Raw genomic sequence first — 109,207 nt, forward strand, 5'->3', positions numbered from 1 at the left:
CTCAAACCCACTCGCGCGAAGGCAGGGTGAAGCGCCGCTGGGGCCGTCCGACCAGGTCCAGGAAATTGTTGAACACCGCATCCGCGCGCGTTTGCATGGCCTGGATATGCTCGGCGGTCTGCGCGCGGATCGCCGCTTCGCTGGTGTCGTGGCCGAGTTCGGCCAGTTCCTGGCGATAGACCGGATTGGCCAGCCAGCGTTCGATCAGCGGTACGTCCATCTCCAGATGGAACTGGAAGCCGTACGCGCTTTCGCCCCAGCGGAACGCCTGCTGCTCGCAACTGTCGGTGCGGGCCAGATGCTGCGCGCCTTGCGGTATTTCGAAGCTGTAGCGGTGCCATTGGAACACCGGCGCGGCCTGCGCCAATGGTGCGAGCACCGGATCGGCGGCGCAGGCTTGCGTGGGCTGCAGCCGATACCAGCCGATTTCCGGCCGATGGTGCTTGCGCACGGGCGCTCCGAGTACGTGCGCGAGCAACTGCGCGCCCAGGCAGATGCCGAGCACGGGTTTGCCTTGTTCGAGCATGCGTTCGATGGCCAGCAGCTCGGTGCGAAGGTGCGGGCGCGCGGCCTGGTCTTCGACGTTCATCGGTCCGCCGAGCACGATCAGGCCGCGATACCGGTCGACGTTGGGTTGCGCATCGGGATCGCGGTCGAAGTTGGTGAAACGGATGCGATGGCCGCGGCGACGGATCAGCGGATCCAGCGTACCCAGCGGTTCGGCGGCGACGTGTTGGAAGACCAGGATGCGGGACATGAGCGGCGGCGTTGCGGATTACGCCTGCGACTATGCCAAATCCTGGCGCCGCTGCGCGAGGTCGGGCTTATGGCCTTCGCTCTGAGCTGCGCTCGGTCTCCCGCTTGAGCATCCAGCCTGCTCGCGGCAATCGAGGTCTTTTGTGGGAGGGGCTTCAGCCCCGACGCTCTACCTGGGACCACAGCGATCCGCCCGGAAAGCGTCGGGGTGAAGCCCCTCCCACAAAAGACCTCGTGCCTGTCATCGTTAATGTGCACAGGCCGCCCGCACATTCGCGAGGGCGGCTGGCAACGCCAGGGCGACTTCGTCCTGGCGCTGTTACCGCGGCGTACGCGGCTTGAACGACTTCTTCGGCCCGCCGTGCGGCGGACGCGGGCCGCCGGGGCGCGGGGCGCCGCTGTGCGGGCGCGGACCGCCCGGACGCGGGCCGCCTGGGCCGCGCGGGCCACCCGGACGCGGCGAACGGCCGCCTTCGGTATCGCCCGGCGTGGCGCGCTGGATGCGCAACGGGTGACCGGACACGCGCACCTTTTTCAGATGCTCCATCAGCTCGCGCGGCATGCCCTCGGGCAGATCGACCAGGGTGTACTCGTCGCGGATGTCGATGCGGCCGATGTAGCGGCTTTCCAGGTCGGCCTCGTTGGCGATCGCGCCGACGATGTTGCCCGGCTGCACGCCGTGGCTGTGGCCGACTTCGATGCGGAAAGTCTCCATGCCGACTTCGGCCTCGCGCGGCGCACCGCGCTCGTGCGAACGCTCGCTGCGCTCGGGGCGCGGTGCGGGCGCTTCGTCGTCGAAGAAGGATTCGGCGTTGTTGACCGGCGGACGCGTCGCGCTCGGCGGCGTGTACTGGCGCTCGTCGTGGCGGGGCGCCGGTGAAGGGCGGTCGTAATCGCGCGGCGGACGCGCCTCAGGACGCGAATCGGAACGCGAGTCCGAGCGCGAGTCCGAGCGCGAATCCTGGCGATGCGCTCCGGAATTGGAAGCGTTGTCGCGCTCGTTGAACTTGCGCGTGGCCTGGCCGCGATGCTCGCGCGGACCGTCGCGTTCTTCGCGCGCGTACTTGGGCTGCGCCGGCGGCGGGGTCAGCAGCAGCGGGTTGTCGCCTTGCACCAGCTTGGCCAGCGCCGCGGCGATTTCCACCGCCGGCACGTTCTTCTCGCGCTCGTAGCGCTCGATCATGTCGCGGAACAGGCCCAGATCGGTGCTTTCCAGCGCGTCGGTGATGCGGCCGAGGAAGCGCGACACGCGCTGTTCGTTGACCGTCTCCACGCTCGGCAGTTCCATCGCTTCGATCGGCTGGCGCGTAGCGCGCTCGATCGCGCGCAGCATGCCGCGCTCGCGCGGGGTCACGAACAAGATCGCCTCGCCCTTGCGCCCGGCGCGGCCGGTGCGGCCGATGCGGTGGACGTAGCTTTCGGTGTCGTACGGGATGTCGTAGTTCAGCACGTGGCTGATGCGGTCCACGTCGAGACCGCGCGCGGCCACGTCGGTGGCGACCAGCACGTCGATCTTGCCTTCCTTGAGGTTCTGGATGGTCTTCTCGCGCTGCTGCTGCTGCACGTCGCCGTTGATCGCAGCGGCGGAGATGCCGCGCGCCTGCAGCTTTTCAGCCAATTCGTCGGTGCCCAGCTTGGTGCGCGCGAACACGATCATCGCGTCGAAGGATTCGGCTTCCAGGATACGGGTCAGCGCATCGAGCTTGTGCACGCCGCTGACCGACCAGTAACGCTGGCGGATGTTGGCCGCGGTGGTGGTGGTCGACTTGATCGCGATCTCGACCGGGCTCTTGAGATAGGTCTGGGCGATGCGCTTGATCTGCGACGGCATGGTCGCCGAGAACAACGCCACCTGGCGGGTTTCCGGGGTCTTCTTCAACACCGACTCGACATCGTCGATGAAGCCCATGCGCAGCATTTCGTCGGCTTCGTCGAGCACCAGGCAGCGCAGTTCGGACAGATCCAGCGAGCCGCGCTCAAGGTGATCGATCACCCGACCGGGCGTGCCGACCACGACGTGCACGCCGCGCTTGAGCGCCTGCAGCTGCGGGTAATAGCTCTGGCCGCCATAGATCGGCAGCACGTGGAAACCGGGCAGATGGGTGGCGTACTTCTGGAACGCTTCGGCGACCTGGATCGCCAGCTCGCGGGTCGGCGCCAGCACCAGCGCCTGCGGCTTGAACTGCTTGGGATCGATCTGGGCCAGGATCGGCAGCGCGAACGCGGCGGTCTTGCCGGTGCCGGTCTGGGCCTGGCCGAGCACGTCGCGGCCTTCCAGCAGCGGCGGAATGGTCGCGGCCTGGATCGGCGAGGGCGACTCATAGCCGACGTCGGCCAGCGCGCGCAGCAACGGCGCGGACAGGGCCAGATCGGTGAATTTGGGCGAGGCGGGGCCCTCGGACGGGGTTTCGGAAGGGGTATTGGGCATGTCGGCGCTCATGACGAGGCTCCAGCAGCGCCGGCGGGGCCGGTCGGAAGACCGACCAGTTTACTCGCATGCATGTGGAGCGATGGCTCTTGGTCTGGCGGACCGGCGAGGATAGCGGCGAAAACGCCTGTTTTCATGCGGCGCGGCGTTGCGGTTGCACTTGCGCGAGCGACCCGGCAATGCGCGTTTGCCGCATCGAAAACGGCGAAATGCGCGAAACACGCAGTCGCCCGGGCGCGACGCCGACGCGTCTATGAGGCCGTCGTTCCCGCGAATGCGGGAATCCAGCGGCTTTAGGCGCGTTGCATCCCGGCGCTCACCATCGGCAACCAATCACACGCCGCTGTGCCGAATCGGCCGGTTCGTCCCGAGGTCGCTTGCTCTATTTGCACGATTATGCACAATTGGACTCAATCATTAACGATTGAGCCCGCCATGTCGGCCGAAGAACTGCTGCCCCAGCAACGCCATCGCCTGATCCTCGACCGCTTGCTGGCCCAGGGCCGGGTGATCGCGGTGGATCTGGCGCGCGAACTGGACGTTTCCCACGACACCATCCGCCGCGATCTGCGCGAGATGGCCGCGGCTGGGCAGTGCCGGCGCGTCTACGGCGGCGCGCTGCCGCTGGCGCCGGACAACGGCCCCATCGCGGTGCGCCAGACCCAGGCGCCGGCGCGCAAGGCGGCGTTGGCGCGCGCGGCGGTCGGGCTGATCGAGCGTGGGCAGGTGGTGTTTCTGGATGCCGGTTCGACCAATACCGCCATCGCCCAGTCCCTGCCGCGCGGTTACGGCCTGACCGTGGTGACCAACGCGCCGGTCATCGCGGTCGTGATCGCGCAGCGCGAGGACTTGGAACTGATCGTGATCGGCGGCCGCGTTGACACGCGTATCGGTGCCAGCCTGGGCAGCGGCGCGATCCGCGATGCCGAGGCGATCCGCAGCGATCTGTATTTCCTCGGCGTGTGCGGCGTGGACGTCGATGCCGGCGTCAGTGCGCTGGGCTACGAGGATGCGCAGTTCAAGCAAGCGGTCGCGGCGATGAGCCGCGCGGTGGTCGCGGTGGCGACCGACGAAAAACTCGGCACCGCCGGGCCGTATGCGGTGGTGCCGGCCGAGGATCTGCATGCGCTGGTGATCGAGCATGGCGCGGACCCGGCGCAGGCCAAGGCGTTCGCGAAGCTGGGTGTGCGAGTGACGCGGGCGTTGGCGGAGTGAGCGCGGCGGCTGTGAGGAAAGCGTCGGGGCTGAAGCCCCTCCCACAAAAGACTTCGTGGCGCTGAATCACTCGCTGCGTCAGATCAAAAGCCGTTGAGGTTTAGTTCCGCCCTCGTACGTGGTGTCTGGTGGGGGATTCGAAATTTCAGGGGGAAGGAATGCCGTCGCGAGGTCTTTTGTGGGAGGGGCTTCAGCCCCGACGCTTTTCGATCCGCGCAACCGATTCTTCGATCCATCGCTTCATCGATTCAACCCAACAGGTTCAACCCAACAGGTTCAATCCCGCACCGGAGTCCGAAACCCCCATGAGCGAATCCGAGTCCAACGCGACGGCCGGCACGGTCGCGCCGACGCAACGCGCCGATCTTGCTTCCATCGGCGCAGCCGAACGACTGTCCACCCGTATCGCCTTCTTCATTGCCGGCTTGGCGATGGCCGCGTGGGCGCCCTTGGTGCCGTACGCGAAAGCGCGCACCGGCGTGGACGAGGGCATGCTGGGCTGGCTGTTGCTCGCTCTCGGGGCGGGCTCGCTGGTGACCATGCCGCTGACCGGCGCGATCGCCGGGCGTTACGGTTGTCGGCGGGTGATCCTGTTGGCGAGCGCGGTGGTGTGCGCGACCCTGCCATTGCTCGCGCATTTTTCCACGCTGCCGGCGATGGCGCTGACCTTGTTCGTGTTCGGCGCGGCGATCGGCACCATCGACGTCGCCATCAACATCCAGGCGGTGATCGTGGAGAAGGCCAGCGGCCGCGCGCTGATGTCGGGATTTCATGGGTTCTTCAGCGTCGGCGGCATCGCCGGCGCGGGCCTGGTCAGCGTTTTGCTGTGGGCGCAGGCCACGCCTTTGGTCGCGGCGATGAGCGTGGCGGTGGTGTTGGCGCTGCTGATGCTGTTCGGCAGTCGCGGCCTGCTGCGTTACGGCGACGACGGCCATGGCGGTTCGATGTTCGTGTTGCCGCACGGCATCGTGATCCTGCTCGGCGTGCTGTGTTTCATCGTGTTCCTGGCCGAGGGCGCGATGCTGGACTGGAGCGCGCTGTTGCTGGTGTCGGGCCGCGGCGTGCAGCCCAGCGTGGCCGGCATGGGCTACGCCTTGTTCGCGTTGGCGATGACGGTGGGCCGCTTCAACGGCGACCGCATCGTGCAGCGTTTCGGTCCGCGCCCGGTGCTGGCCTTGGGCGGCGCCTGCGCGGCCGCGGGTTTCCTGTTGGCCGCGTTGCTGCCGTGGACGTCGACGACCTTGCTGGGTTTCGCCCTGGTCGGCTTGGGTTGTTCGAACATCGTGCCGATCCTGTTCAGCGCCGCCGGCAATCAGAAGGCGATGTCGGCCGGCGCGGCGGTGTCGGCGATCAGCACCTTGGGTTATGCGGGAATTCTCGTCGGACCGGCCGGCATCGGCTGGATCGCCAAGGTCAGCAGTCTGCCGCTGGCGTTCGCCGCGCTGGGTGTGGCCTTGGTGGTGGTGGCGGCGAGCGCGCGGATTGCGGTACGGAAGGGGTGAGCACTGTTGACTAACTGCCATCGCGAGTCAGTTGCGCCGCCAAGCCTAGAGCCAAAGCAAAATCTCAGCGACAGCGACAGCGAAATGGATTCGGCTTTCGACGGAATGATGGGGGCGATAAGCCTATACCCGTAGCCGCGACCCAGCATCTGCGCTCACACCCTATCCCGTACCATGGCCTCACCGCATTCGGGCTGGCCGCACATGATCAAGGTCCACCATCTCAACAATTCCCGCTCCCAGCGCGTGCTGTGGCTGTTGGAGGAACTGCAGTTGCCCTATGAGGTGATCCGCTATCAGCGCGATCCCAAGACCATGCTGGCGCCGAAGGCGTTGCGCGCGATCCATCCGCTGGGCAAGTCGCCGGTGGTGGAGCTCGACGGGCAGGTGTTGGCCGAGTCGGCCGCGATCATCGAAACCCTGACCGAGCGCTACGACAGCGAGCATCTGGTTTCGCCGCCGCTGCATCCGCTCGATGGCGAGGAGCGCATGCGCTATCGCTACTGGCTGCACTACGCCGAAGGCTCGGCGATGCCGCCGCTGCTGCTGAGCCTGGTGTTCTCGCGGCTGAAGCAGGCGCCGATGCCGTTCTTCGTCAAACCGGTCGCGCGCGGCATCGCCGACAAGGCGATGTCCACGTTCGTGGGGCCGCAGTTGGCGCTGCATCTGGACTACATCGAAAGCGAGCTGACTCAGCGGTCCTGGTTCGCCGGCGATCGTTTCACCGCCGCCGACATCCAGATGAGTTTCCCGGTGGAAGCCGCCGCCGCCCGCGCGGGCGGTCAGCGGCCGCGCATGCAGGCCTTCGTCGAACGCATCCGCGCGCGGCCGGCCTATCAGCGCGCACTGGAGAAGGGCGGGCCGTATTCGCTGTTGAGTTGAGCGGACGCGGCGACGGCTTGGATTTCCGGCGCTCGGCACCCATTTCAGGCTCAGCGGCCGGCACGGCCGAACAGCGGACTTCCATGCACGCACTGCGATTCGACAATGCCTTCGTCCGCGAATTGCCGGGCGATCCGGACACCGGTCCCGGCGTGCGCCAAGTGTTCGAGGCGGCGTATTCGCGGGTCGATCCGACGCCGGTGAGCGCGCCCAGGGTGCTGGCGCATTCGGCCGAAATGGCCGCGGTCCTGGGCTTCAGCGACGCCGAGGTGGCCAGCGCCGAGTTCGCCGAGGTGTTCGGCGGCAATGCGCTGTTGCCGGGCATGCTGCCTTACGCGGCCAACTACGGCGGCCATCAGTTCGGCCAATGGGCCGGGCAGCTCGGCGACGGCCGCGCGATATCGCTGGGCGAGGCGATCGACGCCGACGGCCGGCGTTGGGAACTGCAACTCAAGGGCGCCGGGCCGACCCCGTATTCGCGCAGCGCCGACGGCCGCGCGGTGTTGCGCTCGTCGATCCGCGAGTTCCTGTGCAGCGAGGCGATGCACCACCTGGGCGTGCCGACCACGCGCGCGCTGAGCCTGGTCGGGACCGGCGATTCGGTGGTCCGCGACATGTTCTACGACGGCCATCCGCAGGCCGAACCCGGCGCGATCGTATGCCGGGTCGCGCCGTCGTTCATCCGCTTCGGCAATTTCGAACTGCCGGCCTCGCGCGGCGAGAACGCCTTGCTGCGACGGTTGGTGGATGTGTGCATCGCCCGCGATTTTCCGCATCTGCACGGCGAAGGCGAGGCCCTGTACGCGGCCTGGTTCGCGCAAGTGTGCGAGCGCACCGCGGTGCTGATGGCGCATTGGATGCGGGTCGGTTTCGTGCACGGGGTGATGAACACCGACAACCTGTCGATCCTCGGGCTGACCATCGACTACGGCCCTTACGGCTGGATCGACAACTACGATCCCGACTGGACCCCCAACACCACCGACGCCGGACGCCGTCGTTACCGTTACGGCCAGCAGCCGCAGGTCGCGTATTGGAATCTCAGCCGCCTGGCCGGCGCCTTGTCCCTGCTGGTGCCGGTGGAAGCGCTGCAGGACGGGCTGCGCGGTTACGTGGAGGCCTACAACGTGGCCGAACGCGAGAGCATCGCCGCCAAGCTGGGGCTGCGCGAGTGCGGCGACGGCGATGTCGAACTCATGCAGGAGTTGCGCGATTGGCTGCAACGGCATGAAGTGGATATGACGATCTTCTTCCGCGCCTTGTCGCGGGTGGCGATCGAGTCCGATACACCGGACGCCGAGGTGTTCGCCGATGCCTATTACGACCCGGCCCAGGCCCAGGCCGGTGCGCCGGTTCTGCGCGACTGGCTGGCGCGTTATGCCGAACGGGCACGCGCCGACGCCTGGCCAAATGGCGAACGCGTCGCCCGCATGAACGCCGCGAACCCGCGCTATGTGCTGCGCAATTATCTGGCCCAACAGGCGATCGACCGCGCCGAACAGGGCGATCCGGGCGGCGTGCACGAACTGCTCGAGGTCATGCGTCGGTCTTATGAGGATCAGCCCGGCCGCGAAGCCTTCGCCGCCAAGCGCCCCGACTGGGCGCGAGAAAAGGCCGGATGTTCGATGCTGTCGTGCAGCTCGTAACCACGTCCGCCGACCGTACCCCCACGACCTCCCCGTAGGAGCGGCGCAGGCCGCGACCGCGCCAGCGCGACTACTGCGAATCCCGCGCAAGGTCGCCGATTCACGGTCGCAGCTCGCGCAGTTCCTACAGCCAGCAGCCGTACTCCCATGGTCTCCCTGTAGGAGCGGCGCAAGCCGCGACCGCGACTACGGCCGCATCGCCAGCTGGTACGCCGCCAACGCTTTTGCCAGCCCGCTGCGCAGGCTGGACGATGCGGCTTGGGTGTTCGCCGGGATCGAAGACGGGGTGCTGCTGATCGAGGACGTCTTCGCGGACGCGGCGTTCGATCTGCCGGCGGCGATCGCGCGCCTGATCGACCGGCCGGTCCATGGTGTGCGTCTGGCCTTCACGCCCGAGCGCTGGTGGCCGCGGGCCAGGGCGGTCGAGTTGGAGGACGACGCCGGCCTGTTCGTGCGCAATCTGACGATTTCCGCCCAGCCCAGCCGTTTCCCGCTGCTGGCGCGGACCTGAGCGCACCGGGCCGGCGGTGGCGGCGATCGTCGCTGCCACCGCCTGGACCGGGATCGGGGCCGATGGGCCCCATCGCGGGTCAGACCGGGGCGAAGCCCTTGGTGGTCTTCTTGTCGTTCTTTTCGGCGCGCTTTTCCTTCATGGTCTTGGCCGGTTTCTTCTTGGTGTCCTTCTTGCGGTCCATGCCCTTGCTCATGATCTGTCCCTCGCTAGGTGGCGGCGCAGCGCGGCCGGAGCCGTGCGCCTGGGGCGATTATGCGCCCGCGCGGGCCGCTGCGTGAGCGGGCGGCTGTCGTCGCTTGCGCCCTGTGGGGGTAACCTGCCGGCTTGGCGGAGCCGTATCGAATTGGAGCCGCACCGAACCGCGGCTTGAGTAAGCGAGGGCAGGGCGATGCCGAAAAACAGGATTGTCGATTTCGACTCGCTGGCCAGCAAGATCGAGCAGGCCCGAGGCGTACAGGATATTGGTTGTTTCGATATCGATTTGAATGCAATGGCAAGGGGATCCGGGGTTCGCGATTGTTTTGTGTGCGGTTTCCCTTTACGCGATTGCGGGGCGCTCGCGCGCGATGCGATCGCCGTTTGTTGCCGTTGCCTCCACCTATATGTAACGGCCGGGGACTATATAGAGTCGCTTGCGCAGTTCAAGGCGAGCGCCGAAAACGCCAACCGCTGCGCGCAAGCGTTGTCGGCCAGGGTGAATAGTGGCCAAGCCATCGACGGAAAGACGCTCGGTGCCTTGGTGACAGGATTGCAGTTGAGCGAGGTGGAGTTTTACCTGGGGCCGCCGAAAGACCTCGGCAGTTTCGACCATGGCCTGGAGTTGGGCAAATGGGCGGTTGCCGGCATTGCGTTCGACTTGTGGTTCCAAAGCCAGGTTTGCGTCTCGGTGCGCTAGGTTTAAGTGTCCCCCTTAGGTATTCGCCGCCCGCCCGCTGCGGCTTCAGGCGTCCGCCCTTGAATCTTGCCGACGCTGGCGACAGCGCGCCTGATAGAATGGTCGGATGCCTCTGATTACCGTCCAGAACGTCGACTACAGCGTCGGCGGCCCGCTCCTGCTCGAAAACGTCGAATTGTCCATCGAACCGGGCGAACGCATCGCCTTGATCGGTCGCAACGGCGCGGGCAAGTCCACGCTCATGAAATTGTTGGCCGGCGACATCCACGCCGACGATGGAGAAATCCGCCGCGAAGGCAACACCCGCATCGCCAGGCTCGAACAAGAAGTTCCGCCCGGCGCCAGCGGCACGGTGTTCGACGTGGTCGCCGACGGCCTGGGCGATCTGGGTCATTGGCTGGCCGAGTACCACCACCTCACCCATGGCGATCATTACGACGCCGATAAGCTCGCCGAAGTCCAGAACAAGATCGAGGCCGCACAGGGCTGGGGGCTGGATCAACGCGTCATCGAGACCCTGACCAAGCTTGACCTGGACGGCGACGCCGAATTCGCCGGCCTGTCCGGCGGCATGAAGCGGCGCGTGCTGTTGGCGCGCGCGCTGGTATCGGCGCCGGACCTGTTGCTGCTGGACGAGCCGACCAACCACCTGGACATCGAAGCCATCGATTGGCTCGAACAATTCCTCAAGTCCTGGCAGGGCGCGCTGCTGTTCGTGACCCACGACCGCCGCTTCCTGCGCGCCCTGGCCACCCGCATCGTCGAGATCGACCGCGGCCAGGTCACCAGTTGGCCCGGCGATTGGGCCAACTACGAGCGTCGCCGCGAAGAACGCCTGAATGCCGAGGCGCAGGAGAACGCGCGCTTCGACAAGCTGTTGGCGCAAGAAGAAGTGTGGATCCGCCAGGGCATCAAGGCCCGCCGCACCCGCGACGAAGGCCGCGTGCGCCGGCTCAAGGCCATGCGTAACGAACGCCAGGCGCGCCGCGACACGGTCGGCAACGTGCGCATGGATCTGGCCCAGTCCGAAGCCTCCGGCCGCAAGGTGATCGAGGCCAAGGGCGTGTCCTTCGATTACGGCGGCAAGCCGCTGCTGCGCGAGCTGTCGACCACGGTGTTCCGCGGCGACCGCATCGGCCTGATCGGTCCCAACGGCAGCGGCAAGACCACCTTGCTGAAGATTCTGCTCGGCGAGCTGCAGCCCGCCGAGGGCGAAGTCCGCGAAGGCAGCAAGCTGCAGATCGCTTACTTCGACCAGTACCGCGCGACCTTGCGCGAGGACTGGAACGCGCTGGAGAACGTGTCCGAAGGCCGCGAGTTCGTCGAGGTCGGCGGCAAGAGCAAGCACGTGATCGGTTACCTGCAGGATTTCCTGTTCACCCCGGAACGCGCGCGCGCGCCGATCACCCGTTTGTCGGGCGGCGAACGCAATCGTCTGTTGCTCGCCAAGCTGTTCGCGCAGCCGTCCAATCTGTTGGTGATGGACGAACCGACCAACGACCTGGACGTGGAAACGCTGGAGCTGCTGGAAGAACTGCTCGGCGACTATCCCGGCACCTTGCTGCTGGTCAGCCACGACCGCGATTTCCTCGACAACGTGGTCACCTCCACCCTGGTCATGGAAGGCGACGGCCGGGTCGGCGAATACGTCGGCGGCTACAGCGACTGGCAGCGCCAACGCCCGGCCGGTTACGCCGCCGCGGCCAAGGCCACCGCCAAGGAATCGGCCAAGGCCGCGCCGGCCAAGGCCGAAGCGGAGGCCGCGCCGCCCGCGCCCAAGCGCAAGCTCAGTTACAAGGACGCGCGCGAACTCGAGCAATTGCCGGCGCGGATCGAGCAGTTGGAGACGCGCGTGGCCGAACTGACCGCGCAGATGAACGAGCCGGCGTTCTACCAGCGCGACAGCGCTGCGATCAATGCGCATAACGCGACTTTGGCCAAGACGCAGACGGAGTTGGATCATGCCTATGCGCGATGGGCGGAGCTGGACGCTTAAAACCGGTCGGGCCCGAATACGAGCGGGGCGTGAAACATCGCGTTCGGTTAGGTTCCGCGAGGAGGGACGGCCGAGCGCTCGCGGAACCTTCCAGCCGTCATTCCCGCGAAGGCGGGAATCCAAAGACTTCAGAGCCATGCCGCGATAAAGCCCTGGATCCCCGCCTTCGCGGGGATGACGAGCAAAGGCGGGGCGTCGAACTCTCGTGGGGATGCGCGTCTCCACCCAACTTCCGACCATTGCGCCCACTCATCCCGCCGGTTCCTAATTCCCTTAACGATGCCGGACGGCCGGCGGGGGGAGGGCGGCGATGCGCAGGATCGGATCGACAGGCACCGCAATCATGGTCGCGCTGGGACTGGCGCTCGCCGCCGGCGCAGCCGGCGCCGCGATCAAGGACGTGGCGCCCAACGGTTTCACCATCGAAAACGAACAAGTGATGCCGGTCGATCCGGCCACCGCCTGGAAGGCGCTGGTCGAAGACGTCGATCGTTGGTGGCCGAAGGACCACAGCTGGTGGGGCGCCGCTTCCGAATTGTCGATCGACCCGCGTGCGGGCGGCTGTTTTTGCGAGATCGGCGACGACGGCAAGCAGCAGGCGCTGCACATGACCGTGAGCTTCGTCGATCCTGGCAAGACCCTCCGCCTGCTCGGCGGCCTGGGTCCGTTGCAGGGCATGGGCGTCACCGGCGCGATGGAGTTCCGGCTGAGCCCGGCCAAGGACGGCGGCACCCGCATCGTCCTGCACTACCGCGCCGGCGGTTACACGCCCGACGATCTGAGCAAGTTCGTGCCGGCGATCGACAAGGTGCAAGGCCTGCAACTGGGCGGACTGGCCGATTACCTGCGCAAGCCGCGCGACGCGGCCGGCGCGCAGCCAGGAAAGCCGAAGCCGTGAATCCGCACGGTGCCTACCGCACCCGCCACGATCGCGGCGCGACCTTGGCGACCCATCGCCACCGCGAGGCTTACGCGGCGTTGGTGCTGGACGGCGATTACACCGAATCCAGCCTCGACGGCCCGTTGCCGTGCCGGCCGGGGACGCTGGTGCTGCATCCGGCCTATCACGCTCATGGCGACCGTTTCGGCCGCATCGGCGCCAGCGCGATCAATCTCGAACTGCCCGATGCCGTCGCCGCGCGGCTGGCCGGATTCGCCGCCAGCGCCTGGCAGGTGCACGATCTGCGCGAAGCGCTGGAAGTGTTCCAACGCGCGCCGCAGCGCCTGCCGGAGTTGCTGGCCCAGGCGCTGCCGCAAGCCGCCGAGGCGCTGCCCGATTGGCAAGGCGAACTGCTGCGCCGGATGGACCGCAGCGACGACGACATCGAACTGATCGCGCGCCAGCTGGGCGTGTCGGCCGAACACGCCAGCCGCGCGCTCGGCCGCAGCCACGGCATGTCGCCGCGGGCGCTGCGGCGCGAGGCGCGCTGGCGTCGCGCGTTGAGCCTGTTGGACGGCAACCTGTCGCTGGCCGATATCGCCGCCGCCGCCGGCTTCGCCGATCAAAGCCATTTGCACCGCATCGTGGTGGCGCATGCCGGCTGCACCCCGGCGCGGCTGCGTAAACAGATCAAGTGCGTACAAGACCGGGACGCGGCCGCGGCGGCCTAATGGCTGCGACGCGCTCTCGCGTATCCGGAGTTCCCCCCATGCCAGCCCCTTTCTCGCAGAAAATCCCGTTGTTGCCGTTGACCGCCGCGTTGCCGCTGCCGGTTGCGGTGGCGTTGCCGCTGCTGCTGGCATGGGCGATCGGCGCGCCCGCCGCCGAGCCGCCGTCCCCGCCGCCGGAAAGCGGTCCCTTGGCCGCGAAGGCCGTCGACGATGCGCGCGGCGCCACGCTGCGCGCCGACGTCGCCACGGCCTTGTCCGTGCTGAAGTCGGCGCCGGTGGAGCAATTCAGCGCCAAGGACGCGAAGTTCCGCAGTTGCATGCTTGAACGCCATGAGCGCAAGACACCGCCGCCGTTGGTCGGCGCGCCGTCGGACCCGCTGGCCAAGCGGGTGTTGGCGACCTACCAGCGCTATTGGTGGCAGGCGGTGCGCGATCCGGCCAAGCGTCCGGCGCAGGAGAAACAGCTCAAGGCCGAACTGGCGGCCTTGATCGGCGAGAAACCGCCGGCCGACGACGAAGACGCATTCGAGGCGATGAGCGACCGGCTCAGCGCCAAGCTTGGCGAACGCGGCCTGCACGCGCTGCAGGGGCGTACTCCGCCGCTGTACGACCTGTTCGTGTGGGCCAAGCAGGACGAGCGCGACTACACCGTCGATCTGCCCTCGGGCGAAAAGCAGCCGGTGCGGGTGTTCCTGATGGACGAGTGGATCAGCCGCGGCTGGAGCCGCTACACCGCCTGCGAGATCGGCGGCGCCGCCGGCTGGGTCAAGCCCGAGGGCCTGTACGCGGTGACGTCCGCCTACGGCGATCTGACCGGTGAGGATTTCCAGGCCAGTTTCCTCGGCCACGAAGCCCAGCATTTCGCCGACCTCAAGCGTTGGCCGGACATGCAGTCGTGGACGCTGGAGTACCGGGCCAAGCTGACCGAACTGTACAAGTCCGACAAGACCCACCAGGAGGTGTTGAACAAGTTCTACCGCAGCCGCGACGACGAACCCGATCATCCGCATCCCTACGCGAACCAGCGCTTGATCGCCGACATCGTCGCCAGACTCGGCCTGCCGGCCGACAGCGATCTGCGCAAGGCCGATCCGATCGCCGTGCGCAATGCCGCGCGCGAGCTGTTGATCGAGGACACCCGCAAGCGCGAAGCGCAAACGCCGGCGAAAACCGAAGCGGTCAAGGCTTCGCAGTGATCCGAGCGGATGGGCGTGGCGAGCGCGCCGCGTCCATCCGCGTTCGGGCCACCCGCATGGAATCGGCGGTATTTTCGTTCGCGCTGCCCTGACTAGGCTTGCATAGCGAGAGAAACCTGCGCCTCTCGTGCAGGCTTCGGAGCCCTTTGTGGGAGGGGCTTCAGCCCCGACGCTTTCCGGCCCGATCGCGCCGGAACCCATGCGTTGCCGTCCTGGCCCCGGAGGGAAACTGCCGCTTCACTCGCGTCTCATCTCACTACGCTTGCATAACCAGAGAAACTGCAGGTCGCACGCGAACTACGAAGCCTTTTGTGGGAGGGGCTTCAGCCCCGACGCTTTCGGGCCCGATCACGTCGGAACCCATAGGCTGTCGCCACTGGCCCAGGGGTTAAACTGCGGACATGCAACAGAACTCCTTGTTCGGCGACACGCCGCCACCGCCCACCGATATCCACCGTCTGTTCTTCGCGCTGCTGCCCGATGAATCCGTGCGCCAACGCATCGCCGCGGCCGCGACCGAACTGCGCGCGCGGCACGATGCGGGCGGACGCCTGATCGGGCTGCATCGTTATCACCTGACCCTGCAATTCCTCGGCGACGCGCATGAGTTTCAGGCTGACCGCGCCGCCGCCGCGCAATCGGCCGCGGCCGAAGTCGCGGCGACCGCGTTCGATCTGCCGCTCGACCGCGCCGGCAGCTTCCGCAATCGCTCGATTCCGTGGTGGCTGGGCTGCGAGCGCACGCCCGAAGGCTTGCAGGCCTTGTTCGACCGGCTCGGCGTGGCGCTGGCCAAGCGCGGCGTGCGCGTGGAGGGCGGACACTCGTTGACCCCGCACGTGACCATCGTCCGCGACGCCGTCGCCCCTCTGCATCCGCCGGTGGCGATCGAGCCGATCGTTTGGCGGGTCGGCGATTTTGCCCTGATCCACAGCCAACTGGGCGCGCGCAACGCCTACACCGTGCTCGGGCAGTGGCCTGTGGCGGAGTGAGCGGCGCACAATAGGCCATCCTCAGCACGGGTGTCGTCATGGCGCAGCGCAAATCGGGATCGGCGGGGGCCGCGAGTCCGGCAAAGACACAAGGTGCGAAGGCAGCTTCGGCCCGCGCCGCATCGGCGAAATCCGGCCCGGCAAAAACACCCGGCTCAGTAACCTCCGGCGCAAAGAAACCGGCCGCGAAGAAAACCAGCGCAAAGTCCGCTGCGACGAAACCCGCGGCTGCCCGGCCTTCGACCGCGGGCACGCGCAAAAGCGCCGCGACCCAACCGAAAGCGCCGGCGACCAGGACCGCATCGCTTGCCTCGGACCTAATCCGATCGCACGATCAGCGCATCGACGACTACATCGCCCGATCCGAGGCCTTCGCCCAGCCGATCCTCGAGCACGTGCGGCAGCTCGTGCACGCGGCCTGTCCGCAGGTGGAAGAGACGATCAAGTGGGGCATGCCGAGCTTCGTCTATCGCGGCAAGATCCTGTGCGGCATGGCTGCGTTCAAACAGCACGCCACCTTGGGTTTCTGGCAGGCGCCGAACATCGCCGGCGCGGATCAATCGCGTCGCAACGAAGCCATGGGCCAATTCGGTCGCCTGACTGCCATCGGCGACCTGCCCGGTCCGCGCGAACTGACCCGGCAGGCGAAGCAGGCGATGGCGCTGATCGAGGCCGGAGCGACGCGTTCGTCGAGCAAAACCTCATCGCCCAAACCGCCGGTGGTGACGCCGCAGGATCTGGCCGCCGCGCTCAAGCTCAATGCCAGGGCGAGGGCGGCGTACGCAGCGTTCTCGCCCAGCCAGAAGCGCGATTACGTGGATTGGATCGAAGGCGCCAAGCGCGAGCAGACGCGTAAAAGCCGGCTCGTCCAGGCGGTGGAATGGATGGAGCAGGGGAAGATCCGGTTTTGGAAGTATCAGGCCAAGTGACCCCGCGAATGCCCCTGTAGGAGCGGCGCGAGCCGCGACCGCGACAATTCGCGGACGTCGAAACTTTCGCAATGGCCGCAGCCTCGCGGTCGCAGCTTGCGCGGCTCCTACAGCTCGGCCCCGCTGATACCGGTGAGCTGGGTGGGGCCCCTGTAGGAGCGGCGCGAGCCGCGACCGCGCCAATTCGGCGACGTCGAAACTTTCGCAATGGCCGCAGCCTCGCGGTCGCAGCTTGCGCGGCTCCTACAGCTCGGCCCCGCTGATACCGGTGAGCTGGGTGGGGGCCCTGTAGGAGCGGCGCGAGCCGCGACCGCGCCAATTCGGCGACGTCGAAACTTTCGCAATGGCCGCAGCCTCGCGGTCGCAGCTTGCGCAGCTCCTACAGCTCGGCCCGCTGATACTGGTGAGCTGGGTGGGGGCCCTGTAGGAGCGGCGCGAGCCGCGACCGCGACAATTCGCGGACGTCGAAACTTTCGCAATGGCCGCAGCCTCGCGGTCGCAGCTTGCGCGGCTCCTACAGCTCGGCCCGCTGATACTGGTGAGCTGGGTGGGGCCCCTGTAGGAGCGGCGCGAGCCGCGACCGCGCCAATTCGGCGACGTCGAAACTTTCGCAATGGCCGCAGCCTCGCGGTCGCAGCTTGCGCGGCTCCTACAGGCAGATCGCGGGGTATCGATGCGATCTGACGGTGGATCAGCGGCGGAAATCCACCGCGAAGCCGATCAGCGTGCCCGGGATGCGGCTCTTGCCGGCGGGGCAGGCCGCGTCCAGCGCGACTTGCGCGCGCTCGCCGCTGGCGCGGTCGACGCAGACCTCGAATTGCTCGCCGGCGCCGGTCTGGGTGACGCTGTAGTCGTTGTCGCTGCCGATCAGCACCAGATGCTTGCCGCCGCGCAGGCGCGGACCGATCGCCAGGCCTTCGAGCTTTTCCGGGATGTCGCGCGCGCCGGCGTCGCGCAACGCGGCCAGGATGTCCAGTTCCGGGGCCTTGGCGACCGCGTGCACGTCGGCGGGCAGATCGTCGCTGCCGGCCAGCGAACGCTCGGCGACGTTGCTCGCTCCGCGCAAGGAAATGCGATACACGCGCTTGTGCAGCGGTGCGGCGGTGACTTCCACGCCCAGACCGCGGTTGTCGCGTTCCAGCACCAGGAACTCGCGGTCGCTCAGCGCGTGGATCGCGCTCAGGCCGATGCTGCGGCCCTGATGGGTCGCGGAGAAATCGTCCTCGGTGGAGGGGTCGATCGCGTTCAGATCGGCGATCGGTTCCAACCGGTACACGTACTGCGCGCGCGAACGGCCGCTGCGCAGGTCCCACTCGATGATGCGCACGTTGCGACTGCGGCGGCCGTCGTTGTTGGAGCCTTCCTGGGTCAGCGGATCCTGCATCACCGCGTACAACTTGTCGCCCGAAGCGTTGAGGGTCAGGCCCTCGAAGCCGCGATTGTCCTGGCGTCCGTTGACCACGACTTTGCGATCGCTTACGTAGTCCAGCTGGCCCTGCGCATTGCGCGGCAGCAGGTTGGCCGGCGTGGCGAAGGCGCGCAGCAAGCGGCCGTTCGGCGTGAACTCGTACACGCTGGGACCGTATTCGTCGGCGACGTAGAAATGGCCGTTGCGGCCGATCGCCAGCCCTTCGGGGTCGAAGCTCAGGCCGAGCTTGGCTGCGTCGCCGTTGAGCAAGAGCGGATTGAGGCCGTTGAAGCTCTCGCCGCGGAAGGTGCTGAACAGCACGGTCTTGTCGATCGCCGGCTGGCCGATACGGCCGCTGCGGCGGTCGTAGGGAATGCGCAGGCGCTGCAGGCGGGTCGCGTAATCGATCACGCCGCCGCCGGGACCGCGGTCGGACAGCGCGTACCAGTAGCCGTCGCGCGGGTTATAGGTCAGATCGGAATAGAAGCCGAAGCGATTGAGGTTGGCCTGGTCGGGCGTGCCCGGCGGCAGGCGCACCGCGTCGCGGGTGGTCGCGGGAGTTTCCACGATGTTGGTCAGCGACCAGCGCGCGGCCGGGGCGTGGCTGGTCGAGGCGGGCGCGGCCAGCGCCGGCGCGGCGCAGCTCAGCAGCAGCGCGGTCAGGGCGGAACGGATCATGCGGGGCTCCTGCGGGGCGAGGGAATCGGCCCACGCTAGGAGCGCTGTGTGTCAGTTCAATGACGCTCGCCGGCTCCGGCGGACGATTCCAGCGGATGGGTCGGGCGCAGACGCACGAACAGGCCGAAATGATCCGAGGCCCAAACGCCGTCGCGGGCCTGGTTCAGCACGATGCGCGCTTCGAGCAGATCGAAGCGCTTGGGATCGTAGAACACGTGGTCGATGCGCTGCGCGGGCAGGTAGGCCGGGTTGAGGGTGGTGGCGCGCGCGGCATCGGCGGCGAGATCGGGATGGGCCTGGGCGAACGCGTCGCGGTAACGCGCGGCCAGCGCCTTGAGTTCGGGCGAATCGGCGTCGCTGTTGAAATCGCCGGCGACGACGACGGCGCCGTTGCGCTGGCTGGTATCGATGAAGTCGAGCAGGCTGGCGATCTGGCGGCGGCGGATGTCGCCGCCCTCGCGTTCGTTGTGCAGATGCGTGGCATAGAAATCCACGCCGGTGTGCATCGCGTCGAAGACCTTATCGGCGTGTGCGGCGGTGCGGTAATCGTTCAAGGGTTCGAGTTTGCGCATCGCCTCGGCGGTCGCCGGGGCGTGATACAGAATCGCATTGCCGTAGCGGCGTTCGGCGTCGGGCGGATCGACCGAGACGAAACGGACCCGGTAGCCGGCCGCTTCGGCGAGGTCTTCGGCCTGGTTGCGCAGGCCCGGGCGTTGCAGCACTTCCTGCAAGGCGATGAAGTCCGGTTTCAATCGTTCGATTTCCGCGACGATCAACGCGCGGCGCTTGGGCCAGTCGCCCTTGTCGTGCCACAGGTTGAGGGTGAGCACGGACACGGGAACCGTGGGGATCGTGATTGGGCGTCGCGGCAGTTTCGCGGGCGGCGCGGCCATCGCCAAACCGGCGAGCGCGAACAGCGCCGCGGCTTGCGCGATGCGGCGCAGCCGGCGAGCCGGACCGTTGGCGCCGGCGAAGGAACGCAGGGGCGTCATGGCGCGGGAAACTCCGCGCAGCCCTGGTAGCGTTTATCGCCGACCCGCAACGACACGCTGGCCGGATACTCGCGATCGCTCATGCCGTCGCTGCATCGCTCGCGCCGATAGCCGAGTTCCACCGCGCTGCCGTCGTCGGCTTGGCCGGCGTAGCCGTCGGCGGTTTGGCTGGCGCGCGGCACCTGCAGCTTGCGCTCGCCGTAATCGAGCTGCAGCGCGATTTGCGCGTGCGCGCCGGCTTTGGTTTCGGATCGCCGCACTTCGGCCAGCCAGCCCGGTTCGGTGCCGACCGCGCGCAGCGCCAGCGCCGGTTCGGCGGTCGGTGCAGGCGGTGCGGCCGAGGGCGCCGCTGTCGAGGGCACAGATGCCGAGAGCACAGATGCCGAGAGCACAGATGCCGAGAGCGTGGACACCGCGGGCGGTTGCGCGCAAGCCGTCGACCACAGCGCGGTGAGGGCGGACAACACAGCGATTCGCCAATGCATGCGGAACATCTCGCCAGGCTCGGACGATACGAGGATACCCCGCGTCTGTTCGCCGGACGTGTACGAACGAAAAACGCGCGGAGCCCAAGCTCCGCGCGTTCGCGTCGGTCAGCCAGGATGGCCGCAGGCGATCAGCGCGGCACCGACTCGGTACGCAGCACCGGGTACTGGTTGTAACGCACGTCCCAGGCCGAATGGCGGCGATAGAAGAAATCCAGCCGCGCCTGCGGGCTCTTGGCGAAGGCCGGATCGCTTTGCAGCTTGGCCTCGAACTCGGCCTTGACCTTGGGATCTTGGAGCATCTCGCGCGCCACATCCTCGGCGACGTAATCCTCCATGTACTCCTTGCGCTCGAAGGCGTTGTTGAACTCGCCCCAGGCGGCCAGCGAATCGGGCGCCTGCGGCTCCAGGATCGCCATCGCCAAGCGCGCCTTAGGCTGGGCGATCGGCACGAACAGCGCGCCGGCGACCAGGTCCTGGGTGTCGGGCTTCCATTCGCCGCTCAGGGCGACACGCTGATGGCCTTCGACCGATTGCGCGGCGAACTCGGACTTGTCGGCACGGAAGGTTTCCACCGCGGCTTTGGCCAATGCCGCATCGAGGCGGCGATAACTCACGCCGTGCTGATCGAGTTTGGCCGCGACCCAGGCCGCCTGCGCGACCGGCACCAGATAACCGCCGCGCGGCGCGGCGACCTGACGGCCGGGCTGGATGTCGTACTTGAGCGGGATGTTCCAGATCTGCGGCTTGGTCTCGTCGTAACGCGTCATCAGCGCGCCGGAGACGTCCGACGGCGTGCGCGTGTAGGCGTATCCGCGGAATGCGACGGTGCGGGTCTTGTCGCTGGCCTTGTAGTCCAGCGCGACCTTCTGCCCGCCCAGCGCCAGCGCGCGCTGATCGGCGGCCAGGGCCTCGCGGCGCCAATCGGCGCCGTGCGCGCCGACCTGATCCAGCACGTCGACGATGATGTTGCGGGTGATCCGCACGCGGGTCGGATAGTCCTTCCACGAATGCGTTTCCACCAGCATGGCCAGGCGATTGCGCAGGAAGAAATAGCCGTTCGAGAAGCGCGGCGGCGGCACGCCGTCTTCGAAGCCCGAGGCGGGATTGTCGGACTCGACGAAGGAAGGGTAGTACGACAGCGGTAGCGAGCCCTGCTTGGACAGGCGCGCGATCACGCCGTCGCGCAGCGCGGTGCCAGCCGCGCGCAGCGGCGTGTCGCCGGCATGCACCGGTTCGACCTGGATCGATACGTCGTGTTCGAACTTGGCGCCGTCGGTGACGTGCAGGTCGATATAGGCCAGCGGATCCCAACGCTCGACCAGCTTGAGCATGGCCTGCATTTCCGGCGCATCGGCCTTCAGATAGTCGCGGTTGAGGTTGTAGTTCTGCGCGGTGGTGCGCCAGCCCATTTCCTCCGGGCCGCGCTGGTTGGGACGGTTCCAGCGGCCGAAGCGCTCGTGCCCGTCGATGTTGAACACCGGCACGAACAGCAGCACCTGCTTGTCGAGCGCGCCCTTGGCGGCCTCGCCTTCAAGCGTCTGGCGCAGGGCCAGGAATCCGGCGTCCTTGCCGTCGATTTCGCCCGAATGGATGCCGCCCTGGATCAGCACCACCGGCAGCTTCTTGGCTTGCGCCTGCTCAGGCGTGAACGCGCCGCTGCGGGTGACCACCAGCAGCTTCATCGGCCGGCCTTCCGGGGTGGTGCCGAAGTCCTCGCAGCGCACCGCATCGGGGTAACGCTGGGCGAACTGCGCGCACAGTTCGATCACTTCCTGATAACGACCGGTTTTGACGAAGCCGCTGCGCTCGGACACGGTGGTCAGCGGATCGGCGGCGGCGAAGGCCGGCGCGGCGAACGCGGCGGTCAGCGCCAGCGGCAGCAGACTGCGGAAAAGACGGGTGGGGCGGAGCGTGCGATGAGTCATTGCGGAATCCAGCGGGTGGAAAGGCGGCGGGTGGAAAGAGATTAGTCGAAGCCGCAGGTCAAGCCCGCGCAGGTCAGGGTGTTGAAGTCGTACAGGACCGAGTGGCCCAACTCCCCGGTGGGGCGTTGCACGCCGCGCGGAACGTAGAACTTGGCCCGGTGCGCGCCGTACAAGCCGGGCGGTATCCGATAGGGCTTGAGCACCACATAGGCGTTGTACAGGTTCGAATTCGAGTCGTCGCGGCCCACCTCGGCGCTGCGCTGGCTCGCACGCCATTGCTGCAGATCGCTTTCGCCCGCTTCGCGCAGATGCCCGTCGCGCACGCCTTGGCGAAGGCCTGCTTCGCCTTCCGGGCCGGTGTAGGCCGGTTCCACCGGCACTATCCGCGGCAGTTCGGGAAGTCGGGGCTTTCCGGGCAGAGCGGTCGCGGGCGATCGCGTCGACGAAGGCTCAGGCGCGACGGAGCGCGGTTCGATCGGCGTCGTTGAGGCTTGTGTCGTCGTAGCGGTTGCGGGCGTCGAGTCGGACGGCTCGCTGCGCGACGGCCGCGATGCGTATTCGGTGGCCCGGTTCAACGAGTCGCAGCCGCACCCGATCGCCGCCAGGCTCAGGACTGCAAACACCATCGTTGGCGAACGCTGTGGCATGCGGCGGTTCCTGGTCTGCGCCGCGGCGAAAGCGGGCGGCGATGAGTCCGGGTGGATCGATGAGGGCCTAATTTACGGGATCGTCCGCGGCCGCGCTTATGGATTCTTTAGCTAACTGATACGAGATGACAGGAGTCATGGTCGGCGCCCGCGCGAAGACCGGCGGGCTACGGCCGCGCCCGTGAGTGGTCTAGACTTCGCTTCCGTTTCCGTATGGATGCCTTCGCCGCCATGTACGCCTTGTACTACTTCCCGGGTGCCGCCAGCCTGCTGGTCCATTGGCTGCTGATCGAGATGGAGATCGAGCACGAACTGCGGCTGGTCGACATCGACGCGCGCGCGCAAAAAAGCGCCGAGTATCTGGCGCTCAATCCCAACGGCGTGGTGCCGACCCTGATCGTCGACGGCCAGCCACGCTACGAAGCTGCCGCGCTGGCGATGTATCTGGCCGATCGCCATCCGCACGCCGGGCTGGCCCCGGCGCTCGACGATCCACGCCGCGCCGAGTATTTGCAGTGGATGTTCAATCTGGCCAGCACCCTGCAAACGCCGCTGCGGCTGTGGTGGTATCCGTGGGATCTGCAAACCGACGACGAAGCGGTGCGCCGCGGCGCGCAGGCGCAGATCGAAGCCGCCTGCGAGCGCCTGGACGCGCAGTTGGCCCAGCACGGGCCGTACCTGCTCGGCGAGCGCCTCAGCGCGGCCGATTTCTACCTGACCATGCTGATGCGCTGGACCCGTAAGATGCCCAAGCCCGCGCACGACTGGCCGCACCTGGGCGAGTTCGCCCGGCGCATGAAGGAGCGGCCGACCTTCGCCACGCTGTATCAGCGCGAAGGTTTGAGCGAATGGGCGTGAGCGGCGCCGAACCGGCCCGCGCATAACGCGACACCTGATCAAGGATATCGATCGAATGGATGCGAACCGGCTTTCTTCCACGACCCGTTCGACCTGGCCCGGCCGCCTTGCGCGGACCGGCCTGGTCGCCGCGGGCCTGCTCGCCTTTGGATGGGCCGCGCCGGCCGCCGTCGCCGATCCCGCCGGTGCGACGGGTGCGACAAAACCGGCGCCGATCGATCGCGCGGTAGGCGGGGTCGCTCCGGCCGAGTGGACCGTGCGCTGGTGGCGTTGGGTGCGCAGCTTCCCCGAGGGCCTGGCGCCGTACCTGGACCGCGATGGCAGCCGTTGCGCCTTGGGCCAGGACGAGGACGGTCCGGTCTGGTTCCTGGCCGGCACCAACGGCCGCTTCGATGCCAAGCGCCGCTGCGAGATACCGCTGGACAAGCACTTGCTGATTCCGGTGATCAACATGTACCACCACGCCCCGCGAGTCGGCGAGTACGCCGTGCCCTGCGCCGAGCTCAAGGCGCGGGGGGCGGTCAATAACGATGCCCTGGTCAGCGCGGTGGTGTTGCTCGACGGCAAGCCGCTCGGCCGTCCGGCGCGGTGGATCTCGCGTTGTTTCGATCCCTTCGCGCTGCGGGCCGACAGCGGCGCGGTGCAGGACGCCAAGGCCGCTTATCACGCCGCCGCCGACGGCTATTGGCTGCTGTTGCCGCCGCTGCCGCCGGGCAAGCACCGGCTGGCGATCGGCGCCAACTACGCCAGCGACGGCGACGGGCGTTACGGTCGCATGGTGCAGAACTTCGAATACGAGCTGCAGATCGGCGAGCCGGCCATCTGAACGGCGGGCGCGGCGCCCGGCCGGGCCCGGCCAAGCCGGCCCGGGGGGCGATCGGTTAGTCTGTGGGGCTGGACCGCCCTGGCGCCGCTGCGCCGGGCTTCGCATGGAACGCGCGACCCTGCCCGCCGAGGAACGCCGTAGATGAGCCAAGCCGCCACCGCCACCGTACCCGCCGATTCGCAGGGCAAGATGCCCCGCCAGATCGGCTACATCATCGGCAACGAGGCGGCCGAACGCTTCAGCTTCTACGGCATGCGCAACATCCTGGTCTCGTTCCTGGTCGGCACGCTGTTGATGGCGTCCACCCAGGATCTGGCCGAACGCGAGCGCATGGCCAAGGACGTGTTCCACACGTTCATGATCGGCACCTATTTCTTTCCGCTGCTCGGCGGCTGGCTGGCCGATCGTTATTTCGGCAAATACAACACCGTCATCTGGTTCTCGCTGGTGTACTGCGCCGGCCACGCCTGCCTGGCCCTGTTCGAGCACAACCAGACCGGGTTCTACACAGGCCTGTTCCTGATCGCTTTCGGCGCCGGCGGCATCAAGCCGCTGGTGGTGTCGTTCTGCGGCGACCAGTTCGACCAGAGCAACAAGCACAAGGCCAAACTGGTCTTCGACGCGTTCTATTGGACGATCAACTTCGGGTCGCTGTTCGCCTCCTTGCTGATGCCGATCTTCCTGCGCGAGTACGGCCCGGCGGTGGCGTTCGGCATCCCCGGCGCGCTGATGTTCCTGGCGACCTTCATTTTCTGGCTGGGCCGCAAGCGCTATGTGATGGTGCCGCCGACCCGCTACACGCCGGACCCGGATTCGTTCTTCAACGTCGCCCGCACCGCGCTGAGCGGCAAGGTCGCGGGGCAGGGCAACCCTGGCGTGGCGGCGGCAGCGGTTGGTGTCGCCCTGGCCGCCGGCGCCCTGGCGGTGATGCCATGGATGGGTTTCGTCAAGAGCGCCTGTCTGGCTTTGGGCCTGCTGATCGGCTTCGGCGGCTACGGCGTGTCGTTGCAGCTCGATCGCGCGCGCGGCAAGCATCCGGACGCGGCGGTGGATGGCGTGCGCGCGGTGCTGCGGATCCTGATCGTGTTCGCTTTCGTTACCCCGTTCTGGTCGCTGTTCGATCAGAAGGCCTCGACCTGGGTGCTGCAGGGCCAGAAGATGATCGTGCCGACCGATCTGTGGTGGTGGCCGAGCTTCTTGATCTCCGGCGAAGGCGGAGCCAAGGCGGCGGCTTCGCAGATGCAGGCGATCAACCCGCTGCTGGTGATGCTGCTGATTCCGTTCAACAACCTGGTGCTGTACCCGGCGCTGCGTCGGATCGGACTCAATCCGACTCCGCTGCGGCGAATGGGGTTCGGCATCGCGATTTCGGGCTTGGCGTGGATCGGCGCAGCGGTGATCCAGTTGTATATGGATGCCGGCCACCCCATGTCGCTGGCATGGCAGATTCTTCCCTACATCCTGTTGACCTTCGGCGAGATTCTGGTCTCGGCGACCGCGCTGGAGTTCGCCTACAGTCAGGCGCCGCATACGATGAAGGGCGTGATCATGGCGTTCTGGTACCTGACCAGCACCTTCGGCAACTTGTGGGTGATGCTGACCAACGCGGCGGTGCGCAACGAGGCGGTGACTTCGCATATCGCCTCCACCGGCCTGAGCCAGAACGCCTTCCTGATGTTCTTCTTCGCCGGATTCGCCTTCCTCGCGGCGGTCGCGTTCGCCTTATACGCGCGCGGCTATCCGATGCAGGACCATTACCGCGCGGCCTGAGTCGCCGCACCAGCCTTGAAGATCGATTTTCCGTGAACCTTACGAGCCCGACCCGACCATGATCACCTTCGTCCTGATCGCCGTGACCGTGCTGGTGTCGTGGCAGGCGTTCGAGAAACGCCGCATGTTTGAGCGCCTGGTGCTGTGGCCGCCCGGCGTGGAACGCTTTCACCAGTATGATCGGCTGCTGACCCACGGCTTCGTGCACGCCGACTGGATGCACCTGCTGTTCAACATGATCACGCTGTACTTCTTCGGCCGCGCGGTCGAGAGCGTGTTCAGCCAGTTGGTCGGCCCGGCGATGTACCTGCTGTTCTATCTGTCGGCGATCGTGGTCGCGATCCTGCCCAGCTACCTGCGCCACCGCAAGGACACCGGCTACGTCAGCCTGGGCGCTTCGGGCGCGGTTTCGGCGGTGCTGTTCGCCTTCGTGCTGGTCGATCCGTGGAGCTGGATCATCGTGTTCGTGATTCCGGTGCCGGCGGTGGTCTACGCGATCGCCTACATCGGCTACTCGTACTGGATGGACAAGCGCGGCCGCGACAGCATCAACCACAACGCGCACCTGTCCGGCGCGATCTACGGACTGTTGTTCATGCTGTTGATGGAGCCGCGGGTGGGACTGTTGTTCCTGCGCAAACTGGCCAGCCCGAGCTTGCCGAGTTTCTTCGGCTGAGGCCGGCGTGGGCAGAGTGAGGCCTCTGCCCAGGCTTTTGTGAGAGGGAGCTTTAGCCCCGACGCTTTTATCCTGGATCGCTCTGAGCTGACAGTAGAGCGTCGGGGCTAAAGCTCTCTCCCACAAGAGCGGTAGCCTGCTGTGTCGCCGGAAAAACAATGGGCCCGAAGACCTCGCGCATCGGCGCGTCAGGTCTTCGGGCCCGATTCTTTGCGTGCCGCCGCGATGCGCCCGAGGCTCAGGCTGCCATCGGGTTTTCGGAGAAGTGCTCGCCTTCGCCGTAAGCCGCGGCCAGCCCGGCCTGGATCTCGGCATTGAGTTCGCGCAGTTCGCTGCCGTCGGCCTCGCCCTTGCGGGCCAGTTCATAGAGGCGGGCGATGACCGCGTTGGTATGGGCGTCATCGCTGTACTGATCGATATGCCGAGTCATCTGCAACGCCCTTCTCGCTTTTGATGTGGATTTACTCACAGTTACAAGCAGGTTCCGTGCCAGGGTTTTCCCTGGCTTGACGAGCGAAAAAGTGACGCGAGACGTCAACACAGGCCGGTCATGATCAGTCGCGTGACGCGACGCGGCGACTCTCACTTCCGCTCGCCCGCGACACGACGCGGCGATGCTCACTCTCGCTCACCCGCCATGAAGGTTGCGCGTGCTAACACGGATGACGCGTGAGCGCACAGGCTGATGTGGTTACAGGGGCAGCCGCTATCATTCGCACATTCGGAACACTCGACGAGGAGTTAAGTATGGCGATCAAGAAAGCCGGCAAGTCCGCTGGAAAACCCGCGAAAAAAGCGACCAAGCGCGTCGCCGCGAAAGCCGCGGGCAGCAATACCAGCAAGGCCGCGGCGAAGAAAGCCGCGGGCAAGACCGCCGCCAAGCCGGCCAAGAAGGCAGCGGTCAAGAAGGCGACGATCAAGAAAACCGCCGGAAAGAAGGCGGTCGTCAACAAGCTCGCAAGCAAGAAGAGCGTGAGCAAGAAAGCCGTGGCCAAAAAGCCGCTCGCCAAGAAGGCCGCGGGTAAGAAGGCAGTGGCCAAGAAGGCAGTGGCCAAGAAGGCAGTGGCCAAGAAGGCAGTGGCCAAGAAGGCAGTGGCAAAGAAGGGCGCGGGCAAGTCGGCCTCGGCCAAGAAGGCGGTCAAGAAGGTTTCCGCGAAGAAGACGGTGGGCAAACAGGTCGCGGGCAAGAAAGCCACGGCCAAGAAAGTGGTCAAGAAAGCTGCAGGCAACAAAGCCGTCGCTCGCAAACCCGTCGCGAAGAAGGCCGCACCCGCTCGCAGCCCGGCGAAGAAGGCCGCAGCGGGCAAGAGCGCCGTCAAGCGCGTCGTAGCCCAGTCCAGCGCGCGCAAGCCGGCGGCCAAGCCGGCGACGAACAAGCAGATCGCGGCACCGGTGGTCGTCAGGAAGCCGGTAACCGCGGCTTTGAAGCCGACGGTTTCCAAGCCGGCACCGGTCAAGCCGGCTCCGACCAAGCAGGCTCCGACCAAGCAGATCGTCGCTCCAACGGCGGTCGACAAGCCGGCGGCCAAGGCTGCGCAAGCGACTGCGGGCAAACCCGAGACCAAGCCGGCCGTCGTGAAGTCCAAGCCGGTCGCCAAGCGCGCGCCGGTCGCGCCCGCGGCCGCTGCGTCTGCAACGGATTTGTCCCAGACCGCGCCCACCGCGGCCGCACCGGACAAGCCCAAGGCTGCGCGCAAGCCCAAGGCCAAGCCGGCCGCGCAAGCGCCTTCCACGGTTCCGGCCGGTTCGCTCGCGACCGCGGCGGTCGCCTCGGAATCGGCGGCACCGGCGCTGCTGTCCGAATCGCATCAGCCACGCGGCCAGCAGTCGCAGGGCGCGGCCGACAGCGTCGCGGCCCAAGGCGCGGCGGAAACCGCGGCGGAAACCGCGGCCGAGGCCGAAGCTGCGTCGCCGCAGCGCGAGGACGAGGCGGCGAACGCCGCCGCCGATGAAGCCGTGGCGAGCGTTTCGGCCGACGCCGACGATGATGAAGGTTCCGACGACGAAGGCACCGACGACGGCGAAGGCGAGTCCGGCCACGGCGGCGGTTCGCGCATCACCCCGGAGCAGGCGCTGGAGAACACTCGCCGCCTGCTGGAAGCCAAGCAGGAACACGCCCGCGAAGCGCAGCCATGGCAGCAGCTCGACGCCCACCAGGGCCACGTGCCGCAGCCGGGTCCGCAATCGGAGAGCGCGGCGCAGAAGGCCGGCGAATTGCATGCGGCCGAAAGCCGGATGGACGCGATCCAGGGCTCCAACAGCACCCAGGACCGTCACAACCAGGGCAAGCGCGACAACCGCTGACGTCCGCACGGCCGGAACCGCCCCGCGCGGTTCCGGCCGTTTCGCGTCGCCGCCCTTTCATCGCAGGAACCCCATGTCCGTTTCCATACAACACCAACCCGAGCTGCAACGCTTCACCACTGTGGTCGACGGCGTGCAGGCGCTGCTGGAGTACCAGATGCGCGGCGACCAGTTGGTCATCACCCATACCGGCGTGCCCGAGGCGATAGGCGGGCGCGGCATCGCCAGCGATCTGGTCAAGGCCGCGTTCGAATACGCGCGTGGCGCGGGTTACAAGGTCCGTCCGGCCTGCTCGTACGCGGCGGCCTGGGCCGAGCGCCATCCGGAGTATTCGCAGTTGTTGGCGTGAGGCGCGGTGGCTGCTCGCCTTCTGCGGTAGCAACCACGATGAACGCAGCGCGCGAGTTTTGCCCCCTTTGAAAAAGGGGGCGAGCGCCCGGCGCAAGTCCGGGACGGGGCTGATGGATAGCGCGGGGGATTTGCTTTTGCGCTTGGAACGAGGGCAAAAGCAAGTCCCCCTAACCTCCCGTTTTCAAAGGGAGGAATGCTTCGGGTGGGTTGGAAGGGGCGGGTGCGGTGGTGGTGAGGCCGCAAAAAATCGCCCGATTCGCGCCTGACGGATGAATCGATCGCCCACCAGAGCGCCCCCGACACCGCTCCCTGCTCGCCAATCCGCGGCGTCTGTGCCAGCCTACGCGCCCCCCGATCTCCCGCCGGCCGGTTTTCCGGCATGCTGCCCGCCATGCGCCTGAACAAACACATCAGCGACACCGGTTTCTGCTCCCGCCGCGAGGCCGACCGCTTGATCGCCGAAGGCCGGGTCACCGTCAACGGTGTGCGCGGCCGGGTCGGCAGCGAGGTCGGCGAGGGCGACGAGGTCCGCATCGACGGCGAGATCCTGCGCGTGCGCGCGGCGGTCAAGGGCAAGCGCCAGCATGTGTATATCGTGCTCAACAAGCCGGTTGGCGTGGTCTGCACCACCGAGTCCACGGTCAAGGACAACATCGTCGACTTCGTCGGCCACGACCGGCGCATCTTCCCGATCGGCCGCCTGGACAAGGACTCGGAAGGGTTGATCCTGCTGACCAGCAACGGCGACATCGTCAACGAGATCCTGCGCGCCGAGAACAAGCTGGAAAAGGAATACCTGGTCGCGGTCAACCACGAGGTGACCAACGAATTCCTGCGCGGAATGAGCCGCGGCGTGCCGATCCACGGCCAGACCACCTTGCCGTGCAAGACCGGCAAGCTGGGCCGCTTCGGCTTCCGCATCGTGCTGGTGCAGGGCTTGAACCGGCAGATCCGGTTGATGGCCGCGCACTTCGGTTTCCGGGTCAAGCAACTGCTGCGCGTGCGCGTCGGCAACGTCAAGCTGGGGCACCTCAAGCCAGGCCAGTGGCGCAATCTCACCGACCCAGAACTGCAAGGCCTGCTGCCGCAACGCACCGAGTGGTGAACGCAACCCAAACCCGCGCCTGAGCGGGCATGGCCGCGATGCCCGGCGGCCTGCGATCTAGATGTGGACGTCACGCTTTGCGCGATAATGTCGCGCGAAACATCCCATGGACGTCCGACCACAAGGATTGCTGTATGAAGCGCGTTACCGCCGTCTGTCTGCTTGCCCTGGCCCTGGCGGCCTGCAAGAAAGAAGCCACGCCGCCGCCGGCCGCCAACGCCCCGGCCGCCACGCCGGCCGCTGGCTTGCCCGCGCCGGTCGCGACCGACGACGGCCCGGTCGAACTCAAGGAATTGGTGGAAACCACGCCCAACTACGTGGTCGGCATCACCTACGACACCCAGGCGGCCAAGTACCCGGGACTGGCGCGCGAGCTCAAGCGTTATGCCGACAGCGCCCGCGCCGAGCTCATCGAGGCTGCCAGCGGACGCACGGCCAAGGAAAATCCTTCGCCTTACGAGTTGTCGCTGACCTTCGACGACGTGCTGGACTCGCCGGACATGGTCGCGGTGTCCGCCGACGGCAGCAGCTACACCGGCGGCGCCCACGCCTCGCCGCTGATCGCGCGCTTCGTCTGGTTGCCCAAGCACGGCAAGCTGCTCAAGGCCGAAGAATTGATCCCGCAGAAGACCGGCTGGGACGCGGTCTCGCGCTACGTGCGCGAGCAACTGCACTCGGCGCTGTCGCAGCGCATCGATGCCGACGACCTGGCGCCGGCGGTGCGCGCCGAGCAGATCGAGACCGGCGGACGCATGATCGACGACGGCACCGCGGCCGATCCGGCCAACTTCGCCATGTTCGAGCCGATGCGCTCGGCCGACGGCAAGCTCAGCGGCCTGAAGTTCGTGTTCGCGCCCTATGAGGTCGGTCCGTATTCGGACGGCACGCAGACCGTCGAAGTGCCGGCGTCGGTGTTGTTGCCGTATCTGGCGCCGGAGTATCGGCCGCTGTTCGTCGGCGGGGCCTGAGTTCCGCCTTCGTTGTGAGGCATGAGTGTTTCCTTCTGCCGCCTGCGGTAGAAGGTGCCCGCAGAGCCCGCCCCCGCGAAGGCGGGGGACGGATGAGGGCAGCCGCGTTCGACTCGGCCGGCCCTCTGCCACGTAGCGGGAAGGATCAGAAACGCAACTCAGCGTTCGCCAAAAACAACTCGATTCGGCACATCGCTCCGCGCCGCATTTGTTATCGTGCGTCCATGCGCAGACACCGCGCAGCAGGACGCCACAACAGCGGACGCCCCGACAGGAACGTCGTCTCAGGACGAGCGCGCACTGCTTCATATCGGCGATGCGCAAGCAGTAACAGACCGCACTTCACCGACCCCGATCGAGGCCGTCATGCCCCTGGCGTCGCTGCGTAAACGAGTCGAAGGTCTGCTGGCACTGGCCGATGTGCGCATCGGCGGCGACCGGCCCTGGGACATCCAGGTCGAGGACGAGGAGTTCTATGCGCGGGTAGTCGCGCAGGGCTCGCTCGGGTTCGGCGAAACCTATATGGACGGAATCTGGCACGCCCAGTCGCTGGACCAACTGCTGGTGCGGTTGCTGCGCGCGCACGTGGACGAGCAGGTGCACGGCTGGGCGGCTGTCCTCGACGGCCTGCGCGCGCATTTGATCAATCTGCAGAGCCACCGCCGCAGCTTCACCGTCGGCGAGCGTCACTACGATCTGGGCAACGATCTGTACCGGGCCATGCTCGGCAAGCGCCTGGTTTACAGCTGCGGCTATTGGCGAGACCGCCAGGGGCGACCCTTGGGCGATCTGGATTCGGCCCAGGAAGCCAAGCTCGATCTGGTCTGCCGCAAACTCGGGCTGAAGCCGGGCATGCGCGTGCTCGATATCGGCAGCGGTTGGGGCGAAGCGTTGAAGTTCGCCGCCGAGCGCTACGGCATCGTCGGCGTCGGCGTGACCGTTTCGCACGAGCAGGCCGAATTCGCCCGCGCACTATGTAAGGGCCTGCCGATCGAATTCCGTCTGCAGGACTACCGCGATCTGGACCAGCGCTTCGACCGGATCTTCTCGCTGGGGATGTTCGAGCACGTCGGGGTCAAGAACTACGACGCCTACTTCGACGTCGCGCTGCGTTGCCTGGACCGCGACAGCGCCGACGGCGGTCTGTTCCTGCTGCACACCATCGGCGGCAACAAATCGGTGGCGACTACCGATCCGTGGATCGCCAAATACATCTTTCCCAATTCGATGCTGCCCTCGGCACGGCAGATCGCCGAGCACGTCGAAGGCCGGTTCGTGATCGAGGACTGGCATAACTTCAGCGCCGATTACGACCTGACCCTGCAGGCCTGGCGCGACAACGTCGAAAGCGCCTGGGAGCGGCTGGACGCGCGCTACGACGAGCGCTTCCGGCGGATGTGGCAGTTCTATCTGGCCGCCTCGATGGCGACTTTCCGCAGCCGGCATGCGCAGTTGTGGCAACTGGTGCTGTCGCCCGATGGGGTGCCGGGTGGATATGTCGCGCCGCGGTGAGCGGCGGCGGCAGGGTAGCCGGCTACGTCGTAGATGAGATGTCGCGGTCGCGGCTCGCGCCGCTCCTACAAGGGCTACCTGTAGGAGCGGCGCGAGCCGCGACCGCCATGCTTCAAACGCCGGCGCAACCCGCGCGCCGATCAGCCCTGCGGCTCCTGCGCCAGCTTCGAATGCCGGATGCCGTAGGCGAAATACACCAACAACCCCAGCGACACCCAGATCAGGAAGATCAGCCAGGTGATCGCCGCCAGCTCGGACAGCAGCCAGATCGAGAAGCCGATACCGACGATCGGGATCAGCGGCACCAGCGGGGTGCGGAACGAACGGTGCAGGTCCGGCTTGCGCACCCGCAGCACCCACACCGAGGCGCAGATGATGATGAAGGCCGACAGCACGCCGATGTTGACCAGCTTGGCGACCTCGCCGATCGGCAGGAAGCCGGCGACCAGTGCGGTGAACACGCCCAGCACCGCGGTCGGACGGTGCGGGGTGCCGTACTTGGGATGGATCTTGGCGAACCAGCCGGGCAGCAGGCCGTCGCGCGCGAGTGAGAACCATATCCGCGCCGCGCCCAGCATGAAGGCGAACAGCACGCTGGCGATGCCGACCACCGCCGAGAACGCGATGGTCTTGGCGATCCACGGCAGGCCCAACGCGGCGAAGGCGTCCGACACCGGCGCGTCGCCGTTGAGGGTGGAGTAGTGGGCGATGCCGGTCAGCACCAGCGACACCGCCAGGTACAGCACCATCGACACGCCCAGCGACAGCAGCACCGCGCGCGGCAGATCGCGCTGCGGGTTCTTGGATTCCTCCGCCGCGGTGGTCAGGGTGTCGTAGCCGAACACCGCGAAGAACACCACCGCCGCGGCGGTGCCGACGCCGGCGAAGCCGAAGTGGCCGACGCCGTCGGGACCGATCACGCGCTCGGGAATGAACGGCGTCCAGTTGGCCGTGTCGATGTAGAACACGCCCACGCCGATCACCAGCAGCACCGCGAGCACCTTGACCACCACGATCACGGTGTTGAAGCGCGCGCCCCATTCGGTACGGAAGATCAGCAACGCCGACACCGCCAGCGTCACCGCGGCGGCGATCACGTTGAACACGCGGCCCTCGCCGGTGCCGATCGCGCCTTGCGCCCAAACGGGCAGGTGAATCCCCACGCCCACCAGCAGCACTTGCACGTAGCCCGACCAACCGATCGCCACCACCGCCACGATCAATGCGTATTCCAGCAACAAGTCCCAGCCGATCAGCCACGCCGCCAGTTCGCCCAAGGTGGCGTAGCTGTAGGTGTAGGCGCTGCCGGTGACCGGGATCATCCCGGCGAACTCGGCGTAGCACAGCGCCGCCGCGGCGCTGGCGATGCCGGCGATGAGGAAGGCCAGGGCGACCGCAGGACCTGCGTTCTCCGCGGCCTGGTGGCCGGCCAGCACGAACACGCCGACGCCGATGATGCCGCCGATGCCGATCGCGGTGAGTTGCCATAACCCCAGCACGCGCCGGAAGTCCGAGCGTTTGCCCGCTTCGGCTTGCAACTGTTCCACCGACTTGTGCCGCAGGATCTTGGCGACCAGGCTCATCGAGCGCTCCTTCCGAATGACCGCCGCATCATAGCGGCTGCGCGGGCTCGCGGCGGACGGCGGCGCATGGAGGCGCCACATCGGCTGCGGCGGCGGGCCGGGCGGTTCACGCACCCCGACCGGCGGACGTTGTGGTGGATGCGAGGCCGGCCGTGGCGATCGCGCCGGGGCACGGCGCGACGCGGCGCGCCTCGCGCCGGGCGTCGTCGGCGCCCCGGCCATCGAATGCGGACACCGCAGGAGGCTCTATGCCGTACAAGTTCATCAACGACGTCAGCCCCAACAAGATCAACAAGCTCGACGATCCCGCGCAGGCGCAAGCGATAATCCAGGATATTTACGAATTGACCCTACAGACCGAGCCGGTGGCCGGCGATCAGGTCAATCAGTGGCTGGGACTGCTCAGCGGCGCCAGGATCGTCGCGCAGAAGGTCAAGGGCAGCGTCGATACGATCGAGGTGTACCCGGGCGGCAAGGTCAGTCCGGACCGCATCTTCATCGCCGCCGGCGGCGGAACGGTCACCGTGATCGCGGTCGGCGAAGCCAGCCACAAGTGATCGGCGCGGCGGCGACCCGGTTGCGGGCCGTCGCCGGATCCCGCCTGGCTGTCATGCGGTCACGGCAGACTGAAGCGGCGGCGCCCGGCCGCCGCTCCCTGGCCCTGTACGACGAGGTAGGATCCCGCAATGCCGCACTTTCATCTCCCGATCCGGCCGAACCTGCGCCGGTCGCTGGCCGCGCTGGCGCTGTGCGCCGCGAGCGCCGCCCACGCTGCTGCTCTCACGCCCGCGAAGACGCCGATGACCGACCAATCCGCCGCCGAGGGCCACCAGGGCCTGATCGTGATCGCCCACCGCGGCGCCAGCGGCTATCGGCCCGAGCACACTCTGGAGGCGTATCGGCTGGCGATCGCGCAGGGCGCGGACTTCATCGAGCCGGACCTGGTCGCCACCCGCGACGGCGAACTGGTGGTGCGCCACGAGAACGAAATCTCCGGCACGACCGATGTCGCCGCGCATCCTGAGTTCGCCGATCGCAAGACCAGCAAGACCATCGACGGCGAAACCCTCAGCGGCTGGTTCACCGAGGACTTCACCCTCGCCGAACTCAAGACCCTGCGCGCCAGGGAACGCATTCCGCAGATCCGGCCGGGCAATACCCGCTTCGACGGCCAGTTCCAGATCGCGACGTTCAAGGAAGTGATCGCGCTGGCCAAGCAGGAAAGCCGCGACGGCCGGGTCATCGGCATCTATCCGGAAACCAAGCATCCGACCTGGTTCGCCAGTCAGGGCAAGCATCTGGACGGATCGCCGATCCATGTCTCGCTCGGCGAGAAGCTGGTCGCCACGCTGCTTGCCGAAGGTTTCACCGATCCCAAGCGCGTCTACATCCAGAGTTTCGAAGTCTCCAACCTGATCGAGCTCAAGCAGCGGATCATGCCCAAGGCCGGCATCGATCTGCCGCTGGTGCAGCTGTACGGCGATTTCGAACGCGACCGTCCTTACGATTTCGTCTACAACGTCGTCGGTAAAGCCGATCTGCCGGCGATTTATGGCGGATTGATTGCGGCGATTCCCGGCGGTATCGATGCCAAGACCAAGTTCGGTGCGTTGACCGAAACCGCGGCGTTGCAGTGGATGAAGGCGAACTACGTGTCCGGACTCGGACCGTCCAAGACCAGCGTGATCCTGCGCGCGCCGTTGCCGGCCAAGCGCGACGCCGACGGCGATGGACACGCTTTGCTGAGCACGCGCAACACCGGCTTCGTCCATCCCGTGCTCGGCCGCGCGCTGGCGTTGGGACTGCAGGTGCATCCGTACACGCTGCGCGCCGAGGAACCGTTCCTGACCCAGACCGCGAACGGCGTGGATCAGAGCGCGCTCGGCGAAGCCTTGCAGCTGTATGCGTTGGGCGTGCAGGGGTTCTTCATCGACCAGCCCGATATCGGCGTGGCCGCGCGCAAGCTGTTTCTGGAGCAAAGCCGGATCGGGCGCGCGCCGGCGAAGTGATCTTCGCCGGTCAGGTTTCGCTGCGGTTTGAGCGGAGAGCGTCGTGCCTGAAGGCCCTCCCACAAAAGACCTCGCGGCCGTGCCGATGCTTGCCGTCTCGCAATCGACGCTGCGACGAGGTCTTTTGTGGGAGGGCCTTCAGGCCCGACGCGTTTGATGCAACTGCCGCGCGGCGGCATTCGCCGCGAACGCATCGCATGCTCAACTCAATGCCGCCTGCAAGGTCGCGCCGCAATCGGCTTGCAGCTTCAAGGTCGCGATCTGGTCGGCGCGGGTCACGCCGCGATTGAGCAGGGCCAAGGGCAAGCCGGCTTCGCGCGCGGCGCGGGCGAAGCGGAATCCCGAATAGACCATCAGCGAGGAGCCGATCACCAGCATCGCGTCGGCCTGCGCCAGCGATTGCTGCGCCGCGGCCACCCGCGCGCGCGGTACGTTCTCGCCGAAGAACACCACGTCGGGCTTGACCATGCCGCCGCACTGACCGCACACCGGCGTGCGGAAGCGTTCGAAATCCAGGCCTTCCAGATCGGCATCGCCGTCGGGTAGCGCCGCCGCGTCCAGTCCGACCCACTGCGGATTGCATCGCGCCAGTTCGACTTGCAGCGATTCGCGCGGTTGCCGCGCGCCGCAATCCAGGCAGATCACCTCGTCGAGGCAGCCGTGCAGGTCGACCACGCCGACGCTGCCGGCGCGCGCATGCAGGCCATCGACGTTCTGGGTCACCACTGCGTGATCGGGCTCGCGTTGCTGCCAGCGCGCCAGCGACTGGTGTCCGGCGTTGGGCCGTGCGCCGGCGAACGACGGCCAACCGACGAAACTGCGCGCCCAGTAGCGCGAGCGGGCGCGGGCGTCGCCGACGAAGGCGCGGAAATCGATAGGCGGCTTGCGCTGCCACGCGCCGTTTTCGTCGCGATAGTGCGGAATCCCCGAACCGGTGCTGATGCCGGCGCCGGTCAGCACGAATACGCGCCGGTGCGGGCGCAGCCAGTCGTACAGGCGCTGGGCGGCGTCGGTGTCGGCGGACGGAGCGAGGCTGTGATCGGTCATGCGGCGCGGTGGGGCCAAGACGTCGGCGAAGGGCTGAGCAGGAAATGGTGGCGTTCGCGGACGATCCAAGGGCAGGGCGGCCGCCGGGCAAAGCGCCGTCGCCGCTTCGGTGCGGGCCCGGTTCGATCTGCAATGGCCGAACCCGCTTGACCGGACCCAGCCGGCTGAGCTCTTGTTCGGTCAAACCATCGCTGAAGTCGGCGAAGACGGTGTCGCAGTCGTCGGCCAGGAAAGCCTGACCTTCGACCCAGACGATCGACCAGAACGGCGCCCGCGTCGGCCCGTGCCGGGTGCCATCGCATATCGTCGAACATCGCTGCGCGAGGGAAAGCTCGCCGGCGAGCTTGAGCCCCATCTCGTAGGCGTCGTACGCCGGCGGCAGCCAGATATCCAGCCTGAAGGGAAACTCGCTGGGATTGGGCTCGATCGTGATGGAGAGGTCGCAGCATTCGTTGTCGACCCGTTCGCCCCAATACAGCGTCGCGCCCGGCGCATGGCGAGCGAACGCGGCCTCGACCGCGCGGCGGTCGGGTTCGACGGATAAGCCGACCCACATCATCTGGCGTTGCGCATCGGGGTGTCGGCGGAAGGAGTCATCTTAGCGGGTCCGCGATAAGCGATAAAAAGGCCGCCCGGATCGCTCCGGGCGGCCTGGCTGACCGCGAGCGGAGGGCTCGCGGATCGCCGGGGGAGGTCCCTGTGCGGCGGCGCGCCTGCGGCGGCCGTCGCGATCACCAGACGATGCCCGCGCCGATGGTGACGCCCACATCGCCTCTGGAGTTGCTGTTGCCCGACAGCTTGTAGACGTAGCGGCCGTCCTCGGTGATGGTCGACACGCCGATCGCGAAGCCGCTTTCGCCGCGGAAGGTGCTCGCCGCGATCGCCGCCATGCTCTTGCCGGGCATGTAGGACTGCGGCAGGCCGGCCACCGCCATCGCCGAGGCGACGCCGGCGCTGGCCTTGTCGTCGAGCTGGCCGATCTCGCGACGCAGGCTGTTGCCCCAATTGTCGGTGTATTGGTTGGAGACGGTGATCGCCCGGTTCACGCCTTCGTTGAGCTGTTGCACGTTGACCGCGTCGGTATTGGCGGTGCCGGCGCGGACGTTGCGGATGTTGACCGAGCCGCCGCCGTTGTTGAGGGTGATCTGGGTGTTGTTGACGCTGCCGTCGACATTGGTGTCGTAACGCACGGTGCCGTTCTGCGAGGCCTTGAGCTGTGCGACGTTGACCGCGTCGTTGTCCTGCGAACCGGCGGCGACGTTGACGATCTGACGCCGCGCGCTCGCCGTGCCGACCGAGACCGTATTGGCGCGATCGGCCACCGCGCCCTGGCCCAACGCGACCGCGCCGCTTGCAGTGACGCTGGCGCCTTCGCCGACCGCGACGGCGTTGGTCGCGCCGGCGGCGATGTTGGTGTTGGCGCCGACGGCGGTGCTGCCGTCGGCGTTGACCCGGGCGTTGCCGCCGATGGCGGTGTCGTTGGCGCCGGCGGCGTAACTGTCGCCGCCGATCGCGGTGGCGCGGCTGCCGCCCGCACTGGCGCTGGCGCCGACTGCGACGCCGCGCGAGCCCGCGGCCACCGAGGCGTTGCCGGTGCCGTCGATGGCCACGCGCGGATCGGGTGTGGTCGCCGGCGGCAGATTGTCGATGCGGTTGTTGATGTTGGTCAGGCTGGCGTCGACTGCGGCGAAAGCGGCGCCGATGTTGCTGTAGTTGCCGCCCTGCACGGTGTAGCTGGGCGCGCCGAACACGCCGCCGTTGAACAGCGAGCCGCCGCCGAACACCGTGGCGATCGAGTTGCCCATGTCGAAGATCTGCCCGCCGTTGACGCCCTGCAGGCTGCCGGTGGCGATCTGGCCGCCGGCCAGGTTGTCGAGCACCGTGCCGGTGCCGGCCGGGCCGCGCAGGCTGATGTTGCCGTAATCGGGATTGCCGGTGCCGTCGTCGTCGTAGCGCACCGCGAAGGCGTTGGAGCCGCTGACGCTGCCGTCCAGCGCGGTCAGCGCCGAGCCGACGTTGGTGTAGGTATTGCCGCCGATAACGTAGCTGGGCGCGGTGAAGGTACCGCCGGCGTTGAAGGTGGCGCCGCCGCCGAAGATGTTGGCGATGTCGGTGCCGATGCCGAAGATCTGCCCGCCATTGACGCCTTGCAGGCTGCCGGCGGCGATCTGGCCATTGGCGAGATTGTCGAGCACCGTGCCGGTGCCGGCCGGGCCTCGCAGGGTGATGTTGCCGTAGTCCGGGTTGCCGGCGCCGTCGTCGTCGTAGCGCACCGCGAACGCGTTGGTGCCGGTGACGCCGCCGTCCAGTGCCGCCAGCGCCGCGCCCACGTTGTTGTAGGTATTGCCGTCGATGATGTAGTTCGGCGCGCCGAAGGTGCCGCCGGCGTTGAAGGTCGCGCCGCCGCCGAGCAGATTGGCGACCGACGTGCCGATGCCGAAGATCTGCCCGCCGTTGACCGCTTCCAGGCTGCCGGCGGCGATCTGGCCGGCGGCTAGGTTGCCGATCAGGGTGCCGGTGCCGGCCGGGCCGCGCAGGGTGATCGCGCCGTAGTTCGGATTGCCGGCGCCGTCGTCGTTGTACTGCACCGAGAAGGCATCGGCATTGGCCAGACCGGTGTCGATCGCGGCCAGGGCGGCGCCGACGTTGTTGTAGCCGTTGCCTTCGATGACGTAATTCGGCGCGGTGATCGTGCCGTCCGCGGCGACGCCAGCGCCGGCGCCCAGATGCTGCGCATTGGACTGGCTGATCGCGAAGACCTGAGCGCCGTTGATCGCCTGGGTGCTGCCGGCGGCGATCGCGCCCGCGCTCAGATTGGAGATCGTGGTGCCGGCCGGACCCTCCAGCGTGACGTTGGCGAAGTCCGGCGTGCCGCCGAGGTCGTCGTACTTGACCGCGAACGGATCGGCCGCGGCGTTGGCCAGCGCGCCTTGCAACTGGGCCAGATTGACCGCGTCGCTGCCGTTGCTGCCGGCGGCGAGGTTGGTCAGCTTGCGGGTCGCGCCGGCCGAGCCGATCGAGACTTCGCCGGAAGAGTTCTGCGGTGCGACGAGCCCGAACGCGGTATAGCCGGTTTGCGCGCCGATCGCGGTCGAAGAACCGGCGCCTAGCGCGACGCTGTTGGCGTGGGTGGAGGTCGCGCCGAAGCCGAGAATGGTCTGGCGATCGGCGTTGCCGAAGCTGTTGTCGCCGATCACCACCGAATTGCCCAGGCGCGCGGCGTAGTTGGTGTCCGGGCCGCCGGTGAAGCCGGCCGCGGCGGCGGTGATGGTGGGCAGTTGATGGCGCGCGTTGGTGCCCATCACGATGGTGTTGGAGCCGTTGGCGTAGCTGCCGTCGCCGATGATGGTCTGGTTGTTCTGCGCCGCGTTGGTCTGCCAGGTGCAGGCCAGGCCGATGATCACGCACGAGGCGTTGTTGTTGTTGCCGGTGTAGTTGCTGTCCTGGAACTGGATGTAGCTGTCCGATTGCACCGCGCCGATCAGGGTCATGTGATTGGCCGGCTGATTGCCGTCCAGATCCACCACGTTGGGCACCTGCACCAGGTTGAGGATCAGCGACAGATAGGAGTAATTGAAGTTGGCGCGGTCGATGGTCAGGCAGCCGGTACCGAGCAGGCCGCAGGCCCGGTAATCGTTGCCCAGCAGCCAGTCGTTGAGGTATTGGACGATGCCAGGCAGGGTGTTGTTGAGCGCCGGCGGCGGTTGGATGACGCTCATCGGCGAGACCATGCCGCCGTCGAAGGCGCTGGCCGAGTTCCAGGTCGAGCTGTTGGGCATGCCGTCGAACACCAGCGGCAGCAGCGGCGCTTCACTGTCGAACGCCTCGTCGCCGGTCGTCGACTCCTCGTTGCCGCTGTCGGTGCTCTTGGTTTCGACGTCCGGGCTGTCGCTGGCCTGCGTCGGCGATGCGGGCTCCGCGGCGCCGACGGGCAGGGCGGTCATGGCGATGGCGATGCAACAGCTCAGCATCGATGCGCGCAACAGCCGTGCGCGCACCGACGTGGAGCGCATGGACGCGTGTTTGGATGAATTGCGGGTGGGCATGGTCATGACAGCCTCCGTCTGCGATAGCGGTAGGCCGATCGGCGTCTGGGACGGAGGTAAGCGCATGCGAAAGCGTGCAGGCCGTTGCGGCTGCGATGATGTTTTGTTCCCCGTCCCCCGGCGTCGTGGCCGTCGTGTTCGCTGGCACGATCGGCTCGTCGGCAAGCGCAGGCTAAGCGCGAAAATGAGACAACACACTCACTTCTGCTCACGCGCGATCACAGAGGCGGGAGCAAAAAAACGGCGGCCGGTGAGGCCGCCGCCTTGCGTTTTCGATTCGTAGCGCGCGGCGATCGGTCTCGCCGACCGGCTCAGTTGCTCGACCGCACAATCGTGCACAGATAACCCATGCCGCGCACCGCGCGCAACGGCAGAGGCAGCGGGCTCATCACCGCGACTTTCTTGCGCAAGCGGTAGATCAGCATTTCCAGGCGATGCGGATCGAAGTCGTAGACGTCGCTGGTCAGCGAGCCGATCAGGCTGTCGTGCGAGACCGGATGGCCGCCCGCACCGGTGTTGACCAGACGCAACAACACGCTGCGTTCGGGCGCGCTGAGATCGATCGATGCGCCGTCGGGCGTGCGCAGTGTCCAACCGTCCAGCGCCAGCTCCCATTCGGGTTGACCGGCGGCGGCGCGGGTGGGCATGGCGCGCATGTGATGCTGCAAGCTGTGCATGGCGGTGATCACCGCGGCCAGGCTGTCCAGATCGACCGGCTTGCTGAAGCAGGCGTCGGCGATCTCGTGGTAGGAGTCGTGCTGGCCGCCCAGGCCGGCATCGGCGTCGAGCATGACGATGCCGATGTCCGAGTGCTGGCGCAGATGCAGCGCCACCGAGCGCGGATTGTCGTCGGGCAGGTCGCTGGCGATGACGGCGATGTCGCAAGGCGCGCTGAGCAGGTTGCGGTACAGCGCGGCGGCATTGGCGCATTCGACGATCGCGAACTGGCGCATCTGCAGCGAATGCAGAATCTGCTGGCGCAGGTGCGGGTCGCGTTCGACGACGGCGATGCGGCGGTTGTTGCGGTTGTCGGCGCCGGCGCTGGACGTGCCCGCACCGGTATGAGCAGCTGAGATGGCGGCCATCCTGATGTCCCCTGTTGGTCGAACTTCAAGCTGTTTTCTTATATAGAAACAGTGCCGTCGATATCCAATATCAGGTTAATAGGGCTCCCTTGAAACCTAATGTGACATAGATCGGGCTTCACCAAAAGCATGCTGATTATGTGTAAATAAATATTGATATTTAGATCGAGATAACGGAATCGGTGTGCCCCATGTGGCCTGTAAACGTAGAAAAGGCCGCCCACCGGACAGGTGGGCGGCCTTTCGTCAGGCCGATCGGGTCAAGCTGAATTATTTATTCTTCGAGCCCTGTCCGGCCGCCGGCGCGGTCAGCCCGCGGCGTTCCAGCAGGGGCTGGATCTGCGGTTCGTGGCCGGAGAAGTCGCGGAACAACTGCAGCGCGTCCTTGCTGCCGCCGCGCGAGAGCAGGGTGGCGCGGAAGCGGTCGCCGTTTTCGCGGGTCAGGCCGCCGTGCTGCTTGATCCATTCCACGGTATTGGCGTCGAGCACCTCGGACCAGATATAGGCGTAATAACCGGCCGCATACCCGCCCATGATGTGGCTGAAGTACGGGGTGCGGTAACGCGGCGGGACCGGCGGGTAGTAGATCCCGTCCTGCTTCAGCGATGCGGTTTCGAAGGCCATCACGTCCTTGGGCGCGGGAACCTTGGAGGCATCGCCGATCTGGTGATAGTTCTGGTCGAGCATCGCCGCGCCCAGATACTCGGTGGTGGTGAAGCCCTGGTTGAACTTGGAGGCGGCCAGGACCTTGTCCAGCAGTTCTTTCGGCATCGGCGCGCCGGTCTGGTAGTGCTTGGCGTAGTTGGCCAGCACCGACGGCCAGTCGGCCCACATCTCGTTGACTTGCGAGGGGAACTCGACGAAGTCGCGCGGCACGCTGGTGCCGGAGAAATAGGGGTACTTCACGTTCGAGAACATGCCGTGCAGGGCATGGCCGAACTCATGGAACATCGTGGTGACCTCGTCCCAGGTCATCAGCGTCGGCTTGCCGGCCGGCGGCTTGGGAATATTGAGGTGATTGGCCACCACCGGCAGGGTGCCGAACAGCTCGGACTGCTCCACGTAGGAGTTCATCCAGGCGCCGCCGCGCTTGGAGTCGCGGGCGTACATGTCGGCGATGAAGATCGCCAACTGCTTGCCGTTGGAATCGAACACGTCGTAGGCGGTGACGTCGTCGCGGTACAGCGGCAGGTCGGTGCGCTGCTTGAACTTCAGGCCGTAGAGCTGGCCGGCGGCGTAGAACACGCCGTTTTCCAGCACGTTCTTCATCTCGAAGTAGGGCTTGAGCTCGGCCTCGTCGAAGGCGAACTTTTCCTTGCGCACCTTCTCGGCGTAGAACGCCCAGTCCCAGGGTTCGAGCTGGAAGCTCTTCTCGCCCTTGGCGGCCTGTTCCTTGTCGATCATCGCCTGCAGGTCGGCGGCTTCGCGCTTGGCGTTGGCGACCGCGGCCGGGGCCAGCTGGCCGAGCATCTTGTTGACCGCTTCGGGATTCTTCGCGGTTTCGTCTTCGAGCACGTAAGCCGCGTAGTTCGGATAACCCATCATCTTGGCGCGCTCGGCGCGCAGGGTGAGGACCTTGGAGACGATGCCGGTGTTGTCGTACTGGTTGCCGCGGCTGCCGCGCACGACCGAAGCCTTGTGCAGCTTCTCGCGCAGGGCGCGGTGGGTCAGGTCGGTTTCCGGCGGCTGGCCGGTGGTGTTGAGCAGGGTCAGCAGGTACTTGCCTTCCAGCTTGCGGCCCTTGGCGGCTTCGGCGGCGGCGGCGATGCGCTCCTCCGACAGGCCGGCCAGCTCTTCCTTGGTGTCGACCACGATCGCCGATTCCTTGACCTCGGCGAGCACGTTCTTGCTGAACTTGGCGCCCAGTTCGGCCAGTTCGGCGTTGATCGCCTTCAGACGGGTCTTCTGCGCTTCGCTCAGGTTGGCGCCGCTGCGCACGAAGTCGGAGTGATAGCGCTCGATCAGGCGAACGCTCTCCGGGTCCAGGCCGAGCTTGTCGCGCTGCTCGTACAGGCTCTTGATCCGGGCGAACAGCTTGGGATTGAGCGAGATCGCATCGCGGTGCGCCGACAGCTTGGGCGCGTACTGCTGCTGCAGGTTCTCGCGGGTCGGGTTGGTGTCGGTGCCAGTCAGGTTGAAGAAGGTCGAGACCGCGCGGCCGAGGATCTGGCCGGAGCGCTCCATCGCCACGATGGTGTTGTCGAAGCTCGGCGCTTCGGGGTTGTCGGCGATCGCCTCGATTTCCTTGATCTGGTCGGCCATGCCGCGATCGAAGGCCGGCGCGAAGTCGGCGTCCTTGATCTTGTCGAACTGCGGGAAGTGCAGCGGCAGCGGGCTGAGCTGGAAGAACGGGTTCGCGCCGGATTGGGCGTTCGAAGCGGCGGTCGGGGCGGCGGTCTGGGTCACGGCTTTGTCGGTCTTCGTTTGGGCCTGGGCATTGTGGGCCAGACCCGGCACGGTGGCGATCAGGGCCACGGCCAGGGCCACGGCGAGGGGATGCTTCATCGTACGAACCTCGTCAAAAGGAACCCGGAAGCCTACCTGATGGGGGCCGGAGGAGCCCCTGACGAAAGGCATGGGGGCTGGGATTCGGAATTGGGGATTCGGGATTCGGGATTCGGGGTCGGAAAAGCGGAGTGGCGGGATCCGGGAATGCGACGGCTTTGCCGCCTCCCAACTCCCGGCCCACATGACTATCCGCCCGGTAACCGCGGAGGCCGCCGGTTTACACTCCGGCGATATTTAGCCAGGAGAAGACGGATGCACAGCGCCATGCCAGGGAATGCGCCATGAGCGCAGCGAACGCACGCGCTTTCGTGCCGATGGTCCACGTCGCCAGCCTGCCGCGGGCGATCGACTTCTATGCGGTGTTCGGCTTCCGCGTCGGCGATGTCCACCACGAGCCCAGCAGCGGCGAAGACCCGATCTGGGCCTGGCTGGAAAGCCCGGGCGGCGCCGAATTCATGCTGGTCAAGGCCGACACCTCGATCGACGACACCGTCCAGGGCGTGCTGTTCTACATCTATTGCGACGATGTCGCGGCGATGCGCGAACGCGTGCTCGCCGCCGGCGTGCAGGCCGGCGAGATGGCTTATCCGTTCTACCGCCCCAAGGGCGAGTTTCGCGTCAGCGACCCGGACGGTTACGTCCTGATGGTCACGCACCACGGCGACTGATGTTGCTTTTCCTGTTCCTTTTCTTTTTTCCTGCCCGGAGCCGCACCCGATGAATTCACCGCGTCTGAAATCCACCGCCGGCCGCGTATTCGCGCTGGCGCTGCTGCCGAGCGTATTGCTGGGTTTGTCGGCCAGCGCGCTCGCCGCCGAAACCACCCGTTACCTGGCCCTGGTCGACGGCGGCAAGCAGGCCGGCCAGCAGGTGGTGAGTCGCGCCGACGACGGCACGGTTTCGGTCGACTACGTGTTCAAGGACAACGGCCGCGGGCCCGAGCTCAAGGAAACCTACACCCTGGCCGAGGACGGCACTTACCGCACTTACCAGGTCAGCGGCACGTCGACCTTCGGCGCCAAGGTCGAGGAGAGCTTCAAGCGCGAAGGCGACAAGGCGAGCTGGAAGTCCAAGTCCGATTCGGGCGACGCCACGGTGTCCGGGATCGGCCTGTATTCGCCGGTCGGCGGCACGCCGGCCGGCATGTCGGTTCTGCTCAGCGCGCTGGCCAAGCGCTCCGACGGCAAGCTGCCGCTGCTGCCCAACGGCACGCTGAGCGCGGAAAAGCTCGGTCAGGCGCAGGTGACCCGCGACGGCAAGACCCAGACCGTGCAACTGATGGCGCTGACCGGCCAGGGCTTCACTCCGAACTTCGTCTGGGCCACGACCGGCGCACAGCCGCGTCTGTTCGCCTACATCTTTCCCGGCTACCTGCAGTTGATCGAAGAAGGCTGGCAGGCCAACGCCAACGCGCTGGAAACCCAGCAGAAGGCCGCCGAAGGCAAGCTGCTGGTCGATCTGAGCAAGAAACTCGGCCACTCCTTCGCCGGTACCACGCTGCTGCACAACGTGCGCGTGTTCGACAGCGAACAGGCCAAGCTCGGCGAGGTCACCGACGTGGTGATCGCCGACGGCAAGATCGTCTCGGTCGGCAAGGCCGACAAGAACCTCAAGCCGGCGCGTACGGTCGACGGCGGCGGCAAGGTGCTGATGCCGGGCCTGTTCGACATGCACGGGCACGTGTCGCGCTGGGACGGCGGGCTCAACATCGCCACGGGTGTGACCACCGTGCGCGACATGGGCAACGACAACGCGACCTTGCAGCAGATGATCGCCGAAATCGACAACGGCACGTTGATGTCGCCCGGCGTGGTGCCGGCCGGTTTCATCGAGGGCGAGAGCAACTACTCGGCGCGCAACGGTTTCGTCATCAAGAACCTGGACGAAGCCAAGAAAGCGGTCGATTGGTATGCCGAGCACGGCTACCCGCAGATCAAGATCTACAACTCCTTCCCCAAGGCGGTGCTGCGCGACACGGTCGCCTACGCGCACGGCAAGGGGCTGCGCGTGAGCGGCCACGTGCCGGCGTTCCTGCGCGCGCAGGACGTGGTCGATCAGGGTTTCGACGAGATCCAGCACATCAATCAGCTGATGCTGAATTTCTTCGTCGACGACAAGACCGATACCCGCACCTTGCAGCGGTTCTATCTGGTGGCCGACAAGACCGCCGATCTGGATCTGGATTCCAAGCCGGTGCAGGATTTCATCGCGACCTTGGCCAAGAAGCAGATCGCGATCGATCCGACCCTGGCCACCTTCGAGTTCCTGCATCAGCGCGACGGCGAGCTGTCGCCGATCGTCGTCGGCATCGACGACCACCTGCCGCCGGACGTGCAGCGCGGCCGCCGTTCGGCCGAGATGAACATTCCCGACGACGCCACCGCGGCGCGCTACACCAAGTCCTACGACAAGCTGGTCGAGTTCGTCGGCCGCGCCTACAAGGCCGGCGTGCCGTTGTTGGCCGGCACCGACGAGTTGCCGGGGTTCACCCTGCAGCACGAACTGGCCTTGTACGTGCGCGCCGGCCTGACGCCGTCGCAGGCCCTGCAGGTCGCCACCTGGAATGCGGCCAAGGTCGCGCGCGTGCTCGACGACCGCGGTTCGGTCACCCCAGGCAAGCGTTCGGACCTGATCCTGGTCGACGGCGATCCGACCAAGAACATCGGCGACATCCGCAAGCTGTCCCTGGTGTTGCGCGGCGACACCGCGTACTACCCGAGTGAGGTGTTCGAGGCGCTGGGCGTGAAGGCGTTCGCGACGCCGGCGAAGGTGACGGCGGCGAAGTAAGGCGCTGGCGCCGACGACTCAACGAGCTCCACCCCGGCCCGAACGCATAGCGTTCGGGCGTTCGGTGCCGTGCGAGCCAGTGGCTCGCAAGCACGGCCCCTCACCCCGCAAGCGGGAGAGGGAGCCTGGGATCGATAGCTGAAAGCCCATTTGAGCACCGACTCTTTAATGATTTGGTAACATTCGCCGGTCAATGAGCCGACCACGGTGCGGGCAGGTCCGCATCCCGACCGTCAAGGGACGGTCCGATCGCCCATCGCCGTCAGCCCATGCCCGAGGGGAGCATGACGCCGCGGCGGTTTCCCAAGCACTGGCGCCTGCCGCGCCGCGTCCACCGAGAAACCCGACCATGCTCAAGCACTTCTGTGCTCCCCGCAGTCACGCCCCCCGCAGTCATGTGCTTGCGGTCGCCATCGGCCTGACCCTCGTTTCCGCCACCGCCTTCGCCCAGGACACCGCGCCCGCCGAAGGCGAGGCCAAGACCCTCGACGCGCTGATGGTCACCGCCCAGCGCAAGGTCGAACGCGCCAAGGACGTGCCGGTCGCGCTCACCACGGTCGATCGCGAGAAGCTGCACGTGCTCGGCGCTGGCGGCGGCGACATCCGCTTCCTGTCCGGCCGTCTGCCCAGCCTCAACATCGAGTCTTCCTTCGGCCGCGCCTTCCCGCGTTTCTACATTCGCGGCCTGGGCAACACCGACTTCGACTTGAACGCCTCCCAGCCGGTCTCGCTGGTGTACGACGACATCGTCCTGGAGAACCCGCTGCTCAAGGGCTTCCCGGTATTCGATCTGGAGAACGTCGAACTGCTGCGCGGCCCGCAGGGCACGCTGTTCGGCCGCAACACTCCGGCCGGCGTGGTCAAGTTTGAATCGGCCAAGCCCACCCGCGACCTGGAAGGCTACGGCCAGATTTCTTACGGTACCTACGGCACCACCAATTTCGAAGGCGCGATCAGCGGCCCGCTCGGCGCCAACTGGTCCGGCCGCGCTTCGGCGATGTACCAGCGCCGCGACGACTGGGTCGACAACACCAACCCCAACGCGCGCAGCAATCCCAAGCTGGAAGGCTACGACGAATCGGCCGCGCGCCTGCAGTTGCAGTACGACGGCAGCGATACCTTCCACGCCTTGTTCAACCTGCACGCGCGCCGCCTCAACGGCACCGCGCGACTGTTCCGTGCGCAGTTGTTCAAGAAGGGCAGCAACGATCTGTTCGACGGCTTCGACGTCGACAAGGTCGGTATCGACGGCCGGAACTTCCAGAATCTCAAGACCTACGGCGCCAGCGCGCGCCTGAGCTGGGATCTGTCGAACGAGCTGACCCTGTACTCGATCACCGGTTACGAGACCGCCGACTCGCTCAGCCGTGGCGATATCGACGGCGGCGTCGGCGCGATGTTCCTGCCCGGCGGCAGCACCCCGGTCGGTATTCCGTTCACCGCCGAATCGGCCGACGGTCTGCCCGATCACCGCCAGTGGACCCAGGAATTCCGCCTGGAATCGAACTACAGCGGCGCGTTCAACTGGCAGGCCGGCCTGTTCTACTTCGACGAAGACATCACCGTCGACAGCCTCAATTACGACACCCTCAACGGCGGCGTACAGGCCGGTCATGCGCAGCAGAAGCAGCGCAACAAAGCCTGGGCGGCGTTCGGTTCGCTCGAATACGCGGTGACCGATCGCTTCAAGCTGCGCGGCGGCCTGCGTTACACCCAGGACAAGAAGGACTTCAGCGCCAGCGTGCTGCAGAGCGCGCCGTTCGGCGCGCCGGTGTCGGGCCCGTTCAAGGTCACCACCGATGTGGACGACGTCAGCTGGGATATCAGCGGCGTGTTCCAGGCGACCGACGACATCAACCTGTACGCCCGCGTCGCCAAGGGCTTCCGCGCGCCCAGCATCCAGGGCCGTTTGTTGTTCCAGACCCCGCCGCAGCCCTCGGTGGCCGATGCGGAGAAGGTGATCTCATACGAGGCCGGTCTGAAGGCCGACCTGTGGGACAAGCGTGCGCGCCTGGGTTTCGCCTTGTTCCGCTATACCGTCGACAACCAGCAGCTCAACGCGGTCGGCGGCGCGCTCAATCAGACGATCCTGGTCAACGCCGACAAGACCCTCGGCCAGGGCTTCGAAATCGATCTGGACGCGTACCTGACCGACAACCTGATGGTCACCTTCGGTGCGAGTTACAACGATACCGAGATCCAGGATGCCAATCTGCTGGTCGCACCCTGCGGCGGCGGCTGTACCGTGACCGATCCGACCGTGTCGGCACCGGGCGGCGGCGTGTTGGCGCGTATCGACGGCAATCCCTTGCCGCAGGCGCCGAAATGGGTCTACAACCTGACCGCGCGCTACACCTTGCCGCTGGCCAACGGCAATGAGTTCTACGTCTACACCGACTGGGCCTATCGCAGCGAAGTGAATTTCTTCCTGTACGAGTCCAAGGAGTTCCGCGGCAAGTCGTTGGTCGAAGGCGGCCTGCGCGTGGGCTATATGTGGGACAACGGCCGCTACGACCTGGCCTTGTACGGCCGCAACATCCTCGACGAGGTGCGCGCGGTCGGCGGCATCGACTTCAACAACCTGGTCGGCTTCGTCAACGATCCGCGGATCGTGGGCGTGGAGTTCAAGGCTTCGTTCTGATCGTTGCAATTCGTCAGGCAGTACTCGAACGGCCCGCCTCGCGCGGGCCGTTTTTTTATCTGGCTGATGCCGCGAGGTTTTTTGTGGGAGGGCCTTCAGGCCCGACGCTTTCCGGTCCGATCGCCGCGTCTGAACGAAGAGCGTCGGGCCTGAAGGCCCTCCCACAAAAGACTTCGTGGCATCCCGACATCGACTGAGCCGGGCGTCTCTATTGCTTTCGAATCCCCGTCACCCGGGCAAACCGTGATCGAGGCGGATATCTGTACGTGCGCTGCCGGGCAACTGCGGTGGCCGCCGGACACCGTCACGCCCGACGCGCTATCGTGCGCCCAACCCACACCGAGCGCCGTTCCCATGACCACCGCCTACGACTTTTCCGCTACCGACATCGACGGCCAGAGCCAGTCGCTGGACCGCTACAAAGGCAAGGTGCTGCTGATCGTCAACGTCGCCTCCAAGTGCGGTTTCACTCCGCAGTACACCGGTCTGGAAAAGCTCGAGCGCGACTACCAGACGCGCGGTTTCGAAGTGCTGGGCTTTCCCTGCGATCAGTTCGGCCATCAGGAGCCGGGCGACGAAAACGAGATCAAGGAATTCTGCTCGCTGACCTACGAGGTGACCTTTCCGATGTACGCCAAGGTCGACGTCAACGGCGACAAGGCCCATCCGCTGTGGAAGTGGCTCAAGGACGAAAAGGGCGGCTTCCTCGGCATCGACGCGATCAAGTGGAACTTCACCAAGTTCCTGGTCGGACGCGACGGCAAGGTGATCAAGCGCTACGCGCCGACCGACAAGCCCGAGTCGATCACCGCCGATATCGAGAAGGCGCTGGCCTGAGATCCGACGCGGCCCCGGTGCTCGACTGTAGGAGCGGCGCGAGCCGCGACCGCGACATCACGGTTACGTCGTCATTGCGATGTCGCGGTCGCGGCTCGCGCCGCTCCTACAGTCGGTATCGGAGCTACGGTCTCAGGCGAGATCCACAGCCGGCATCGCCGTCGGAACAACCGCCGGCCACTCAACCTTCGCGCGCCGCGCCTTCAACCCGAACAACGGCCGCAGCGGCGGCACGCGGCGAATGATTTCGTGCAGAACGAAACAGCCCGCCAGCGTGCCGAACAGCACGATCACCGGTTCGGCCAACGGGCCGAACTTCAGCGGCAAGATCCAATAGGCGATCGACACGATCAGGCTCTGGTGCAGCACATACCAGGGATACACCGCTTCGGTCGCCCACGGCAGCCAGCGCAACGGCCGGTTCAACAGGTGATGCGACCAGCCCAGGATCGCGCACAGCGCGGCCCAGATGTACAGGCTGCGCGTGGCCCAGAGGGTGTATTGGACCGGGTCGGACACGTCCTCGGGCAGCAGCTTGAGCATGGCCAGATAGACGCCGAACAGCCCCAGCGCCAGGACCAGGGTGCGCCGGCGCAGCCGCACCAGTTCCCGCCACAGGCCGGCGTCGTTACCGAGCCAGTAACCGTAGAGGAAGACGGTGAAATAGATCGCGTGGCGGTACCAGTCGTGGATCAGGTCGCCGGTTTCCTCGAAATGCGGTTGCAGCAGGATCGAGCCGATCGCCAGCGGCACCGCCGGCAAGGCGATCAGCGCCCAGCCGCGCAGGGACGCGATCGCGCCGTACAGGCGCCGGCCCCAGGCGTTGCGGAACCAGGGCAGCAGGGCGGCGAACACGAGCGTATAGACCCACAGATAAGCCAGATACCACAGGTGGTTCCAGGTGAAGCCGTATTCCCAGCCGTCGAAGGCGTCCTTGGGCCACGGCTGGAAGCGGTAGTAACGAATCAGAAAATCGATGAAGCCCGGTTCGACCAGGCCGTTGGCCACGCCCTGGGCGTAGGGCTGGATCGGCACGATCAGCAGGCAGCCGAACGTCAGCGGCAGCAACAGGCGCCAACTGCGCTGGGCCACGAACCGCCCCAGCGAGCCGTTGCGCAGCAGGAAGTGCACCGACAGGCCCGAGATCAGGAAGATCAGGTCCATGCGCCAGCGATTCATGAACAGCATCGGCAGTTGCAAAGTCTCCGACAGGTGCGAGCTCTTCAGGTGCCAGCCCCAATCGGCGACGTAGAGCATGGCGCAGTGGTAGAGGATCAACAGGGCGAAGGCGAGGGCGCGCAGGGCGTCGATGTCGTAGCGGCGATGCATGGCGGTTCCGCGGCGGGAGGACCGGCAAAGCCTGTGGCCACGGGCACTTGGCCGATACCGTCAGGTGACCGGACGCGGCCCGGCGGGGACGAAATGCGGACCCCGGGGACGAGCGGGGGACGGCCGGTTGCCGTCCCTGCCATCGCGCAGGCGAGAATGCGCGGCATGACCCACGATGTTTCCGCGGCGCGCGCCGCCGACCCGCAAGCCGCTGTCCCGGCCGCCGCTCCGCCGACCGCCTGGGACCGTTACCAACCCTGGCGCCGCACGGTCGAAGTGTTGGCCTGGGTGCTGCTGTTCGCGGTCAACGCGATCTTCGGCACCCTGACCACGGTGATCGACATCCACCGCTACGGCCTGGACATCCCCGATTGGGCGCCGGCGGTGTGGGAAGTCAGCAGTTGCGTGATCGCGTTGGCGTTGGTGCCGGCTCTGGCCTGGTACACGCGCAAGGTCCCGTTTCACCTCGATACCTGGCGCAAGGCGCTGGCCCTGCACCTGGCCGGCAGCGTGGTCTGGTCGGTCCTGCACGTGGTCGGCATGGTCACGCTGCGCAGTCTGGTCTACACCGGCCTGGGCGAGCGCTACGACTTCGGCCCCTGGGGCATGAACCTGGTCTACGAATACCTGAAGGACGTGCGTTCCTACACGTACATGGTGCTGTGGATGGAGGCGTACCGTCTGTTGATGCGGCGCTGGCAAGGCGAGGCCAGCGTACTGGCGACCCCGGACGACGTGCCCGAGCCGGCCATGGCCGAGCGTCCCGAACGCTTTCTGGTGCGCAAACTGGGCAAGGAGTTCCTGGTCGCCGCCAGCGAAGTCGAGTGGCTGCAGGCCTCGTCGAACTACGTGAACCTGCATGTGCGCGGCCGCGACTACCCGTTGCGCACCACCATGGCCGCGATCGAAACCCAGCTCGACCCGGCCCGATTCGTGCGCGTGCACCGCAGCTACATGGTCAACCTGGACTGCGTGGGCGAGATCGAACCGCTGGAAAGCGGCGACGCGCGCATCACCATGCACGACGGCAGCAAGATTCCCTGCAGCCGCCGTTATCGCGGTGCCTTGCGCCAGGAGCGTCGCGCGGCCTGAGTGGCGGTGTCCGACGGTAGGCGCTGTGCGAGTCGCGACTGCGCCAATGCAATTACGCTGAAACTCGCGCAATCGTCGCGGATTCGTGGTCGCAGCTCGCGCAGCTCCTACAAGGGGCTACGTGGTTTCGGGGCAGGCCGTTGGTTCGCATCCGACTGTAGGAGCGGCGCAAGCCGCGACTGTGCCAGAACAGCTACGTCGAAACCCGCGCAATCGCCGCGGATTCGCGGTCAACAGGCCGCTCAGTCGCGCTTGCGCGCCGGCTGCTTGAGCGCCTCCGGCGGCAGCAGGCTCGCCAGTTCCTTGGCGAACTGCTCGACCATCTGCGTCGAGTAGCCGCGATGCACCCGGACGATCGCGCCGTTGCGATCGATCACGAACAGGTTCGGCACGGTCTTGACCGCGTAATGCCGGGCCGCGGTGCCCGGGTCGTGGATATAGGTCAGATCCAGTTTGCCGTTGAGCCGCAGAAACTGTTCGAAGTCGGACTTGGGCTGGTTGAGATTGATCGCGACCACTTGCAGATGCTCGCGACCGACGGCGGTCTGCAGCGCCGACAGCATCGGCAGCTCGCGCAGGCAGGGCGCGCACCAACTGGCCCAGAAGGTCACCACCACCAGCTTGCCGCGGTAATCGCTGACCTTGATCGCAGCGCCGGTGGTGTCCACGCCGAGAAAATCCGGCGGGATATCGCCGGGCTGCGGCTGGGTGCGGGCGGCGTGCGGTGTCGTCGGTGCGTCGCCGGCTTGCGGCGAGGCCGATGGCCGGTCGTCGGTCGCGGCGGTCGCCGAACCGTCGGCGTTTGCGTTGGAAGCCGCCGCGTCGGCGAACCAGAGCGTCGACGCCAACGTCAAGCCAGCCAGCCCGCACCAGGCCGCCACGCGCAACCCAACCATCGCCGATGCCATCCGTTCCGCCGCCCCGCGCCTGCCCGCTGTCGAAGCCGGCAGGTTAGCAGGGACGATCATTTCTCGACGAAGGCGCGCTCGAACACGTACTGGCCCGGCGTGCCGATGCGCGGCGCGGCGACGAAGCCGCGGCGGTCGAGGATGTCGCGGAAATCGGCCAGCATCTGCGGGCTGCCGCAGATCATCGCGCGGTCGTGCTCGGCGTCCAGCGGCTCGATCCCGAGTTGTTCCATCATCTGCCCGCTGTCCATCATCTGGGTCAGGCGGCCGCGCTGGTCGCGGCCGTCGAAGACGAAGTCCTCGCGGGTCACCGCGGGGTAGTACTTGAGTTTGGCGGCGATCTGTTCGCCGAGGAACTCGTGCTGCGGCAGTTCGTTGACGATGTAATCGCGATAGGCCAGATCCTGCTCGCTGCGCACGCCGTGGCAAAGCACGACCTTGTCGAAGCGCTCATAGGTCTCCGGGTCCTTGATCACCGACAGCCACGGCGCGAAACCGGTGCCGGTGCCCAAGAGGTACAGATTGCGGCCCTGGTGCAAGTCGTGGATCAACAGGGTGCCCGTGGGCTTGCGCCCAATCAGCACGCTGTCGCCGGGCCGGATCGATTTCAACCGCGAGGTCAGCGGCCCATTGGGCACCTTGATGCTGAAGAACTCCAGTTGCTCTTCCCAGTTCGCGCTGGCGATCGAATAGGCGCGCAGCACCGGCTTGGACACGCCGGCCTCGTTGGGAACCTGCAGTCCGATCATCACGAACTGGCCGTTCTCGAAGCGGAATCCGTCGTCGCGGGTGGTGGTGAAGCTGAAGTAGTCGTCGGTCCAGTGACGGACGTCCAGCACCGTCTCGGTGCCAAAAGCGGAGGACATGCCTGGGAGGTCGGGTGGAGCGGGGCGGCTATTGTACCTGATGGATGAGAGCGATTCTTATCTGGGTGGGGCTGGGATAGGGAATGGGGGGATGGGGAACGGAAACCGCATGCGCCCTGGAAGTCCGGCCCGCGCATACCGCTTCAACCATTCCCATTCCCTCCATTCCCCATTCCCGCCCCTTGTCAACGGGTATCGCCTTCACGCCCGCATTGCGACAATCGCCCGGTCCCCGCTGTGGGGGCCAAACGATTGGAAACGATGCAAGACAAGAACGCGCAGTCCCCGCGGATCGCAAAGAAGATCGCCGAGCTCATCGCCACCGAGATCGGCGCCCAGACCGCCCAGGCCCAGGCCGCTATCGGCCTGCTCGATGAAGGCGCCACCGTGCCCTTCATCGCCCGTTACCGTAAGGAAGTCACCGGCGGCCTCGACGACATTCAGTTGCGCGATCTGGAATCGCGCCTGCGCTATCTGCGCGAGCTCGAGGACCGCCGCATCGCGGTGCTCGACAGCATCGCCGAGCAGGGCAAGCTGAGCGACGAGTTGCGCGCCGACATCGAGGCCGCCGACAGCAAGTCGCGCCTGGAAGACTTGTACCTGCCGTACAAACCCAAACGCCGCACCAAGGCGCAGATCGCGCGCGAAGCGGGCCTGGAGCCGCTCGCCGACGGCCTGTTGGCCGATCCCATGCTCAAACCGGAGGAATTCGCCGCCGGTTTCGTCAGCGAAGAAAAGCAGGTTGCCGACGTCAAGGCCGCGCTCGACGGCGCGCGCGCGATCTTGATGGAGCGTTGGGGCGAAGACGCCAAGCTGGTCGGCGAGCTGCGCACCTGGCTGATCGACGTCGGCGTGATCCGCGCCCGTGTGGCCGAAGGCAAGGAGAACGAAGGCGCGAAATATCGCGATTACTTCGACCATGCCGAGTCGCTGGCCAAGATTCCTTCGCACCGCCTGCTGGCGCTGTTCCGCGCGCGCCGCGAAGAAATCCTGTTTCTGGAACTGGATCCGGGGACCGATGCCGAATCGGGCCACGCCTACGGCGAAGGCCGGGTCGCGCTCAACGCCGGCATCGGCGATCGAGGCCGCCCGGCCGACCGCTGGTTGCTCGAGGCCTGCCGCCTGACCTGGCGCGCCAAGCTGCATCTGCACCTGCTGCTGGATCTGTTCGGCCAGGCGCGCGAGAAAGCTGAGGCCGAGGCCATCGACGTGTTCGGCGACAACCTCAAGGATCTGCTGCTGGCCGCGCCGGCCGGTCCGCGGGCGGTGCTGGGCCTGGATCCGGGGCTGCGTACCGGCGTCAAAGTCGCGGTGGTCGACGCCACCGGCAAGTTCGTCGCGCACGACACCATCTACCCGCACGAGCCGCGCAAGCAGTGGGATCAGTCGCTGCACACGCTGCGCGCGTTGTGCGCCAAGCACGGCGTCGAGTTGATTTCGATCGGCAACGGCACCGCTTCGCGCGAAACCGACAAGCTGGCCGGCGATCTGATCAAGCTCATGCCGGACACCAAGCTGACCAAGGTCGTGGTCAGCGAAGCCGGCGCGTCGGTGTATTCGGCGTCCGAGTTCGCCTCCAGGGAATTCCCCGATCTGGACGTGAGCATCCGCGGCGCGGTGTCGATCGCGCGGCGCCTGCAGGATCCGCTGGCCGAACTGGTCAAGATCGAGCCCAAGGCGATCGGCGTGGGCCAGTACCAGCACGACGTCGATCAGTACCGTCTGGCGCGCACGTTGGACGCGCGCGTGGAGGACTGCGTGAACGCGGTCGGCGTCTACGTCAACACCGCCTCGGCGGCGTTGTTGGCGCGGGTGTCGGGCCTGTCGAGCACGGTCGCGGAGAACATCGTCCGCCATCGCGACGAGAACGGCCCGTTCGTGTCGCGCAAGGCGTTGCTGAAAGTGCCGCGTCTGGGCGAGAAGACCTTCGAACAGTGCGCCGGCTTTTTGCGCATCGTCGACGGCGACGAACCGCTGGACGCCTCGGCCGTGCACCCGGAGGCATATCCGGTGGTCGAGCGCATCGTCAAGCAGTGCGGGCGCGAAGTGAAAAGCTTGTTGAACGATCCGCAGTTCGTGCGCAGCCTGAAACCCGAGGCTTACACCGACGGGAAGTTCGGCGTGCCGACGGTGCGCGACATCCTCAAGGAAATGGAAAAGCCCGGGCGCGATCCGCGTCCGGAGTTCAAGGCGGCCAAGTTCGCCGACGGCGTGGAGGATCTCAAGGATCTGCAGGTCGGCATGATCCTGGAAGGCGTCATCAGCAACGTCGCCGCGTTCGGCGCCTTCGTCGACATCGGCGTGCACCAGGACGGGTTGATCCATATCTCGGCCTTGTCGGACAAGTACGTCAAGGATCCGCGCGAGGTGGTCAAGGCCGGCGATGTGGTCAAGGTGCGGGTATTGGAAGTCGACATCCCGCGCAAGCGCATCGCGCTGACCCGGCGTCTGGACGACGCGGTACCGGCGCCGCGCGCGCCGGGCGCGGACCGTAACGAGCGCAACGATCGAGGCGGCGGCCGCGGCGATGGCGGCCGTCCGAACCCGGGCGGGCGTCGCGATCAGCCGCAGCGCGGCGGTTCGACCGCGCCGCAGGGCAAGGGTTCGGCGCCGTTGGGCGGGGCGTTGGCGGATGCGTTCGCGCGGGCCAAGCAGAAGTCCTGATCCGAACGCGGGCGATGGCCGCCGCAACGAAAAGCCGCTTCCGCAAGGAAGCGGCTTTTTTATTTTGTGCGCACAAGAACGCCAACAGCAGCAACCCTGGTTGCGGGCGGAACGGAGAGGAGCTTATTTCGCCGCAGGCGGATCCAACCGCAGCAATTTGCCTTCGTCCTCATCGGTCAACACATACACCTTGCCGTCCGCCGATACGCGTACGTCGCGGATGCGCCAGCCCAGCGGCTTGAGCAGACGCTCTTCCTTGACGATCTTGTCGCCCTCCAGAGTCAGCCGGATCAGGCTGCCGTCGGCGAGCGCGCCTAGAAACAGGCTGTTGTTCCATTCCGAGGCCGGTTGCTCGACCAGGAATGCCATGCCCGACAGCGCCGGCGATACTTCCCATACGTGGTAGGGCGCTTCCATACCCGGTTTTTCCTTGCCCTCGGCTTCGGAAATCTTCAACCCGCTGTAATCGATGCCGTGGGTGACGATCGGCCAGCCGTAGTTCTTGCCGGGTTGCGGCAGATTGATCTCGTCGCCGCCGCGTGGGCCGTGCTCGGCTTCCCATACGGTGCCGGTGCGCGGATCGATCGCCAGCGACTGCATGTTGCGATGGCCGTAACTCCAGATCTCCGGCCGTGCTTCCTTGCGGCCGACGAAAGGATTGTCGGCCGGCACGCTGCCGTCGAGGTTCAGGCGCACCAGCTTGCCCTGCAGTTTGTCCAGCTCCTGCGAAGCCATGCGCTGCTGGCGCTCGCCCTGGGTGATGAAAATATGGCCGCTCTTGTCGAACGCCAGACGCGAACCGAAATGATTAGGGCCGACCAGCTTGGGCTGTTGCTGGTAGATCACCTTGACCTCGGACAAGGCCGAATCGCCCAGCGTGGCGATCGCCACCGCGGTGCCGGCGCTGCCGTCGGGGCCGGGTTCGGCGTAGCTGAGGTAGATGCGTTTGCTGGCGGCGAAATCCGGCGCGAGCACCACGTCGAGCAGGCCGCCCTGGCCTTTGGCCCAGACCTGCGGGACGTTGCCGATCGGCGCGGAGATCGCGCCGTCGGCAGCGACGCGGCGCAGCCGGCCGGGGCGTTCGGTGACCAGGAAACCGCCGTCGGGCAGCAATGCGACCGCCCAGGGATGTTCCAGTCCGCTGGCGATTTCGGTCACCCGTATTTCGCCCAGTTCGCTCGGCGTCTGGTGGGTGACGGCCTGCTTGGGCGCGGGCTTGGCCGAGGTGGCGGCTTCGGCGCCGCCGCCGCGATCGCAGGCGGACAGGCTCAGCAGCAAAGCGGCGCACAGCAGGCCGCGTCGTAGGACAGAAGTCATGCGTGGCTCCTGGAAACGAGAAGAAGCGTGATCGGACGTAGCCTCACCATAGCCGGCGCGGCAGGCGAGGACAATTCGATGCTGTCTATCGGTCCGTCGCGGGCGAAGCTTGCCGATTGCCTCGCAGCCGGGGCTGCGCGGTTTGCGCCAGTTCGTGGTCGCGGCTCGCGCCGCTCCTACAGGTAGCCCATGTAGGAGCGGCGCGAGCCGCGACCGCGCAAACACAGCAACGTCGAAACCCGCGCGACCGTCGTCGACCCACGACCGCAGTCAGCGATACCCGGCCGCCTGCAATTCGAACAATTCCGCATAACGTCCGCCCTGTGCCAGCAATTGCTCGTGCGTGCCGCTGGCCTCCAGCCGGCCCTCGGCCAGCACCAGGATCCGGTCGGCCATGCGCACGCTGGAGAAACGATGCGAGATCAGCACCGCGGTCTTCTCGTCGGACAATTCCTTGAAGCGTTGGAACACTTCGAATTCGGCGCGCGCGTCGAGCGCGGCAGTGGGCTCGTCGAGGATCATCACCTGCGCATCGCGCATGTAGGCGCGCGCGATCGCGATCTTCTGCCATTGCCCGCCGGACAGGTCCACGCCGTTCTTGAACCGGCGCCCGATCGGCTGGTCGTAGCCCTTGGGCAGCCGTTCGATCACTTCATCGGCCATCGAGCGCCGCGCCGCTTCGCGGATGCGCGCGATGTCGGTCATCTCGTCGATCTGGCCCACGCCGATGTTCTCGCCGGCGGTGAGGTGATACCGGACGAAGTCCTGAAAGATCACCCCGATGCTCGAACGCACCTGATCCAGGTCGTACTCGCGCAGATCGCGGCCGTCGAGCAGGATCCGGCCCTCGTCGGGGTCGTACAGCCGCGCCAGCAGCTTCACCAACGTGGTCTTGCCGGCGCCGTTCTCGCCGACCAGGGCTAAGACTTCACCCGCACGCAGTTCAAAATCCAGCCCGCGCAGCGCCCAGCGTTCGGCATCGGGATAGCGAAAGCCCACGTTCTCGAACACGAATCCGCGTTGGATCGGCTTGGGCACCGTCGCCGGTTCGGCGGGCGAAACGATTTCCGGGACCACCTCGAAGAACGAGAACAGATCGTCCAGGTACAACGCCTGGCTGGCGACTTGCGAGAAACCGACCAAAAGCCCTTCCAGCAATTGGCGTAGCCGGCGAAAACTGCCGGCCAAAAAGGTCAGATCGCCGATGCTGAAATCCCCCCGCACCGTGCGCCAGGCGATGTAGCCGTAGGCGATGTAATAGCCCAGCGTGCCCAACCCGGCCAACAACGTGCCCCAGAACGCGCGGCGGCGGGCGAGGGCGCGGTTGGCCTTGAAGAATCCGTCGGCGAGCTCGCGGTACTTGGTGATCAGGAATCGGTGCAGATTGAAGATCTTCACTTCCTTCGCCGTTTCCACGCTCGCGCCCATCTGGCGCACGTATTCGAGCTGGCGCCGCTCCTGGGTCCAGGCGAAGTTGAGCGAATAGCCCAGCGCGTTGAAATGCGCCTCGCCGACGAAGGCCGGAATCAGCGCCACCGCCAGCAGCAGGATCAGCCAGGGTGCGTAGACCAGCAGGCCGATCGCGAAGCTGACCACGGTGATGGTGTCCTGCACCTGGCCGAACAACTGGCTCATCAGGCTCATGCGGCCCATTGTCTGACGACGCGCGCGGTCGAGCTTGTCCTGCAGATCGGGGTCTTCGAAATCCTCCAGATCCAGGGTCGCCGCGTGCTCCATCAGGCGCACGCTGGTGACGTTGGTGAACAACTCCGAGAGCAGCGAATCGCCGTAGTTGACGACACGGCCGAGCAGGTCGGAGCCGATCGCCAGGCCGAACTCCAAAGCCAGCAGCGTCAGCAACGTGTCCAGTCGACCACTCGCCCAAGCTTCGGGCAGCGAGCCGAAGCCGTGCCCCGTCGCGACCAGGCGCACCGCTTCATCGATGATGAGCTTGCCGACGTAGAGCGTGGCCACCGGCAGCAAGGCGCGGACCAGACGCAAGCCCAGGGTGATCAAGGTCAGCGAGGGGCTGGTGGCCCAGATCTGCTGGAGGAACGGCCGCAGGTTGCGCAGCGCGTCGAAGCGTTCGCGCAGGCTGGGTTTGCCGTCGGTGCCGGCGCTCCGGCCGGGAGCGGGAGATCCGGTTCGGGGTGTCGCCGCGTCGCTGGGAGTGCTCATGGCCCGATTGTGCCCAAGTCGCGCGAGCAGGTGTGTGGAGGTCCCGCCGCCGTCTGACAGCGTGCGCATCGCATGCGATGCTATCGCCGCCCATCATGCCAAGGAGCGGTCCATGGATCAGTGGGTACGGCGGCCGTCAGTTGCCATCGTCGCGTGTCTGCTTGCCGCGGTGAGCCTGCCGGCCTGGGCCTCCGATCCCGGCGTCAGCATGTTCGCGATGTTTTTCGCGGTCTACCTCGTGCTGTTCGCCCTGGCGTACTCGCTGATCTGGGCGGTCAGCTTCTTCCTGAGTCCGCCTTGGCGCTGGCTGGCGCGGGCCGTGGCGATCGCGGCGTTCTTCGCGCCCGGATTCACCGACGGCTGGGTCATGCCGGCGGTGGCGCTGCTCGGTTGGTCCGAACACGAGCACATGCAACCTCACGCGGTGATCAGCCTGTTGTTGACCACCGCGGTGGCATGGAAGAGCCTGTACTGGTTCTTTTCGCAGCCGCGGTGGGACACTGCGGTCTAGTTCGCCGCCGCGGGTTCGCCGAACAGCGGCCGGGAGAAGCTGCGCTCGCAGCTGACGATGAAGCGTTTGTGCGTCGCGCAGGACACCGCGGCCAGACATTCGGGATCTTAAAACTGAACATCGCCAGGGCGATGTCGTTGTGACCCTTCGAGGCTATGAAGTAGCCGTGGCGGGTGCCGCAGAACTTTCCGCGAAGCGTTGCCCCAGGAACAAAACCCTGTCGCGATCGATGCATTGCGACCCGCATCACTGCGAAACATCGGCGACTCGATTGTGATGCGCGAATCGTCGCAGAATCTGGCGCAGTCGAAAATCCGGACCGGATGCCGGAAAGCCACCCCGATGTCAGTCAGCAGCGACGACTCCGCTCATTTCAAAGGACAGGCAACTATGCAAAAGCAAACGATCTCGCTGCTGATCATGGCGTGCCTGTGGCCTGTGTTGGCCAGCACGCAAGTCCGGTCCCAGGCCGCTCCCGCCTGCCGTTCGGATACTGCCAGGCAGATCGCGATCAGCGGTCCGGCGCTCGGCGCCAGTTTCCAGAATCCGTGTTTCTCGCCGAACGGACGGGTGCTGGCCTTCACCAATTTCAGTCAACGTTACAACACGGGAAAATCGGTGGTGCGGACCGTATCCGCCGAGGGCGGCACGGTGTTGCGCGCCCTCAGCCCCACCTCCGCGCAAAGCGTGAACCTGCCGGGGCAATGCTGGTCCGCGGCCACCGACGAGGTGGTCTATTCGAGCGATGTCGTGGAACGCGACGAAATCTATCTGGCCCCCGCGGCAGGCGGCAGCCCGGCGACGCGCGTTACCCGCCGGGCCGGCTTCCTGGCGTGGGAGCCGTCGATCTCGCCGGTGCTGGCCGACGGCAAGCGCTGGATCGTGTTCGAGTCGCACAGCGAAGCCGATCCGGACGCCGGCGGCGAGCTGTGGAAGATTCGCAGCGACGGCGCCGAGTTGGCGCTTCTGACGCAGGGCCATAACGATCGACAACCGGAGTGGTCGCCCAAGGGCGACAAGATCGTGTTCCAGCGTCAGGTCGGCGAGGAAAAGTGGGACGTGTTCACGCTGGATGTCGCCACCGGCACTGTGTTCAACGTGACCAATGCCGGCGGGCTGTTCAACACCGACGCGTCCTGGTCGCCGAGCGGAAACTACATCGTGTATTCATCCGGCGATACCGATATTGAGATCGCCAACCTCTTCGTGATTCCGGCCGCGGGCGGCAATCGCATTCGCGTCACCCGCAGTTGCGGGCTCGACGGAGCACCGGGCTGGTCCCCGGACGGCAGCACGATCGCCTTCGAATCGGCGCCGTTCGATCCGGACGCGCAAGGCAGCACGACCTTGTGGCTGATCGACGCGCCGCCTGGCATTCGCTGATAGCGGGGCGCATCGACATCGATGCGCATGGCCGGAGTCTCAGGAGAAGGGCGGCCGAAACGCCGCCCTTCTGTCGCAACCGGCGTCGGCGCGAGGGCGGTCAGCCTTTCGCGGCCTTGCCGTCGCCGAACACCGGCCGGAAGAAACTGCGCTCGTAACTGACGATAAAGCGCTTTTCTGTCGCATAGGCGATCGCGGCCAGACAGTCAGGATCTTCGAACGAGCGCGCGCGATAGTCCTCGTAGGCGGCCATGCTCGGAAAACTGAACATCGCCAGGGCGATGTTGTTGTGGCCCTCGGAGGGCATGAAGTAGCCGTGGTGGGTGCCGCCGAATTTTTCCACCAACGCGATCCACAGGCGGCCGTAATGCTCGAACTCGGCCAACTGGTAGGGATCGACGACGTAGCGCAGGTAGCAGGTGATCATGCGGGTATCCTCGATACGGCCCGGTACCGTCGTGCGGCGCGGGCATGAATGGGCGTGACCGGCGCGGTCCGGGCCCGGCCGGTGCGAATGCTGGCGCGAACATACTGCACTGCAGCTGGAACTGCGACGGCGCTGCCGCTAAGTTGGGCGCGCTCCAAGAGGAGCGCTCGGCCGCGACGGCCGATCTGTCATCGAAAAGGAGAGTTCGAATGAAGCTTGGGATTTTGAAGGGATGGCGTTCCACCGCGGCGTTGGCCGTATTCGCCTTCGCGTTTGCCTTCGGCGCGACCGCGAACACCCGCAACCTGATCATCTGCGCCGGCGGCGTGTATTGCGATGCCGAGGTGCGCCAGCCTTGTCTGGCCGGCGGCGGCAGTTGGTCCGAGTGCGAGATGCCCTGGCGGATGTGCGTACTGGACGCCTGCCCGCAATAATCCATCACAGGGTTTCAGCGGTACCGCTTCCCCGTTCGCGGGGAAGCGGTTGCCCGCGGCGGGTCAGATGGTCGCGCCCAACATGAAGATCGGCAGGTACATGGCCCACACCGTGAATCCGACAGCGGCCATGCCGAGCACCACGCCGGCCACGCAAGCAAGCAGATCGCGCCAGCGTTTCGGTGCCAGCGCCCATACCGCCAGCACCGGCACGGGCAGGGCGGACAGCACCCAGGGATAGTCGACCATCAGCCGGGTCGCCGCCGGCAGATCGGCACCGAAGCTCACGAACACTTGCTCGAACTGCGGCACCACCCAGATCGGTGCGATGCCGCAGGCGAAGGCAATCAACAGGCCGATGCCCGGCAGCACCGGATTGAACGGCACCGCGGGCGCGGGCGATGAGGTTGGAGGCGTTTGCATCGGGGGATCTTAATCCGGCCCCGGCCGGCGCGTGGGCTGGCGTCGGGCGCCGCCGCACCGCCCGTTGCAAGGGGCGGCTCGTGGGGGGCTCGCAGGGACTGGCTCAAGCGGCCTCGAAGCCGCCGGCTCACGCAGGGCCCAAGCCGGGCCGGACGGGTAGAATAGTCGTCCCACACCGCCAGCCCACCGCCCGCCGTGACCGCAACCCCGTCTTCGGCCGCCTCCAGCGGCCCCGTCGTCATCCGTCAGGACGACCTGATCCAGTCCATCGCCGATGGCCTGCAGTACATCAGCTATTACCACCCGGTCGACTACATCAAGAACCTCGCGGCCGCGTACGAGCGCGAGGAAAGCGTCGCCGCCAAGGACGCGATCGCCCAGATCCTGATCAACTCGCGCATGTGCGCCGAGGGTCACCGGCCGATCTGCCAGGACACCGGCATCGTCACGGTGTTCCTGGAAATCGGCATGGACGTGCGCTGGGACGGCGCGACCATGGGCGTGGAGGACATGGTCAACGAAGGCGTGCGCCGCGCCTACAACCATCCCGACAACAAGCTGCGCGCCAGCGTGCTGGCCGATCCGGCCGGCAAGCGCAGCAACACCAAGGACAACACGCCGGCCGTCGTCAACGTCAAAGTCGTCCCGGGCAATACGGTCGACGTGATCGTCGCGGCCAAGGGCGGCGGTTCGGAAGCCAAGTCCAAGTTCGCGATGCTCAACCCGTCCGATTCGATCGTCGACTGGGTGCTCAAGACCGTGCCGACCATGGGCGCGGGCTGGTGCCCGCCGGGCATGCTCGGCATCGGCATCGGCGGCACCGCCGAGAAGGCGATGCTGCTGGCCAAGGAATCGCTGATGGAGCCGATCGACATCACCGATCTGCAGGCGCGCGGCGCCAGCAATCGCGCAGAAGAACTGCGCTTGGAGCTGTACGAGAAGGTCAACGCGCTCGGCATCGGCGCGCAGGGCCTGGGCGGTCTGACCACGGTGCTCGACATCAAGGTCAAGGATTACCCGACTCACGCCGCCAATCTGCCGGTGGCGATGATCCCGAACTGCGCCGCAACCCGCCATGCGCACTTCACCCTCGACGGCAGCGGCCCGGTTATGCTCGATCCGCCGTCGCTGGAAGACTGGCCGAAACTGACGTACGACTCGTCCAAGGGCCGGCGTGTCGACCTGGACACGGTCACGCCCGAAGACGTCGCCAGTTGGAAGCCCGGCGAAGTGCTGCTGCTCAACGGCAAGCTGCTGACCGGCCGCGACGCCGCGCATAAGCGCATGATCGACATGCTCAACAAGGGCGAGGCGCTGCCGGTCGATTTCAAGGGCCGTTTCATCTATTACGTCGGCCCGGTCGATCCGGTTCGCGACGAAGTCGTCGGCCCGGCCGGTCCGACCACGGCCACGCGCATGGACAAGTTCACCGAACAAGTGCTGGCGCAGACCGGTCTGCTCGGCATGGTCGGCAAGGCCGAGCGCGGCCCGGCCGGCATCGACGCGATCAAGAAGCACCGTTCGGTGTACCTGATGGCGGTCGGCGGCGCGGCCTACCTGGTGTCGAAGGCGATCAAGGCCTCGCGCGTGGTCGGTTTCGCCGACTTGGGGATGGAAGCGATCTACGAGTTCACCGTGCAGGACATGCCGGTGACGGTCGCGGTCGACAGCGCCGGCGAGTCGGTGCACAAGACCGGGCCGAAGGAATGGCAGGCACGGATTTCAGGCGGAATGATCGGTAAGATTCCGGTGGTGGTCGAGCCGGCCTGATCGTCGTTTCCGCCCCGAAAATTTTTCCGACGTCCTCCTGTAGGAGCGGCGCGAGCCGCGACTGCGAATCCGCAACTACGATGAAACTTTCGAAGTGATTGCGGATTCGCAGTCGCGGCTCGCGCCGCTCCTACAGGGCGTTGGTGTGGCTTTCAGAGCCTCTTGACCAACTGCGCCAGCATCTTCTTGGTCGCCGGCCGTGTCAGGTATTCCTTGGCCAGGGTTTCCAGCGCCAGCACGTTGGTCTCGCTGGTGTCGTCCAGATCGTCCAGGCCCACCAACAACTCGGCCTGCATGCGGTAGTAGCCGTCGCCGACCAACTGCCGGGCGATGTAATCCACCGAATCGGTATTGCCGTCGAACAGCACGTCGATGATCGGCACCGCCCATTCCAGCGCGCCCCAGGAGCGCGCCGATTCCAAATCGATGCTGCGCGTGCGCTCGCCGGTGCCCACCGACAACACCACCAGGTCGCGGCTGTTGTCGACGTTGGCGTCCTTGCGCAACGCCTCGGCGATCGCGCAGGCGGTCGGGTTGTTGGCGACCACGCCGCCGTCGATCAACGCGCAGGCCTTGCCTTCCACCAGCATCGGATGCGCCGGGAAATAGGTCGGCGCCGCGCTGGAGGCGCGACACACTTCCCATACCGACAGATCGCGATGTTTCTCGTCGAAACTCTTGAAGATCACCGGCGTGCGCGAAATCGTGTCGTAGGCGGTGATCAGCACCGGCACCTTCAACTGGCCCAGCGTGGTCTTGCCGAACACCTTGCGCAGCACCTTCTCGATGCCGGTGCCGTCGTAGCGCGGCGCCGACATGCCGTCGCTGATCAACCGGTTGGCGCGCGACCACAAACGGCCGGCGAGATTGGGGAAAATCACGTGACGCTGCGCTCGATACAACTGCGCCAGCGCATCCGGCGTGATCCCGCTGGCCAGACCGCAGGCGACCAGCGCGCCGGTCGAACTGCCGGCGATCAAGTCGAAATTCTTCAATATGCCGTTCTTGCCGGCCTGGGCCTTTCCCGCTTGAACCAGCGCCTGTTCCAGGCCGGCCAGCCAGTGGCAACTCACCAGGCCGCGTATGCCTCCGCCGTCCAGCGAGAGGATGCGCCGCATTTTCATCGGATTCTCCGTCTATCCGATCAAGCCTAACGCGTGCCGATTACGTGTCGGGTTGCAGACGTCGCAGTTTTTACGTTTGCATGAGAGCCGCCGCGTTCAGTACCACTCCAGCAGCGACACGCCCAGGCCGATGTAGGTCGCGCGGTGGTTGTAGTCGATCATGCTCTCGCCGTAGCCGTCGAAGATCTGCAGATGGCCGCGCAACTGGTTGTGGATCGGGAAACCCCAATCGAACTGCAGCGCGCCGTGCGAGCGGTCGCCGCCGCGCAGCGAATGCCGCGCCATCAGCGAAAACTCGTGGCCGCCGCGGGTGTGCACGATGGTGATGTCGCCGCGGCCGATGTAATCCTCGATATCCGGATTGTCGTCGTCGTTGCCGTCGGAGATCCGCCACCACGGCCGCGCGACGATCGCCCAGTTCTCGCGATCCAGACCGATCTGGCCGATCACCCGGTTCCAACTGCGCGAGAACGGATCGGCGCGGCCGTTGGACTGGTGGTTGACGCCGATCCCGGCCATGCGCCCGTTCCAGCCGCCGATGCGGTAGTTGTTGCGGAACACCAGCATCACTTCCGGCTCGTAGTTGGTTTCGCGGAACGGGCGCGAATCCTCGGCGTTGTAGACCTGCCAGCGCGAGGACTGGGTGTAACCCATCCATACATCGCCGTTGTCGCCGAACAGGTTCTCCACCGCCTTGGTCTTGAAGCTGATCTGGAACTTGGCCTCGATGTCCTTGAGCGATTGCGGCTCGGCGACGGTGTTGCGCGGGTTGGGCGAGTGCGGCAGCGTGTTGGGGTCGTCGTTCCAGAACACCGGCAACAGGTACACCGGCTTGTAGGCGCGGAAGTTGAACACGCCCAGCTTGGAATCCTTGGCCAGCTCCCAGCGGCTGTCGAGCAGTCCGCCCTTGCCGGCGTTGGCGATCGCATCATTCAGCGGCTCGTCGTGACTGAACACGCTGCCCTTGACCGCGCGGCGCGCGCGTTCGCTCACGCTCGGCTTGGGCTCGCCGGCGATCTCGTCGCCGACTTCCAGATTCTTCTGGATCGCCTTGGCCTCCTTGGCGGCGATGTCGGCGTCGCGCACGCCGCCGCTGTGTCGGCCCAGCGCCGCGTCGTAGCAGGCCAGGCGATCGGCATCGATGGAGATCGCCAGGCAGGCTTCGGGTGTGGCCGGCGTCGGCGCGGCCTGAGCGTGGACCAGCACGGGCGCGGCCGCGAATGCGATCAGCAAAGCGGAGCAGGCGTGGGGCAGGGTTGGTTTCATCATGTGTCGGACGGTTCCAGGGCGGGTTCCGGCGGGTGCGGCGTCGCGCAGCAGTCTTGCATTGGGTTGCGAACGAAACGTGAATCGATGCGTTCGTCGGTGGCGTCAGGTGGCGTCGTTTGCGCGGCTGGTTCGGTAACCATCAGTGCGTCGGGACGATGCGCTCAAGCAGGCGCGACGCCCGCTTGAGCGCGGCTCGGCGACTCACAGGAACCAGGCGAGCGCGAACAGGCCGAGCATCGCGAACGCCAGGCCGAGCTTGAGCACGGTGCCGACCACGATGCCCACCCAGGTGCCGACGCCGACCTTGGTGGCCTGGTCGAGCTGGCGGGTATGGATCAACTCGCCGATCAGCGCGCCCAGGAACGGGCCGATGAACACCCCGATCAGGCCGAAGGCAAGTCCGGCGAAGGTGCCGATGATCGAGCCGATGATCGCCAGCTTGCTGGCTCCGACCCGCTTGGCGCCCATCGCCGTGGCGGCGAAATCCACCCCCATCGACAGCACCGTCAGCAGGCCCAGCACCACCAGCATCAGCCAGCCGACTTTCTGGAAATCCGAGACCCACGAGGCCAGCACCATGCCGGCGAACACCAGGGGCAGGCCGGGCAGCGCGGGCAGTACCGTGCCGACGATTCCGACCACCACCAGTACGCCCGCCAATATGTAATAAAACGTATCTAAATCCATGCCGGACCCCTGTCCGGACGGGTTGTCCGGGCTGTTTGCATTTTGGACCATGTCGGGGTACGTTGCGGTCGCTGCGTTTGCCAAGGGTCACCGTGAATCGTGGCCCGATGCGGTAGATCCATCGATCCGCTACATCGTTGCACCTCGCTTCCTCCTTGCAACCAGCACGCGATGATTCGCGTTAACAAAACCACGTTCCAAGGAGAGAGTAGCGATGTCCGGTAAAGAGTTCGGAACCGTAAAGTGGTTCAACGATGCCAAGGGTTTTGGCTTCATCAGCCGTGAAAACGGCGAAGATGTGTTCGTGCATTTCCGCGCGATCCAATCCCAGGGCTTCAAGAGCCTGAAGGAAGGCCAGAAGGTCTCCTTCACCGTGGTGCAGGGCCAGAAGGGCCTGCAGGCCGACGCCGTCGAGCCGTTGTAAAGACGTAGGCTTCGATGCTGCAGCGCCGCAAGGCGCAGCGGTCGAGTCAGAGAAACCCGGCTTCGGCCGGGTTTTTCTTTTGTGTAATTTTGATGCCTGTCACAAATACGAATATTCACTCGCCGCGACCACAGCCGGCGCCTTGTCGGTCGCCTGCGACCCCATCCGATTCGTACTGCGAAACCGCGCCCGCATACCCGGCCTGGCACATTCTCTTCGGGTTTATATCGATTTAAATCGAGGATTATCGGCGCCCGGGCGCGATCGCGGGCCGCGTTGCCGGTGCCGGCCGAATGGAGTTACTCGGTCGCAGATACCCAATTCGATAAAAAACGGGGGTCCGGAAGGACCCCCGGCGGCCGTGCCGGCCGATTCGGCCGGGCTCACCTCCTTGTGCGGCAAACCCGCGAACCGGTGTTCCGATTCCTCGCCCCACACCGATTCGATCGCCCGCGCCACGACCGGGCGCGGAGAGCCTGCGTCGGCTGCGCGGCGGGCCTCGTCTCCCGCCGCGCCTGCGTGCCTCCTGCATCGCTGCGCGCTTCCTGCGCCGGGCTCGCAGATATCCAACGTGCGCGCCCGGGCGACGGGGTTGGCGGCACGCAAAAAAAAGGCCCGCCGTAGCGGGCCGTGGAGCGGACGAACCCGCCCGCGCCTGGGCGCGGACGGGCCGGCGGCCGCGATCAGTTCTGGAAGGGCGTGTTCTCGGCGAAGTACTCGTGGTTGTCGGCGTTGTCGAGCGCGTTGGTCGGATTGGTGTTGGCCAGGTTCCTCGCGCCGGATTGTCCGTAGACGTGGTCGTCGGTGCCGGCCACGACGGTGAAGTGGCTCATCTCGTGGATCAGCGTGCCGGCCTTGGAGTCGGTGCCGGTCAGCGGCGCATTCCAGAACGCGTTGCACACGTAGATCTGGTACGGCTGGTTCGGATAGACGTAGGCGTAGGCGCTGCTGGTGCAGCCGCAATTGATGGTGATCTGGCCGCCGCTCTGGTCGATCGCCGAATCGATCGAGGCGAAGTGCGAACGCGCGGTGCTGTAGCGGCTGGAGGTATAGGCGCCGAACCAGGTGGTGTAGCGCGGACCGACGGTGCCGTTGTTGAGATAGCCCTTGGCGTTCTCGGCATAAGTGCGCGCGGAGTTGACCGCCTGACCGGCCGAGCTGGTGCGCGCGGTGGTGCAGCCGACGTAGTTGACGCCGTTGACCACGGCGGTAGGACCGATCGGCTTTTTCGCCGCGGCGAGCTTGGCGCCGCCCAGTTGATCCAGCCCGTCCACCCACAGACTCAGCGGCGCGCTCTGCACCGTCATCGGCAAGCCGTTGGCCTGGTGCAGCATGGTCCGGTCGGAGGTGGATGCGTGCTGCAGCGGCGCGCGGAAGGTCACCACGTATTGGCCGGTCTTGGACAGGTCGTAACCGGCGGACAGATCGACCACGCGGCGCAGGGTTTCGCCCGGCTGCAGGATTGCGAAATCCTCGGCTTGCGGCAGGCCGCGCTTGACCATCGCGCCCTCATAGGCCACCGGCGCGCCGCCGTAGCTGACCGAGAAAAGCTTGGCGTCGAATTGATCCGACGGCAGCTGCCACTTCGGCAGACGCACGGCCTTGCGGCTGGTGTTGGTGATGCTGACCTCGACCGCGCCGAGGAAATCGTCGGCGCCGCCGGTCATCGCGACCATGCCGACGCGCAGTGGGTTGTTCTGCACGCTGGGTGGCGTGGCGACGGCGGCGGCGATGGCGCCGGTCAGAACGGCGCCCACGGAAACCACATGCACGAAGCGAAGTTTCATTCCGATCTCCTGATCTTGCGATGGCTAGGTCCGCGAGGCGGACGCGAATGACCCTAGCGCAAGGCTCGTTCGAAGAAGACCCCAATAGGTGCTCCAGTTCCGCGCCTAATCGTGATGCGGGTTATGAACCAATCGCTATGTGCGCGTACAACGAAAACGGCCCGCGATGCGGGCCGTTGTGTTTCGTTACATTGTTTCACCGCTGCACCCGAAGGCGTGAATCCTCAGCGGATGTAAGCGCGGCCGTTGGAGATGCGCACGTAGGTGTTCTCGCGGATGCCGCTGAGATCCTTCTGCGTGACCACGGTGGTGCGGCCGTCGTCCATGCGCACGTAGACGTTGTAGCTCGGCGCGCCGACCCGGTTCTGGATCGCATTGCCGGCGATGGCGCCTGCGACCGCGCCGCCGACGGTGGCGCTGTTCTTGCGGCCCTTGCTGTCGGTGTGGTCGTCGGCGATCTTGCGGCCTGCGACCGCGCCGACCAAGCCGCCCAACACCGCACCGGTCGCGCTGGGCGCCGTGCTCTGGGTGCTGATCTGTTCGATGCGGGTGACAATGCCGCAGTCGTAGCAGTTGTTGTTCTGATTGGGGTAGTTGGATTGCGGCGGATAGTTGTTGTAGCCGCCGTTGTTGTAACCGCCACCGCTGTAACCCGGCGACGTCGCGCAACCGGCCAGCGCCAGCGTGGCGACGGTCGCTACGCCCAGCAATCGGATGTTGTTGATATTCATTCCAGGCTCCTGCGCTTGTGCATGCGAAGTGGCGGACAGTCGCCACGCGCTGCCAAGCTATAAGCCGGCACGTGAACGCGTGTTCAATTTATGTGCCGCACATCGGGTGTGTTCAGCTGGCGGCAGGGCGGTGGCCGATGCGGAGCCGATCAGGGCCAATCGGGGCCCAACGAATACGGCCCAGCATGCGCGGGGCCGTTGGATTGGATCTGGCGATCACGATGGCGCGGCTGGGCGCGATCGTGTCGGGGCGATGCCGCCGATCAGCCGCGGAAATCCTGATGGCAGGCCTTGCAGGCTTCGCCGATCTGTTGCGACACCGTGGTCACGCCGGGGCAGCTCACCGGCGGATTGGCCATGGCTCCATCGAGCGCGGCGCGCATCTTGGCCGAATGCTGGGCGAAGCGCGCATCGTCCTTGAGATCCGGGAAGGCCGGGTCGAGGTCGTCGGCCATCGTGCGCAAGGCCTTGATGTGCGGCAGCGTGTCGGTGGGGCCGCAACGATTTTCCTTGGCCCGGCTTTCCAACTGACCCAGATGCCACGCCTGCACGTGCATGACGCTGTCGGGGAAATGGTCCTTGCGCTGTTCCAGCGCGCGTACCGCCATGACCGTGGCGACGACGCCGCCGATCAGGCCGATCAAAAACAGGAACAAGTATTTCGAACCATTGCCTTTGCGTTTTGCAGGGGCGTTGGTGGGCTGGGTATCGCTCATTGCCTGGCCTCCATCCAAGATCGCCGAACGATAACATGCGGCGATGTGAGGTCCAGATCACGCGCGGCCGGGCAGGGCGCGCGGACAATCGCGTCGCCGACAACACCATCGGCGGTCCGGAGCTTTCCGTGGGAATCGGCGGAATCGGGCCGGCGGGCCACTACAATAGCGGCATGAATTCCGCATCTTCCGACCGCCTCTGGCAAGAACGTTTCGCCGGCATCGACCGTTTGTACGGACAAGGTTCCGTCGCTCGATTCCGCCAATGCCGCATCGCCGTGGTCGGCATGGGCGGGGTCGGTTCGTGGGCGGTGGAAGCGCTGGCCCGCACCGGCATCGGCCATTTGACTCTGATCGACGCCGACGATCTGTGCGTGTCCAACACCAACCGCCAATTGCCGGCGTTGGAGGGCCAGTACGGCCGGGCCAAGGTCGAGGCGATGGCCGAGCGCTGCCGCGCGATCAACCCGGCGATCGAGGTCGACGCGGTGCAGAGTTTTCTGACCCCGTCGAATCTGGACGAGCTGTTGGACCGCGATTTCGATCTGGTGCTCGATGCCTGCGACAGTTTCCGCAGCAAGGTCGAGCTGATTGCGTGGTGCCGTCGGCGCAAGCTGCCGGTGATCGCGGTCGGTTCGGCGGGCGGGCGCACCGATCCGACCCTGGTGCGGGTGCGCGATCTGTCGCGCACCGAGCACGACGCGATGCTCGCATTGATCCGCAAGAAGCTGCGCGGCGAGTTCAATTTCCCGAAGAACCCGGACCGTTACTTCGGCGTCTCGGCGATCTATTCGTTGGAGAACGTGAAGTATCCGCAGCCCGACGGCACGGTGTGCGGCTTGCGGCCCAAGGTCGCCGGCGATGCGGCGCTCAAGCTCGATTGCGGCGCGGGGCTGGGTGCGGCGACGCATATCACCGGTGTGTTCGCGTTCGTCGCGGTGGCAAAGGCGTTGGAGATTGTGCTCAAGCCTAAGGCGAAGGCGGCGTAGTCCGATCTACATCGGTCCCGAAAAGCGTTGGGGCTGAAGCCCCTCCCACAAAAGACTTCGTGAGGTCTTGATCGGCTCCGGCATTCCGAGCCCGAGCCCGAACCCGAACCCGAGCCTGAGCCTGAGCCTGAGCCGAGCCGGAGCCGGAGCCGGAGCCGGAGCCGGAGCCGAGCCGAGCCGGAGCCGGTTCGGATTCGGATTCGGATTCGGATTCGAGAAGCGTCCACGCTGAAGTCTCCCGAACATCAACCAGGGCATCCACGAGGTCTTTTGTGGGAGGGGCTTCAGCCCCGACGCTTTCCGAGCAACGACCCGCAACCCGATCAAGCGATCCCGAACAGCCGCCGGGCATTGTCGGAAGTCGATGCGGCGATGTCCGCCGGCGGCACGCCGCGCAACTGGGCGATGACCTCGCACACATGGCTCAGACGCGCTGGTTCGTTGCGTTGCCCGCGGATCTGCGCATCCGGCTGATCCGGCGCATCGGTTTCCAACAGCAGACAGTCGATCGGCATGGCGGCCACGATGCGCCGTAGCCGTTGCGCGCGATCATAGGTCACCGGTCCGCCGAGTCCGATCAGGAATCCGAGTTTCCACAGCTGCCGGGCCTGTTCTTCGCTGCCCGAGTAACTGTGCACCACCCCGCGCAGGCCGCCGACCCGGCGGATCGCCGCGATGCAGGCGTCGACCGCATGCCGCGCATGCACGATCACCGGCAGATCGAATTCGCGCGCCAGCGCGAGCTGGCCTTCGAAATAGAACGACTGCCGCGGACGATCGAGCCCTTCGACGAAATAGTCCAGCCCGCATTCGCCGACCGCGCAGGGGCGTTCGCGCTCGAGCCAACCGCGCAACTCGTCCAGGTGCTCGGGCCGGTGCGAGTCCAGGTACATCGGGTGCAGGCCATAGGCCGGGTGCAGTCCGTCCCCGGCGCAGACCTCGCGCAGCTTGGGCCAGCCGGCCGCGTCGATCGCCGGAACCACCTGCGTGGCGACGCCGGCGGCGCGCGCGCGTTCGATCACCTGGGCGCGGTCGGAATCGAATTCGGGCGCGTCGAGGTGGCAGTGGCTGTCGATCAGCGCGGGCATGCGCTCAAGCGGCGGGCGGCCGGATGCTGGGCGGTTGCGGATTCTTGCGGCTCTTCCAGTTCGCCAGCAGCAAGGTGCCCAGGCCGAGCAGGATCTCGTCGGCCAGCGGCACGAAGTCGGGAATTACCAGGTCGACCACAAACAAGGCCGCGGTCACCACGAACAGACGCGGATAACTCAGGCGTCCGAGAAAACCCATCAGGGGAGCGAGCAGCGGATTGGCCATGTCGGTGAGGTTGTGACGCAGTTGGCGAACACGCTAGCACGGTGCCGCGTGACGGTTCAGACAGGGGACAGATTAGCGAAAATCAATAGGCACTGGTTCAGCATTCCAGTGGTGGAATGGCGCCGTCCACACACGGTTTGGACGCGCCTCGGGGAGAGGCTTCCGAAAGCCGGCTGCACAGCCGGGTTTCGACGAAGCGATCCGCGGGTCACGGCCAGGCTCAAAACCCCCGCAGGCTCAACATTGCCGCGGTTCCCCCGCTGCAGGAGGCTCCAAATGAACAAGAACATCATTGCCGTCGCGATCGCGTCGCTGCTGGTCGGTGGCGTGGCGGTAGCGGCCTTCCAGAGCTTCCGCGGCCCGTCTGCGGCCGGTCCCACCGCGACGCTGAGCCCGGCCCCGGTCGACGCGCAGGCCACCCTGAACGGCGCCAGCCCGGCCGGCGATCTGGCCGCCAGCGGCGCGATCAACACCGCGCCGCAGGTCGAATACGCCGACGTGGTCAACGTCAAGCCGATCAACCAGAAGGAAAAGCTCTACGCCACCGTGATCGGCACCGATCCGGTCCGCGAGACCAGCACCGTCTCGACCCCGCGCGAAGTCTGCAACGACGTGGTCGTGCAAGAGCGCCTGCCCGAGCGCGACGGCAACGTCGGCGGCACCGTGGCCGGCGCGGTCATCGGCGGCCTGCTGGGCAACCAGGTCGGCGGCGGCAACGGCAAGAAGGCCGCGACCGCGGCCGGCGCCGTGGCCGGCGGCTTCATCGGCAATCGGGTCGACCGCAATCATGTCGGCGGCCGGGTGGTGAACCGCACCGAGCGCCAGTGCCGCACCGTTTCCGACAGCTCGCAGTCCTCGCGCGTGGTCGCTTACAACGTGACCTTCCGTAACCCGGACGGCACCACCGGTACCATGCGCACCGAAAGCAAGCCCGGCAGCCGCATCGCCCTGGGCAACGAGAACAAGGTGGTCGGTTACGACGTGACTTACCGTTATCAGGGCCAGGAGCAGACCATCCGCATGGATGAGCGTCCGACCCAGCGCCTGCCGGTCATCAACGGCCAGGTGGTGACCCAGACCGCTTCGGCGGCGGCGCCGATCCAAGGCTGATCGCCCATCGCGCCAGCAGCACCCAGAACGGGGCCGGAGATCCGGCCCCGTTCTTTTTTGCGCGCGAGGCCGCCGCAAAGCGGAGAATTTGCGCGACCGTGGCGCGGCCTTGCGGATAATGCTTACAAAGCGCCTTAAAACGGACGCGGCCTTACTCCGGCCCGGCGCGGCCATTACAATGGCGGTCTTTCTGCCCAAACAGGACTCCCAAGCCCGCCATGGCCCTGCATCCCTACGATCTCTACGACGTGCGTTCCCTGCTCAGCGAAGAGGAGCGCGCCGTACAGGACACCGTGGCCCGCTTCACCGACGAGCGCGTGATTCCGATCATCGGCGATGCCTTCGACCAAGGCCGTTTCCCCAAGGAACTGGTGCCGGAGATCGCCGAACTGGGCCTGCTGGGCTCCTCGCTGCCGGAAAAATACGGCTGCGCCGGCCTCAACGCAGTCAGCTACGGCCTGATCTGTCAGGAGCTGGAGCGCGGCGACAGCGGCATTCGCAGCTTCGTCAGCGTGCAGTCCTCGCTGTGCATGTACCCCATCTACGCCTACGGCACCGAAGAACAGCGCGAGCGCTGGCTGCCGGGCATGGCCCGCGGCCAGATCATCGGCTGCTTCGGCCTGACCGAGCCGCACGGCGGCTCGGATCCGGCCAATATGAAGACCAACGCCAAGAAGAACGGCGCCGACTGGATCCTCAACGGCTCCAAGATGTGGATCACCAACGGCAACCTGGCCGACATCGCCATCGTCTGGGCGCAGACCGACGAGGGCATCCAGGGCTTCGTGGTCGAGAAGGGCACGCCCGGTTTCGCCGCGCAGGAAATCAAGCACAAGATGAGCTTGCGCGCGTCGGTGACCTCGTCGTTGTTCTTCGACAACGTGCGCGTGCCTGAAGCCAACCGCCTGCCCAACGTCAAAGGCCTCAAGGGCCCGCTGGGTTGCCTGACCCAGGCCCGTTACGGCATCACCTGGGGCCCGATCGGCGCGGCCATCGCCTGCCTCGACGAAGTGCTGGGCTACACCAAGGAGCGCATCCTGTTCGACCGTCCGGTCGCGGCGACCCAGTCGGCGCAGATCAAGATGGCCGAGATGGCGCGCCGCATCACGCTCGCGCAGTTGCTGGTGGTGCAGCTCGGCCGTCTGAAGGATGCCGGCAACATGCAGCCGACCCAGGTGAGCCTGGCGAAGTGGAACAACTGCCGCATGGCCATCGACATCGCGCGCGAATGCCGCGATCTGCTCGGCGGCGCCGGCATCACCACCGAGCATTCGGCGATCCGTCATGCGCTGAATCTGGAATCGGTGATCACCTATGAAGGCACCGAGACGATTCACCAGCTGGTGGTCGGCCGCGAGTTGACCGGGATCAGCGCCTTCTAATTTCGCTGCCGCAGGCAGCACGATATTCCTTCTCCCGCATGCGGGAGAAGAGCCTGCCCCCGAAACGCTTTTGATCGGGGGTGGCCCGCAGGGCCGGATGAGGGCGCGCGGCAACCAATCGCCCGCGGCAACACACGCGATCTCGCGCGTCCCTCACCCCAACCCCTCTCCTGCAAGCGGGAGAGGGCTTCAATCGGTGGACAGGGGCTTGACGATGCGCAGCAGGAGTACGCGACCGTGATGACGATTCCCGACATCCAACTGGAAACGCCGCGCCTGATCCTGCGGCCGCCGTGCCGGGAAGACTTCGACGCCTGGGCCGAATTCATGGCCGATGGCGACCACGTGCGTTACGTCGGCGGTGCCCAGCCGCGTCCGCTGGCGTGGCGCACGATGATGTCGGTGATCGGCTCCTGGGCCGTGCAGGGCTTCGCCTTCTTCTCGGTGATCGAAAAGAGCAGCGGCCGCTGGATCGGCCGGCTCGGCCCGTGGAACCCCGAAGGTTGGCCGGGCACCGAAGTGGGCTGGGGCATCGTCGCCGACGTCAACGGCAAGGGCTACGCGAGCGAAGGTTCGGCCGCGACGATGGATTGGGCGGTCGATCAGCTAGGCTGGACCGAGATCATCCACACCATCGATCCGGAAAACGTCGCCTCCAAGGGCGTCGCGGCCAAGCTGGGTTCGCGTTTCCTGCGCTACGGCCGTCTGCCCGAGCCCTTCCACGAGAAAGAAATCGAAGTCTGGGGCCAATCCGCAGACGAATGGCGCGTGCGCCGCAAGGCCGGAGCCTCGCAGTGATCACCGTCCACGGCTTTTCACCTTCGGGCAACTGCCACAAGCTGCGGTTGCTGCTGGAACAACTCGGCGAGCGCTACCGCTGGGTCGAAGTCGACAGCAGCCAGGGCCAGACCCGCACCCCGGAATTTCTCGCCCTCAATCCCAACGGCAAGGTGCCGGTGGTCGATTTCGGCGACGGCCGCATGCTCAGCGAATCCAACGCGATCTTGTACTACCTCGCCGACGGCAGCGAATTCCTGCCCGGCGATCTGTGGCAACGCGCGCAGGCGTTGAGCTGGATGAACTTCGAGCAGTACAGCCACGAACCCTGCATCGCCGTGGCCCGTTTCATCGCCGGCTGGACGCCGCCGGATTCGCCGCGTCGTGCCGACCTGCCGATGCTGCGCGAACGCGGCCATCAGGCCTTGACGGTGATGGAGCGGCATCTGCAAGCCAAACCCTGGTTCACCGGCGAGCGCTACGGCATCGCCGACATCGCCTTGTACGCCTACACCGACGTCGCCCCGCACGGCGGCATCGCGCTCGATGCCTATCCGGCGCTGCAAGACTGGCTGGCGCGCGTGCGCGCTACGCCGGGCTTCGTCTCCTTGCCGCAACCCGATGCGCAGGCCGCGCAACGGATCGCGCAAACCTCCTGATTCCTTCTCACCGTTGAGCCGACCCGCATGCGGGCGGCGGAGTGTCCGATGTCAGCGCAACCGCAGTCTCCGATCTTCAGCAGCGTGCCGAACTTCAATCCGGTGGCCCAGCCGATCCCGGCGCGGATGAAGGGCCTCAACCGGGCCGAAATCTGCGACGTCAATTTCGTCGAGTTCGTGAAGGCCTGGAACGGCCGCGCCGACGCGCGCCCGGCCGCCGATGAAGCCATCCTCGACGGCAGCGCGCTGGATGCGCGCGGGTTCCGCGAGCTGTTCGAATCGCAGCTGATCAGCCGCCACCTCGACCTGATGGCGCGCGTGCTGCGGGTACAGAACAAGGTCTTCTACACCATCGGCTCCAGCGGCCACGAAGGCAATGCGATGGTCGCGCGCCTGACTCGCCACACCGACCCGGCGTTCCTGCACTACCGCAGCGGCGGCTTCATGGCCGAGCGTTTCCGCAAGCTGCCGGGCATGGACCCGGTGATGGATTCGGCGCTGTCGTTCGCCGCGAGCAAGGACGATCCGGCGTCCGGCGGCCGCCACAAGGTGTGGGGCAGCAAGCCGTTGTGGGTGTTGCCGCAGACCTCGACCATCGCCTCGCATCTGCCCAAGGCGCTGGGCACCGCGGTCGCGATCGAGGCCGGCCGGCGTTTGGGGCATGGGCTGCCGATCCCCGACGACAGCATCGCGATCTGTTCCTTCGGCGACGCTTCGGCCAATCACGCCACCGCGCAGACCGCGTTCAACGCCGCGGCCTGGACCGCGTATCAGAAACTGCCGGCGCCGGTGTTGTTCGTGTGCGAGGACAACGGCATCGGCATTTCGGTGAAGACGCCGGGCGGCTGGATCGGCAACCGTTTCCGCAACATGGACGGCTTGGATTATTTCGCCGCCGACGGCCTCGATCTGGCCAACGGTTACGGCGATGTGCAGCGTGCGGTCGAGCATTGCCGCCGCACGCGTCGTCCGACTTTCCTGCATCTGCGCACCACCCGGATCATGGGTCACGCCGGCACCGACTTCGAGATCGAATGGCGTTCGGTCGACGAACTGTGCGCGGTCGAGGCCAGCGATCCGCTGTTGCGGTCGGCGGCGATCGCGATCGAATCGGGGCTGATGTCGAAGGACGAAGTGCTCGATCTGTACGAGGCCACGCGCAAGAAGTGCTTCGCCGCAGCCGAGGAAGCCGACCGTCGGCCCAAGCTGGACCGGCTCGACGAGGTGATCGCGCCGCTGGCGCCGTACAGCCCCGAGGCGGTCGCCAAGGAAGCCGCGCGCGCCGATTTCGCGCAGCGCCGTCTGGAAGTGTTCGGCAGCGAAGCCAAACTGCCCGAGAACCAGCCGCCGCGCCACTTGGCGATCCAGATCAACAACGCCCTGCACGATATCTTCGCCAAGTACCCCGAGACGCTGCTGTTCGGCGAGGACGTGGCGCAGAAGGGCGGCGTCTACACCGTCACCAAGGGCTTGCAGAAGGCGTTCGGCCCGCGCCGCGTGTTCAACACCTTGCTCGATGAGACCATGATCCTGGGCATGGCCCAGGGGTTCGCCAACGTCGGTCTGCTGCCGATTCCGGAAATCCAGTACTTGGCCTATTTCCACAACGCCTGCGATCAGATTCGCGGCGAAGCGGCCTCGCTGCAGTTCTTCAGCAACAACCAGTACCGCAACCCGATGGTGGTGCGTATCGCCGGCCTGGGGTATCAGCGCGGCTTCGGCGGCCATTTCCATAACGACAATTCGATCACCGCGCTGCGCGACATTCCGGGCCTGGTGGTCGGCTGTCCTTCGCGCGGCGACGACGCGGCGACCATGCTGCGCACCCTGACCGCGCTGGCCAAGGTCGACGGCCGGGTGGCCGTATTCCTGGAGCCGATTGCGTTGTACATGACCAAGGACCTGTACGAAGCAGGCGACGGTCAATGGCTGACTTCGTATCCGCAGCCAACCGAAGCGATGACGCTGGGCGAAGGCCGGGTGTATGGCGAAGGCGATGACTTGGTGATTTTCAGCTACGGCAACGGCGTTCCCATGAGCCTGCGCGCCGCTCGGCAGATCGAACAGTCCCTTGGCTGGAAAACCCGCGTGGTCGACCTGCGTTGGCTGGTTCCGCTCAACGACGCCTACATCGCCGCGCAGGCCAAGAGCGCCAAGCGCGTCATCGTCGTCGACGAAGGCCGGCGCAGCGCCGGCGTGGGCGAGGGTGTGATCACCGCGCTGGCCGAGGCCGGTCTGGGTGCGGTGCCGATGCAGCGCGTGGTCGGCGTGGATACCTACACCCCGCTGGCCGGCGCGGCGTTTCTGGTCATTCCCGGCGAGGACGACATCGTCCGCGCCGCCGACGCGCTGGCCAAGGGCTGATCGCCGATGTGCGGGCTGGCCGGCCTGCTGCGCTCGCGCAACGATCTCGACCACGAGCATCTGCAGGCGCTCGCCGCATCGATGGGCGACGCGTTGCGCCATCGCGGTCCGGACGACGACGGCGTCTGGGCCGATCCGCAGACCGGCATCGCGCTGGCGCACCGGCGCCTGAGCATTCTCGACCTGTCGCCACTGGGCCATCAGCCGATGGCCTCCGCCGACGGCCGTTACGTCATCGCCTACAACGGCGAGATCTACAACTTCGCCGAACTGCGCGAGCAACTGGTCGAGCTCGGCCGCGGTTTCCGCGGTCATTCCGATACCGAGGTGCTGCTGGCCGCGGTGGTGGAGTGGGGCGTGGAGGCGGCGATCGCGCGCTGCAACGGCATGTTCGCGATCGCGCTGTGGGACCGGCAACGCAGCGAGCTGTGGCTGGCCCGCGACCGGGTCGGCAAGAAACCGTTGTACTACGGCTGGGCCGGCGAGACCTTGGTGTTCGGCTCCGAGCTCAAGGCGTTGTGGCGGCATCCGGAGTTCGACAACGGTGTCGATCGCGACGCGCTGGCGCTGTTGCTGCGTTACGACTACGTGCCGTCGCCGTACTGCATCCACGTCGATACGTTCAAGCTGATGCCGGGCGCGTTGCTGCGCCTGGACGCGCGCACCGTCGCGCGCGGCGCGGCCGAGCACGATCCGCAACGCGATCAACAGCGCTACTGGCAGGCCGGCGAACGCATGGCCGCGGCGATCGCTCAGCCTTTCGATGGCGATCTGGATGCGGCCGAGGATCGGCTCGACGACTTGCTGCGCGACGCGGTCGGCCTGCGCATGGTCGCCGACGTGCCGGTCGGCGTGTTCCTGTCCGGCGGCACCGATTCGTCCGTGGTGACCTCGCTGATGCAGGCGCTGAGCCGCAAACCGGTGCAGAGCTTCACCATCGGCTTCGAAGGATCGCATCACGACGAAGCGCCGCTGGCGCTGCAAGTGGCGCGGCATCTGGGCACTGCGCACACCGAACTCTACGTCAGCGGCGCCGACGCGTTGGCGGTGGTGCCGCGTTTGCCGGCGATGTTCGACGAGCCCTTCGCCGACGCCTCGCAGGTGCCGACCGCGCTGGTGTGCAAGCTGGCGCGCAGTCTGGTCACGGTGGCCCTGTCGGGCGACGGCGGCGACGAATTATTCTTCGGCTACAAGCGCTACGAGCGTGCGTTGCGCAATCTGCGCATGCTCCAGCGCGTGCCTGCGCCGCTGCGGCGTTGGCTGGCCAGATCGGCGCAAGGCCATGGCGAAGCCTCGCGCGCCGGCGGTTTCGCCGCGTTCGCCGCCGAGATGGGCGCGCGCGGGATCGGCGACGTCTACCGCAACCGCATCGTGCGTTGGCGCTTCCCCGAAGCGGCGGTGCCGGGCGCGAAACTGCGTCCGGCTCTGTACGACCTGGCCGAACCGCTGGACGGGCAGGGCACGCCGGCGGACGCGATGATGCTGGCCGACTACAGCGTGTATCTGCCTGACGATCTGTTGTGCAAGGTCGACCGGGCGAGCATGGCGGTCGGACTGGAGGCGCGCGCGCCGCTGCTGGACACCGCGATCGCCGAGTTCGCCTGGTCGTTGCCGCTGGCCTACAAGCGCGGCGAAGACGGCAGCAAGCATCTGCTCAAGCGCGTGCTCAAGCGGTATCTGCCCGATGCGATGGTCGATCGCGGCAAGCGCGGCTTCGGCGCGCCGGTGTCGCAGTGGTTGCGCGGCGATCTGCACGATTGGGCGCAGGCGTTGCTCGACCCGCAGCGGTTGCGCGCGGAAGGATATTTCGACGCCGAGTTGATCGGCGGCCTGTGGCGCGCGTTCGTCGACGGCGAGAAACGTTGGCACACCCATCTGTGGAACGTGCTGATGTTCCAGGCCTGGCACGAGCATTGGCGCGAACAGCGCAACCTGGCCGGCGACGCGATGGCGCGCAATTCGCATGGCGAGGGCGGGTTGTAGCTCGATTCCTGGCTGACCGCGATGCGACTGTTGTCCGTGTAGGAACTGCGAAAGTTGCGACCGCGCAGTTGCAGATCGCGACGATGGTGGTCGCAGGTTCGCGGTCGCGGCTCGCGCCGCTCCTACAGGGAGCCGTGCGTGGCTTTCGCGTCGCGTGGAGATCGGTTGTGGTCGGCCAGCGCCGGTGTAGGAGCTGCGCAAGCTGCGACCGCGCAGCTGCAGGTCGCGACGATGGCGGTCGCAGGTTCGCAGTCGCGGCTCGCGCCGCTCCTACAGGGAGCTGCGTGGGGCTTCCGCGTTGTGGGCGGGGTTAGGCGAGGCGAGAGGGCTAATCCCGCGCGGTGCTGAAGCGTCAGAACTCCAGCCAGGCGTCAGCGCTCCAGCCCCGCGAGCAGCGGCTGTTCGCTCACCGCATGGCCGTCGATGCTCGTCGGCCCTTCAGTGCGATCCAGCGACAACACCGCCAGCGCCAGATGGGTCGATCCCAGGCTCGCGCTCGAAGCCACCGTGCCCAGTACCGCTGCTTCGCCGCGCACCTCCGCGCCGGCGGCGACCTCGACCGGGCTTTCGAACAGCACCAGTCCGCGCTTGGCTTTGCCGAGGAAGTGCGTGCGCGCCACGATCTCCTGGCCCGGGTAGCAGCCCTTCTTGACGCTGAAGGCGTTCAACCGTTCCAGTGACAGTTGCTGCGGCGTCCATTGCCCGGTCTGCGAGGCCGGCAGCCGCGGCAGGCCGTGGCGCAGATCGTCCAGCGTCCATCGCGCCAGAGCCTGCGCGTCGGTCTCGGCTGCCGGACCCGCGGGCGCGATGCGCAGCGTCCTCGCGCCGCCTTCGCCGCCGACATCCAATTCCAGGCCCGAAGCCTCGTCGCCACCGATTTTCGCGCGTTTGCCCTGTTCCGGGACGCCATAACGGCCTTCGATCACCAGATCTTCACGCAAATCGATCCAGATCTTGCTGCGGAATACGAATCGTTTCAGCGACTGGACCATCGCCGCCGCGTCGCTGTCGGGCAACAGCAGGCGGATCGACTGATCCGACACACGCAGCAAAGCGAACAGCGCGATCACCCGGCCTTTGGGCGTCAGCCAGCCGCTCCATTGCCAATGACCGTCGGCCAAGGCCTTGACGTCGTTCATGAATTGCGCCTGGGCGAAAGCCGCCGCATCGCGACCCTCCAGGGCGATCACACGGTGGTCGGGCAGGGCGAAGGCCTGTCCGGGCAAGGCTTGCGGGTTGTCAGGCATGGGGGGCGGGACTTAATATTTAACGCTGTGATGATAGGCGAAACCACCCCGGAAGCACGTTCGGACGAAACGTCCGAGACCCCGGCGACTCCCGTTTCCGATACGGGAGGCCAATCGCCTTCCGCCAAGGACGCTCCTTTGGAGCATGCTCCCAAAGAGCACGGTGGTCGCGAGGGCCTCGAACCGACCCGCTACGGCGACTGGGAAAAGAACGGCCGTTGCATCGATTTCTAGCTCGCCGGTTACGACTGGCTAGATCCGGGCAACGACTCCGCTTTTCAAGCATGCACCCCACCCAGCGCTCCCACGCTTCCCCGCCACGCGGCGCCGCCGCCCAGCCGAGATTGCCACGCTAATGGCGAACCGCGAACGACCTTTATCACCTCATCTGCAGGTTTACCGCTGGCAGATTCAGATGGTGACCTCCATCGTGCACCGGACCACCGGTGTGATCCTCGCTGTCGGCGGATTGTTGATCGCCTGGGCGCTGGTCGCGCTGGCCGCCGGGCCCGAGTCCTGGGCCACGTTCACGGCTTGCGCCCGCTCGCCGCTGGGTTTCCTGATCCTGTTCGGCTGGACCTGGGCGTTTTCGTTCCATCTGATCAACGGCATCCGCCATCTGGTCCAGGACGCGGGCTATGCCTACAAGGTCGCCACTTTTATCCGCAACGGCTGGATCAGCGTCTTCGGCAGCCTGGTGCTGACCGCGCTGATCTGGATCGTCGCCATGATGGCGCGAGGTGGCGCATGAGCACCAAGATCGGAAGCGAAAGCGGCAAGAGCCTGCGCAACCCGCTCAAGACCGCGCGCGGGCTGGGCTCGGCGAAGGACGGCACTCACCACTTCATCGTTCAGCGCGTCACCGCGATCGCGCTGGTCGGCCTGACCTTGTACGTGCTCGGCCTGATCGTGTCGTGGATCGGCGGCGACTACACCACGGTGCGCGCCTCGGTCCATCACCCTTGCAACGCCGTGTTGCTGAGCGCGTTCGTGATCGCGATGTTCTGGCACGCCAAGCTGGGCCTGCAGGTGATTGTCGAAGACTACGTCCACGGCCCGATCCTGGCGGCCGCTTCGCAGATCGCCATCGTTTTCGTTTGCGTACTCGCGGCTCTTGCCAGCGTGCTCGCCATCATCCGCATCGCGTTGGGAGCCTGAGTCGTGGCCTCTGCCTACAAGATTCAAGAACACAAGTTCGACATGATCGTGGTCGGCGCCGGCGGCGCCGGTCTGCGCGCCACCTTCGGTCTGGCCCAGAAGGGCCTGAAGACCGCCTGCATCACCAAGGTGTTCCCGACCCGTTCGCACACCGTAGCCGCGCAGGGCGGTATCTCCGCCGCGCTCGGCAACATGGGCGAGGACGACTGGCGCTACCACTTCTTCGACACCGTCAAGGGTTCGGACTGGTTGGGCGACCAGGACGCGATCGAGTACATGTGCAAGGAGGCCATCCCGGCCATCATCGAACTCGAACACCAGGGCGTGCCGTTCTCGCGCACCGACGAGGGCAAGATCTACCAGCGCCCGTTCGGCGGCATGACCACCAAGTACGGCGAAGGCCCGCCGGCGCAGCGCACCTGCGCTGCGGCCGACCGCACCGGCCACGCGATCCTGCATACGCTCTATCAGCAGTCGCTGGCGCACGACGCGCAGTTCTTCATCGAGTACTTCGCCCTCGACCTGATCATGGACGAGACCGGCGCCTGCCGCGGCGTGCTCGCGCTCGACATGGCCGAAGGCACCCTGCATCTGTTCCGCGCGCAAGGCACGGTGCTGGCGACCGGCGGTTACGGCCGCGCGTACTTCTCCGCGACCTCGGCGCACACCTGCACCGGCGACGGCGGCGGCATGGCGCTGCGCGCCGGGCTGGGCCTGCAGGACATGGAGTTCGTGCAGTTCCATCCGACCGGAATCTACGGCGCCGGCTGCCTGATCACCGAAGGCGTGCGAGGCGAGGGCGGCATCCTGCGCAACAGCAACGGCGAGCGCTTCATGGAGCGCTACGCGCCGAGCGTGAAAGACCTGGCGCCGCGCGACATGGTCAGCCGTTCGATGACCATCGAAATCCGCGAAGGCCGCGGCGTCGGCGAGCACAAGGATCACATCCTGCTCGACCTGACCCACCTGGGCCCGGAAGTCATTCACGAAAAACTTCCCGGCATCGCCGAATCGGCGCGCATCTTCGCCAACGTCGACGTCGAGAAGGAGCCGATCCCGGTCATTCCGACTGTGCACTACAACATGGGCGGCATTCCGACCAACTACCACGGCGAAGTCGTGCAGTTGAAGGACGGCAACCCGGACGCGGTGGTCGAAGGCCTGTACGCGATCGGCGAAGCGGCCTGCGTGTCGGTGCACGGCGCCAACCGCCTGGGCTCGAACTCGCTGCTCGACTTGGTGGTGTTCGGTCGCGCGGTCGCCAATCGCTGCGCCGAGACGATCAAGCCCGGCGGCCCGCACGCCAAGCTGCCGGCCGATGCCTGCGACGCCGCGCTCGCGCGCCTGGACAAGCTGCGCAACGCCAGCGGCAGCACGCCGACCTCGGTGATCCGCGACAAGATGCAGCGCACCATGCAGGCCGACGCGGCGGTGTTCCGCACCGGCGAAACCCTGAGCGACGGCGTGCGCAAGATGCGCGAGATCCACGCGCTGTTCGCCGACGTCAAGGTCAGCGATCGTTCGCTGATCTGGAACTCGGACCTGATCGAGACCTACGAACTGTCCAACCTGCTCAGCCAGGCATTGGCCACCATCGTTTCGGCCGAGAACCGCACCGAGTCGCGCGGCGCGCATGCGCGCGAGGACTTCCCGACGCGCAACGACACCGAATGGCAGAAGCACAGCCTGTGCTATGTCGACGAGAAGGGTACGACCAGCATCGAATACCGACCGGTGCACAACTACACCCTGACCGACGACGTGGCCTACGTGCCGCCCAAGGAACGCAAGTACTGACCGGCGACCCTGGCGCGCGCCCGTTCGCGCGCCGGTAATTCCCACCCTTCAGTACCGCCGCCAGCCCAGAGATCGCCAGCATGGCTCAGTTCGCCCTACCCAAAAACTCACAGATCCAGAAGGGCCGCCATTGGCCGACGCCCGGCGCCAAGCAGCCGCGCACCTTCAAGGTCTATCGCTGGAACCCCGACGACGGCATGAATCCGCGCGTGGACACCTATGAGGTAGACCTCGCGGCGTGCGGCCCGATGGTTCTGGACGCGTTGATCAAGATCAAGAACGAGATCGACCCGACCCTCACGTTCCGCCGCTCCTGCCGCGAAGGTATCTGCGGCTCGTGCGCGATGAACATCGACGGCACCAACACCCTGGCGTGCACGCGCGCGATCGCCGATTGCGGCGACGCCAAGAACGACGTGCCGGTGTATCCGTTGCCGAGCATGGGCGTGGTCAAGGATCTGGTTCCGGATCTGACCCACTTCTATGCGCAATACGCCTCGATCCGCCCGTGGCTGCGCACCCAGAGCGCGACGCCGTCCGACCGCGAGCGTCTGCAGTCGCCGGAAGACCGCAAGAAGCTCGACGGCCTGTACGAATGCATCCTGTGCGCGTGCTGCTCGACCAGCTGCCCCAGCTACTGGTGGAACGGCGACCGTTACCTGGGTCCGGCGATCCTGCTGCAAGCCTACCGCTGGATCATCGACTCGCGCGATGAAGACACCGGCACGCGCCTGGACGATCTGGAAGACCCGTTCAAGCTGTATCGCTGCCACACCATCATGAACTGCGCCCGCACCTGCCCGAAGGGTCTGAACCCGGCGCAGGCGATCGGCGAGATCAAGAAGCTGATGCTGGCGCGGCGGATCTGAATGATTTCCGGAGGCTTCGATCCGGATTCGATCCAAGCGCGTTCGACGCCGTCGTCCCTAACCGGGCGGCGGCGTTTTCGCGAGAGGGCCTCGGCCATTGGTGCGATGGCAGGATGGGGCGGTTGGCGCGATGCTTGGGCGGCTGGCGGCTGGCGGCTGGCGGCTGGCGGCTGGACAAGGGCGATGACGCTGCGAATGTGCCGCGATCAGACAGGCGGGCGGCGCCCGCTCAAGCCCGTCATCCCCGCGAAGGCGGGGATCCAGAGACTTCAGAGCCATGTCGCGATAAAGCCCTGGATCCCCGCCTTCGCGGGGATGACGAGCAAAAAACGAGCGTCGTAAGCCGAGTAGTCGAGTGGTTGCAACGACAAACGCGACGAAGTCGCCCTTGATGGCGAGACAACAATCGTCGCATCGATATCGAACCGCCGCGTATCCCGCGGCCTAAGGAACGAGGCGACCGATGGATTCGAAAGCGATCTTCCTGCCCGCGCTGGCGATGGCAGCGCTGACCTGCATCGTCTGGCTGCGCATGTTCCACGTGCGCATCCGCCAGATGCGCCGCGACCGCATCCACCCGCAAGCGGTGGCGACGTCGGCGCAGGCGATGGTGCGGTTTACCGAGTCCTCCACCGCCGATAATTTTCGCAATCTGTTCGAACTGCCGGTGTTGTTTTATCTGGCGCTGGTCGTGGCTGCGCTCAACGGGTTCACCGATGCGGTGACTTTGAGCTTGGCGTGGTTGTTCGTCGCGCTGCGCGTCGCCCATAGCTTCATCCAGTGTGGCTACAACAAGGTCTTGCATCGCTTCTACGCGTACGCCGCGGGTGGTTTCGTGCTGTGGACGCTGTGGATTCGTATCGCGATCGGATGGTTGATGTCGTGAGAATTTTTCGCCCCGCGTTCGACCGTCGCCTGCTGTCCGACATACGGCGCTGGTGCTTGGTCGTCGCAACGGCTGCAGTCTTGTGCGCAGGATCGGCGAATGCGGCGGAGCGAGCGCCGCAAGGCGATAGCGCATCCGGCAGCGGCACGGCGGTGGCCCGAGCACGCGCGCTGCTCGATACGTTGGGTTACGAAGACGTCATGCGGGGCATGATCGTGTCGATCAACGGGCAAACGCTGCCCGGCGAGCCCCACGCGCCCGGCGATAAGGCCCTGTTGCAGCGCTGGCTTGCGGCCGCGCAACTGCGGCCGATCGCCGCGGCCACGGCCGAGCGCTTGGCCGTCGCGGCCGATTCGGAGGAGATCGACGTCGCGTTGCGCTATTTCCGCAGCGACGCGGGCCGTACCGAAATCGCCTGCCTGCGCGAAAGTGCAGGCGCACCCGTGCTCGAATCCTGCATTCGCGATAAAGGCGGCGCGGTACAGCTTCAGGCGTACCAAGATTTCAGGGCGACGGGTATCGACAACACGCTCGGCGATGTATTGGGCGAATCCCTCGGCCCCGATCTGTTCGCGGCAATCGCCGTTGCGACGGCTCGCGACCCTGCGCTGGAACGCGAAATCGCCGCGTACTGCCGGCGCCGTCCGAGCGGTTTGTGCGCGATGAGCGGCCATGAAGCTTCAACCGATAAGGGCGCACCATGAGCGAAACCACCCAGGACGAGCGCGACGATATCGAACTACGCCGTCTGCGCTGGCGCTGCCGTCGCGGCATGCGCGAGTTGGACCAATTGCTCGGGCGTTACCTCGACCGCGAATGGAGGCAGGCTTCCGAAGCCCAGCGCGGGGTTTTCCTACGGTTGCTGGAAACCGAGGACGATAAGCTCTGGCACTGGTTCATGGGCCACGAGGAAGCCCACGATGCGCAGTTGCGAGAACTCGTCGGATTCATCCGTCAGCTGCCGCCCTGAGCGGCAGACAGACGCGGGCGGCTGCACGCAGCCCTCGCCATCGACAGGCGTCTGCCGCCTGCAATGGCGGCCCTCTGGAGGGTTGTGCGCGTACTTGATTGCGTTGGGCGCGCTCGCGGCGTTCTCGGTACTGGCCTGCGAACTGCCTCGGCCCGCGGCGCTGCCGCTTGCGGCCGTGGCTCTGGCCTGGGGCGTCTGGTCGGCCCGACGTGAAGCCCGCCGGCCTTCGCAACTGCTGGTGATCGCCGGCGGCAGAGCCACGCTCGCCGGCGGCCCCATCTCGGATCTGCGCCTGCAGTGGCGCGGTTGGCTGGCCCGGCTCGATTTCACCGGCCCGGACGGCCGCCGCCAGCGTCTGGCGTGGTGGCCGGACACCCTGGATGCTGCGGGGCGCCGTGAACTGAGGCTGGCCGTGGCGGTCATAGAACCTGCGCGCGATCCGCGTTCGATGGCACCATGAGCGAGATTGGGATGCGCAAAGCGACGGCCCCACCACCGAGCACCACCGGCGGATCCAAAAACCAGCCGGCACGAGGACGGACAACCCGCGATGACTGATCCGCAATTCCCCATTCCCCGATCCCCATTTCCGGCGCCATAGATGTTCAAACCCCTTTCCGTGGCCATCGGCCTGCGCTACCTGCGCGCCAAGCGCCGCAACGGCTTCATTTCCTTCATCTCGCTGGCCTCGATAGCGGGCATCGCCCTGGGCGTTACCGCGTTGATCACCACCTTGGCGGTGATGAGCGGCTTCCAACGCGAAATCCGCGACCGCATGCTGCAGATGGCCGCGCACGCTACCGTCAGCGCTTACGGCGAGCCGTTGAGCGAGTGGCGTCTGGCGGTCGACAAGGCCATGGCGGACACGCGGGTGGTCGGCGCGGCGCCGTACGTGGAGAAGGAAGCCCTGCTGTCGGCGACGCGACAACAGCCGGCGATCATCCGCGGCGTGGTCCCGGCCGAGGAAGGCAAGGTCTCGGTGCTCGGCGACAAGATGGTCGAAGGCAAGCTCGATTCGCTCACGCCCGGCAGTTTCAACATCGTGTTGGGCAAGGAACTCGCGCTGTGGACGGGCGCGCAGGTCGGCGACAGCGTGGTGGTGATGACCGCCGACGGCCGCAGCACGCCGATGGGCGCGATGCCGCAACTCAAGCGCTTCACCGTCAGCGGCATTTTCGAGGCGGGTTACAACGAGTACGACAAAGGCCTGGCGGTCGTCAACATGAACGACATGCAGCGGGTGCTGCGCATGGGCGACGGCGTCACTGGCGTGCGCCTGAAACTGCACGACATGGATCAGGCCTATGGCGTGGCGCGCGATCTGGCGGCGAGTCTCGGTGGGCCGTATCGCGTCTCCGACTGGAGCAGCGACAACGCCAACATGTTCCGCGCGCTGAAGATGGAGAAGACGGTGATGGCGATTCTGCTGTCGCTGATCATCGCGATGGGTGCGTTCAACCTGGTCTCCTCGCAGGTGATGCTGGTTACCGACAAACAGGCCGACATCGCGATCCAGCGCACCCTCGGGTTGACCCCGATGAGCGTGATGCGGATCTTCGTGGTGCAAGGCACCTTGATCGGCATCATCGGCACCGTGCTCGGCGTGATCGGCGGCATCGTGCTGACCTTGAACCTGGAACACATCCTCAAGGCGATCGAGACCGTGCTCGGCGTGCAACTGCTGCCGGAAGACGTCTACTACATCACCGGCCTGCCGACCGACCTGCAAAGCAGCGACGTGATCATCATCGCCTGCGTCGCCTTGGCGATGGCGTTCGTGGCCACCATCTATCCCGCCTGGCGCGCCGCGCGCACGGCGCCGGCGGAGGCGCTGCGCTATGAGTGATATCCGCGATCAAACGGCCGCCGGGCCGATCAAGCCTCCAGGCGGACCCGTTCCCGGCCGATCGTCCCCCGAAATCGTGTTGTCTTGCCAAGGTCTGGCGATGACCTATTCGGAGGGCAATCTGCATACGCCGGTATTCGACGGCCTGGATTTGTCGGTGCGGCGCGGCGAGACCGTGGCGATCCTCGGCGCGTCCGGCGCCGGCAAGAGCACCTTGCTGCATCTGCTCGGCGGTCTGGATACGCCGACCGCGGGCGAGGTGTTCGTCGGCGGCTATCGGATGAACGACCTGCCGGATCGGTCGCGCGGCATTCTGCGCAATCAATCGCTGGGCTTCATTTATCAGTTTCACCACTTGCTGCCGGAGTTCACCGCGCTGGAAAACGTGATGCTGCCGATCCTGCTCAGCGGACGTTCGGTGCGCACCCAGCGCCCGCGTTCCTGGGGCGGCATGGTGTTCGACATTCCGCGGTACGTTTTCTTCGATCTACCCTGCGCGATGCTGCGCTCGGTATCCGAAAGCGTGGATGCGCCCTCGGTGGCGCAGGCGCGCGAGCGCGCGAAGGCGTTGCTGGAGTCGGTCGGGCTGGGGCATCGGCTCGGGCACAAGCCCGGCGAGCTTTCCGGCGGCGAGCGTCAACGCGCCGCCGTCGCGCGTGCGCTGATCAATCGTCCGGCCTGCGTTCTCGGCGACGAGCCCACCGGCAATCTGGATGAGAAAACCGCGGCGACGGTGTTCGAGCTGATGCTCGCGCTCAATCGCGAACAAGGCACCAGTCTGGTGCTGGTGACTCACGACCGCCGCCTGGCGCGGCGCCTGGATCGCGTGCTGGAATTGCACGAAGGCAAATTGCGGCAACTGGACGCCGCCGAGGTGTAAACATGCTCGATGCGGCAAGGACGCCGCCATTCGGAAAACTTGCCGCGATCGCATTGTTGGCCGGCGTCTGCGCCGCGCTGGCCCTGCCGTGGCTGTGTCCGTGGCCGATCTCATCGGCGGCGTTGATCGCCGCCGCGTTTGCGTGGTGGCGCCGATTGCGCTGGCGGGTGGCGGCGATCGCCGCGTTCGGCTTCGCGCTCGCCGGCCTGCATGCGGCCTATGCGCTGCATATGCAATTGCCGGCCTCGTGGGAAAAGCGCGACGTGACGGTCAGCGGCCGCATCGTCGATCTGCCCGTGCACGAGGCGCGCCGTACCCGATTCGAGTTCCGCGTCGACCCGGATGCCTCGCAACCGGCGCCCTTGCGTGGCGCCAGGTTGCGGCTGGCCTGGTACGACGACGATCCGCGAGCGCGCAGCGCGCTCAAGACCGGCCAACGCTGGCGCTTGCAAGCGCGGGTGCGCGCACCGCGGGGGCTGCGCAACCCCGGTGGCGCGGATGCGGAAAAGTACGCGTTGATGCAGCGGCTGACCGCGAACGGCTACGTACGCAATCCCGAGCTCGCCCGTGCGTTGTCGCCGGCGCAAGGCCTGGGCGCCTGGCGCGAATCGATCAGCGATCGCATCGCCGTCGCGGTACCGTCGCAGGGCGCGCGTTTCGTGCGCGCGCTCGCGCTCGGCGACACGCGCGGGCTGAGCGATCGCGATTGGGACGTGCTGCGGGCCGACGGCCTGACTCATCTGATCGCGATTTCCGGCTTCCATGTCGGCCTGGTCGCCGGTTTCTTCGCGTTGCTGGCGCGCGTGTGCTGGTGGTTGGCGCCGGCGCTGGGCCGGCGGGTTCCGGCGGTGATCGCCGCGTCGGTGGCGGCGATGCTCGGCGGATTGCTGTACGCCGCCGCGGTGGGGTTCGCGCTACCGACCGTGCGGACGTGGCTGATGATCGCGGTGATCGCCGGCGTGAGGATTTCGCGGCGGCCGATGCACGCGGGCGATGCGCTGGCTCTGGCGGCGATCGCGATGCTGCTGGCCGACCCGTTGGCGGTGCTGGGTGCGGGCTTCTGGTTGAGTTTTGTCGGCGTGGCCTGGTTGCTGTGGTGTCTGCCCGGGCCGGATTCGCGGGGTTGGCGCGAACGTCTGCGCGGCTTCGTCTCGGCTCAAGGCGTGGCCAGTGTGGGATTGCTGCCGGTGTGCGCGACGTTGTTCGGCCAGGCTTCGCTCGCCGGACCGCTGGCGAATCTGATCGCGGTGCCGTGGTGGAGCCTGCTGGTGGTTCCGTTGGCGCTGCTCGGAACCGGTCTGGAAGCCGTGCATGCCGGCGCTGGCGAGTTCGCCTGGCGCTGGGCCGCGGCCTGTTTCGAGCCGGGCTGGCCGGCGTTCGTCGCCTTGGCCGAAAGCCCGCTGGCATTGTGGTGGTTGCCCGAAGCGGCCTGGTTCGCCTTGCCGCTGGCCTTGCTCGGCGCGTTCTGGCTGTTGCTGCCGCGCGGCGTGCCGGGCAAGGCGCTGGCGGTGTTGCTGTGGTTGCCGCTGCTGTGGCCGGAACGGCGCCTGCCCGCGCCGGGCGAGGCCGAACTTGTGGTGATCGACGTGGGGCAGGGGTTGTCGGTGCTGGTGCGCACTGCCCATCACACTCTGTTGTTCGATGCGGGGCCGGCGGTGCGCGACGGTTTCGATGCGGGCGAGCGCGCGGTGGTGCCGGCCTTGCACGCCTTGGGCGTGCGGCGCCTGGATCGGGTGGTGGTGAGTCACGGCGACAACGACCACGCCGGCGGCGTGGCCGCGGTGCTGCGCAGTTTCCCGTCGCCGCTGCCGTTCGCGCCCGCGGATATCCAGGGTGAAGCGGTGCAGGGCTTGCGCACTCGGCCCTGCGTCGCCGGTACCGGCTGGGACTGGGACGGCGTGCATCTGCGGTTCCTGCACCCGCCCGCGCATTTCCCCTATCTGAAGAACGAATCCAGCTGCGTGCTGCGGATCGAAAGCCGCCACGGCACGGCCTTGCTGACTGGCGACATCGGCGAGGTCGTGGAGCGCGATCTGGTCCGCCGCGCGGCCGAATCGGAGGCCGAGCGCTTGCGCGCCGACGTGGTTCTGGTCGCCCATCACGGCAGCGGCGGTTCCTCCGATCCGGACTTCGTGCGCGCCACCGGCGCCCGCCACGCGCTGATCTCCAGCGGTCACGGCAACCGCTTTGGCCACCCGCGCGCGGCCGTGCTGGAACGCTGGCGCCGGGCCGGCGCGCGGCCGTCCAACACGGCCGACGACGGGGCCGTGCGGGTCGGGCTGCGCGCGGCCGGCATCGGCGTGGAAACGCGACGCCAGACACACCCGCGTCCGTGGGATGCGACCCGGCGCACGGACCCTGGGCTATCCTATCGGCCTGATTGAAGTCGGCCACGGGCCGGAGGTTCGCGAGTGCTGGAACTGGTGAAGGCCGGCGGTTGGCCGATGATTCCGTTGTTGATCCTGTCGGCGGTGGCCCTGGCGATCATCATCGAACGGCTGTGGACCCTGCGCCGGCGCGCGGTGCTGCCGCCGCGGCTGGGCCAGGAAGTGCGCGCCTGGGCCGCCAGCGGCAAGCTCGATCCGGCCCATATCGAGTCGCTGCGCGCGACCGCGCCGCTGGGCGCGCTGCTGGCCGCCGCGCTGGACGTGCGCCTGCGCCCGCGCGAGGAGATCCGCGAGCGTATCGAGGACGTGGGCCGGCATCTGGTCCATCGCATGGAGCGCTACCTGAATACGCTGGGCACCATTTCCGCCGCCGGACCGCTGCTGGGCCTGTTCGGCACCGTGGTCGGCATGATCCAGATGTTCATGGTCATCAACGATCACGGCATCGGCGACGTCAACCAGTTGGCCGGCGGCATCGGCAAGGCCCTGGTGTGCACCGCCACCGGCATGATCGTGGCGATCCCGGCGCTGATGGCCCACCGCTGGTTCCGCGGCCGCATCGCCGAGTACATCGTGGCGATGGAGCACGAAGCCATCGCCCTGGTCGACGTGCTGACCCCGGGCACCGCCGAATCGCGCCAGACCGAAGCGGCGCGCGCGCCGGTGCGTCTGGCCGGCGGCCAGGCCGGCTGAGGTCGCCGCAATGCGTATTCGCGACCATCGCGCCGACGACGAACCCGAGATCAACCTGGTCCCGCTGATCGACGTGATCCTGGTGCTGATCATCTTCTTCGTGGTCACCGCGACCTTCGACGCGCGCTCGGTGCTCAAGCTGGAATTGCCGCGCGCCACCGGCGAACCCTCGGGCGACGCCAGCAAGGCGCTGATCGTGCTGGTCAATGCCGAAGGCCGTTATTTCGTCGGCGACCGCGAGGTGCTGCGCGACGATCTGGAATCGCTCAAAAGCACCATCGCCGAAGTCGCAGGCACCGACCGCGACCGCGCGGTGATGCTGCGCGCCGATGCGCGCACGCCGTATCAGGCGGTGGTCACGGTGTACGACGCGCTCGGCCAGCTGGGCTTCCGCAGGATCATGAGCGCGACCGCGCCGCCGCAGAACGCGGGCGCGGCCGCTAAGCCCGCTGCGGAGTCCGCGCGGTGACGGCGACCGCCAACGTTTCGCCCTGGCGGACCTACCGCCGGTTGCTCCGATTCGCGCTGCCTTACCGCAATCTGTTGTGGCTGGCGGTGCTCGGCATGCTGATCGAAGCCGTCGCCGGCGCGGGGTTCACCAAGCTCATGGAGCCGGTGATCAACCAGACTTTCATCGTCAAGAACCCCGGCGTGGCGGTGTGGCTGCCGTTGGCGATCGTCGGTCTGTTCGTGCTGCGCGGCATCGCCGGTTACCTGACCGACTACTACATGGCCAAGTCCGGCCGCGGCGTCGCCCGCGATCTGCGCGTGCAGGTGCTCGGCAAGTACCTGCGTCTGCCCGGCGCGCGCTTCGACACCGAGCCGGTGCCGTCGATGCTGGTGCGGCTGGGTTCGGACAGCGATCAGGTCGCGCAGGCCTCGGTCGATGCGCTCAAGGTCATGGTGCAGCAATCCACTCAGGCCATCGCGCTGCTGGCGGTGATGATCTGGACCAGCTGGCAGGTGACCTTCGCGGTGTTGATCATGGCGCCGCCGCTGGCCTGGGTGATGGACAAAGTCGGCCGCCGTTACCGGCGCATCAGCCATCGCATTCAGGAAAGCGGAGCGCAACTGCTGCTGGCCGCCGATCAGTCGCTGTCCAACCAGCAGGAAGTGAAGGTCTACGGCGCGCAGAAATCCGAGCTCGACCGTTACGGCGCGATCGCCGACAACTACCTCAAGCTCAGCCTCAAGGTCGAGTCCACCCGTTCCATCGCTTCGGGCATGGTCCAGCTGATGGGATCGGTGGGCCTGGCGCTGCTGTTGTTCGTGGCCGGGCGCGAGGCCTTCGCCGGGCGCCTGGACGCGGGCGGATTCGTGGTGCTGATGGTGTCGATGATGGCGATCATCCCCAACCTGCGTCAGCTCACCAACGTGCAGAACATGCTTCAGCGCGGCGTGGCCTCGGCCGAGCGTCTGTTCGATGTGCTCGACGCGGCCGAGGAGCCCGACGGCGGCACACGCGAACTCGCGCGCAGCCAGGGGCTGATCGAATTCCGCGCGGTCACCGCGCGCTATCCCGGGCAAACCGCGCCGGCGTTGTCGGACATCAGTTTCACCGCCCGTCCGGGCACGGTGACCGCGATCGTGGGCCGTTCCGGCAGCGGCAAGTCGACGCTGATCAAACTGATCCCGCGTTTCTACGATCCCGAATCCGGTCAGGTGCTGCTCGACGGCCATCCGCTGCAGGACTACAAACTGGCCGATCTGCGTCGCCAGATCGCCTTGGTGGGCCAGCAGGTGATGCTGTTCGACGGCACCATCGCGGCCAATATCGCCTACGGCGAAATGCAGGACGCCGATGAGGCCGCGCTGGATCGGGCGATGCAGGGCGCCAACGCCGCCGAGTTCATCGACCGCTTGCCCGAAGGCGCGCAGAGCTCGGTGGGCGCCAAGGGCGGCAAGCTCTCCGGCGGCCAGCGCCAGCGCCTGGCGATCGCCCGGGCGATGCTCAAGGACGCGCCGATCCTGATCCTCGACGAAGCCACCGCAGCGCTCGACACCGAGTCCGAACGGCTGGTGCAGGATGCGCTGGAGCGGTTGATGCCCGATCGCACGACCTTGGTGATCGCCCACCGCTTGTCGACCATCGAGCACGCCGATCAGGTGCTGGTGCTCGATCAGGGCCGCATCGTCGAACGCGGCTCGCACGCGCAACTGCTCGCCCAGGGCGGGTTGTACGCGCATCTGCACCGCATGCAGTTCCGCGAAGCCGAATGAACGAAACCACCGACGCGTCGATGCCCGAACGCATGAATACCGCGTTGCCGTCCCAGCCCGCGAGCGCCCGGCGATGAGCGCGGAAAGCCGCAACGGCGTGCCCGCCTATTGGTACGACGACACCGCGGTGCCGGCGTATGCGCGGCTGCTGTCCGGGCTGTACGGCGCGGTCACCGGGTTTCGCCGCTCGCTTTATCACAAGGGCTACAAACGCCGCATCCATCCCGGCGTGCCGGTGGTCGTGGTCGGCAACATCACCGCCGGCGGCGCCGGCAAGACGCCGTTGACGATCGCGCTGGTGCAGCGGCTCAAGCTCGAAGGTTTCAATCCCGGCGTCGCCAGCCGCGGTTACGGCCGCGACGACATCGCCACGCCTTTGTGGATCGAACGCGATACCGATCCGCGCGTGGGCGGCGACGAACCGGTGCTGATCGCGCGCCGCACCGGCGTCAAGCTGCGCGCCGATCGCGATCGCGCGGCGGCGGCCAAGGCATTGGCCGAGGCCGGATGCGACATCGTGATCTGCGACGACGGCCTGCAGCACTATCGGCTGGCGCGCGATATCGAGATCGAAGTCGTCGACGGCCGTCGCCGCTACGGCAACGGCCAGTTATTGCCGGCCGGCCCCTTGCGTGAACCGCCCGAGCGCGCGGCGCTGTGCGATTTCCGGGTGGTCAATCTGGCCCAGTCGGCGACCGCCGATCCGGCCGCGAGCGCCGGTTTTGGCGAATGGCCGATGCGCCTGATCGCCGACCAGGCCCAGCCCTTGCTCGGCGCGCGTCCGCTCAAGCTGGAAGCCTTCGCCGGCCAGCGCGTGCACGCGGTCGCCGGTATCGGCGACCCGGAGCGATACTTCGCCATGCTGCGCGGCTTCGGCATCGCCGTGGTTCCGCACGCGTTTCCCGATCATCACCGCTACGTCGAATCCGACTTCGCCTTCGGCAGCAAACTGCCGGTGCTGATGACCGAGAAGGACGCGGTCAAGATTCCGCTGACGGGCGAGGGCGGCTTCGCCTCCGACGCCTTCTACAGCGTCCCGGTGCGCGCTGAATTGCCAGAGGCGTTCTGGGTGTCGTTGTTGGATAAGCTGCAGCCGATTGCGCGGCGTTGAGGCGTTTGCGCCTTGGTGGCGTCGGATTGCTTGCGACGTGGTTGTATCGGCGTGGTCGCGGCTTGCGCCGCTCCTACAGGTAACCGGTGTAGGAGCGGCGCAAGCCGCGACCACGAATCCGCAACAACGGCGTTTGTTACCTGCGCCAGCACAACCCGCTTCCGCCGCATGCCGTACACCGCTTTGGAGCCCACCATGAGCCAGGACTTCGTCGTCGCCATCCCCGCCCGCTATGCCGCCTCGCGCTTGCCCGGCAAGCCCTTGCGCGAGCTCGCCGGCGAGCCGCTGGTGCTGCACGTGGCCCGGCGCGCGTTGGCGGCCGGCGCGCGCGAGGTCTGGGTCGCGGCCGACGACGAGCGTATCGCCCAGGCGCTCAAGGACAGCGGAGTGCAGGTCGCGATGACCTCGCCCGATCATGCCTCCGGCACCGATCGCCTGGCCGAATGCGCCGACCTGGCTGGTTGGCGCGACGATACGGTGGTGGTGAATCTGCAGGGCGACGAGCCCTTCGCGCCGGCCGCGGGCATCCTCGCCACCGCGCAGACGTTGCGCGACAGCGGCGCGGAGATGTCGACGCTGGCCGCGCCGGTGACGCAGGTCGAGGTGTTGTTCGATCCCAATGCGGTCAAGCTGGTGCGCGCCGGTAACGGCGATGCGCTGTATTTCAGTCGCGCGCCGATCCCGTGGCCGCGCGATGCTTTCGCCAAGGACCGCGAGCGCATGCCCGGCGGTGGTGAGTGGCTGCGGCATATCGGCATCTACGGTTACCGCGCCGGATTCCTGCGCAAATTCGCCAAGATGCGGCCGGGACGGTTGGAGCAGATCGAATCGCTGGAGCAACTGCGTGTGCTGGAGGCCGGCTATCGCATCGCGGTCGGCATCACCCCGGAGCCATTCCCGCCCGGCGTGGACACGCCGGAGGATCTGGCCCGGGCCGAAGCGCATCTGCTGCAGGCCGATCAGGGCGCCGCGGATGCCGCAAGCGGCGAGGGCGCCTGAGCCATGCGCCTGTTGGTCGTGTGTCTGGGCAATATCTGCCGCTCGCCGGTGGCCGAGGGCGTGTTGCGCGCGCGCATCGCCGCCTCGACGGTGGCCGGCCGGGTCGAACTCGATTCGGCCGGAACCGGCGACTGGCATATCGGCGAACCGCCGGATAAGCGCGCCATCGCCAATGCCGCCACGCACGGCGTGGACATTTCCGGCTTGCGCGCGCGTCAGCTCGCGCCGAGCGATTATCGCCAGTTCGATTGGCTGCTGTGCGCCGACCGCGCCAATCTTCGCGACGTGCGCGCACGCGCGCCGAAGGGCACGACGGCGCAAAGCGCGCTGTTGCTCGATTGGTGCGGCACCGTCGCCGACGGCGAAGTGCCCGATCCCTACACCGGCGGGCCGGCCCAGTTCGAGCATGTGTTCCAGTTGCTGGATCGGGCCGCCGACGGCGCGATCGCGCGTTTGCGTGAAGATCTGCGGAAATCCTGAGGCCGACGACGGTGTGCGGACAGTTCGCTGCGTCGGAACGAAAAGCGTCGGGGCTGAAGCCCCTCCCACAAAACACCTCGTTGACTGTCGCGATCTTACCGAACCCGGGAATTTGAGCCATTCCGACAAGAGCGTTCGAATGCAGCGAAGTCTTTTGTGGGAGGGGCTTCAGCCCCGACGCTTTTCGGCCCGGTCGCAACGAGCCCGGATCAGGCCCCGAACGCATTCAGCCGGCGATCTCATTGCCCCAGCCTTGCGCTCGCGCATAATCGACCCAATTCAGTTCCCACCCCGATCCGCCGGCGCCCAGGCCGGCCGCAAGCCGCCGCCGATGCTGCCCAACGCGACGCCCGCCACCATGCCCGCCCGCTCATGCCTTCGCGCCGCATCGCGCGCGGACGCACACGGGAGCGCTCGCGCATGAGCGCCGCGCAACCCGCGCCGTTCGACGGCAAGGCCTTCGTCAAGAACCTGAGCACCGCACCGGGCGTGTACCGGATGGTCGGCGCCGACGACAACGTGCTGTACGTCGGCAAGGCCAGCGCGCTCAAGAACCGCGTCTCCAGTTACTTCAACGCCACGCCCAAGTCGGCGCGGATCATGTCGATGCTCGCGCAGACCGCGCGCATGGAAGTCACGGTCACCCGCACCGAGGCCGAGGCGTTGATCCTGGAAAACCAGCTGATCAAGTCGCTCAAGCCGCGCTACAACGTGCTGCTGCGCGACGACAAAAGCTATCCCTACGTGCTGATGACCAACGAGGCCTGGCCGCGCATCGCCATGCACCGCGGGCCGCGCGCGATCGCCGGTCGCTACTTCGGCCCCTACGCCAGCGTCGGCGCGGTGCGCGACACGCTCAATCTGATGCATAAGCTGTTCCGCCTGCGCAGTTGCGAGGACAGCGTGTTCCGCAACCGCTCGCGGCCGTGCCTGCAGCACCAGATCGGCCGCTGCAGCGCGCCCTGCGTCGGGCTGGTGCCGGCGCGCGACTACGCCGAAAGCGTGCGCCGCTCCGGATTGTTCCTGGAAGGCCGCAGCGACGAACTCACCGACGAGTTGGGCCGCGACATGGAAGCGGCCAGTTCGCGCCTGGATTTCGAGGACGCCGCGCGCCTGCGCGACCTGATCGCCGGCATTCGCAGCCTGCAGGCGCGCCAGTACGTCGACGGTCGCGCCGCCGATCTGGATGTGCTCGCGGTCGCGATGCAGGGCGTGTCGGCCTGCGTGCTGTTGCTGGCGTTCCGCGACGGCCGCAACCTCGGCACCCGCGCGTTCTTCCCGAAGACCAACGGCAGCGACAATCCCGAGGAAGTGCTGACCGCCTTCATTTCGCAGTACTACGGCGAACAGACGCCGCCGGGCGAGATCGTGCTCGACCGCGACGTTCCCGACCGCGAACTGTTCGAACAGGCGTTCTCGGCCTCGGGCGAGCGCCGCGTGCAGATCAAGACCAATGTGCGCGGCGAACGCGCCGGTTATGTCGATATGGCCAAGCGCAACGCCGAACTGGCGCTGGGCACCGAACTGACCAGCCACGCCGCGCAACTCGTCCGCGTCGAAGCGCTGCGCGATCTGCTGCGCATGCCGGCGTTGCCGCAACGCATCGAATGCTTCGACATCAGCCACACCATGGGCGAGGCCACGGTGGCTTCGTGCGTGGTGTTCGACGCGCAGGGACCGGTGCGAGGGCAGTACCGTCGCTACAACATCGCCGGCATCACCGAGGGCGACGACTACGCGGCGATGAATCAGGCTATTTCGCGGCGCTTCCGGCGCGCGGTGGAAGAATACGGTGTGTTGCCCGACATCCTGCTGATCGACGGCGGCGCCGGCCAGGTGGCCCAGGCGCGCGCGGCCTTGGATGAACTCGGGGTGGAAGGATTCGCGTTGGTCGGCGTAGCCAAGGGCCCGGCGCGGCGCCCCGGCGATGAGGAATTGCTGCTGCCCGACGGCCGCATCGTGCGCCCCGGCGCCGAGTCTCCGGCGCTGCAGCTGATCCAGCAGGTTCGCGACGAGGCGCACCGTTTCGCCATTACCGGCCATCGGGGGCGTCGTCAGAAGACGCGCAACAGCAGTAGGCTGGAGGACATTCCCGGCATCGGCCCGCGCCGACGCGCTAATCTGTTACGGCATTTCGGCGGTCTGGGCGGTCTGAAGGCCGCCGGGATCGAGGAAATCTCCCGGGTCGAGGGCGTCAACGAAGCCTTGGCCGAGCGCATCTACGCCGCCCTGCACGGGCTGGACGCGCCGGCCGAAGCCTCCACGCCCACCGCTCCGGGACTTACCCCCAAGGCCGCGGCCGCGGGCAGCAGGACCCAAAGCAGTAAACCCGCCGATGCCGCGCAGGCGCCGTCGGACCGCAAGCGGAGCGAAGGATGAAGTTGACCATACCCACCATGCTGACCCTGGCGCGGATCGTGCTGATCCCGGTGCTGGTGGTGGTGTTTTTCCTGGACTATCCGTGGACCAACTTCGCGGCCGCGTTCATCTTCGCCTTCGCCTCGATCACCGACTGGCTCGATGGCTGGATCGCCCGCCGCTACAACCAGTACTCGGCGTTCGGCGCCTTCCTCGATCCGGTCGCCGACAAGCTGATGGTCGCCGTGGCGCTGCTGCTGATCGTGCAGAAGCACCCGACCGTGTGGATGACGCTGTGGGCCGCGGTCATCGTCGGCCGCGAAATCGCCGTGTCGGCGCTGCGCGAATGGATGGCCGAACTCGGCCAGCGCGCGGCGGTGAAAGTGGCCGCGATCGGCAAGATCAAGACCATCGTGCAGATGGTCGCGCTGGTGTGTCTGCTGTATCAGGAAGACATCCTGGGCCTGCCGGTATTCAAGATCGGCGAGTGGATGTTGGCCGCCGCCGCGTTGCTGACCTTGTGGTCGGGGCTGGCCTATTTGCGCGCTGCTTGGCCTATAATGCGCGCCGATACGAACAAGCCTTCGGCCTGACCGGCAACGGAACGGCTGGCGCGAACTGCTCCCCAACGGGGCCGGAACGCAACCTGGCAAGCCACCGCAGCCCTTACAGGGCGGGCTTCTCAGGCAGTTCGGACGCGGGCCGCAAGGCGCCGGGGCGTGAAGAAAGCAGTTGACAGTTTTCTTTCGATGCCTAAAATATCGCTTCCTCCGCGGGAATAGCTCAGTTGGTAGAGCACTACCTTGCCAAGGTAGATGTCGCGAGTTCGAGTCTCGTTTCCCGCTCCAGATTCAAGAAAGTTCCGGCGACGGAATCTTCTTAGAAACTAAACCCCCTCGCGGGGTTTTGTTTTTTAGAAAACGAATGCAGCGATCCAAAGATTGCAAGCCTTCGTCGCTCTAGGCAGTATGTGTTGGGCAATACGTTGTTGCGGTATGTGTCGACGTCACCGGCCGGGTGGCAGAGTGGTTATGCAGCGGACTGCAAATCCGCGTACGCCGGTTCAATTCCGACCTCGGCCTCCAATTCGGACAGCGGTAGCGCAAAGCGCCGATGTTCAAGGTTTCATGCGGGAATAGCTCAGTTGGTAGAGCACTACCTTGCCAAGGTAGATGTCGCGAGTTCGAGTCTCGTTTCCCGCTCCAATACGGTTCTCGCGGTCCAGGCTCAGGTCGGATCGCGGCAATCGCCGAAAGGGCCTCCGGGCCCTTTTTTCTTGCCCGCGATATTGTCGGGCGCCCGCATCGGCGTCGCGGCGCGTGCTTCGTGCGACCGACCGACTCGGCCGGTTACGCCTGGCCGCATCGTTCCGAGCGCGCTGCGCGGTTGTCGTGCGAGCGCCGCTGTCGCTGCGTTGGCGCTGCCGCGCAGGCAGTTCGGCACGGCGTGTGCGAGCAGAGCATACGGAACACGCATCAGATCGCCGGTATCGAGGTTGCTGACAGAGCGGCGCCGATGCCTTGCGCGACGCGGGCGACCGCGATCGCTTCGTGTATGCGTTCAACTGGTTCAGCGTCCGCCGCGACGAAGCCGGAGCCAGGCACCAGACCTCGCTGATCTATCGCTGGTCGATAGCGGGCCGGAACTGGCCGCGGAATCCAGGCCACCGAGCGCAGCTTGGCCCTGCTTACCCGCGTTTCGGCGTAGTGGGGAGGCCGTCCGTGCGGTTGGCCGCGCATGCGGCGATATTATCCAGGCGTCCAGGAAGGGTCATGCCGGCCCGGCCGCACCAGGAGGTTCAGGTGGCGATCGTCAACGAACAGCTGAAAACCTACGTGTTCCTGCGCGACATGCAGAACGACGCTTACTTCCCGCCGCATCTGGTGACCAAGGGGCAACAGATCCTGATCGGTCTGTGCGAGGCGATCGAGGCCCAGCGCCCGGCCGATCTGGATGCCTTGTACCGGCTGACTCACGCGGCGACGGATCGTTTCAACGATCTGGCCGAGGAGTTCTACGCTCACGACAGCGAAATCGAAACCGCCGCGCGCGAAAGCATCGGCGGCGATTTCGCCTTGATCGCGCAGGCGTATGGGTTTGAGGCCGATATCGAGGAATTGATCGCGACTCGCGATTGGTGAATTCCGATGCCGACCGCGCAATGAGCCGCTCGATAGCGTTTCCGCCGCCGCCTCATGGACTACCCTGGGAAACGTAGACGCTTCCGGCCGATAAGGCGTCGCGAACCTTGCTTATGGTGCCCGGAGCCGGCACCGCAAAGTCGATCTACGTAATTGAATTAATTAACAACAAAATGCCTATAATTCAGTCCGTATCCCCATTCGTATCCCCGGAAAGGTCGGGCTGCCCTGGGATGTCCCAGGACGAATCCACGACAGACTTTTGACCGTCCGTGCGTTGGGAGTCCGGATCAGAACGGAGCCGGCCGCTTCGCGACGCCGTCGAGAACGCGAATGACCCGCCGCAACGGCATGTCTTCCTCCACCAGTTCCTGACGCAGCGTCGCCGACATCGTCCTGTCCAACGCGGGGAATTGCCATCTGGCCTATGCCACCCTCAAAAAGCGACGGCGGACTCATTTCCCAGAATAAAGCGTGATCGCGTCCGCGGCTCCGGGGGCAGGCCCAAAGCTATTCTTACTACGTGAGATAGGGGCAGACATGGACAGTTTTGCGCGTCGGTTCGTACAAATCGCGGCCTTGCTATTGGCATCGTTCTTCACGGCATCGGCCGCGCCACAATCAGCGCTCACGCTTTCGGCGTTGCCCGCCGATGTGCGCAATACCTCGCCTGATTCTGTCCGCTCGCCGGAAAATCGGCACCTGTTCCGCGCCGTGCCCGGTCAGTCCATCGAGTCGAGCGACAAGAAACCGCACTGGTGGCGGCTCACCGCGACGCGCGATTTTAGCGCAGCGGATACGCCACAACTCGTCATGTCGCAACCCCACTTCAAACAGTTGGAAGTGTGGCGCCCTGGCGAAACAGCGGCGGTTCTCCGCACGCTCTATGGTCCCGACAGCGACCTGAGTCATTCCGCGCTCGCACATGTCATTCCCTTGCCGAACGGTTTGCGCGCAGGCGAATCGCTGTACATCCGAATTTCGTCAAACGCCAACTTGCCGTCGCAATTCTCGATCCTCCCGCTCCGAGACGTGTATGCGCAAGACAACGCATACAACCGCATCCGCACCTTCGTACTGACCGCACTTGGGCTGGTAGCGCTCTTGGCGATTGGTTTCTCCGTGTCGCTGCGGCAACGCGGCTATGCATATTTGGCGATCACCCTATTGGCGCAGATCGTTAGCTTGGCGATCGAGGGCGGGGACTTCCGGGGTAACGAATGGTTGTCGGTGTTCGCGATGGATCGCAGAACCAATATTCTGTTGAACACTGGCGCCGTGCTCGCGAGCGTCCGGTTTTTCATGTTCTTTCTGAGCCTGGAGATCACGCAGCCACGCGCAGCCCGTATTCTGGACATGTGCAGCATCGTATTGTGCGCCGTGCTCGCAGTCTCCACGGTGCAAGTGTGGGCGGCAACTGCTTACGTGGGCAATGCGGCATTGCTCACCGTCATCGCGACGGTGATTCCGGCGTGCGTGTATGCGATACGTCGCCGGCAACGGGAAGCATTCATTCTGCTGGCGGCGTGGACACCACTCATGTTCGTGCTGGTGGTTAAGATCGGTGGCTTGCAACAGTGGTGGCCGACCTACGATTGGTTGCAGTACGGATATCCGGGCGCGATAATGTTTGGTGGCCTGGGGCTGCTGCTGGGCTTTACGCACAAGCTGCGCCAGCTTAGCCATGACCGTGATTCAGCCCGCCAGCGCGCCACGTATGACGGGCTGACCGGCGTGCTGTCGCGCCCCGCGCTAGAAGATGCGCTGGCGGCATCCGTAGCCGAGGCGGTCGGCGGCGGCAATCCGCTATCGGTTGCGTTTATCGATGTGGATCGGTTCAAATCGATCAATGACAATCACGGTCACGCCATCGGTGACGAAGTGTTGCGCATCGTCGCGATGCGGCTGCGCAATCGGCTACGCCCTGGCGACCTGCTGGGACGATACGGCGGCGATGAGCTGATCGTGATTCTGCCAGCCACTTCGCTGACGGATGGGGTGCAACTGTCCGAAACTTTGCGGTGTGCGATAGCAGACAGCCCGATTTCTATCGATGGCACGCTAATTCACGCGAACGTCAGTATCGGGGTCGCGCAGTTACGTGCGCACGAATCCGCGTCGTCACTGATGAAGCACGCGGACGATGCGCTATACGCTAGCAAAGCTGCCGGTCGCGGCCGAGTCAGTGGGCATGGAGAGCGCGCCGAAGCCATGCCCTGAGCATGTGTAGTGCGCGACCCATCGCATTCACATCGGCGATTCTCAAGCACAGTCGTCACCAACACACCGGAGAATCGCACCATGAGCCACGCCCGTCGCTTCCTATCCATCCTTGCTGTCCTGGCCGTCCTGACACTTAGTGCCTGCACTGTCCCCACTGATCCGACGTTTGTCGGCCAGCGTGCCGGCGACATTGAGGTCCGTTCCGGTGTCCCGGCGTCGCCTCCGGAACGCGCGTCTATCTGATAGTCGGCCAGCGTGGGGCCGGCGACGGACCCCGCGCTTTGCCGTAATGACCGGTGACCGTACTAACACACCGCTGTGTTTTGACGGCCATTCGTAAGCTCATCTCTGGAACGAATACCCGCCATGAAGAAATCGCTCCCGCTCACCTTCGTTGCCGTTCTGATGGCCATCGTCTGTACCGCATGCGCGCCGCCGGTCGATCCGTCTTTCAGGTCTTGCGAACTACGTTGACAAAAAAATGAGAATTGCGCAATCGCCGAGCGCAATGTCGTCAACGGGAGCCAATGCCAATTCCGGCGAGGGAACGTTACCGATCCGGCCTCTTCCGTGTTCTTCCGGACAAGTCCGGGTCCTTCCTGGGACTGAACCGCATCGGGGGGGGCAAGCCGCGAACCTTCGCTAGTTCCAGCGCCTGCAATACGGTTCGCACCTGCAACGTCGGCGGGTTCCTCATCCCAGCCCGCGCGCGGT

General features: G+C 66.3%; 94 protein-coding genes, 3 tRNA genes and 1 pseudogene. 67 read left to right on the top strand and 31 right to left on the bottom strand.

All coding sequences use genetic code 11. The annotated features are described in order from the left end of the window. Nucleotide 1: 1 nt before the first annotated feature. Entirely contained in the window at nt 2-757 is a 756-nt protein-coding gene (locus ACTOWJ_RS18105) for a type 1 glutamine amidotransferase (RefSeq protein WP_441336005.1), read from the bottom strand. A gap of 318 nt (nt 758-1,075) precedes the next feature. After that, nucleotides 1,076-3,184 carry a DEAD/DEAH box helicase gene (locus tag ACTOWJ_RS18110; protein ID WP_441336106.1) on the bottom strand — a complete coding sequence of 703 codons (2,109 nt, stop codon included), beginning with the start codon at nt 3,182-3,184 and terminating at the stop codon, nt 1,076-1,078. Between the two features lie 435 nt (nt 3,185-3,619). Here ACTOWJ_RS18110 and ACTOWJ_RS18115 point away from each other — a divergent pair, with 435 nt between their 5' ends. From ACTOWJ_RS18115 to ACTOWJ_RS18170, 12 genes are all read left to right on the top strand, one after another. Next, nucleotides 3,620-4,399, top strand: a complete 780-nt coding sequence (locus ACTOWJ_RS18115; protein WP_441336006.1) for a DeoR/GlpR family DNA-binding transcription regulator — start codon at nt 3,620-3,622, stop codon at nt 4,397-4,399. 305 nt (nt 4,400-4,704) lie between these two features. After that, nucleotides 4,705-5,901: an MFS transporter gene (locus ACTOWJ_RS18120; protein ID WP_441336007.1), complete on the top strand. Its 1,197-nt coding sequence runs from the start codon at nt 4,705-4,707 to the stop codon at nt 5,899-5,901. 204 nt (nt 5,902-6,105) lie between these two features. Further along, the gene (locus ACTOWJ_RS18125; protein ID WP_441336008.1) at nt 6,106-6,783 is read left to right on the top strand and encodes a glutathione S-transferase family protein; all 678 of its coding nucleotides are present in this window, start codon (nt 6,106-6,108) and stop codon (nt 6,781-6,783) included. 83 nt (nt 6,784-6,866) lie between these two features. Continuing rightward, on the top strand, nt 6,867-8,429 hold the full coding sequence (locus ACTOWJ_RS18130; protein WP_441336009.1) for a protein adenylyltransferase SelO: 1,563 nt from the start codon (nt 6,867-6,869) through the stop codon (nt 8,427-8,429). A gap of 262 nt (nt 8,430-8,691) precedes the next feature. Continuing rightward, nucleotides 8,692-8,940 carry a hypothetical protein gene (locus ACTOWJ_RS18135; protein WP_441336010.1) on the top strand — a complete coding sequence of 83 codons (249 nt, stop codon included), beginning with the start codon at nt 8,692-8,694 and terminating at the stop codon, nt 8,938-8,940. A 391-nt stretch (nt 8,941-9,331) separates the two neighbouring features. Further along, nucleotides 9,332-9,838, top strand: coding sequence for a hypothetical protein (locus ACTOWJ_RS18140; protein WP_441336011.1), 507 nt, complete (start codon nt 9,332-9,334; stop codon nt 9,836-9,838). A gap of 106 nt (nt 9,839-9,944) precedes the next feature. Next, complete coding sequence (locus ACTOWJ_RS18145) at nt 9,945-11,834, top strand: ATP-binding cassette domain-containing protein (RefSeq protein WP_441336012.1); 1,890 nt, start codon at nt 9,945-9,947, stop codon at nt 11,832-11,834. Between the two features lie 343 nt (nt 11,835-12,177). Continuing rightward, entirely contained in the window at nt 12,178-12,732 is a 555-nt protein-coding gene (locus ACTOWJ_RS18150; RefSeq protein ID WP_441336013.1) for an SRPBCC family protein, read from the top strand. Continuing rightward, complete coding sequence (locus ACTOWJ_RS18155; RefSeq protein WP_441336014.1) at nt 12,729-13,445, top strand: helix-turn-helix domain-containing protein; 717 nt, start codon at nt 12,729-12,731, stop codon at nt 13,443-13,445. The genes ACTOWJ_RS18150 and ACTOWJ_RS18155 overlap by 4 nt, the downstream gene beginning before the upstream one ends. 38 nt (nt 13,446-13,483) lie before the next feature. After that, nucleotides 13,484-14,641, top strand: coding sequence for a hypothetical protein (locus tag ACTOWJ_RS18160; RefSeq protein WP_441336015.1), 1,158 nt, complete (start codon nt 13,484-13,486; stop codon nt 14,639-14,641). 401 nt (nt 14,642-15,042) lie between these two features. After that, nucleotides 15,043-15,630 carry an RNA 2',3'-cyclic phosphodiesterase gene (gene thpR, locus ACTOWJ_RS18165; protein WP_441336016.1) on the top strand — a complete coding sequence of 196 codons (588 nt, stop codon included), beginning with the start codon at nt 15,043-15,045 and terminating at the stop codon, nt 15,628-15,630. A gap of 38 nt (nt 15,631-15,668) precedes the next feature. After that, on the top strand, nt 15,669-16,559 hold the full coding sequence (locus ACTOWJ_RS18170; protein ID WP_441336017.1) for a YdeI/OmpD-associated family protein: 891 nt from the start codon (nt 15,669-15,671) through the stop codon (nt 16,557-16,559). Between the two features lie 691 nt (nt 16,560-17,250). On the opposite strand, the gene ACTOWJ_RS18175 is transcribed toward ACTOWJ_RS18170, so the two are convergent. The 5 genes from ACTOWJ_RS18175 to ACTOWJ_RS18195 all read right to left on the bottom strand — a co-directional run bounded on the left by ACTOWJ_RS18175 (nt 17,251) and on the right by ACTOWJ_RS18195 (nt 22,424). Further along, on the bottom strand, nt 17,251-18,645 hold the full coding sequence (locus ACTOWJ_RS18175; protein ID WP_441336018.1) for an esterase-like activity of phytase family protein: 1,395 nt from the start codon (nt 18,643-18,645) through the stop codon (nt 17,251-17,253). 56 nt (nt 18,646-18,701) lie between these two features. Next, on the bottom strand, nt 18,702-19,637 hold the full coding sequence (locus ACTOWJ_RS18180; protein ID WP_441336019.1) for an endonuclease/exonuclease/phosphatase family protein: 936 nt from the start codon (nt 19,635-19,637) through the stop codon (nt 18,702-18,704). Then, nucleotides 19,634-20,101, bottom strand: coding sequence for a hypothetical protein (locus ACTOWJ_RS18185; RefSeq protein WP_441336020.1), 468 nt, complete (start codon nt 20,099-20,101; stop codon nt 19,634-19,636). Before ACTOWJ_RS18185 ends, ACTOWJ_RS18180 begins: the two co-directional genes overlap by 4 nt. Nucleotides 20,102-20,253: 152 nt before the next feature. Beyond that, nucleotides 20,254-22,050 (bottom strand): M14 family metallopeptidase, encoded by a 1,797-nt coding sequence (locus tag ACTOWJ_RS18190; RefSeq protein ID WP_441336021.1) that lies wholly within the window; start codon nt 22,048-22,050, stop codon nt 20,254-20,256. A gap of 41 nt (nt 22,051-22,091) precedes the next feature. Next, nucleotides 22,092-22,424, bottom strand: coding sequence for a hypothetical protein (locus tag ACTOWJ_RS18195; RefSeq protein ID WP_441336022.1), 333 nt, complete (start codon nt 22,422-22,424; stop codon nt 22,092-22,094). 504 nt (nt 22,425-22,928) lie between these two features. Between ACTOWJ_RS18195 and ACTOWJ_RS18200 the strand changes: the two genes are divergently transcribed. The 4 genes from ACTOWJ_RS18200 to ACTOWJ_RS18215 all read left to right on the top strand — a co-directional run bounded on the left by ACTOWJ_RS18200 (nt 22,929) and on the right by ACTOWJ_RS18215 (nt 26,827). Next, a complete protein-coding gene (locus tag ACTOWJ_RS18200; protein WP_441336107.1) occupies nt 22,929-23,555 on the top strand; it encodes a glutathione S-transferase family protein in 627 nt (208 codons plus the stop codon). A gap of 55 nt (nt 23,556-23,610) precedes the next feature. Beyond that, nucleotides 23,611-24,381 carry a hypothetical protein gene (locus ACTOWJ_RS18205; protein ID WP_441336023.1) on the top strand — a complete coding sequence of 257 codons (771 nt, stop codon included), beginning with the start codon at nt 23,611-23,613 and terminating at the stop codon, nt 24,379-24,381. 141 nt (nt 24,382-24,522) lie between these two features. Beyond that, the gene (locus ACTOWJ_RS18210; RefSeq protein WP_441336024.1) at nt 24,523-26,151 is read left to right on the top strand and encodes a POT-type proton-dependent oligopeptide transporter; all 1,629 of its coding nucleotides are present in this window, start codon (nt 24,523-24,525) and stop codon (nt 26,149-26,151) included. Between the two features lie 58 nt (nt 26,152-26,209). After that, the gene (locus ACTOWJ_RS18215) at nt 26,210-26,827 is read left to right on the top strand and encodes a rhomboid family intramembrane serine protease (RefSeq protein ID WP_441336025.1); all 618 of its coding nucleotides are present in this window, start codon (nt 26,210-26,212) and stop codon (nt 26,825-26,827) included. A gap of 238 nt (nt 26,828-27,065) precedes the next feature. On the opposite strand, the gene ACTOWJ_RS18220 is transcribed toward ACTOWJ_RS18215, so the two are convergent. Next, nucleotides 27,066-27,257, bottom strand: coding sequence for a hypothetical protein (locus ACTOWJ_RS18220; protein WP_441336026.1), 192 nt, complete (start codon nt 27,255-27,257; stop codon nt 27,066-27,068). Nucleotides 27,258-27,574: 317 nt separating this feature from the next. Here ACTOWJ_RS18220 and ACTOWJ_RS18225 point away from each other — a divergent pair, with 317 nt between their 5' ends. The 5 genes from ACTOWJ_RS18225 to cfa all read left to right on the top strand — a co-directional run bounded on the left by ACTOWJ_RS18225 (nt 27,575) and on the right by cfa (nt 33,067). After that, nucleotides 27,575-29,131, top strand: coding sequence for a histone H1-like repetitive region-containing protein (locus ACTOWJ_RS18225; RefSeq protein ID WP_441336027.1), 1,557 nt, complete (start codon nt 27,575-27,577; stop codon nt 29,129-29,131). Nucleotides 29,132-29,204: 73 nt separating this feature from the next. Next, on the top strand, nt 29,205-29,480 hold the full coding sequence (locus ACTOWJ_RS18230) for a GNAT family N-acetyltransferase (protein WP_441336028.1): 276 nt from the start codon (nt 29,205-29,207) through the stop codon (nt 29,478-29,480). 381 nt (nt 29,481-29,861) lie between these two features. Continuing rightward, complete coding sequence (locus ACTOWJ_RS18235) at nt 29,862-30,587, top strand: pseudouridine synthase (protein ID WP_441336029.1); 726 nt, start codon at nt 29,862-29,864, stop codon at nt 30,585-30,587. 134 nt (nt 30,588-30,721) lie between these two features. Next, nucleotides 30,722-31,555, top strand: a complete 834-nt coding sequence (locus ACTOWJ_RS18240) for a DUF3298 domain-containing protein (RefSeq protein ID WP_441336030.1) — start codon at nt 30,722-30,724, stop codon at nt 31,553-31,555. Between the two features lie 366 nt (nt 31,556-31,921). Next, the gene (gene cfa / locus ACTOWJ_RS18245; protein WP_441336031.1) at nt 31,922-33,067 is read left to right on the top strand and encodes a cyclopropane fatty acyl phospholipid synthase; all 1,146 of its coding nucleotides are present in this window, start codon (nt 31,922-31,924) and stop codon (nt 33,065-33,067) included. 140 nt (nt 33,068-33,207) lie between these two features. On the opposite strand, the gene ACTOWJ_RS18250 is transcribed toward cfa, so the two are convergent. Beyond that, entirely contained in the window at nt 33,208-34,650 is a 1,443-nt protein-coding gene (locus tag ACTOWJ_RS18250) for an amino acid permease (protein WP_441336032.1), read from the bottom strand. 248 nt (nt 34,651-34,898) lie between these two features. Between ACTOWJ_RS18250 and ACTOWJ_RS18255 the strand changes: the two genes are divergently transcribed. Next, nucleotides 34,899-35,207 (top strand): hypothetical protein, encoded by a 309-nt coding sequence (locus ACTOWJ_RS18255; protein WP_441336033.1) that lies wholly within the window; start codon nt 34,899-34,901, stop codon nt 35,205-35,207. 243 nt (nt 35,208-35,450) lie between these two features. Beyond that, complete coding sequence (locus tag ACTOWJ_RS18260) at nt 35,451-36,659, top strand: glycerophosphodiester phosphodiesterase family protein (protein ID WP_441336034.1); 1,209 nt, start codon at nt 35,451-35,453, stop codon at nt 36,657-36,659. A 201-nt stretch (nt 36,660-36,860) separates the two neighbouring features. On the opposite strand, the gene ACTOWJ_RS18265 is transcribed toward ACTOWJ_RS18260, so the two are convergent. Then, nucleotides 36,861-37,706, bottom strand: coding sequence for an NAD-dependent protein deacetylase (locus ACTOWJ_RS18265; RefSeq protein WP_441336035.1), 846 nt, complete (start codon nt 37,704-37,706; stop codon nt 36,861-36,863). A 172-nt stretch (nt 37,707-37,878) separates the two neighbouring features. On the opposite strand from ACTOWJ_RS18265, the gene ACTOWJ_RS18270 reads away from it, so the two are divergent. Next, a complete protein-coding gene (locus ACTOWJ_RS18270) occupies nt 37,879-38,250 on the top strand; it encodes a hypothetical protein (RefSeq protein WP_441336036.1) in 372 nt (123 codons plus the stop codon). A gap of 187 nt (nt 38,251-38,437) precedes the next feature. On the opposite strand, the gene ACTOWJ_RS18275 is transcribed toward ACTOWJ_RS18270, so the two are convergent. The 3 genes from ACTOWJ_RS18275 to ACTOWJ_RS18285 all read right to left on the bottom strand — a co-directional run bounded on the left by ACTOWJ_RS18275 (nt 38,438) and on the right by ACTOWJ_RS18285 (nt 45,342). Then, entirely contained in the window at nt 38,438-41,758 is a 3,321-nt protein-coding gene (locus ACTOWJ_RS18275; protein ID WP_441336037.1) for a YadA-like family protein, read from the bottom strand. A gap of 305 nt (nt 41,759-42,063) precedes the next feature. Further along, nucleotides 42,064-42,837, bottom strand: a complete 774-nt coding sequence (locus tag ACTOWJ_RS18280; protein ID WP_441336038.1) for a response regulator transcription factor — start codon at nt 42,835-42,837, stop codon at nt 42,064-42,066. A 270-nt stretch (nt 42,838-43,107) separates the two neighbouring features. After that, nucleotides 43,108-45,342: a M3 family metallopeptidase gene (locus tag ACTOWJ_RS18285; RefSeq protein ID WP_441336039.1), complete on the bottom strand. Its 2,235-nt coding sequence runs from the start codon at nt 45,340-45,342 to the stop codon at nt 43,108-43,110. A gap of 284 nt (nt 45,343-45,626) precedes the next feature. Here ACTOWJ_RS18285 and ACTOWJ_RS18290 point away from each other — a divergent pair, with 284 nt between their 5' ends. The 3 genes from ACTOWJ_RS18290 to ACTOWJ_RS18300 all read left to right on the top strand — a co-directional run bounded on the left by ACTOWJ_RS18290 (nt 45,627) and on the right by ACTOWJ_RS18300 (nt 50,773). Further along, the gene (locus ACTOWJ_RS18290; protein ID WP_441336040.1) at nt 45,627-46,013 is read left to right on the top strand and encodes a VOC family protein; all 387 of its coding nucleotides are present in this window, start codon (nt 45,627-45,629) and stop codon (nt 46,011-46,013) included. Between the two features lie 49 nt (nt 46,014-46,062). Beyond that, nucleotides 46,063-48,132: an amidohydrolase family protein gene (locus tag ACTOWJ_RS18295; RefSeq protein ID WP_441336041.1), complete on the top strand. Its 2,070-nt coding sequence runs from the start codon at nt 46,063-46,065 to the stop codon at nt 48,130-48,132. A 349-nt stretch (nt 48,133-48,481) separates the two neighbouring features. Beyond that, nucleotides 48,482-50,773: a TonB-dependent receptor gene (locus ACTOWJ_RS18300; protein WP_441336042.1), complete on the top strand. Its 2,292-nt coding sequence runs from the start codon at nt 48,482-48,484 to the stop codon at nt 50,771-50,773. Between the two features lie 55 nt (nt 50,774-50,828). Here ACTOWJ_RS18300 and ACTOWJ_RS18305 read toward each other — a convergent pair whose 3' ends face one another. Next, nucleotides 50,829-50,963 (bottom strand): DUF6053 domain-containing protein, encoded by a 135-nt coding sequence (locus ACTOWJ_RS18305; RefSeq protein ID WP_441336043.1) that lies wholly within the window; start codon nt 50,961-50,963, stop codon nt 50,829-50,831. A gap of 164 nt (nt 50,964-51,127) precedes the next feature. On the opposite strand from ACTOWJ_RS18305, the gene ACTOWJ_RS18310 reads away from it, so the two are divergent. Next, a complete protein-coding gene (locus tag ACTOWJ_RS18310; RefSeq protein WP_441336044.1) occupies nt 51,128-51,610 on the top strand; it encodes a glutathione peroxidase in 483 nt (160 codons plus the stop codon). Nucleotides 51,611-51,742: 132 nt separating this feature from the next. On the opposite strand, the gene ACTOWJ_RS18315 is transcribed toward ACTOWJ_RS18310, so the two are convergent. Next, on the bottom strand, nt 51,743-52,939 hold the full coding sequence (locus tag ACTOWJ_RS18315) for an acyltransferase family protein (RefSeq protein WP_441336045.1): 1,197 nt from the start codon (nt 52,937-52,939) through the stop codon (nt 51,743-51,745). A 165-nt stretch (nt 52,940-53,104) separates the two neighbouring features. Here ACTOWJ_RS18315 and ACTOWJ_RS18320 point away from each other — a divergent pair, with 165 nt between their 5' ends. Beyond that, entirely contained in the window at nt 53,105-54,031 is a 927-nt protein-coding gene (locus ACTOWJ_RS18320; protein ID WP_441336046.1) for a LytTR family DNA-binding domain-containing protein, read from the top strand. Nucleotides 54,032-54,273: 242 nt separating this feature from the next. Here ACTOWJ_RS18320 and ACTOWJ_RS18325 read toward each other — a convergent pair whose 3' ends face one another. Continuing rightward, entirely contained in the window at nt 54,274-54,927 is a 654-nt protein-coding gene (locus ACTOWJ_RS18325) for a TlpA family protein disulfide reductase (RefSeq protein WP_441336047.1), read from the bottom strand. A gap of 68 nt (nt 54,928-54,995) precedes the next feature. Beyond that, on the bottom strand, nt 54,996-55,805 hold the full coding sequence (locus ACTOWJ_RS18330) for a ferredoxin--NADP reductase (RefSeq protein WP_441336048.1): 810 nt from the start codon (nt 55,803-55,805) through the stop codon (nt 54,996-54,998). Between the two features lie 261 nt (nt 55,806-56,066). On the opposite strand from ACTOWJ_RS18330, the gene ACTOWJ_RS18335 reads away from it, so the two are divergent. Then, on the top strand, nt 56,067-58,469 hold the full coding sequence (locus ACTOWJ_RS18335) for a Tex family protein (protein ID WP_441336049.1): 2,403 nt from the start codon (nt 56,067-56,069) through the stop codon (nt 58,467-58,469). 123 nt (nt 58,470-58,592) lie between these two features. Here ACTOWJ_RS18335 and ACTOWJ_RS18340 read toward each other — a convergent pair whose 3' ends face one another. Both ACTOWJ_RS18340 and ACTOWJ_RS18345 read right to left on the bottom strand, forming a co-directional pair. Continuing rightward, entirely contained in the window at nt 58,593-59,786 is a 1,194-nt protein-coding gene (locus ACTOWJ_RS18340) for a PQQ-dependent sugar dehydrogenase (RefSeq protein ID WP_441336050.1), read from the bottom strand. A gap of 270 nt (nt 59,787-60,056) precedes the next feature. After that, nucleotides 60,057-61,964 carry an ABC transporter ATP-binding protein gene (locus ACTOWJ_RS18345; RefSeq protein ID WP_441336051.1) on the bottom strand — a complete coding sequence of 636 codons (1,908 nt, stop codon included), beginning with the start codon at nt 61,962-61,964 and terminating at the stop codon, nt 60,057-60,059. Nucleotides 61,965-62,076: 112 nt separating this feature from the next. Between ACTOWJ_RS18345 and ACTOWJ_RS18350 the strand changes: the two genes are divergently transcribed. Both ACTOWJ_RS18350 and ACTOWJ_RS18355 read left to right on the top strand, forming a co-directional pair. Further along, on the top strand, nt 62,077-62,475 hold the full coding sequence (locus ACTOWJ_RS18350; RefSeq protein ID WP_441336052.1) for a hypothetical protein: 399 nt from the start codon (nt 62,077-62,079) through the stop codon (nt 62,473-62,475). A 390-nt stretch (nt 62,476-62,865) separates the two neighbouring features. Then, complete coding sequence (locus tag ACTOWJ_RS18355; protein ID WP_441336053.1) at nt 62,866-63,858, top strand: TolB family protein; 993 nt, start codon at nt 62,866-62,868, stop codon at nt 63,856-63,858. Between the two features lie 100 nt (nt 63,859-63,958). On the opposite strand, the gene ACTOWJ_RS18360 is transcribed toward ACTOWJ_RS18355, so the two are convergent. Continuing rightward, nucleotides 63,959-64,285 (bottom strand): NIPSNAP family protein, encoded by a 327-nt coding sequence (locus ACTOWJ_RS18360; protein ID WP_441336054.1) that lies wholly within the window; start codon nt 64,283-64,285, stop codon nt 63,959-63,961. Nucleotides 64,286-64,494: 209 nt separating this feature from the next. On the opposite strand from ACTOWJ_RS18360, the gene ACTOWJ_RS18365 reads away from it, so the two are divergent. Next, a complete protein-coding gene (locus ACTOWJ_RS18365; RefSeq protein ID WP_441336055.1) occupies nt 64,495-64,719 on the top strand; it encodes a hypothetical protein in 225 nt (74 codons plus the stop codon). Between the two features lie 63 nt (nt 64,720-64,782). Here the strand turns inward: ACTOWJ_RS18365 and ACTOWJ_RS18370 are convergent, their stop codons facing one another. Further along, nucleotides 64,783-65,142, bottom strand: a complete 360-nt coding sequence (locus ACTOWJ_RS18370; protein WP_441336056.1) for a hypothetical protein — start codon at nt 65,140-65,142, stop codon at nt 64,783-64,785. Between the two features lie 195 nt (nt 65,143-65,337). Between ACTOWJ_RS18370 and ACTOWJ_RS18375 the strand changes: the two genes are divergently transcribed. After that, a complete protein-coding gene (locus tag ACTOWJ_RS18375; RefSeq protein ID WP_441336057.1) occupies nt 65,338-66,912 on the top strand; it encodes a fumarate hydratase in 1,575 nt (524 codons plus the stop codon). A 152-nt stretch (nt 66,913-67,064) separates the two neighbouring features. On the opposite strand, the gene ACTOWJ_RS18380 is transcribed toward ACTOWJ_RS18375, so the two are convergent. From ACTOWJ_RS18380 to ACTOWJ_RS18390, 3 genes are all read right to left on the bottom strand, one after another. Then, the gene (locus tag ACTOWJ_RS18380) at nt 67,065-68,036 is read right to left on the bottom strand and encodes a patatin-like phospholipase family protein (RefSeq protein ID WP_441336058.1); all 972 of its coding nucleotides are present in this window, start codon (nt 68,034-68,036) and stop codon (nt 67,065-67,067) included. A 96-nt stretch (nt 68,037-68,132) separates the two neighbouring features. Next, nucleotides 68,133-69,302, bottom strand: a complete 1,170-nt coding sequence (locus ACTOWJ_RS18385) for a phospholipase A (protein ID WP_441336108.1) — start codon at nt 69,300-69,302, stop codon at nt 68,133-68,135. A gap of 204 nt (nt 69,303-69,506) precedes the next feature. Then, on the bottom strand, nt 69,507-69,992 hold the full coding sequence (locus ACTOWJ_RS18390) for a DUF456 domain-containing protein (RefSeq protein ID WP_441336059.1): 486 nt from the start codon (nt 69,990-69,992) through the stop codon (nt 69,507-69,509). Between the two features lie 214 nt (nt 69,993-70,206). On the opposite strand from ACTOWJ_RS18390, the gene ACTOWJ_RS18395 reads away from it, so the two are divergent. Further along, nucleotides 70,207-70,416 carry a cold-shock protein gene (locus tag ACTOWJ_RS18395; protein WP_441336060.1) on the top strand — a complete coding sequence of 70 codons (210 nt, stop codon included), beginning with the start codon at nt 70,207-70,209 and terminating at the stop codon, nt 70,414-70,416. Nucleotides 70,417-71,099: 683 nt separating this feature from the next. On the opposite strand, the gene ACTOWJ_RS18400 is transcribed toward ACTOWJ_RS18395, so the two are convergent. From ACTOWJ_RS18400 to ACTOWJ_RS18410, 3 genes are all read right to left on the bottom strand, one after another. Further along, nucleotides 71,100-72,203: a M35 family metallo-endopeptidase gene (locus ACTOWJ_RS18400; RefSeq protein WP_441336061.1), complete on the bottom strand. Its 1,104-nt coding sequence runs from the start codon at nt 72,201-72,203 to the stop codon at nt 71,100-71,102. Between the two features lie 224 nt (nt 72,204-72,427). After that, nucleotides 72,428-72,934, bottom strand: a complete 507-nt coding sequence (locus ACTOWJ_RS18405; protein WP_441336062.1) for a glycine zipper 2TM domain-containing protein — start codon at nt 72,932-72,934, stop codon at nt 72,428-72,430. 263 nt (nt 72,935-73,197) lie between these two features. Further along, nucleotides 73,198-73,650: a hypothetical protein gene (locus tag ACTOWJ_RS18410; protein WP_441336063.1), complete on the bottom strand. Its 453-nt coding sequence runs from the start codon at nt 73,648-73,650 to the stop codon at nt 73,198-73,200. 173 nt (nt 73,651-73,823) lie between these two features. Between ACTOWJ_RS18410 and ACTOWJ_RS18415 the strand changes: the two genes are divergently transcribed. Further along, a complete protein-coding gene (locus ACTOWJ_RS18415; RefSeq protein WP_441336064.1) occupies nt 73,824-74,639 on the top strand; it encodes a tRNA threonylcarbamoyladenosine dehydratase in 816 nt (271 codons plus the stop codon). 323 nt (nt 74,640-74,962) lie between these two features. Here ACTOWJ_RS18415 and ACTOWJ_RS18420 read toward each other — a convergent pair whose 3' ends face one another. Both ACTOWJ_RS18420 and ACTOWJ_RS18425 read right to left on the bottom strand, forming a co-directional pair. After that, a complete protein-coding gene (locus ACTOWJ_RS18420; RefSeq protein ID WP_441336065.1) occupies nt 74,963-75,727 on the bottom strand; it encodes a TatD family hydrolase in 765 nt (254 codons plus the stop codon). 4 nt (nt 75,728-75,731) lie between these two features. Continuing rightward, nucleotides 75,732-75,953 carry a DUF6116 family protein gene (locus tag ACTOWJ_RS18425; protein ID WP_441336066.1) on the bottom strand — a complete coding sequence of 74 codons (222 nt, stop codon included), beginning with the start codon at nt 75,951-75,953 and terminating at the stop codon, nt 75,732-75,734. A 276-nt stretch (nt 75,954-76,229) separates the two neighbouring features. Here ACTOWJ_RS18425 and ACTOWJ_RS18430 point away from each other — a divergent pair, with 276 nt between their 5' ends. The 6 genes from ACTOWJ_RS18430 (at nt 76,230) to asnB (ending at nt 84,228) form a co-directional block, all read left to right on the top strand. Beyond that, a complete protein-coding gene (locus tag ACTOWJ_RS18430; RefSeq protein WP_441336067.1) occupies nt 76,230-77,063 on the top strand; it encodes a glycine zipper 2TM domain-containing protein in 834 nt (277 codons plus the stop codon). Between the two features lie 218 nt (nt 77,064-77,281). After that, complete coding sequence (locus ACTOWJ_RS18435; RefSeq protein WP_441336068.1) at nt 77,282-78,445, top strand: acyl-CoA dehydrogenase family protein; 1,164 nt, start codon at nt 77,282-77,284, stop codon at nt 78,443-78,445. 240 nt (nt 78,446-78,685) lie between these two features. Continuing rightward, nucleotides 78,686-79,243, top strand: a complete 558-nt coding sequence (locus tag ACTOWJ_RS18440) for a GNAT family N-acetyltransferase (RefSeq protein WP_441336109.1) — start codon at nt 78,686-78,688, stop codon at nt 79,241-79,243. After that, the gene (locus ACTOWJ_RS18445) at nt 79,207-79,881 is read left to right on the top strand and encodes a glutathione S-transferase family protein (RefSeq protein WP_441336069.1); all 675 of its coding nucleotides are present in this window, start codon (nt 79,207-79,209) and stop codon (nt 79,879-79,881) included. Before ACTOWJ_RS18440 ends, ACTOWJ_RS18445 begins: the two co-directional genes overlap by 37 nt. Before the next feature lie 126 nt (nt 79,882-80,007). After that, complete coding sequence (locus ACTOWJ_RS18450) at nt 80,008-82,245, top strand: thiamine pyrophosphate-dependent enzyme (protein ID WP_441336110.1); 2,238 nt, start codon at nt 80,008-80,010, stop codon at nt 82,243-82,245. Nucleotides 82,246-82,251: 6 nt separating this feature from the next. Next, nucleotides 82,252-84,228, top strand: coding sequence for an asparagine synthase (glutamine-hydrolyzing) (asnB, locus tag ACTOWJ_RS18455; RefSeq protein ID WP_441336070.1), 1,977 nt, complete (start codon nt 82,252-82,254; stop codon nt 84,226-84,228). Between the two features lie 371 nt (nt 84,229-84,599). Here the strand turns inward: asnB and ygfZ are convergent, their stop codons facing one another. Then, entirely contained in the window at nt 84,600-85,475 is an 876-nt protein-coding gene (ygfZ, locus tag ACTOWJ_RS18460; RefSeq protein WP_441336071.1) for a CAF17-like 4Fe-4S cluster assembly/insertion protein YgfZ, read from the bottom strand. Between the two features lie 30 nt (nt 85,476-85,505). On the opposite strand from ygfZ, the gene ACTOWJ_RS18465 reads away from it, so the two are divergent. The 25 genes and pseudogenes from ACTOWJ_RS18465 (at nt 85,506) to ACTOWJ_RS18585 (ending at nt 108,490) form a co-directional block, all read left to right on the top strand. Continuing rightward, nucleotides 85,506-85,709 carry a DUF1674 domain-containing protein gene (locus ACTOWJ_RS18465; RefSeq protein ID WP_441336072.1) on the top strand — a complete coding sequence of 68 codons (204 nt, stop codon included), beginning with the start codon at nt 85,506-85,508 and terminating at the stop codon, nt 85,707-85,709. A gap of 121 nt (nt 85,710-85,830) precedes the next feature. Then, a complete protein-coding gene (gene sdhC, locus ACTOWJ_RS18470) occupies nt 85,831-86,226 on the top strand; it encodes a succinate dehydrogenase, cytochrome b556 subunit (RefSeq protein ID WP_441336073.1) in 396 nt (131 codons plus the stop codon). Further along, nucleotides 86,223-86,633 carry a succinate dehydrogenase, hydrophobic membrane anchor protein gene (sdhD, locus tag ACTOWJ_RS18475; RefSeq protein ID WP_441336074.1) on the top strand — a complete coding sequence of 137 codons (411 nt, stop codon included), beginning with the start codon at nt 86,223-86,225 and terminating at the stop codon, nt 86,631-86,633. Before sdhC ends, sdhD begins: the two co-directional genes overlap by 4 nt. A 42-nt stretch (nt 86,634-86,675) precedes the next feature. Further along, nucleotides 86,676-88,430: a succinate dehydrogenase flavoprotein subunit gene (gene sdhA / locus ACTOWJ_RS18480; RefSeq protein WP_441336111.1), complete on the top strand. Its 1,755-nt coding sequence runs from the start codon at nt 86,676-86,678 to the stop codon at nt 88,428-88,430. Nucleotides 88,431-88,510: 80 nt separating this feature from the next. Beyond that, complete coding sequence (locus ACTOWJ_RS18485; protein WP_441336075.1) at nt 88,511-89,299, top strand: succinate dehydrogenase iron-sulfur subunit; 789 nt, start codon at nt 88,511-88,513, stop codon at nt 89,297-89,299. Between the two features lie 463 nt (nt 89,300-89,762). Then, nucleotides 89,763-90,185: an MAPEG family protein gene (locus tag ACTOWJ_RS18490; protein WP_441336076.1), complete on the top strand. Its 423-nt coding sequence runs from the start codon at nt 89,763-89,765 to the stop codon at nt 90,183-90,185. Further along, the gene (locus ACTOWJ_RS18495) at nt 90,170-90,889 is read left to right on the top strand and encodes a hypothetical protein (RefSeq protein ID WP_441336077.1); all 720 of its coding nucleotides are present in this window, start codon (nt 90,170-90,172) and stop codon (nt 90,887-90,889) included. The genes ACTOWJ_RS18490 and ACTOWJ_RS18495 overlap by 16 nt, the downstream gene beginning before the upstream one ends. Further along, complete coding sequence (locus ACTOWJ_RS18500) at nt 90,886-91,155, top strand: FAD assembly factor SdhE (protein WP_441336078.1); 270 nt, start codon at nt 90,886-90,888, stop codon at nt 91,153-91,155. The genes ACTOWJ_RS18495 and ACTOWJ_RS18500 overlap by 4 nt, the downstream gene beginning before the upstream one ends. Before the next feature lie 94 nt (nt 91,156-91,249). Then, the gene (locus tag ACTOWJ_RS18505) at nt 91,250-91,615 is read left to right on the top strand and encodes a hypothetical protein (RefSeq protein ID WP_441336079.1); all 366 of its coding nucleotides are present in this window, start codon (nt 91,250-91,252) and stop codon (nt 91,613-91,615) included. A gap of 141 nt (nt 91,616-91,756) precedes the next feature. After that, nucleotides 91,757-93,001 (top strand): lipoprotein-releasing ABC transporter permease subunit, encoded by a 1,245-nt coding sequence (locus ACTOWJ_RS18510; RefSeq protein ID WP_441336080.1) that lies wholly within the window; start codon nt 91,757-91,759, stop codon nt 92,999-93,001. 100 nt (nt 93,002-93,101) lie between these two features. Beyond that, nucleotides 93,102-93,881 (top strand): ATP-binding cassette domain-containing protein, encoded by a 780-nt coding sequence (locus ACTOWJ_RS18515; protein WP_441336081.1) that lies wholly within the window; start codon nt 93,102-93,104, stop codon nt 93,879-93,881. 2 nt (nt 93,882-93,883) lie between these two features. Then, entirely contained in the window at nt 93,884-96,265 is a 2,382-nt protein-coding gene (locus tag ACTOWJ_RS18520) for a DNA internalization-related competence protein ComEC/Rec2 (RefSeq protein WP_441336082.1), read from the top strand. 27 nt (nt 96,266-96,292) lie between these two features. After that, nucleotides 96,293-96,961: a MotA/TolQ/ExbB proton channel family protein gene (locus tag ACTOWJ_RS18525; protein ID WP_441336083.1), complete on the top strand. Its 669-nt coding sequence runs from the start codon at nt 96,293-96,295 to the stop codon at nt 96,959-96,961. Between the two features lie 10 nt (nt 96,962-96,971). Further along, entirely contained in the window at nt 96,972-97,430 is a 459-nt protein-coding gene (locus ACTOWJ_RS18530; RefSeq protein WP_441336084.1) for an ExbD/TolR family protein, read from the top strand. Beyond that, entirely contained in the window at nt 97,427-99,181 is a 1,755-nt protein-coding gene (gene msbA, locus ACTOWJ_RS18535) for a lipid A export permease/ATP-binding protein MsbA (protein ID WP_441336085.1), read from the top strand. Before ACTOWJ_RS18530 ends, msbA begins: the two co-directional genes overlap by 4 nt. Before the next feature lie 73 nt (nt 99,182-99,254). Then, the gene (gene lpxK, locus ACTOWJ_RS18540; protein WP_441336086.1) at nt 99,255-100,292 is read left to right on the top strand and encodes a tetraacyldisaccharide 4'-kinase; all 1,038 of its coding nucleotides are present in this window, start codon (nt 99,255-99,257) and stop codon (nt 100,290-100,292) included. Between the two features lie 195 nt (nt 100,293-100,487). Beyond that, nucleotides 100,488-101,291 carry a 3-deoxy-manno-octulosonate cytidylyltransferase gene (gene kdsB, locus ACTOWJ_RS18545; protein ID WP_441336087.1) on the top strand — a complete coding sequence of 268 codons (804 nt, stop codon included), beginning with the start codon at nt 100,488-100,490 and terminating at the stop codon, nt 101,289-101,291. Nucleotides 101,292-101,294: 3 nt separating this feature from the next. Beyond that, on the top strand, nt 101,295-101,771 hold the full coding sequence (locus ACTOWJ_RS18550; protein WP_441336088.1) for a low molecular weight protein-tyrosine-phosphatase: 477 nt from the start codon (nt 101,295-101,297) through the stop codon (nt 101,769-101,771). Between the two features lie 420 nt (nt 101,772-102,191). Next, nucleotides 102,192-104,030: pseudogene (gene uvrC, locus ACTOWJ_RS18555) on the top strand (excinuclease ABC subunit UvrC); the annotation flags it as partial. 116 nt (nt 104,031-104,146) lie between these two features. Continuing rightward, nucleotides 104,147-104,722, top strand: a complete 576-nt coding sequence (pgsA, locus tag ACTOWJ_RS18560) for a CDP-diacylglycerol--glycerol-3-phosphate 3-phosphatidyltransferase (RefSeq protein WP_441336089.1) — start codon at nt 104,147-104,149, stop codon at nt 104,720-104,722. Between the two features lie 179 nt (nt 104,723-104,901). Next, nucleotides 104,902-104,977, top strand: a tRNA-Gly gene (locus ACTOWJ_RS18565). A 163-nt stretch (nt 104,978-105,140) separates the two neighbouring features. Beyond that, nucleotides 105,141-105,214 (top strand) — tRNA-Cys (locus tag ACTOWJ_RS18570). A 44-nt stretch (nt 105,215-105,258) separates the two neighbouring features. Further along, nucleotides 105,259-105,334 (top strand) — tRNA-Gly (locus tag ACTOWJ_RS18575). A 567-nt stretch (nt 105,335-105,901) separates the two neighbouring features. Next, complete coding sequence (locus tag ACTOWJ_RS18580; protein WP_441336090.1) at nt 105,902-106,270, top strand: DUF5713 family protein; 369 nt, start codon at nt 105,902-105,904, stop codon at nt 106,268-106,270. 540 nt (nt 106,271-106,810) lie between these two features. After that, complete coding sequence (locus tag ACTOWJ_RS18585) at nt 106,811-108,490, top strand: sensor domain-containing diguanylate cyclase (protein ID WP_441336091.1); 1,680 nt, start codon at nt 106,811-106,813, stop codon at nt 108,488-108,490. Nucleotides 108,491-108,798: 308 nt separating this feature from the next. Here ACTOWJ_RS18585 and ACTOWJ_RS18590 read toward each other — a convergent pair. Beyond that, nucleotides 108,799-109,207: hypothetical protein (locus tag ACTOWJ_RS18590; RefSeq protein ID WP_441336092.1), on the bottom strand; the 409-nt coding region annotated here is incomplete at its 5' end.

The sequence above is a fragment of the Lysobacter sp. CA199 genome, from assembly GCF_052078715.1.
Taxonomy (GTDB): Bacteria; Pseudomonadota; Gammaproteobacteria; order Xanthomonadales; family Xanthomonadaceae; genus Lysobacter.

Excerpts from the sequence above, each read along its gene's own strand:
- ACTOWJ_RS18180 (WP_441336019.1), bottom strand. The coding sequence starts at position 19,637 with ATGACGCCCCTGCGTTCCTTCGCCGGCGCCAACGGTCCGGCTCGCCGG.
- ACTOWJ_RS18320 (WP_441336046.1), top strand. The coding sequence starts at position 53,105 with ATGACCCACGATGTTTCCGCGGCGCGCGCCGCCGACCCGCAAGCCGCT.
- ACTOWJ_RS18260 (WP_441336034.1), top strand. The coding sequence starts at position 35,451 with ATGACCGACCAATCCGCCGCCGAGGGCCACCAGGGCCTGATCGTGATC.
- asnB (WP_441336070.1), top strand. The coding sequence starts at position 82,252 with ATGTGCGGGCTGGCCGGCCTGCTGCGCTCGCGCAACGATCTCGACCAC.
- ACTOWJ_RS18210 (WP_441336024.1), top strand. The coding sequence starts at position 24,523 with ATGAGCCAAGCCGCCACCGCCACCGTACCCGCCGATTCGCAGGGCAAG.
- ACTOWJ_RS18415 (WP_441336064.1), top strand. The coding sequence starts at position 73,824 with ATGAATTCCGCATCTTCCGACCGCCTCTGGCAAGAACGTTTCGCCGGC.
- ACTOWJ_RS18150 (WP_441336013.1), top strand. The coding sequence starts at position 12,178 with ATGGTCGCGCTGGGACTGGCGCTCGCCGCCGGCGCAGCCGGCGCCGCG.
- ACTOWJ_RS18390 (WP_441336059.1), bottom strand. The coding sequence starts at position 69,992 with ATGGATTTAGATACGTTTTATTACATATTGGCGGGCGTACTGGTGGTG.
- ACTOWJ_RS18495 (WP_441336077.1), top strand. The coding sequence starts at position 90,170 with ATGGTTGATGTCGTGAGAATTTTTCGCCCCGCGTTCGACCGTCGCCTG.
- ACTOWJ_RS18175 (WP_441336018.1), bottom strand. The coding sequence starts at position 18,645 with ATGATCCGTTCCGCCCTGACCGCGCTGCTGCTGAGCTGCGCCGCGCCG.
- ACTOWJ_RS18440 (WP_441336109.1), top strand. The coding sequence starts at position 78,686 with ATGACGATTCCCGACATCCAACTGGAAACGCCGCGCCTGATCCTGCGG.
- ACTOWJ_RS18360 (WP_441336054.1), bottom strand. The coding sequence starts at position 64,285 with ATGATCACCTGCTACCTGCGCTACGTCGTCGATCCCTACCAGTTGGCC.
- ACTOWJ_RS18120 (WP_441336007.1), top strand. The coding sequence starts at position 4,705 with ATGAGCGAATCCGAGTCCAACGCGACGGCCGGCACGGTCGCGCCGACG.
- ACTOWJ_RS18370 (WP_441336056.1), bottom strand. The coding sequence starts at position 65,142 with ATGCAAACGCCTCCAACCTCATCGCCCGCGCCCGCGGTGCCGTTCAAT.
- ACTOWJ_RS18230 (WP_441336028.1), top strand. The coding sequence starts at position 29,205 with ATGTCCGTTTCCATACAACACCAACCCGAGCTGCAACGCTTCACCACT.
- ACTOWJ_RS18220 (WP_441336026.1), bottom strand. The coding sequence starts at position 27,257 with ATGACTCGGCATATCGATCAGTACAGCGATGACGCCCATACCAACGCG.
- ACTOWJ_RS18110 (WP_441336106.1), bottom strand. The coding sequence starts at position 3,184 with ATGCCCAATACCCCTTCCGAAACCCCGTCCGAGGGCCCCGCCTCGCCC.
- ACTOWJ_RS18355 (WP_441336053.1), top strand. The coding sequence starts at position 62,866 with ATGCAAAAGCAAACGATCTCGCTGCTGATCATGGCGTGCCTGTGGCCT.
- ygfZ (WP_441336071.1), bottom strand. The coding sequence starts at position 85,475 with ATGCCTGACAACCCGCAAGCCTTGCCCGGACAGGCCTTCGCCCTGCCC.
- ACTOWJ_RS18295 (WP_441336041.1), top strand. The coding sequence starts at position 46,063 with ATGAATTCACCGCGTCTGAAATCCACCGCCGGCCGCGTATTCGCGCTG.
- ACTOWJ_RS18520 (WP_441336082.1), top strand. The coding sequence starts at position 93,884 with ATGCTCGATGCGGCAAGGACGCCGCCATTCGGAAAACTTGCCGCGATC.
- ACTOWJ_RS18265 (WP_441336035.1), bottom strand. The coding sequence starts at position 37,706 with ATGACCGATCACAGCCTCGCTCCGTCCGCCGACACCGACGCCGCCCAG.
- ACTOWJ_RS18395 (WP_441336060.1), top strand. The coding sequence starts at position 70,207 with ATGTCCGGTAAAGAGTTCGGAACCGTAAAGTGGTTCAACGATGCCAAG.
- ACTOWJ_RS18255 (WP_441336033.1), top strand. The coding sequence starts at position 34,899 with ATGCCGTACAAGTTCATCAACGACGTCAGCCCCAACAAGATCAACAAG.
- ACTOWJ_RS18465 (WP_441336072.1), top strand. The coding sequence starts at position 85,506 with ATGATAGGCGAAACCACCCCGGAAGCACGTTCGGACGAAACGTCCGAG.
- cfa (WP_441336031.1), top strand. The coding sequence starts at position 31,922 with ATGCCCCTGGCGTCGCTGCGTAAACGAGTCGAAGGTCTGCTGGCACTG.
- ACTOWJ_RS18140 (WP_441336011.1), top strand. The coding sequence starts at position 9,332 with ATGCCGAAAAACAGGATTGTCGATTTCGACTCGCTGGCCAGCAAGATC.
- ACTOWJ_RS18105 (WP_441336005.1), bottom strand. The coding sequence starts at position 757 with ATGTCCCGCATCCTGGTCTTCCAACACGTCGCCGCCGAACCGCTGGGT.
- ACTOWJ_RS18485 (WP_441336075.1), top strand. The coding sequence starts at position 88,511 with ATGGCTCAGTTCGCCCTACCCAAAAACTCACAGATCCAGAAGGGCCGC.
- ACTOWJ_RS18285 (WP_441336039.1), bottom strand. The coding sequence starts at position 45,342 with ATGAAGCATCCCCTCGCCGTGGCCCTGGCCGTGGCCCTGATCGCCACC.
- ACTOWJ_RS18510 (WP_441336080.1), top strand. The coding sequence starts at position 91,757 with ATGTTCAAACCCCTTTCCGTGGCCATCGGCCTGCGCTACCTGCGCGCC.
- ACTOWJ_RS18190 (WP_441336021.1), bottom strand. The coding sequence starts at position 22,050 with ATGACTCATCGCACGCTCCGCCCCACCCGTCTTTTCCGCAGTCTGCTG.
- ACTOWJ_RS18380 (WP_441336058.1), bottom strand. The coding sequence starts at position 68,036 with ATGAAAATGCGGCGCATCCTCTCGCTGGACGGCGGAGGCATACGCGGC.
- ACTOWJ_RS18315 (WP_441336045.1), bottom strand. The coding sequence starts at position 52,939 with ATGCATCGCCGCTACGACATCGACGCCCTGCGCGCCCTCGCCTTCGCC.
- ACTOWJ_RS18280 (WP_441336038.1), bottom strand. The coding sequence starts at position 42,837 with ATGGCCGCCATCTCAGCTGCTCATACCGGTGCGGGCACGTCCAGCGCC.
- ACTOWJ_RS18205 (WP_441336023.1), top strand. The coding sequence starts at position 23,611 with ATGGATGCGAACCGGCTTTCTTCCACGACCCGTTCGACCTGGCCCGGC.
- ACTOWJ_RS18445 (WP_441336069.1), top strand. The coding sequence starts at position 79,207 with ATGGCGCGTGCGCCGCAAGGCCGGAGCCTCGCAGTGATCACCGTCCAC.
- ACTOWJ_RS18200 (WP_441336107.1), top strand. The coding sequence starts at position 22,929 with ATGTACGCCTTGTACTACTTCCCGGGTGCCGCCAGCCTGCTGGTCCAT.
- thpR (WP_441336016.1), top strand. The coding sequence starts at position 15,043 with ATGCAACAGAACTCCTTGTTCGGCGACACGCCGCCACCGCCCACCGAT.
- kdsB (WP_441336087.1), top strand. The coding sequence starts at position 100,488 with ATGAGCCAGGACTTCGTCGTCGCCATCCCCGCCCGCTATGCCGCCTCG.
- ACTOWJ_RS18305 (WP_441336043.1), bottom strand. The coding sequence starts at position 50,963 with ATGTCGGGATGCCACGAAGTCTTTTGTGGGAGGGCCTTCAGGCCCGAC.
- ACTOWJ_RS18345 (WP_441336051.1), bottom strand. The coding sequence starts at position 61,964 with ATGAGCACTCCCAGCGACGCGGCGACACCCCGAACCGGATCTCCCGCT.
- pgsA (WP_441336089.1), top strand. The coding sequence starts at position 104,147 with ATGAAGTTGACCATACCCACCATGCTGACCCTGGCGCGGATCGTGCTG.
- ACTOWJ_RS18490 (WP_441336076.1), top strand. The coding sequence starts at position 89,763 with ATGGATTCGAAAGCGATCTTCCTGCCCGCGCTGGCGATGGCAGCGCTG.
- ACTOWJ_RS18250 (WP_441336032.1), bottom strand. The coding sequence starts at position 34,650 with ATGAGCCTGGTCGCCAAGATCCTGCGGCACAAGTCGGTGGAACAGTTG.
- ACTOWJ_RS18585 (WP_441336091.1), top strand. The coding sequence starts at position 106,811 with ATGGACAGTTTTGCGCGTCGGTTCGTACAAATCGCGGCCTTGCTATTG.
- ACTOWJ_RS18290 (WP_441336040.1), top strand. The coding sequence starts at position 45,627 with ATGAGCGCAGCGAACGCACGCGCTTTCGTGCCGATGGTCCACGTCGCC.
- ACTOWJ_RS18580 (WP_441336090.1), top strand. The coding sequence starts at position 105,902 with ATGCCGGCCCGGCCGCACCAGGAGGTTCAGGTGGCGATCGTCAACGAA.
- ACTOWJ_RS18130 (WP_441336009.1), top strand. The coding sequence starts at position 6,867 with ATGCACGCACTGCGATTCGACAATGCCTTCGTCCGCGAATTGCCGGGC.
- ACTOWJ_RS18325 (WP_441336047.1), bottom strand. The coding sequence starts at position 54,927 with ATGGTTGGGTTGCGCGTGGCGGCCTGGTGCGGGCTGGCTGGCTTGACG.
- ACTOWJ_RS18310 (WP_441336044.1), top strand. The coding sequence starts at position 51,128 with ATGACCACCGCCTACGACTTTTCCGCTACCGACATCGACGGCCAGAGC.
- ACTOWJ_RS18215 (WP_441336025.1), top strand. The coding sequence starts at position 26,210 with ATGATCACCTTCGTCCTGATCGCCGTGACCGTGCTGGTGTCGTGGCAG.
- ACTOWJ_RS18400 (WP_441336061.1), bottom strand. The coding sequence starts at position 72,203 with ATGAAACTTCGCTTCGTGCATGTGGTTTCCGTGGGCGCCGTTCTGACC.
- ACTOWJ_RS18420 (WP_441336065.1), bottom strand. The coding sequence starts at position 75,727 with ATGCCCGCGCTGATCGACAGCCACTGCCACCTCGACGCGCCCGAATTC.
- ACTOWJ_RS18235 (WP_441336029.1), top strand. The coding sequence starts at position 29,862 with ATGCTGCCCGCCATGCGCCTGAACAAACACATCAGCGACACCGGTTTC.
- ACTOWJ_RS18335 (WP_441336049.1), top strand. The coding sequence starts at position 56,067 with ATGCAAGACAAGAACGCGCAGTCCCCGCGGATCGCAAAGAAGATCGCC.
- ACTOWJ_RS18145 (WP_441336012.1), top strand. The coding sequence starts at position 9,945 with ATGCCTCTGATTACCGTCCAGAACGTCGACTACAGCGTCGGCGGCCCG.
- ACTOWJ_RS18425 (WP_441336066.1), bottom strand. The coding sequence starts at position 75,953 with ATGGCCAATCCGCTGCTCGCTCCCCTGATGGGTTTTCTCGGACGCCTG.
- ACTOWJ_RS18340 (WP_441336050.1), bottom strand. The coding sequence starts at position 59,786 with ATGACTTCTGTCCTACGACGCGGCCTGCTGTGCGCCGCTTTGCTGCTG.
- ACTOWJ_RS18225 (WP_441336027.1), top strand. The coding sequence starts at position 27,575 with ATGGCGATCAAGAAAGCCGGCAAGTCCGCTGGAAAACCCGCGAAAAAA.
- ACTOWJ_RS18125 (WP_441336008.1), top strand. The coding sequence starts at position 6,106 with ATGATCAAGGTCCACCATCTCAACAATTCCCGCTCCCAGCGCGTGCTG.
- ACTOWJ_RS18160 (WP_441336015.1), top strand. The coding sequence starts at position 13,484 with ATGCCAGCCCCTTTCTCGCAGAAAATCCCGTTGTTGCCGTTGACCGCC.
- ACTOWJ_RS18115 (WP_441336006.1), top strand. The coding sequence starts at position 3,620 with ATGTCGGCCGAAGAACTGCTGCCCCAGCAACGCCATCGCCTGATCCTC.
- ACTOWJ_RS18435 (WP_441336068.1), top strand. The coding sequence starts at position 77,282 with ATGGCCCTGCATCCCTACGATCTCTACGACGTGCGTTCCCTGCTCAGC.
- ACTOWJ_RS18405 (WP_441336062.1), bottom strand. The coding sequence starts at position 72,934 with ATGAATATCAACAACATCCGATTGCTGGGCGTAGCGACCGTCGCCACG.
- sdhC (WP_441336073.1), top strand. The coding sequence starts at position 85,831 with ATGGCGAACCGCGAACGACCTTTATCACCTCATCTGCAGGTTTACCGC.
- ACTOWJ_RS18410 (WP_441336063.1), bottom strand. The coding sequence starts at position 73,650 with ATGAGCGATACCCAGCCCACCAACGCCCCTGCAAAACGCAAAGGCAAT.
- ACTOWJ_RS18450 (WP_441336110.1), top strand. The coding sequence starts at position 80,008 with ATGAAGGGCCTCAACCGGGCCGAAATCTGCGACGTCAATTTCGTCGAG.
- ACTOWJ_RS18240 (WP_441336030.1), top strand. The coding sequence starts at position 30,722 with ATGAAGCGCGTTACCGCCGTCTGTCTGCTTGCCCTGGCCCTGGCGGCC.
- lpxK (WP_441336086.1), top strand. The coding sequence starts at position 99,255 with ATGAGCGCGGAAAGCCGCAACGGCGTGCCCGCCTATTGGTACGACGAC.
- sdhD (WP_441336074.1), top strand. The coding sequence starts at position 86,223 with ATGAGCACCAAGATCGGAAGCGAAAGCGGCAAGAGCCTGCGCAACCCG.
- ACTOWJ_RS18515 (WP_441336081.1), top strand. The coding sequence starts at position 93,102 with ATGACCTATTCGGAGGGCAATCTGCATACGCCGGTATTCGACGGCCTG.
- ACTOWJ_RS18365 (WP_441336055.1), top strand. The coding sequence starts at position 64,495 with ATGAAGCTTGGGATTTTGAAGGGATGGCGTTCCACCGCGGCGTTGGCC.
- ACTOWJ_RS18275 (WP_441336037.1), bottom strand. The coding sequence starts at position 41,758 with ATGACCATGCCCACCCGCAATTCATCCAAACACGCGTCCATGCGCTCC.
- ACTOWJ_RS18430 (WP_441336067.1), top strand. The coding sequence starts at position 76,230 with ATGAACAAGAACATCATTGCCGTCGCGATCGCGTCGCTGCTGGTCGGT.
- ACTOWJ_RS18350 (WP_441336052.1), top strand. The coding sequence starts at position 62,077 with ATGGATCAGTGGGTACGGCGGCCGTCAGTTGCCATCGTCGCGTGTCTG.
- ACTOWJ_RS18530 (WP_441336084.1), top strand. The coding sequence starts at position 96,972 with ATGCGTATTCGCGACCATCGCGCCGACGACGAACCCGAGATCAACCTG.
- ACTOWJ_RS18500 (WP_441336078.1), top strand. The coding sequence starts at position 90,886 with ATGAGCGAAACCACCCAGGACGAGCGCGACGATATCGAACTACGCCGT.
- ACTOWJ_RS18300 (WP_441336042.1), top strand. The coding sequence starts at position 48,482 with ATGCTCAAGCACTTCTGTGCTCCCCGCAGTCACGCCCCCCGCAGTCAT.
- ACTOWJ_RS18385 (WP_441336108.1), bottom strand. The coding sequence starts at position 69,302 with ATGAAACCAACCCTGCCCCACGCCTGCTCCGCTTTGCTGATCGCATTC.
- ACTOWJ_RS18550 (WP_441336088.1), top strand. The coding sequence starts at position 101,295 with ATGCGCCTGTTGGTCGTGTGTCTGGGCAATATCTGCCGCTCGCCGGTG.
- sdhA (WP_441336111.1), top strand. The coding sequence starts at position 86,676 with ATGATCGTGGTCGGCGCCGGCGGCGCCGGTCTGCGCGCCACCTTCGGT.
- ACTOWJ_RS18330 (WP_441336048.1), bottom strand. The coding sequence starts at position 55,805 with ATGTCCTCCGCTTTTGGCACCGAGACGGTGCTGGACGTCCGTCACTGG.
- ACTOWJ_RS18170 (WP_441336017.1), top strand. The coding sequence starts at position 15,669 with ATGGCGCAGCGCAAATCGGGATCGGCGGGGGCCGCGAGTCCGGCAAAG.